Annotated in this window: 107 protein-coding genes, 3 tRNA genes and 1 pseudogene (1 of these 111 only partly in view); 50 read left to right on the forward strand and 61 right to left on the reverse strand. The window is 66.7% G+C overall.

Going from position 1 to position 112,746, the window contains the following annotated elements; translation table 11 throughout:
- The 9 genes from CFB43_RS04315 to CFB43_RS04355 form a co-directional block, all read left to right on the forward strand.
- Positions 1–639: the 3' portion of a class I SAM-dependent methyltransferase gene (locus CFB43_RS04315; RefSeq protein WP_089494221.1), read on the forward strand. The gene continues 1,416 nt to the left of window position 1, outside the view; 639 of the gene's 2,055 nt are visible here — the last part of the coding sequence; its start codon lies off the left edge, out of view; it ends in the stop codon at positions 637–639.
- 13 nt (positions 640–652) lie between these two features.
- Positions 653–2,827 (forward strand): glycosyltransferase, encoded by a 2,175-nt coding sequence (locus CFB43_RS04320; protein WP_089494222.1) that lies wholly within the window; start codon positions 653–655, stop codon positions 2,825–2,827.
- A 1,025-nt stretch (positions 2,828–3,852) separates the two neighbouring features.
- On the forward strand, positions 3,853–4,791 hold the full coding sequence (locus tag CFB43_RS04325) for an NAD-dependent epimerase/dehydratase family protein (RefSeq protein WP_089494223.1): 939 nt from the start codon (positions 3,853–3,855) through the stop codon (positions 4,789–4,791).
- Positions 4,792–4,809: 18 nt separating this feature from the next.
- Positions 4,810–7,977 carry a glycosyltransferase gene (locus tag CFB43_RS04330; protein ID WP_089494224.1) on the forward strand — a complete coding sequence of 1,056 codons (3,168 nt, stop codon included), beginning with the start codon at positions 4,810–4,812 and terminating at the stop codon, positions 7,975–7,977.
- A gap of 2 nt (positions 7,978–7,979) precedes the next feature.
- Positions 7,980–8,753: a glycosyltransferase family 2 protein gene (locus tag CFB43_RS04335; protein WP_089494225.1), complete on the forward strand. Its 774-nt coding sequence runs from the start codon at positions 7,980–7,982 to the stop codon at positions 8,751–8,753.
- A 112-nt stretch (positions 8,754–8,865) separates the two neighbouring features.
- Complete coding sequence (locus CFB43_RS04340; RefSeq protein WP_089494226.1) at positions 8,866–9,711, forward strand: glycosyltransferase; 846 nt, start codon at positions 8,866–8,868, stop codon at positions 9,709–9,711.
- A complete protein-coding gene (locus CFB43_RS04345) occupies positions 9,708–10,673 on the forward strand; it encodes a UDP-glucose 4-epimerase family protein (protein ID WP_089494227.1) in 966 nt (321 codons plus the stop codon). Before CFB43_RS04340 ends, CFB43_RS04345 begins: the two co-directional genes overlap by 4 nt.
- Positions 10,674–10,678: 5 nt before the next feature.
- Entirely contained in the window at positions 10,679–11,695 is a 1,017-nt protein-coding gene (locus tag CFB43_RS04350) for an MraY family glycosyltransferase (RefSeq protein WP_226204524.1), read from the forward strand.
- Positions 11,696–11,707: 12 nt separating this feature from the next.
- Complete coding sequence (locus tag CFB43_RS04355; protein WP_089494229.1) at positions 11,708–13,582, forward strand: polysaccharide biosynthesis protein; 1,875 nt, start codon at positions 11,708–11,710, stop codon at positions 13,580–13,582.
- A 100-nt stretch (positions 13,583–13,682) separates the two neighbouring features.
- On the opposite strand, the gene CFB43_RS04360 is transcribed toward CFB43_RS04355, so the two are convergent.
- Genes CFB43_RS04360 through CFB43_RS04380 form a run of 5 tightly spaced genes read right to left on the reverse strand, consistent with a single transcriptional unit; the run spans position 13,683 to position 19,120 of the window.
- On the reverse strand, positions 13,683–14,789 hold the full coding sequence (locus tag CFB43_RS04360; RefSeq protein WP_089494230.1) for an MraY family glycosyltransferase: 1,107 nt from the start codon (positions 14,787–14,789) through the stop codon (positions 13,683–13,685).
- A gap of 27 nt (positions 14,790–14,816) precedes the next feature.
- The gene (gene galE / locus CFB43_RS04365; protein ID WP_089494231.1) at positions 14,817–15,839 is read right to left on the reverse strand and encodes a UDP-glucose 4-epimerase GalE; all 1,023 of its coding nucleotides are present in this window, start codon (positions 15,837–15,839) and stop codon (positions 14,817–14,819) included.
- 15 nt (positions 15,840–15,854) lie between these two features.
- The gene (locus CFB43_RS04370; protein ID WP_089494232.1) at positions 15,855–16,991 is read right to left on the reverse strand and encodes a glycosyltransferase family 4 protein; all 1,137 of its coding nucleotides are present in this window, start codon (positions 16,989–16,991) and stop codon (positions 15,855–15,857) included.
- A 51-nt stretch (positions 16,992–17,042) separates the two neighbouring features.
- Entirely contained in the window at positions 17,043–17,867 is an 825-nt protein-coding gene (locus CFB43_RS04375; protein WP_089494233.1) for a glycosyltransferase, read from the reverse strand.
- Positions 17,864–19,120 (reverse strand): lipopolysaccharide biosynthesis protein, encoded by a 1,257-nt coding sequence (locus CFB43_RS04380; RefSeq protein ID WP_089494234.1) that lies wholly within the window; start codon positions 19,118–19,120, stop codon positions 17,864–17,866. The genes CFB43_RS04375 and CFB43_RS04380 overlap by 4 nt, the downstream gene beginning before the upstream one ends.
- Positions 19,121–19,383: 263 nt before the next feature.
- On the opposite strand from CFB43_RS04380, the gene CFB43_RS04390 reads away from it, so the two are divergent.
- The 4 genes from CFB43_RS04390 to waaA all read left to right on the forward strand — a co-directional run bounded on the left by CFB43_RS04390 (position 19,384) and on the right by waaA (position 24,261).
- Positions 19,384–20,778 (forward strand): phosphomannomutase/phosphoglucomutase, encoded by a 1,395-nt coding sequence (locus CFB43_RS04390; RefSeq protein ID WP_089445078.1) that lies wholly within the window; start codon positions 19,384–19,386, stop codon positions 20,776–20,778.
- Between the two features lie 175 nt (positions 20,779–20,953).
- Positions 20,954–21,949: a lipopolysaccharide heptosyltransferase I gene (gene waaC / locus CFB43_RS04395; protein WP_089494236.1), complete on the forward strand. Its 996-nt coding sequence runs from the start codon at positions 20,954–20,956 to the stop codon at positions 21,947–21,949.
- 34 nt (positions 21,950–21,983) lie between these two features.
- Positions 21,984–22,868: a Kdo hydroxylase family protein gene (locus CFB43_RS04400; protein WP_089494237.1), complete on the forward strand. Its 885-nt coding sequence runs from the start codon at positions 21,984–21,986 to the stop codon at positions 22,866–22,868.
- Positions 22,869–22,905: 37 nt separating this feature from the next.
- Positions 22,906–24,261, forward strand: a complete 1,356-nt coding sequence (gene waaA / locus CFB43_RS04405) for a lipid IV(A) 3-deoxy-D-manno-octulosonic acid transferase (RefSeq protein ID WP_089494238.1) — start codon at positions 22,906–22,908, stop codon at positions 24,259–24,261.
- 63 nt (positions 24,262–24,324) lie between these two features.
- Here the strand turns inward: waaA and ureG are convergent, their stop codons facing one another.
- The 16 genes from ureG to hemN form a co-directional block, all read right to left on the reverse strand.
- Positions 24,325–24,972 carry an urease accessory protein UreG gene (gene ureG / locus CFB43_RS04410; RefSeq protein WP_089455729.1) on the reverse strand — a complete coding sequence of 216 codons (648 nt, stop codon included), beginning with the start codon at positions 24,970–24,972 and terminating at the stop codon, positions 24,325–24,327.
- A gap of 17 nt (positions 24,973–24,989) precedes the next feature.
- Positions 24,990–25,670 (reverse strand): urease accessory protein UreF, encoded by a 681-nt coding sequence (locus CFB43_RS04415; RefSeq protein WP_089495247.1) that lies wholly within the window; start codon positions 25,668–25,670, stop codon positions 24,990–24,992.
- A complete protein-coding gene (gene ureE / locus CFB43_RS04420) occupies positions 25,657–26,256 on the reverse strand; it encodes an urease accessory protein UreE (protein ID WP_089494239.1) in 600 nt (199 codons plus the stop codon). The genes CFB43_RS04415 and ureE overlap by 14 nt, the downstream gene beginning before the upstream one ends.
- Before the next feature lie 22 nt (positions 26,257–26,278).
- A complete protein-coding gene (gene ureC / locus CFB43_RS04425) occupies positions 26,279–27,985 on the reverse strand; it encodes an urease subunit alpha (RefSeq protein ID WP_089494240.1) in 1,707 nt (568 codons plus the stop codon).
- Positions 27,986–28,013: 28 nt separating this feature from the next.
- The gene (locus CFB43_RS04430) at positions 28,014–28,319 is read right to left on the reverse strand and encodes an urease subunit beta (RefSeq protein WP_046545089.1); all 306 of its coding nucleotides are present in this window, start codon (positions 28,317–28,319) and stop codon (positions 28,014–28,016) included.
- Between the two features lie 8 nt (positions 28,320–28,327).
- Positions 28,328–28,630: an urease subunit gamma gene (gene ureA / locus CFB43_RS04435; RefSeq protein ID WP_006406310.1), complete on the reverse strand. Its 303-nt coding sequence runs from the start codon at positions 28,628–28,630 to the stop codon at positions 28,328–28,330.
- Between the two features lie 236 nt (positions 28,631–28,866).
- Entirely contained in the window at positions 28,867–29,742 is an 876-nt protein-coding gene (locus CFB43_RS04440; protein WP_089494241.1) for an urease accessory protein UreD, read from the reverse strand.
- Positions 29,743–30,054: 312 nt separating this feature from the next.
- Positions 30,055–30,747, reverse strand: a complete 693-nt coding sequence (gene urtE, locus CFB43_RS04445) for an urea ABC transporter ATP-binding subunit UrtE (RefSeq protein ID WP_089495248.1) — start codon at positions 30,745–30,747, stop codon at positions 30,055–30,057.
- A 4-nt stretch (positions 30,748–30,751) separates the two neighbouring features.
- Positions 30,752–31,609 carry an urea ABC transporter ATP-binding protein UrtD gene (gene urtD, locus CFB43_RS04450; protein WP_089494242.1) on the reverse strand — a complete coding sequence of 286 codons (858 nt, stop codon included), beginning with the start codon at positions 31,607–31,609 and terminating at the stop codon, positions 30,752–30,754.
- Positions 31,606–32,793 (reverse strand): urea ABC transporter permease subunit UrtC, encoded by a 1,188-nt coding sequence (urtC, locus tag CFB43_RS04455; protein WP_089494243.1) that lies wholly within the window; start codon positions 32,791–32,793, stop codon positions 31,606–31,608. The genes urtD and urtC overlap by 4 nt, the downstream gene beginning before the upstream one ends.
- Position 32,794: 1 nt before the next feature.
- Positions 32,795–34,414, reverse strand: coding sequence for an urea ABC transporter permease subunit UrtB (gene urtB, locus CFB43_RS04460; RefSeq protein ID WP_089494244.1), 1,620 nt, complete (start codon positions 34,412–34,414; stop codon positions 32,795–32,797).
- Between the two features lie 149 nt (positions 34,415–34,563).
- Complete coding sequence (gene urtA, locus CFB43_RS04465; RefSeq protein ID WP_089439406.1) at positions 34,564–35,871, reverse strand: urea ABC transporter substrate-binding protein; 1,308 nt, start codon at positions 35,869–35,871, stop codon at positions 34,564–34,566.
- A gap of 423 nt (positions 35,872–36,294) precedes the next feature.
- Positions 36,295–36,618, reverse strand: a complete 324-nt coding sequence (locus CFB43_RS04470; RefSeq protein ID WP_089424695.1) for a rhodanese-like domain-containing protein — start codon at positions 36,616–36,618, stop codon at positions 36,295–36,297.
- Positions 36,619–36,632: 14 nt separating this feature from the next.
- Positions 36,633–37,286 carry a protein-L-isoaspartate O-methyltransferase family protein gene (locus CFB43_RS04475; RefSeq protein ID WP_089494245.1) on the reverse strand — a complete coding sequence of 218 codons (654 nt, stop codon included), beginning with the start codon at positions 37,284–37,286 and terminating at the stop codon, positions 36,633–36,635.
- Positions 37,287–37,390: 104 nt separating this feature from the next.
- On the reverse strand, positions 37,391–37,648 hold the full coding sequence (locus CFB43_RS04480) for a hypothetical protein (RefSeq protein WP_006488573.1): 258 nt from the start codon (positions 37,646–37,648) through the stop codon (positions 37,391–37,393).
- Positions 37,649–37,728: 80 nt separating this feature from the next.
- Positions 37,729–39,120 (reverse strand): oxygen-independent coproporphyrinogen III oxidase, encoded by a 1,392-nt coding sequence (gene hemN, locus CFB43_RS04485; RefSeq protein ID WP_089494246.1) that lies wholly within the window; start codon positions 39,118–39,120, stop codon positions 37,729–37,731.
- Between the two features lie 160 nt (positions 39,121–39,280).
- Here hemN and CFB43_RS04490 point away from each other — a divergent pair, with 160 nt between their 5' ends.
- The 3 genes from CFB43_RS04490 (at position 39,281) to CFB43_RS04500 (ending at position 41,097) form a co-directional block, all read left to right on the forward strand.
- Entirely contained in the window at positions 39,281–39,607 is a 327-nt protein-coding gene (locus CFB43_RS04490) for a YkgJ family cysteine cluster protein (protein WP_226204536.1), read from the forward strand.
- Positions 39,604–40,185, forward strand: a complete 582-nt coding sequence (locus CFB43_RS04495; protein WP_089494247.1) for a DUF1439 domain-containing protein — start codon at positions 39,604–39,606, stop codon at positions 40,183–40,185. The genes CFB43_RS04490 and CFB43_RS04495 overlap by 4 nt, the downstream gene beginning before the upstream one ends.
- Positions 40,186–40,266: 81 nt before the next feature.
- Positions 40,267–41,097, forward strand: a complete 831-nt coding sequence (locus CFB43_RS04500) for an undecaprenyl-diphosphate phosphatase (protein WP_046545097.1) — start codon at positions 40,267–40,269, stop codon at positions 41,095–41,097.
- 117 nt (positions 41,098–41,214) lie between these two features.
- Here CFB43_RS04500 and trmB read toward each other — a convergent pair whose 3' ends face one another.
- Both trmB and CFB43_RS04510 read right to left on the reverse strand, forming a co-directional pair.
- A complete protein-coding gene (trmB, locus tag CFB43_RS04505; protein ID WP_089439409.1) occupies positions 41,215–41,982 on the reverse strand; it encodes a tRNA (guanosine(46)-N7)-methyltransferase TrmB in 768 nt (255 codons plus the stop codon).
- Positions 41,983–42,116: 134 nt separating this feature from the next.
- Positions 42,117–42,191 (reverse strand) — tRNA-Gly (locus CFB43_RS04510).
- A gap of 293 nt (positions 42,192–42,484) precedes the next feature.
- Here CFB43_RS04510 and CFB43_RS04515 point away from each other — a divergent pair.
- From CFB43_RS04515 to CFB43_RS04525, 3 genes are all read left to right on the forward strand, one after another.
- Positions 42,485–42,829 (forward strand): cupin domain-containing protein, encoded by a 345-nt coding sequence (locus tag CFB43_RS04515; protein WP_006752094.1) that lies wholly within the window; start codon positions 42,485–42,487, stop codon positions 42,827–42,829.
- Positions 42,830–43,172: 343 nt separating this feature from the next.
- Positions 43,173–43,637: an ion channel gene (locus tag CFB43_RS04520; RefSeq protein ID WP_089494248.1), complete on the forward strand. Its 465-nt coding sequence runs from the start codon at positions 43,173–43,175 to the stop codon at positions 43,635–43,637.
- 116 nt (positions 43,638–43,753) lie between these two features.
- A complete protein-coding gene (locus CFB43_RS04525) occupies positions 43,754–44,914 on the forward strand; it encodes a mandelate racemase/muconate lactonizing enzyme family protein (RefSeq protein WP_089494249.1) in 1,161 nt (386 codons plus the stop codon).
- Here the strand turns inward: CFB43_RS04525 and CFB43_RS04530 are convergent.
- Positions 44,900–45,544 carry a LysE/ArgO family amino acid transporter gene (locus CFB43_RS04530; RefSeq protein ID WP_089494250.1) on the reverse strand — a complete coding sequence of 215 codons (645 nt, stop codon included), beginning with the start codon at positions 45,542–45,544 and terminating at the stop codon, positions 44,900–44,902. The two genes, CFB43_RS04525 and CFB43_RS04530, sit on opposite strands and share 15 nt — an antisense overlap.
- Before the next feature lie 55 nt (positions 45,545–45,599).
- The gene (locus CFB43_RS04535) at positions 45,600–46,532 is read right to left on the reverse strand and encodes a LysR substrate-binding domain-containing protein (RefSeq protein WP_089494251.1); all 933 of its coding nucleotides are present in this window, start codon (positions 46,530–46,532) and stop codon (positions 45,600–45,602) included.
- A gap of 167 nt (positions 46,533–46,699) precedes the next feature.
- Between CFB43_RS04535 and CFB43_RS04540 the strand changes: the two genes are divergently transcribed.
- The 3 genes from CFB43_RS04540 to scpB all read left to right on the forward strand — a co-directional run bounded on the left by CFB43_RS04540 (position 46,700) and on the right by scpB (position 50,113).
- A complete protein-coding gene (locus CFB43_RS04540; protein ID WP_089455749.1) occupies positions 46,700–48,022 on the forward strand; it encodes an MFS transporter in 1,323 nt (440 codons plus the stop codon).
- Positions 48,023–48,083: 61 nt separating this feature from the next.
- Complete coding sequence (locus CFB43_RS04545) at positions 48,084–49,307, forward strand: CaiB/BaiF CoA transferase family protein (protein ID WP_089494252.1); 1,224 nt, start codon at positions 48,084–48,086, stop codon at positions 49,305–49,307.
- Positions 49,304–50,113 carry a methylmalonyl-CoA decarboxylase gene (scpB, locus tag CFB43_RS04550; protein ID WP_089494253.1) on the forward strand — a complete coding sequence of 270 codons (810 nt, stop codon included), beginning with the start codon at positions 49,304–49,306 and terminating at the stop codon, positions 50,111–50,113. The genes CFB43_RS04545 and scpB overlap by 4 nt, the downstream gene beginning before the upstream one ends.
- A 118-nt stretch (positions 50,114–50,231) precedes the next feature.
- Here scpB and CFB43_RS04555 read toward each other — a convergent pair whose 3' ends face one another.
- From CFB43_RS04555 to CFB43_RS04565, 3 genes are all read right to left on the reverse strand, one after another.
- Positions 50,232–50,771, reverse strand: a complete 540-nt coding sequence (locus tag CFB43_RS04555; RefSeq protein ID WP_089494254.1) for a chromate transporter — start codon at positions 50,769–50,771, stop codon at positions 50,232–50,234.
- A complete protein-coding gene (locus CFB43_RS04560; protein WP_089494255.1) occupies positions 50,768–51,379 on the reverse strand; it encodes a chromate transporter in 612 nt (203 codons plus the stop codon). Before CFB43_RS04560 ends, CFB43_RS04555 begins: the two co-directional genes overlap by 4 nt.
- Before the next feature lie 402 nt (positions 51,380–51,781).
- A complete protein-coding gene (locus CFB43_RS04565; protein WP_089494256.1) occupies positions 51,782–52,537 on the reverse strand; it encodes a DeoR/GlpR family DNA-binding transcription regulator in 756 nt (251 codons plus the stop codon).
- 81 nt (positions 52,538–52,618) lie between these two features.
- On the opposite strand from CFB43_RS04565, the gene CFB43_RS04570 reads away from it, so the two are divergent.
- The 5 genes from CFB43_RS04570 to CFB43_RS04590 all read left to right on the forward strand — a co-directional run bounded on the left by CFB43_RS04570 (position 52,619) and on the right by CFB43_RS04590 (position 55,614).
- Positions 52,619–53,218 (forward strand): NUDIX domain-containing protein, encoded by a 600-nt coding sequence (locus CFB43_RS04570; protein WP_089439421.1) that lies wholly within the window; start codon positions 52,619–52,621, stop codon positions 53,216–53,218.
- Positions 53,215–53,595 carry a DUF4406 domain-containing protein gene (locus CFB43_RS04575; protein ID WP_089494257.1) on the forward strand — a complete coding sequence of 127 codons (381 nt, stop codon included), beginning with the start codon at positions 53,215–53,217 and terminating at the stop codon, positions 53,593–53,595. The genes CFB43_RS04570 and CFB43_RS04575 overlap by 4 nt, the downstream gene beginning before the upstream one ends.
- Positions 53,596–53,779: 184 nt before the next feature.
- Positions 53,780–54,652 (forward strand): SIR2 family NAD-dependent protein deacylase, encoded by an 873-nt coding sequence (locus CFB43_RS04580; RefSeq protein WP_089494258.1) that lies wholly within the window; start codon positions 53,780–53,782, stop codon positions 54,650–54,652.
- 201 nt (positions 54,653–54,853) lie between these two features.
- Entirely contained in the window at positions 54,854–55,240 is a 387-nt protein-coding gene (gene crcB, locus CFB43_RS04585) for a fluoride efflux transporter CrcB (protein WP_011351225.1), read from the forward strand.
- 23 nt (positions 55,241–55,263) lie between these two features.
- On the forward strand, positions 55,264–55,614 hold the full coding sequence (locus CFB43_RS04590; protein WP_089495250.1) for a DUF190 domain-containing protein: 351 nt from the start codon (positions 55,264–55,266) through the stop codon (positions 55,612–55,614).
- 21 nt (positions 55,615–55,635) lie between these two features.
- Here the strand turns inward: CFB43_RS04590 and CFB43_RS04595 are convergent, their stop codons facing one another.
- Both CFB43_RS04595 and CFB43_RS04600 read right to left on the reverse strand, forming a co-directional pair.
- Positions 55,636–56,199, reverse strand: a complete 564-nt coding sequence (locus CFB43_RS04595; protein ID WP_006488584.1) for a YggT family protein — start codon at positions 56,197–56,199, stop codon at positions 55,636–55,638.
- A gap of 71 nt (positions 56,200–56,270) precedes the next feature.
- Positions 56,271–57,200, reverse strand: a complete 930-nt coding sequence (locus CFB43_RS04600; protein WP_089494259.1) for a Rossmann-like and DUF2520 domain-containing protein — start codon at positions 57,198–57,200, stop codon at positions 56,271–56,273.
- A 515-nt stretch (positions 57,201–57,715) separates the two neighbouring features.
- On the opposite strand from CFB43_RS04600, the gene CFB43_RS04610 reads away from it, so the two are divergent.
- The gene (locus CFB43_RS04610) at positions 57,716–58,015 is read left to right on the forward strand and encodes a hypothetical protein (protein WP_089494261.1); all 300 of its coding nucleotides are present in this window, start codon (positions 57,716–57,718) and stop codon (positions 58,013–58,015) included.
- Positions 58,016–58,139: 124 nt separating this feature from the next.
- Here CFB43_RS04610 and CFB43_RS04615 read toward each other — a convergent pair whose 3' ends face one another.
- Both CFB43_RS04615 and CFB43_RS04620 read right to left on the reverse strand, forming a co-directional pair.
- Complete coding sequence (locus CFB43_RS04615; protein ID WP_089494262.1) at positions 58,140–58,808, reverse strand: LysE family translocator; 669 nt, start codon at positions 58,806–58,808, stop codon at positions 58,140–58,142.
- A gap of 58 nt (positions 58,809–58,866) precedes the next feature.
- Positions 58,867–60,423 carry a UbiD family decarboxylase gene (locus tag CFB43_RS04620; RefSeq protein ID WP_089494263.1) on the reverse strand — a complete coding sequence of 519 codons (1,557 nt, stop codon included), beginning with the start codon at positions 60,421–60,423 and terminating at the stop codon, positions 58,867–58,869.
- 596 nt (positions 60,424–61,019) lie between these two features.
- On the opposite strand from CFB43_RS04620, the gene CFB43_RS04625 reads away from it, so the two are divergent.
- Positions 61,020–62,132 (forward strand): transglycosylase SLT domain-containing protein, encoded by a 1,113-nt coding sequence (locus CFB43_RS04625; RefSeq protein WP_089494264.1) that lies wholly within the window; start codon positions 61,020–61,022, stop codon positions 62,130–62,132.
- Positions 62,133–62,232: 100 nt separating this feature from the next.
- Here the strand turns inward: CFB43_RS04625 and CFB43_RS04630 are convergent, their stop codons facing one another.
- The 9 genes and pseudogenes from CFB43_RS04630 to CFB43_RS04665 all read right to left on the reverse strand — a co-directional run bounded on the left by CFB43_RS04630 (position 62,233) and on the right by CFB43_RS04665 (position 69,717).
- Positions 62,233–63,429 (reverse strand): pyridoxal phosphate-dependent aminotransferase, encoded by a 1,197-nt coding sequence (locus tag CFB43_RS04630; protein ID WP_089494265.1) that lies wholly within the window; start codon positions 63,427–63,429, stop codon positions 62,233–62,235.
- A 73-nt stretch (positions 63,430–63,502) separates the two neighbouring features.
- Complete coding sequence (gene nusB / locus CFB43_RS04635) at positions 63,503–63,940, reverse strand: transcription antitermination factor NusB (RefSeq protein ID WP_021157083.1); 438 nt, start codon at positions 63,938–63,940, stop codon at positions 63,503–63,505.
- The gene (gene ribH, locus CFB43_RS04640; protein ID WP_039371042.1) at positions 63,937–64,452 is read right to left on the reverse strand and encodes a 6,7-dimethyl-8-ribityllumazine synthase; all 516 of its coding nucleotides are present in this window, start codon (positions 64,450–64,452) and stop codon (positions 63,937–63,939) included. Before ribH ends, nusB begins: the two co-directional genes overlap by 4 nt.
- A gap of 53 nt (positions 64,453–64,505) precedes the next feature.
- Entirely contained in the window at positions 64,506–65,648 is a 1,143-nt protein-coding gene (gene ribBA, locus CFB43_RS04645; protein WP_089439431.1) for a bifunctional 3,4-dihydroxy-2-butanone-4-phosphate synthase/GTP cyclohydrolase II, read from the reverse strand.
- 195 nt (positions 65,649–65,843) lie between these two features.
- The gene (locus CFB43_RS04650; RefSeq protein ID WP_069247362.1) at positions 65,844–66,362 is read right to left on the reverse strand and encodes a DUF1993 domain-containing protein; all 519 of its coding nucleotides are present in this window, start codon (positions 66,360–66,362) and stop codon (positions 65,844–65,846) included.
- 193 nt (positions 66,363–66,555) lie between these two features.
- Positions 66,556–66,654, reverse strand: a pseudogene (locus CFB43_RS37545) (riboflavin synthase); the annotation flags it as partial.
- Between the two features lie 3 nt (positions 66,655–66,657).
- Positions 66,658–67,779: a bifunctional diaminohydroxyphosphoribosylaminopyrimidine deaminase/5-amino-6-(5-phosphoribosylamino)uracil reductase RibD gene (gene ribD, locus CFB43_RS04655; RefSeq protein ID WP_089494266.1), complete on the reverse strand. Its 1,122-nt coding sequence runs from the start codon at positions 67,777–67,779 to the stop codon at positions 66,658–66,660.
- A gap of 15 nt (positions 67,780–67,794) precedes the next feature.
- Positions 67,795–69,078: a glutamate-1-semialdehyde 2,1-aminomutase gene (hemL, locus tag CFB43_RS04660; protein WP_014897811.1), complete on the reverse strand. Its 1,284-nt coding sequence runs from the start codon at positions 69,076–69,078 to the stop codon at positions 67,795–67,797.
- 174 nt (positions 69,079–69,252) lie between these two features.
- Positions 69,253–69,717 (reverse strand): hypothetical protein, encoded by a 465-nt coding sequence (locus CFB43_RS04665; RefSeq protein WP_089494267.1) that lies wholly within the window; start codon positions 69,715–69,717, stop codon positions 69,253–69,255.
- 247 nt (positions 69,718–69,964) lie between these two features.
- Between CFB43_RS04665 and CFB43_RS04670 the strand changes: the two genes are divergently transcribed.
- Entirely contained in the window at positions 69,965–71,182 is a 1,218-nt protein-coding gene (locus tag CFB43_RS04670; protein WP_089494268.1) for a Bcr/CflA family multidrug efflux MFS transporter, read from the forward strand.
- Positions 71,183–71,278: 96 nt separating this feature from the next.
- Here the strand turns inward: CFB43_RS04670 and CFB43_RS04675 are convergent, their stop codons facing one another.
- The 3 genes from CFB43_RS04675 to zwf all read right to left on the reverse strand — a co-directional run bounded on the left by CFB43_RS04675 (position 71,279) and on the right by zwf (position 75,423).
- Entirely contained in the window at positions 71,279–73,207 is a 1,929-nt protein-coding gene (locus CFB43_RS04675; RefSeq protein WP_089439434.1) for a bifunctional transcriptional regulator/glucokinase, read from the reverse strand.
- Positions 73,185–73,865: a 6-phosphogluconolactonase gene (gene pgl, locus CFB43_RS04680; protein ID WP_089494269.1), complete on the reverse strand. Its 681-nt coding sequence runs from the start codon at positions 73,863–73,865 to the stop codon at positions 73,185–73,187. Before pgl ends, CFB43_RS04675 begins: the two co-directional genes overlap by 23 nt.
- 88 nt (positions 73,866–73,953) lie before the next feature.
- A complete protein-coding gene (gene zwf / locus CFB43_RS04685; RefSeq protein ID WP_089439436.1) occupies positions 73,954–75,423 on the reverse strand; it encodes a glucose-6-phosphate dehydrogenase in 1,470 nt (489 codons plus the stop codon).
- Positions 75,424–75,854: 431 nt separating this feature from the next.
- On the opposite strand from zwf, the gene CFB43_RS04690 reads away from it, so the two are divergent.
- The 4 genes from CFB43_RS04690 to CFB43_RS04705 all read left to right on the forward strand — a co-directional run bounded on the left by CFB43_RS04690 (position 75,855) and on the right by CFB43_RS04705 (position 80,258).
- The gene (locus tag CFB43_RS04690; protein WP_089494270.1) at positions 75,855–77,102 is read left to right on the forward strand and encodes an ABC transporter substrate-binding protein; all 1,248 of its coding nucleotides are present in this window, start codon (positions 75,855–75,857) and stop codon (positions 77,100–77,102) included.
- Positions 77,103–77,241: 139 nt separating this feature from the next.
- Complete coding sequence (locus tag CFB43_RS04695; RefSeq protein WP_089439437.1) at positions 77,242–78,180, forward strand: carbohydrate ABC transporter permease; 939 nt, start codon at positions 77,242–77,244, stop codon at positions 78,178–78,180.
- Positions 78,170–79,027, forward strand: a complete 858-nt coding sequence (locus CFB43_RS04700) for a carbohydrate ABC transporter permease (protein WP_011544828.1) — start codon at positions 78,170–78,172, stop codon at positions 79,025–79,027. The genes CFB43_RS04695 and CFB43_RS04700 overlap by 11 nt, the downstream gene beginning before the upstream one ends.
- 112 nt (positions 79,028–79,139) lie before the next feature.
- On the forward strand, positions 79,140–80,258 hold the full coding sequence (locus CFB43_RS04705) for an ABC transporter ATP-binding protein (protein WP_089472317.1): 1,119 nt from the start codon (positions 79,140–79,142) through the stop codon (positions 80,256–80,258).
- 359 nt (positions 80,259–80,617) lie between these two features.
- Here the strand turns inward: CFB43_RS04705 and CFB43_RS37555 are convergent, their stop codons facing one another.
- The 5 genes from CFB43_RS37555 to trxB form a co-directional block, all read right to left on the reverse strand.
- Positions 80,618–81,442 carry a hypothetical protein gene (locus CFB43_RS37555; protein WP_144023038.1) on the reverse strand — a complete coding sequence of 275 codons (825 nt, stop codon included), beginning with the start codon at positions 81,440–81,442 and terminating at the stop codon, positions 80,618–80,620.
- Between the two features lie 2 nt (positions 81,443–81,444).
- Positions 81,445–82,014 carry a PAAR domain-containing protein gene (locus CFB43_RS38755; protein WP_256989915.1) on the reverse strand — a complete coding sequence of 190 codons (570 nt, stop codon included), beginning with the start codon at positions 82,012–82,014 and terminating at the stop codon, positions 81,445–81,447.
- 177 nt (positions 82,015–82,191) lie between these two features.
- Positions 82,192–82,815: a trimeric intracellular cation channel family protein gene (locus CFB43_RS04725; RefSeq protein WP_039343458.1), complete on the reverse strand. Its 624-nt coding sequence runs from the start codon at positions 82,813–82,815 to the stop codon at positions 82,192–82,194.
- A complete protein-coding gene (locus CFB43_RS04730; RefSeq protein WP_089494274.1) occupies positions 82,802–83,575 on the reverse strand; it encodes a Smr/MutS family protein in 774 nt (257 codons plus the stop codon). Before CFB43_RS04730 ends, CFB43_RS04725 begins: the two co-directional genes overlap by 14 nt.
- Positions 83,576–83,712: 137 nt before the next feature.
- Complete coding sequence (gene trxB, locus CFB43_RS04735) at positions 83,713–84,675, reverse strand: thioredoxin-disulfide reductase (protein WP_089494275.1); 963 nt, start codon at positions 84,673–84,675, stop codon at positions 83,713–83,715.
- 440 nt (positions 84,676–85,115) lie between these two features.
- Between trxB and CFB43_RS04740 the strand changes: the two genes are divergently transcribed.
- The 3 genes from CFB43_RS04740 to CFB43_RS04750 all read left to right on the forward strand — a co-directional run bounded on the left by CFB43_RS04740 (position 85,116) and on the right by CFB43_RS04750 (position 89,651).
- Positions 85,116–87,425, forward strand: coding sequence for a DNA translocase FtsK (locus CFB43_RS04740; RefSeq protein WP_089494276.1), 2,310 nt, complete (start codon positions 85,116–85,118; stop codon positions 87,423–87,425).
- Between the two features lie 46 nt (positions 87,426–87,471).
- Positions 87,472–88,161, forward strand: coding sequence for an outer membrane lipoprotein chaperone LolA (lolA, locus tag CFB43_RS04745; protein ID WP_089494277.1), 690 nt, complete (start codon positions 87,472–87,474; stop codon positions 88,159–88,161).
- A 179-nt stretch (positions 88,162–88,340) separates the two neighbouring features.
- Positions 88,341–89,651, forward strand: coding sequence for a replication-associated recombination protein A (locus CFB43_RS04750; RefSeq protein ID WP_046545133.1), 1,311 nt, complete (start codon positions 88,341–88,343; stop codon positions 89,649–89,651).
- Positions 89,652–89,694: 43 nt separating this feature from the next.
- Here the strand turns inward: CFB43_RS04750 and CFB43_RS04755 are convergent, their stop codons facing one another.
- Entirely contained in the window at positions 89,695–89,961 is a 267-nt protein-coding gene (locus CFB43_RS04755; protein WP_047850576.1) for a DUF2164 domain-containing protein, read from the reverse strand.
- A gap of 263 nt (positions 89,962–90,224) precedes the next feature.
- Between CFB43_RS04755 and serS the strand changes: the two genes are divergently transcribed.
- The 3 genes from serS to CFB43_RS04770 all read left to right on the forward strand — a co-directional run bounded on the left by serS (position 90,225) and on the right by CFB43_RS04770 (position 93,782).
- Positions 90,225–91,526: a serine--tRNA ligase gene (serS, locus tag CFB43_RS04760; protein WP_089424732.1), complete on the forward strand. Its 1,302-nt coding sequence runs from the start codon at positions 90,225–90,227 to the stop codon at positions 91,524–91,526.
- 115 nt (positions 91,527–91,641) lie between these two features.
- Positions 91,642–91,732 (forward strand) — tRNA-Ser (locus CFB43_RS04765).
- A 514-nt stretch (positions 91,733–92,246) separates the two neighbouring features.
- On the forward strand, positions 92,247–93,782 hold the full coding sequence (locus tag CFB43_RS04770) for a methyl-accepting chemotaxis protein (RefSeq protein ID WP_089494278.1): 1,536 nt from the start codon (positions 92,247–92,249) through the stop codon (positions 93,780–93,782).
- Positions 93,783–93,884: 102 nt separating this feature from the next.
- On the opposite strand, the gene CFB43_RS04775 is transcribed toward CFB43_RS04770, so the two are convergent.
- Positions 93,885–95,045, reverse strand: a complete 1,161-nt coding sequence (locus tag CFB43_RS04775) for an alkane 1-monooxygenase (RefSeq protein WP_089494279.1) — start codon at positions 95,043–95,045, stop codon at positions 93,885–93,887.
- 465 nt (positions 95,046–95,510) lie between these two features.
- On the opposite strand from CFB43_RS04775, the gene CFB43_RS04780 reads away from it, so the two are divergent.
- The 5 genes from CFB43_RS04780 (at position 95,511) to CFB43_RS04800 (ending at position 98,886) form a co-directional block, all read left to right on the forward strand.
- A complete protein-coding gene (locus CFB43_RS04780; protein ID WP_226273575.1) occupies positions 95,511–96,227 on the forward strand; it encodes a GNAT family N-acetyltransferase in 717 nt (238 codons plus the stop codon).
- A gap of 169 nt (positions 96,228–96,396) precedes the next feature.
- Positions 96,397–97,182, forward strand: coding sequence for a septum site-determining protein MinC (gene minC, locus CFB43_RS04785; RefSeq protein ID WP_089494280.1), 786 nt, complete (start codon positions 96,397–96,399; stop codon positions 97,180–97,182).
- Between the two features lie 59 nt (positions 97,183–97,241).
- Positions 97,242–98,057 carry a septum site-determining protein MinD gene (minD, locus tag CFB43_RS04790; protein ID WP_046545140.1) on the forward strand — a complete coding sequence of 272 codons (816 nt, stop codon included), beginning with the start codon at positions 97,242–97,244 and terminating at the stop codon, positions 98,055–98,057.
- Between the two features lie 12 nt (positions 98,058–98,069).
- Positions 98,070–98,324, forward strand: coding sequence for a cell division topological specificity factor MinE (gene minE, locus CFB43_RS04795; RefSeq protein WP_006476634.1), 255 nt, complete (start codon positions 98,070–98,072; stop codon positions 98,322–98,324).
- Positions 98,325–98,484: 160 nt separating this feature from the next.
- Positions 98,485–98,886: a YXWGXW repeat-containing protein gene (locus CFB43_RS04800; protein ID WP_089460559.1), complete on the forward strand. Its 402-nt coding sequence runs from the start codon at positions 98,485–98,487 to the stop codon at positions 98,884–98,886.
- A 116-nt stretch (positions 98,887–99,002) separates the two neighbouring features.
- Here CFB43_RS04800 and CFB43_RS04805 read toward each other — a convergent pair whose 3' ends face one another.
- Positions 99,003–100,562 (reverse strand): chloride channel protein, encoded by a 1,560-nt coding sequence (locus tag CFB43_RS04805; protein ID WP_089494281.1) that lies wholly within the window; start codon positions 100,560–100,562, stop codon positions 99,003–99,005.
- A 169-nt stretch (positions 100,563–100,731) separates the two neighbouring features.
- On the opposite strand from CFB43_RS04805, the gene waaC (CFB43_RS04810) reads away from it, so the two are divergent.
- Positions 100,732–101,730: a lipopolysaccharide heptosyltransferase I gene (gene waaC / locus CFB43_RS04810; protein WP_089494282.1), complete on the forward strand. Its 999-nt coding sequence runs from the start codon at positions 100,732–100,734 to the stop codon at positions 101,728–101,730.
- A 19-nt stretch (positions 101,731–101,749) separates the two neighbouring features.
- Here the strand turns inward: waaC (CFB43_RS04810) and CFB43_RS04815 are convergent, their stop codons facing one another.
- From CFB43_RS04815 to rph, 9 genes are all read right to left on the reverse strand, one after another.
- Positions 101,750–101,929 carry a hypothetical protein gene (locus CFB43_RS04815; RefSeq protein ID WP_089494283.1) on the reverse strand — a complete coding sequence of 60 codons (180 nt, stop codon included), beginning with the start codon at positions 101,927–101,929 and terminating at the stop codon, positions 101,750–101,752.
- 104 nt (positions 101,930–102,033) lie between these two features.
- A complete protein-coding gene (locus tag CFB43_RS04820; protein ID WP_089494284.1) occupies positions 102,034–103,344 on the reverse strand; it encodes an MFS transporter in 1,311 nt (436 codons plus the stop codon).
- A gap of 293 nt (positions 103,345–103,637) precedes the next feature.
- A complete protein-coding gene (locus tag CFB43_RS04830) occupies positions 103,638–104,129 on the reverse strand; it encodes an energy transducer TonB family protein (RefSeq protein ID WP_089494285.1) in 492 nt (163 codons plus the stop codon).
- 335 nt (positions 104,130–104,464) lie between these two features.
- On the reverse strand, positions 104,465–104,758 hold the full coding sequence (locus tag CFB43_RS04835; protein WP_089494286.1) for a hypothetical protein: 294 nt from the start codon (positions 104,756–104,758) through the stop codon (positions 104,465–104,467).
- A gap of 227 nt (positions 104,759–104,985) precedes the next feature.
- Positions 104,986–105,381: a hypothetical protein gene (locus CFB43_RS04840; RefSeq protein ID WP_089494287.1), complete on the reverse strand. Its 396-nt coding sequence runs from the start codon at positions 105,379–105,381 to the stop codon at positions 104,986–104,988.
- 142 nt (positions 105,382–105,523) lie between these two features.
- Positions 105,524–105,611, reverse strand: a tRNA-Ser gene (locus tag CFB43_RS04845).
- A 44-nt stretch (positions 105,612–105,655) separates the two neighbouring features.
- Positions 105,656–106,870: a radical SAM family heme chaperone HemW gene (hemW, locus tag CFB43_RS04850; protein WP_089455780.1), complete on the reverse strand. Its 1,215-nt coding sequence runs from the start codon at positions 106,868–106,870 to the stop codon at positions 105,656–105,658.
- A 34-nt stretch (positions 106,871–106,904) separates the two neighbouring features.
- Positions 106,905–107,531 carry an RdgB/HAM1 family non-canonical purine NTP pyrophosphatase gene (gene rdgB / locus CFB43_RS04855; RefSeq protein ID WP_089494288.1) on the reverse strand — a complete coding sequence of 209 codons (627 nt, stop codon included), beginning with the start codon at positions 107,529–107,531 and terminating at the stop codon, positions 106,905–106,907.
- 1 nt (position 107,532) lies between these two features.
- Complete coding sequence (gene rph, locus CFB43_RS04860) at positions 107,533–108,264, reverse strand: ribonuclease PH (protein WP_089472331.1); 732 nt, start codon at positions 108,262–108,264, stop codon at positions 107,533–107,535.
- Positions 108,265–108,437: 173 nt separating this feature from the next.
- Between rph and CFB43_RS04865 the strand changes: the two genes are divergently transcribed.
- From CFB43_RS04865 to CFB43_RS04880, 4 genes are all read left to right on the forward strand, one after another.
- Positions 108,438–109,361: a YicC/YloC family endoribonuclease gene (locus CFB43_RS04865; protein ID WP_011351283.1), complete on the forward strand. Its 924-nt coding sequence runs from the start codon at positions 108,438–108,440 to the stop codon at positions 109,359–109,361.
- Between the two features lie 6 nt (positions 109,362–109,367).
- The gene (gene gmk, locus CFB43_RS04870; protein WP_089494289.1) at positions 109,368–110,051 is read left to right on the forward strand and encodes a guanylate kinase; all 684 of its coding nucleotides are present in this window, start codon (positions 109,368–109,370) and stop codon (positions 110,049–110,051) included.
- Positions 110,052–110,109: 58 nt separating this feature from the next.
- On the forward strand, positions 110,110–110,313 hold the full coding sequence (gene rpoZ, locus CFB43_RS04875) for a DNA-directed RNA polymerase subunit omega (RefSeq protein WP_006025620.1): 204 nt from the start codon (positions 110,110–110,112) through the stop codon (positions 110,311–110,313).
- A 63-nt stretch (positions 110,314–110,376) separates the two neighbouring features.
- Complete coding sequence (locus CFB43_RS04880) at positions 110,377–112,743, forward strand: RelA/SpoT family protein (protein ID WP_089494290.1); 2,367 nt, start codon at positions 110,377–110,379, stop codon at positions 112,741–112,743.
- Positions 112,744–112,746: the final 3 nt, after the last annotated feature.

The raw sequence follows: 112,746 nt of genomic DNA on the forward strand, positions 1-112,746 counted from the left end.
GCGCGCGAAGGCAGGGTCAAACGCTTCAGCGCGATTCGTCGCGGCCTTGGGCCGATCGTCGGGGAGCGCAATTTCGCGCCGCAGTTGGTCAACATGCCGCCCAGGGTCAACAGCATTCAAGTGCGGCGGCGGCCGCCGCGCTCGGGGCGCTACAGTGCGCTCGCGCCGTCATGGAATGATTTGCGGAAGAACCTGGCAACGAACGTGCTCGCTGCGCAGACCGTGAATTCGGTAGATTCGATCTATGTGGTTGCGAAGGACTTCGAATTGCCGAAGTGGCTTTCCACGAAAGTGAAGAAGGTGGGATATCGCGATCACGCAAGCATGCTCGAACTGATGGCGACGATGGACATCGTATTGAACGTGACGACAATCGATTGCCATCCGATGGTGGACCTCGAAGCCATGTCGGTGGGCACGCCATGTGTACGCGGGCCGCTGTTTCTCGATGGTCTCGAAAATCATCCGTACGTCCGTCTCACTGCTGTCGACAATCCGATGAATGTCGAAGACGTCGCGCATTGTATCGGGCAGGTGCTCGCTACGAACGAAGGCGAACTCATCGGCATGATGGATGACTACAAGCGTCAGCTTCACGAACTGTCGACGCAACGCTATGCCGAATTCCTGGCAATTTGAGGACGAGGGGCCAATGAAAGTTTTTGTAACCACCGAGCTGTTTCCGTTTACGCACGGGGGGATTGGTCGCGCCATCGCCAACATGTTGTCGTCGCTCGATCCCGCGCAGGCGGCGCAAACGGCTATTGTTTGGGTCGGTGACGATCTCGATTCGAATCGATTCGCGTCGGTATATCCGCAGATCAAGCTTGTCGTTGTATCGAAGCTCGATTACGAGCTCGTCGACGAGAGCGGGGTCTGCTACCCACCGGAATGGGCATTCACGGATACGGAATGGCACTGGCGGTCGGTGCGTGCTCTCCAGGGACTTCGCAAGCTCGCAAGCGAAGTCGGCAAGCTGGACTATATTGAATTTCCCGACTGGGGTGGACTCGGTTTCGCGACGACGCAGGAAAAACTCCTGGGGCGGGAGTTCGACGACAGTGTCGTCGCGGTCCGTTTGCATACGGTGGACAGCCTGCTTGCCGACGTCGATAGCCGGCTGGTCGACAAGCAGGCACTTGCGACCTATGATCTCGAGCGCAAGGCGCTGGCCGATTCTGATTACGTCATCGCGCAGATTCCGGAAGTCGGACACGCGATCAAGGCGTTCTTCGGCTTTTCAGATGAAGAATGGCTGCCTCGAATGCATGTCCACGCGCCGCCCGTGACACTTGATTTCGGCGATGTTGTGCGAGTGCCGATCAGGGCTTGCGCAGATACGCCGATCGTTTTTCCGTCCAAAATCCAGTATCTGAAGCGGCCGGATCTCTTTCTTCGAGGTGCATGTGGATTCTTGCGTGCGCATCAGGAATATCGCGGCAACATCGTATTTGCCGCACATTCGTCGCCGGATGCCATGGCGCGGCTGCAGCGGATGGTTCCGCCTGATCTGGCGGCGCGCTTTGTCTTTCTCGACAACGCCAGCCCGATCGAGCGCGCACATCTGCTGTCCCGGTCGATCAGCGTGACCGCTTCGCAGTTCGAGTCATTCTGTTTGTCGGCATACGAGGCTTCGCTCGCCGGTGCCATTTGCGTGCTGAATGGCAACAATCCGGCATTCGGTGACAGTTCGCCATGGCGTGATGGTCTCAATTGTTGCAAGTTCGACGGTACCGCGGAAGGGCTTGCCGCCGCACTTGCCGTTGCTTATGCGCGTGGCGTACGGGAAGTCGTGAAAACGCCCGCCGATCCGTCGCCGTGGGACATGCTGCAGGCACGGCCTGCTCCGAAGTCGGTCGCGAGTCGCCCGCTCGTATCGGTAGTCGTGCCGCATTTCAATCTGGGCGAGTATCTTCCGCGCACGCTTGATTCGATCCTGGCGTCGACTTACGAGAACGTTGAAATCGTCGTCGTTGACGACTGTTCGACTGACGCGTTGAGCTGCCTCACGATCGAACGCATTCAGACGTTGGGCGGGCGCATACGTATCATTCGGAATCCCATGAATCTCGGGCTGGCGGCAACCAGAAATGTCGCGCTTCAGCACGTGCTCGGAGAGTTCATACTCACGCTTGATGCGGACGATTTGATTGGTCCCCAGTTTATCGAACTGGCGGTCAATGCATTGCAATGGAATCCTGCATTCGATTTCGTCGTGCCGCAAACCGGATTCTTCCTGGATCGGGAGGAAGGGCAGATCGGTCGACAGGCGGCATTTGCCGACTACGCGGTGTTCTATGGTGAAGCGCGGGCGCTCGGCATGTATGAAAACCGCTTTTCGACCGCAACCTGCATGGCGCGTACGGCAGTGATGCGCGAGCTGAAGTATCGCGAAGAACTCGAAGCGTATGAGGATTGGGATATCTATTCCCGCGCACTCGCCACCGGGAAGCGCTTCATTGCGACGAACGGCATACATTTCTTCTATCGGCGTCGGGCGAATTCGATGTATCACACGCCGGAGCGTGTCGCGCGCCATCGTGAGTTGTACCACGCGTTGTTGACGGGCAAGATGGTCGAGGCGGGGGAGGTGAGGCTCCCGCTGTATGTTCTTGAAGGAGGGCAGGCAGCACATGCGGCGCCCGGTGCGTTGGAGGAGGAACTCCACGCATTGCGAAGTCAGCTCGCCTTCTATCAGAACAGCAGGGCCGTTTTTGCGACGCAGAAGATCGTGGAGTACCTCAAGGCCAAGGCGCCGTGGGCGATCAAACTGGCGCGGCAAGGGTTGCAAACCCTATGGCGTGCGCGCAGACGGCTGCGCTCGTAATGGCCTTCCATTGCCCACCATCCGGGTTAGAAATTGGTCCATCGCGGAGTACGGGGAGGGCCGCACGGGGCTAGGGGAGAAGCAACCCTCGTTGCGGGACCGATGGACCCGGCTCGTGACATGTCTCTGGGTCTGGCAGCTCTATATATGACCCTATAAAAGGCAGGGCCTGGGTTGCACAGTTACCCTTATCCGATCCACCGTATCCCGGGATGAGCATGGATGTCGGCGTCCGCGGTCTCTGTCCAAGCCGCGAGGTGTTCGAACACTGTTTGTTGCACTTCCGATGCGCTCCATTCTCATCTGCGAGGCGCGTATGACCTTCCTTGAACCCTGACGCCAAACTCATCGGCTACAATGCTGTCGCGATAATTTTTCTTGCTTCACTTGTACTTGACCGTCGTGCATGAGCATCGGGATTCGGCTCACGCTCGAAAAAGACGGTGCCAACTGCCAACCTACGTGGCTGTCGATGAAGCCGGATGTCCTCCGCGGACGAGCATTGCCAAGGGACGGGTTGTCCAAAGGTCCTGCGCGTACGGATCGGTCGAGCATCTGCGCGCAAGCGCGGGGGCTGACAGATGCTACGCTTGGATGCCCTCGAGAACTCGTGCAGCTCACGCCAAGGTTGCCATCTCGCCACGTTCGAATCGAAAGGCCAGGCGTCGCCGTAGCCACGAGCTGTACCGAACTCAAAGCATCGTCGACGTTTCTTCAAACGCATCGGACATTTCGATCGCGTCTTCACTCGATACGACAAGCTCGCGGGCGACTATCCCGCCTTCGCAGCGCTTGCCCGACCTTTGGGGCGGCGGGTGAGAATGCCGACGGACCGAGGCGAGCGTGAGTAATGATCGGGTGGGTGCGATACATTCGTGTCGCTAACGAGGAGCCCGAATTTCGTGGCAGATCGGTTCGGTTTCGGCGAAGCATCGATCGATGTGGGCAGGTATGGGGCGGCGTTTGACAGCACTTGCGGGCACACCTACAGTTGCCGGCGCTTGGTAGGCGATTTCTGCGCGTAAATGGAAAAGAAAACTTATTTGGTGACCGGTGCGTCTGGATTTATCGGTCGATCGCTCGTCGAGCGGCTACGAGCGAATGGCCACGTCGTGCGATGTGCGATGAGAAGGGTTGTAGATGGCGTAAACGACGTTGAGTGCCCGCTTGGCGCGTCGGTCGATACCTGGCTCAACGCCATCGAAGGTGTCGACGGTGTTTTTCATCTTGCGTGGTCGACCGTGCCGCGAACGGCCAATAGTGCGCCGCTCGACGACGTGGCCACCAACGTCATGGGTACCGTTGCGCTGCTCGAGGCGATGCGGCAGCACCCGGGTATTCCGTTCGTCTTTGCTTCGTCGGGCGGGACCGTCTATGGGGTGCCGGAAGCCGATCGGGTCCCTGAATCGCATCCGCTGCGGCCTCTCGGTGTATATGGCGCGTCGAAAGCGGCGGTTGAAGGCTATGCGATGCTCTATCGCCGGCAGTTCAATGTGGACGCGCGCATCTTGCGTGTCAGCAATCCATTCGGCCCCGGACAGAATGTCGAGGGCCAGTTAGGAGCTGCATCGATCTTCGCCTGGCGCGCATTGGCCGGTCTCGACATTCAGATATGGGGCGATGGCTCGGTCGTCCGCGACTACCTGTATATCGACGATGCGGTGGACGCGTTCGTCGCGGCAATGGGCGCCCCGAGCGCAGCGTTCGGGCACGTGGATCCCGTCTTCAACATTGGCTCAGGAGAAGGCACGTCGCTCAAGCAGATTGTCGAGACGATCGGGGGGATTCTCGGTACGCCAATTTGCGTCAAGTACGACGCTGCGCGCTCATTTGACGTACCGGTCAGTATTCTCGATGTATCGCTTGCCAAACAGGTGCTTGGCTGGGGGCCGAAGACCTCTTTCCGGGACGGCATGAGCGAGACGATTGCTCGCTTTTCAAAGAACACGGCCCTGCAGCCGTGATCAGACTGAAGGACTTCGATGGCTACCGTTTCGGTTATTGTCCCCTTTTTTAATCAGGCGAAGTATCTCCGGCAATGCTTGGAGAGTGTACTGAAGCAGACGTTTGAGGACATCGAAGTTCTGCTCGTGAACGATGGCTCTGCGGAAGATCCAGCGGAACTCGTGCGGGCATTGGGTGACCCTCGCATCACGTTGATCGTGCAAGCGAATGCAGGGGTTGCGATCGCACGTAATAACGCGATTGCGGCCAGCAGCGGGGAGTTTCTGGTCTTCCTGGATGCCGACGACTGGCTTGCGCCCACGATGATCGAAGAGTTGTCACAGGCGCTTATCGGCGACAAGGATGCCGGTTTGGCTTACGGCGACATCGTCCGCGTCAATGAGCAGGGTGAAGTGGCAGATACGCATAAAGTTGCACATGCGCGAGCCGAACTGAATGGCAATATCTTGCCGTCGCTCATGCTCGGCGGATACTTCCCGCCGGTCTGCGTGATGGTGCGCGCGTCCGCCCTCGACACAGTGGGTGGATTTGATAAGTCGCTCGGAGGGTGCTGCGATTGGGACTTGTGGATCCGGATTGTGGCATCTGGATTCACGGCGCGATTCGTGCCGCGAGAACTCGGCTACTACCGGCTCCATGGTCAGTCGATGAGCAAGGATTCTGCGCACATGCGCTCGACGGCGGAGGCGACGCTCGCGAAGAACATGGCCGCGTTTCCCCAACAACTGGCCGGCGCAATGCAATTGCTCATACAGACGTCGGCGGAGATCTACTCGACTAATGTCGCCCTCGAGCAGGAACGGCTGCGCCTGATTGGATCGCAGCGGGAACACGAACGGGAGATCGAGCGTCTCGAAGGGATTGTGTGCCAACTCAAAGACGATATCGGATCTCTGATGCGGGGCAAGCAGTGGCTTGAAGAGCAGTGGAGCAACTATAAGGCGGCCAACATCGCCATGGAGCAGGACAAGCAACAACTGAGCGCAGCGCTTGCCGACCACCAGTCGGAGATCGAACGGCTCGAGGCAATGACGCGCGAGCTCAAGAGCGATATCAGTGAACTCACTACCGGGAAGCAATGGCTAGAGAAAAGGTTGGACGAATGTCGCAGAATCAATGCTGCCACCGAGCGGGACAATCAGAATCTGACGGTATCGCTCGCGCAACAGAAGGCAGAGATCAGGCTCATCCCTCGTCGGTCTCCACAGTCGGGGCGCGGTACATCAACTATGCTAATTGATCGATATCGGGCTGCGCGTCGGCGCGTTGGGAGGCTTGCAAGACGCTTCACTGAATCATCGGACGTATCGGTAGACGAAGGCGGATTGCTTCGCACATCGCCATTGTTCGATGGCGCATACTATCTGGCGACCTATCCTGACGTAGCGGATGCGGCCATCGATCCTGTTGTTCATTACCTGACGTTCGGGTGGAGGGAAGCGCGGCAGCCGAGCATGTCGTTCGACGGAAACCGCTATCTCGACGACTACCCTGACGTCCGGGCCGCCGGCGTCAATCCGCTCGTCCATTACTTGGCATTCGGCAAGCAAGAGGGACGCCATTTCACGCCGGTGACGGGGCGCGCGACGGGTCTGGCGAATTCCGATGTGGAGCCGCGCGATTCCGTCGCGGGCAATGGGCAATATTCCCCGCAGGAAACCCGGCAGATCATCGAGCAGTCCGGCTTGTTCGACCTCGAACTTTATTGCAGGCTCAATCCCGATCTGGCGAGTCTGCCCGACCCACTCGAGCACTACGTTAGGCACGGGGGATTCGAGGGGCGGCGTGCCCATCGTTTCTTCGACGGGCGCTGGTACACGTGGGCCTACCCGGACGTTGCGGCGAGCGGAATGCATCCGCTCGTCCATTACATGAGGATTGGCCAACCACAAGGGCGCCACGGTGGGTTGCCCGCTCACGTCCTTGGCACCATCGAGAAAATGGTCGCCGAAGCCGGTGAACTGGAGCCCACAATTCTGCTCGACTCCGTTTTTGCGGAGCCGGCATTGCTCGGAATCAGTTACGGCGGACAGTCGTGGTCCGGTATCGGTGCATGGCAAAGGCTTTTCGATTCGTTGCCCTGCGCGTTCGAGCATATCGTGTTCGTGCCATGGCTCGTGCGCGGAGGTGCCGACCTCGCTGCGACGAATGTCGTTCGTGCGAGCATCCAGGAAAACGGCATCGACTCTACACTGATCGTGTTGACCGATTACGACCGTACCGATGCAATCGAATGGCTGCCGGCCGGCACGCACGTGCGGGTGCTGTCCGAAATTGAGCCATCACTGACACGCGCGGACCGAATCCAGTTGGTGGAGTCACTGATCTTGGCGTTGCGTCCGAAGTCGGTCATGAACGTCAATAGCGGTGCTTGCTGGGACGCCATCGCGAAGAAGGGCGCCGCATTGAGCAAGTTGACCGAGCTGTATGCGTGCCTGTTCTGCCGCGACTATACGCCGGACGGCCGCGCGGCTGGCTATGCCGATACACACTTTCGGGACAGCGTACCGTATCTGACGAAGGTCTATTTCGACAACGCCGGTTTTGTGGACGAACTGGCGGCGGATTATGGTGTTCCTGAGAGCATGCGATCGAGGCTGGTCACGCTTCACCAGCCAGTCGGCAACGTGGCGGTCGGGACATACAAGGGCGGCCCGAAAGAGGGCAACCGGGTGATGTGGGCCGGTCGTTTCTGCAAGCAGAAGAATGTCGATCTCCTGATCGAGATCGCTCGTCGTGCGCCAGACTTCCACTTCGACGTTTACGGCTACGGGGATGATGCATACGCGTCGAAGCTGGCGGACGCGCAGCGTGTGCTCGACAACCTGACCGTCAAGGGACCGTTCCCATCGACGGCGAGCCTGCCGATCAACGATTACAATGCATTTCTATATACCTCGCTCTGGGATGGCTTGCCGCTGACGCTGGCCGATATCGCGTGCACGGGTATTCCCATGGTTGCATCCGCAGTGGGCGGGATTCCGGATCTCGTGACGGAACAGACAGGGTGGCTGATCCAGTCATACAAGGAGGCCGATCCGTACGTTGCAGCGTTGCAAGACATTGCCCGCCGTCCCGATGAAGCCAGGCAGCGTGCGGAGCGCATGATTGACTGGGTGCAAAGCGAGCACTCGTGGGAGCAGTTCTGCACAACCCTCCGCGTATCTCCGTCGTTTATCAACTGACCATGACGAAGTTCGATATTACTGCAGTCATCAATGGCCATGCCGAAGGGCTGCTTGCGCACGCCTCGCTCAACAGCTTGTCGCGCAGCGCGGATGCCGCGGCTGCGGCCGGACTACGTGTCGAAATGCTCGCCGTTCTCGACAAGCCGAACGCGCTGACGCTGCAGGTGTTTGAAGAATACGCGTCGCGGCGCGAGGATTTGCGAATCGTAACGGTCGAGCATGGCGACCTCGGCTATGCGCGCAATTCCGCCGCGGACGAAGCAAACGGGAAATGGATCGGGTTTCTCGATGCGGACGACATATGGTGTACCGACTGGCTCGTCGCGGCGCACAAGGCCGCCGAGGCCGATCCGCGTAACGTCGCATGGCACCCGGAAGTAAATGTGTGCTTTGGCGCTACCCCGAACATCTACCTGCACGTCGATATGGAAGATCCCAGCTTCCATGTGGCGCAGCTGGCATTTACCAATGCGTGGACGTCCCTCGTATTCACGTCCACGGATTTTTTGAGGTCGGTGCCCTATACGGGCACCGATTTCAAGAACAACATCGGATATGAAGATTGGGGATGGAACATTTCCGTCATTAATAGTGGCGGTATCCACAAGATCGTTCCGGGTACGTCGCATGCTATCCGGACTCGGCACACGTCGCTCGTGAAGCAGACGACGGCTGCGGGCTGCATCCCGAGGCCCTCTGACCTGTTTCGCAATGCGATCCGAAACCGGGCGGGCATGGAGAGTGAGCGACTGCGTTCCGAGCAAGCGGATTAATGCACGATATGAACGCGATCCGCTTGCAACAGCCTTTGTGTATCCAGATGCACAGAATGGGCTGCCCTATACAACTGGCGCTTCGTCATGCGAGCGCGATGTCGAACCACGGATGAATGTAACAAGCGTGCCGTCTCGAAATGCCGACGGCTTGTCGGTTTCCATCGTTGTATACCGTCCAGACGCTGTCCAACTCGAGCAGACGCTCGTCAGCTTGGGCGCGGCCTGCGCGCATTTGCGCGCTGCGTCTCCCGGGTGTCCGGTCGACCTGTATCTGGTCGATAACGGTGGCCTTGGCGACGTCGGCGCGGTGACGCGCGGGCTCGAAGCGCAGGGCGTCACATGCCGGGTTCTGACGGGGCACGGCAATGTCGGCTATGGACGAGGGCACAATCTCGCGATCGATCTATCGACGCGTCCGCTCCATCTGATCTTGAATCCAGATATCGATCTCGACGCACATGCCCTGGTTGCCGCGCGCAAGTTCTTCGATTCGCATTTCGATGCAGGTGCGCTCGCGCCCCGTATCGGCGACGAATCCGGCGGCCCGCAATATCTCTGCCGCCGCTATCCAACGTTCTTCGACCTGCTCGTGCGTGGCTTCCTGCCGGCGCGGTTCCGGCAGCCATTCAGGAAGCGCCTTGCCCGCTACGAAATGCGCGACGTCATCAATGATCGCGACATCGTATGGGACCCCCCGATCATCAGCGGCTGCTTCATGCTGTTCCGTACCGATGTCCTGAAAAAGCTGGGTGGATTCGATCCCCGTTACTTCCTGTACTTCGAAGATTACGATCTGAGTCTGAGAACGCGGGACGTCGCCCGTGTCGCATATGTCCCGTCGGTTCGCGTGGTTCACCACGGCGGTGGAGCGTCCCGCAAGGGCTTCGCACATATCCGGATGTTCGCGGCATCGGCTTTCAAGTTCTACAACCGCTTTGGCTGGAGGTGGTGGTGAGCCGCATCGCCGTGACCGGCGCGAATGGCTTCGTCGGCCGCGCGGTGTGCCGGCTCGCGCTCGCGGCGGGGCATGACGTCATCGGCCTAGTGCGCCGGCCCCACGGATGCATTTCAGGCGTGCGCGAATGGGTGCACGATGCGCCCGATTTTGATGGTCTGGGCGACACATGGCCTGACGACCTCGAGGTCGACTGCGTGATCCATCTCGCAGCGCGCGTGCACGTGATGCGCGATGAGTCGCCGAATCCCGACGCCGCGTTCGACGCGACCAATGTCGCTGGTACCTTGCGTCTCGCCAAAGCCGCGCGCCAGCATGGCGTGTGCCGCATCGTCTATGCAAGCAGCATCAAGGCGGTCGGCGAGAGTGACGGCGGCGTGCCGTTGTCGGAAGCGGTGAGCCCCGACCCGCAGGACGCCTACGGTCGCTCGAAACTGCGCGCGGAGCGCGAACTCGCACAATTCGGTGCGTCGAACGGGCTCGACGTCGTGGTCGTTCGCCCGCCGCTGGTCTACGGTCCGGCCGTTCGGGCCAACTTCCTGCGCATGATGGACGCGGTTGCACGCGGGATGCCGCTGCCGCTCCGCTCCATCACGGCACGCCGCAGTATCGTCTACGTCGATAACCTGGCCGACGCCCTGCTGCAATGCGCGGTCGCTCCGCGTGCGGCCGGCGAGTGTTTTCACGTTGCCGACGACGATGCGCCCTCGGTTACGGGCCTGTTACGCCTGGTAGGCGAGGCGCTCGGCAAGCCGGCCCGGCTGATTGCTGTTCCGTCCCCCGTGCTGCGCGCGCTCGGCACGCTCACCGGCCGCCGCGCGGCGATCGACCGCCTGACTGGCAGCCTCGAACTCGATACGGGCCGGATCAAGCGCGTGCTCGGCTGGCATCCGCCTTATACGACAAGGCAGGGCCTCGAAGCGACCGCCGCATGGTATCGTTCGCGCGATACACAACAATAGTCGACATGCATTACCCGATATCCACGTGGCCCCAAGCGGCTGCGGTGGCGCTCGCCGCTGCCATCGCGTCGACGACCATTCTGCGTGTACTGCTCGCGACCGGCCTTGCGTGGCGTCTCGCCACCGACATGCCGAACGACCGTTCGCTCCATACGCGGCCGACGCCGCGCGTCGGCGGCTGGGGCATCGTACCGGTCTGCGTCATCGCGCTGCTCGCGCTCGCGCCGCATTTGTGGCTGATCGTCTTCGCTGCAGCCGGGCTTGCAGCGATGTCTCAGATCGACGATCGGCGCGGGCTGCCCGCCCGTGTGCGGTTTTCTGCACACCTTGCGGCGGTCGTCGGGCTGATCGTCGCGTTTCCGGCCGACGTACCGTGGTGGCTCCTGGTCGGCGTTGGCTTCGTGATGGTCTGGCTGACGAACCTGTACAACTTCATGGACGGTGCGGACGGCCTCGCGGGCGGCATGGCGCTGTTCGGCTTCGGCGCGTATGCGATCGCCGCGCTGACCAGCCCGACGCCATCGCCGGATCTAGTTGTGGCCGGCTCGACTGTCGCAGGCGCCGCGCTCGGGTTCCTGCTACTGAATTTCCATCCGGCCAGGCTGTTTCTTGGCGATGCCGGCTCGATTCCGCTCGGATTCCTGGCGGGAGCGCTTGGCTACTGGGGCTGGAGTGCGGGCGTGTGGCCGATCTGGTTCCCGGCGCTGGTGTTCTCGCCCTTTATTGCCGACGCATCTGTAACACTTTTGAGACGTCTGTTACGAGGCGAAAAGTTCTGGCAGGCCCACCGGGAGCACTATTATCAAAGGATGGTTCGGGCGGGCGTAGGTCACCGCCGGACTGCTCTTTGTTGGTACCTCGTCATGCTCGCAGGCATAATTGTCGCCGCGTGGGCAAAGGGCCGCCCGGAACTGCAGCAATGGCTGTCGTTTTTCGCGTGGTACGGCGTCCTGGCGTGTATCGGACTGGTGATCGACATGCGTTGGCGTCGGTTTCAGTCGGCCGCCAAAAATAACTCTTGAGGTTTCCTGCCGATGTTGCGATCCAAAGCATCATGGCTTTCGCTGAGCGCTTTCCTGTTTGACCTGACGGCGGTCGCCGCCGCATGGTTGTTCGCGTATCTCGTTCGATTCAATGGCAGCGTTCCGCATGATTTCCTGAGCGGCGCACTGATGGCGCTCACGTGGGTGCTGCCCGTCTACGCGTTGATGTTTCGCGGGTTCGGCCTGTATCGCGGGCTGTGGGTATTCGCGAGCCTGCCCGATCTGATGCGTATCTCGAAAGCAGTAGTGGGCGGCGGCGTGATCGTGATGATCGGCGCCGTGATGTTCCAGCCACACCCGATCATCCCGCGCTCGGTGCTGCTCGTGTCGCCGCTGATGCTGTTCCTCGCGATGGGCGGCGCACGTGCGCTTTATCGCGCGACGAAGGAATACTACCTGTACGGCGGGCTCGTCGGGAAGGGCAAACCAGTGCTGGTGCTCGGCGCCGGCACGGCAGGCGCCAGCCTCGCACGCGAACTTTCACGCTCGGGCGAGTGGCGCCTCGTCGGCCTGCTCGACGACGACGTCACGAAGCAGGGTCGCGAAATCTACGGCTACAAGGTACTGGGCTCGTTCAACGACCTCAAGCACTGGACCGACGCAATGAAGGTCGAATACGCGATCATCGCGATTCCATCGGCGTCGGTCGAGACGCAGCGTCGCGTCGCGACGCTGTGCGTGCGGGCCGGCGTGAAGGCGATGGTGCTGCCGTCGCTGACCGCGCTGATGCCGGGGCAGGGCTTCCTGTCGCAGGTGCGGAACATCGATCTCGAGGATCTGCTCGGCCGGGATGCCGTGACGATCGACACGCCGCACGTCGAGGCGCTGCTGCGCGGCCGCGTCGTGATGGTGACCGGCGCGGGCGGCTCGATCGGCTCTGAGCTTTGCCGGCAGATCCTGCGCTTCGCGCCCGCGCAACTCGTTGCGTTCGACCTGTCCGAGTATGCGATGTACCGGCTGACCGAGGAGTTGCACGAGCGCTTCCCGGACCTACCGGTCGTGCCGATCATCGGAGATGCAAAGGATTCGCTGCTGCTCGACCAGGTGATGTCGCGTCATGCGCCGCACATCGTGTTCCATGCGGCCGCCTACAAGCACGTGCCGCTGATGGAGGAGCACAACGCGTGGCAGGCGCTGCGCAACAATGTGCTCGGCACCTATCGCGTGGCCCGCGCGGCGATTCGCCACGATGTGCGTCACTTCGTTCTGATCTCGACCGACAAGGCCGTCAATCCGACCAACGTGATGGGCGCGAGCAAGCGTCTCGCCGAAATGGCCTGTCAGGCGCTGCAGCAGACGAGCGGGCGTACGCAGTTCGAGACCGTGCGATTCGGCAACGTGCTCGGCAGCGCGGGCAGCGTGATCCCGAAGTTCCAGCAGCAGATCGCGAAGGGCGGCCCGGTCACGGTCACGCACCCCGAGATCACGCGTTTCTTCATGACGATCCCGGAAGCGTCGCAGCTGGTGCTACAGGCGTCGAGCATGGGGCATGGCGGCGAGATCTTCATTCTCGACATGGGCGAGCCGGTGAAGATCGTCGATCTGGCGTGCGACCTGATCCGTCTGTACGGTTTCTCGGAAGAGCAGATCCGGATCGAGTTCACCGGGCTGCGGCCCGGCGAGAAGCTCTACGAGGAGTTGCTGGCGGACGACGAGGCGACGACGCGCACGCCGCATCCGAAGCTGCGGATCGCGCGGGCGCGAGAAGTGCCGGACAATTTCCTCGACGAACTGCTGCCGTGGCTGATGCAGCATCGTGTCCTGCCCGACGACGAAGTGCGGCGCGACTTGCGCCGCTGGGTGCCCGAGTATCAAACGGCTGCCGTTCCGGCGCTGAAGAGCGTACGGGTCGCGTCGAACCGCTGAACGCTGAGGACCGTGTGGTTGCGCCACGCAGCGACCAGCCGGCCGGCCAAAAAGAAAAGCGCCCCGCAGGGCGCTTTTTTCATGCCGGGCCGAGAACGGCTCAGCGACTGGGCCGGTGTTTGCGCACCACCATCCACCGCGGCACGCGGAACCGCACGATGCTGAGATACAGCCACACATAAGTGAGCGCGAACAGCACGACGAACACGAACAGGTGCACCGTGTGCCGCCAGAACAGCGTCGCGGGTATCACCGCGACGAGGCACAGCAGCCACAGGTACGGCGACGTCAGCGAATTGCGGCGCGTCAGGTCGTGCGCGTGCTTCGTGCCGACGGCCCAGCGCATCAGCCGCTTGTACACGAGCATGTGCAGGTGCACGCCGTCCGGGATGCCGGGCGACATCCCGCGAATGAACTTCTTCCGGTAGATCGAGAAGCAGGTCTCGAAGATCGGGTACATGAACAGCAGCACCGGGTACCACGCGGACACCTCGCGGTTGCGCATCACGAGCATGATCGCAAGCTCCGCGAGCATGAAGCCGATGAAATACGCGCCGCCGTCGCCGAGGAAGATCAGCCCGGCCGGGAAATTCCACAGGAAGAAGCCGAGCACGGCGCCCATCATGATGATCGACGCGGACATCACGACCGGGTCGTTCACATGGAACGCGACATACGCGAGCGACGCGAACATCATGAAGCTGACCATCGACGCGAGCCCGTTGAAGCCGTCGATGATGTTGATCGCGTTCGCAAGCGCCGCGACCGCGAGCACCGTGATGAACGCCGAGATGGCCACGTAGCCGAGCAGGAAATCGAGCGGCGGCACGCTGATGCGCTTGACCGCGATGCCCAGCAGCCAGAATGCCAGTGCGGCCGCGCCCATCGTGCAGAGCAGCCGCGCGCGCGGCGACACACGTTTGGTCAGGTCCTCGACGAGGCCGGACAGGAAGGCCGGCAGCCCGCAGGCAGCGATCCCGAGAATGCTGCCGGAGATCGTCGGATAGCGCCGGGACAGCACCAGCGCGGCAACGACGACGCCCGCGAGGATCCCGATGCCCCCGACCCGCGGCACGGGCCGCACGTGGAATTTCTGCACGCCGGCCAGGTCGCTGTCGATCGAGAATTTCTCGTGAAGGTGCGCGTAGCGCACGATGAACAGCGTGACGAGCAGGGAGACGATGAAGCCGGACGCGAAGCTGAGCATGGGATCGCTCGAAAAATGGACAGCGGATTATACAAAACCGCGCGGGTTCCCCTCCTGCCATCGCCAGTGATCGGCACACATTTCTTCGATGCCGAGCGTCGCGCGCCAGCCGATGATGTCGGCCGCGGCCTGCGGGTTCGCGTAGCACTCGCCGATGTCGCCCGGGCGGCGCGCGACGAGCTCGTACGGCACCGGGCGGCCCGACGCCTTCTCGAACGCACGCACGACTTCCAGCACGCTGTAGCCCTGGCCCGTGCCGAGGTTCACGACGAAGCTCGCGTCGCGCTTCGCGAGCGCGTCGAGCGCGGCGATGTGCCCCTTCGCGAGATCGACGACGTGGATGTAGTCGCGCACGCCCGTGCCGTCCGGCGTCGGGTAGTCGGAGCCGAACACGCGCAGCTTTTCCAGCTTGCCGACCGCGACCTGCGCGACATACGGCATCAGGTTGTTCGGGATGCCGGCCGGGTCCTCGCCGATCAGCCCGCTCGAATGCGCGCCGACCGGGTTGAAGTAGCGCAGCGTGGCGATGCGCCACGACGGGTCCGAGACTTCAAGATCACGCAGGATCTGCTCGGCGATCAGCTTCGACTGGCCATACGGGTTCGTCGCGGACAGCGGGAACGATTCGTCGATCGGCGAGCGCTCTGGCACGCCGTATACGGTCGCGGACGAGCTGAACACGAACTGCCTGACGTTGCGCTCGCGCATCACCTTGAGCACGGCAAGCAGGCCGCCGATGTTGTTCTGGTAGTACTCGAGCGGCTTCTCCACCGATTCGCCGACGGCCTTGAGTGCCGCGAAATGGATCGTGCCGGTGATCGGGTGCGCGTCGAACACCTTTGCAAGCGCGGCTTCGTCGCACACGTCGACCTGATGGAACGCGGGCGTCTTGCCCGTGATCTGCGTGATGCGCCGCACGGATTCGGCGTTGCTGTTGACGAGGTTGTCGACGATCACGACGTCGTAGCCGTTGTCGAGCAACTCGACGGTCGTGTGCGAGCCGATATAGCCCGCTCCGCCCGTGACGAGGATGGTGCCTTTAGCGGTCATTGCTGATGCGCTCCTTCAGAGGGTGATACCGGTTAACGAATGGATAGTACGCCGGTAGCGTTCGACGACCTGCTGTTCGTCGAATTCCGCCGTGACCTTTTGCCGGCCGCGTGCGCCCATCGCGTCGCGTCCGGCCGTTCCGAGTTCGATCATGCGGAGCAACTGCTCCGCGAGGCTCGCGCTGTCGCGCACGCGGCACAGGAACCCCGTTTCGCCGTCGGCGACGACGTCGCGGCAGCCCGGCACGTCGGTCGCGACGATCGGGCGGCCCATCGCCGACGCTTCCATCAGCGTGCGCGGCACGCCTTCGCGGTACGACGGCAGCACGACGCAGTCGGCCGCCGCGATGTGCGGGCGCACGTCGTGCGCTTCGCCGAGATATTCGATCACGCCTTCGGCGGCCCACGCATCGACATCCGCGTGGCCGATCGCGCTTGGATTGTCGACGCCGAGCGGCCCGAGCAACTGGAAGCGCGCATTCGGGAAGCGCGCGCGCACGATGCGCGCGGCTTCCACGTATTCGCGCACGCCTTTGTCCCACAACAGCCGGCCGATCAGGATGAAGACGGGTGCGTCGCCGGCCGGTAGCGGCACCGGCGCGAACTGTTCGAGATCGACGCCTTCGCCGTGCAGCAGCCGCGCGCGATCGGGATGCGCGAGCAACTGTTCGTCGGTGAAGGTCGCGAGATCGTCGCGGTTCAGGAACCACACTTCACGCGGGAAGCGGAACGCGAACCGGTACAGGCGCTTCGCGACGCTTGCCGCGCGGCTCTTCTGGATGAAGACGTAGCCGAGCCCGGTCGTCACCGCGATCGACGGCACGCGTGCGAGCCACGCGGCGACCGAGCCGTAGATGTTCGGCTTGATCGTGTAATGGAACACGAGATCGGGCTTCAGCGCACGGTAGTGACGCACGAGTGCCGCGAGCGTGCCGAGATCCTCGCGCGGGCTCGTGCCTTTCGAGGCAACCGCGAGCGCCACGTAGCGGCAGCCCATCTGCTCGAGCAAGGGCACCGTGCGGTCGTGCGGCGCAATGACGATGACCTCGGCGCCGCGCGCGACGAGCGCACGGATCAGCCCGTGGCGATACGTGTAGATCGCCCAGGCCGTGTTGCAGACGAGCGCGATGCGCAGCGGGGAGGTGGCGGACATGAAAAAAAGAATAAATAAAGCGTCGAAATTGCCGAAAGGGCCGGATGTACGTCAGGCGGACGGCCGCCCGGCGAACAGCGTCTGCTTGATCCGCTGCAACGTTCGGTACGGCGTCACGAAATGCAGCAGGTTCTTGGCGAGGCCGGCCCAGTCGTACGGGTTCAGCGCGTTGAAGTGGCTCAACAGCAGCGTGAGCGTCGACACCAGCTGGCGCCGGCGCTTGGTCGCACTGATCCCGCCCTCGTTCAGTTCGTAATAGAGACCGAGTTCCGGCAGGTTCGCGCAATCGTAGCGTTGCATTAACCGTAAAAAAAGATCGAGATCCTCGGCCGCACGGTATTTCGCCCGATAGTTCCCCACTTCACGCACGGCGTCGATGCGCAGCATCACCGACGGATGCACGAGCGGCGAGCGCAGGAAGCGCGTGCGGCGCAGCGTGCGCGGATCGGCGGGCGGGGTCAGCATGAAGCGCGGCTCGCCGGCGCGGGACACGACTTGCGTCCACATGCCGACGCAGGCCACGCGCGGGTGGGCGCCGAGATACGCGCGCTCCTTCGCGAGGCGCTGCGGCGCGGCCAGATCGCCCGCGTCGATGCGCGCCGCATAGCGGAAGCCGCGCGCGGCGAGCGCGTCGATGCCGGCCGCGAGCGCACGCTCGATGCCGCCGTTCTGCGGCATGCGCAGCACGTCGATCGTGAGGCCGGGCAGATCGGGCGCGACGATCGGCGGCGTGCTGCCGTCATCGACGATCAGCACGTGCACGGGCGTGTCCTCGCGAAACGACGCGAGGGTCCGAACGACGTCGTCGTGCCCGTTGTAGGCCGGCATCAGCACGGCCACGTCGTCGAGCGGGGTCGGGCAATCAGGGGACGTCATGGTCGGAGCTTGAAACGGATGTAATAAAAATTGACGGCGGCGGCGGCCAGGTAGCCGGCCGCCAGCCCGACGAGCGCGCCGTACAGGCCGAGCCGCGGGATCGCGAACAGGTTGACGAGCGCCGCGATCGCGAGCGCGAGCAGCCATTTCGACAGCAACACGAATTTTGCTTGATATTTGAGAACGATAAGATTGCCTATCGCCTCGATGCCGGCGGGCACCGACAGCCAGACCGCCCAGCGGAAGATGTCGACCGAGGCCTCGTAGCCGTGGCCGAACACCTTGCCGACGATCAGCGGGGCGGCGGCGTCGAGCACGAGCGCGCCGGCCGTCATCAGGCCGGCCGTCATCGCGATCAGCCGGACGATGTTGCGGCGCAGCCGCACGACGTCCTGCACGCGGTAGACGAAGGCGGGCGCGATCGTCTGCGCGAGCATCAGCGCGAGCGTGATCCAGTTCTCGTTGAGCTGCTGCGCGGCCGAGTAGCGGCCGAGATCGGCGAACGACACGTGACGCTCGAGCATCAGGCGGTCGAGCTTCAGGAACAGGTACATGCAGATGAGGCCGAGCCAGAACACGGTGCCGGCCGTCGCAAAGTGCCTGAACAGCGGTTTGTCGAACGTCCAGCCGAGCGCGCCGCCGTTACGATGCCGGTAGTACAGCAGCAGCGCGAAGCCGATGGCGGCGGCTTCGAGCGCCCACAGCCACGCGAAGCGGGCGGGGCCCGCGGCCGCACGAACCAGCAGCCAGACGAGCAGCGCCTTCACCAGCGCGGTGACCATGCTGGTGACGAGCTGCGGCTTGCTGTAGGTCATGCTCTGCAGCCACGCGTTGATGACGCCGACGAACGGCTCGCGGAACACCATCGTGACCGCGAGGCCCGCGAGCATCGCGCCGACCAGCGGATCGAAGGCGCCCGCGGCGATCGCGATCCAGGTCGCGACGAGCGCGGCGACGGAGACGGCGATGCGCAGCGCGAATGCGCTGCCGAGCACCGCGCCGAGCTGGGCGGGCGGGCGCTGGACGATGGTCGGGACGAGGATTTCCGCGCCGCACACCCAGGTGAGCGGCGCCAGTACGAGGAGGAGCGTATTCGCATACTGCCATTTGCCGAACACATCTGGCCCGAAATAACGGGCCAGCAGGCCGCTGATCGCGATCGCGACGCCGATCTGCGTAAGCCGTTCGAGCCCCAGCCAGACGAGATTCGCGACGGCCTTCGCGACATCCGGGTTGCCGAAGCGCTTCAGCATGCGCGGCAGCGGCGCGCGCGCGAGGCGGCCGGCAGGGCGCCCGGGGGCTGCAGGTTGGCGGCGACGGGGCGGCTAGGCATTAAAATGGGCGGCATGCGCGTCATCAAAACCCGCGATTATAAGTGGGATCGCGGTCGCTCCCGCCGTTCCGCACTAGCGGTTTCACGCCGTGCCGGGCCAGCCTGTATCATGCGCGGCACCGGCGAGCGGCGGCCAGGCAAGCCAGACAATTTTCCATGCACGCAACTGAGAGAAGAGAATCGATGATCTCCCAATCCATCTTCAAGGCATATGACATTCGTGGCGTGGTCGGCAAGACGCTCGACACCGACACCGCACGCGGGATCGGCCGGGCATTCGGCAGCGAAGTGCGTGCGCAGGGCGGCGATGCTGTGGTCGTCGCGCGCGACGGCCGCCTGTCCGGGCCGGACCTCGTCGGCGCGCTGGCCGACGGCCTGCGTGCGGCGGGCGTCGACGTCGTCGACGTCGGCATGGTGCCCACGCCGGTCGGCTATTTCGCGGCGAACGTCCCGCTCGCGCTGAAGGGCGGCGAGCGCCGCGTCGATTCGTGCATCGTCGTCACGGGCAGCCACAACCCGCCCGACTACAACGGCTTCAAGATGGTGCTGCGCGGCGCCGCGATCTACGGCGAGCAGATCCAGGCGCTGTACCAGCGCATCGTCGACGAGCGTTTCGAGACGGGCAGCGGCTCGTACGAACAGTTCGACGTGGCCGATCAATACATCGCGCGCATCGTCGGCGACATCAAGCCGGCCCGCCCGATGAAGCTCGTCGTCGACGCCGGCAACGGCGTGGCCGGCCCGCTCGCGACGCGCCTGTTCAAGGCGCTCGGCTGCGAGCTCGTCGAGCGCTTCACCGACATCGACGGCACGTTCCCGAACCACCACCCCGATCCCGCCCACCCGGAAAACCTGCAGGACGTGATCCAGGCGCTGAAGGACACCGACGCCGAGATCGGCTTCGCGTTCGACGGCGACGGCGACCGCCTCGGCGTCGTCACGAAGGACGGCAAGATCATCTATCCGGACCGCCAGCTGATGCTGTTCGCGGAAGAAGTGCTGTCGCGCAACCCGGGCGCGCAGATCATCTATGACGTGAAGTGCACGCGCCACCTCGCGCAATGGGTGAAGTCGAAGGGCGGCGAGCCGCTGATGTGGAAGACGGGCCACTCGCTCGTGAAGGCGAAGCTGCGCGAGACGGGTGCGCCGCTCGCCGGTGAAATGAGCGGCCACGTGTTCTTCAAGGATCGCTGGTACGGCTTCGACGACGGTCTCTACACGGGCGCGCGCCTGCTCGAGATCCTCGCGAAGACGGCCGACCCGAGCGCGCTGCTGAACGGGCTGCCTGACGCGATGAGCACGCCCGAACTGCAGCTGTGGCTCGACGAAGGCGAGAACTTCCGCCTGATCGACAAGCTGCAGAAAGAGGCCAAGTTCGACGGCGCCGAGGAAGTCGTGACGATCGACGGCCTGCGTGTCGAGTACCCGGACGGCTTCGGCCTCGCACGCTCGTCGAACACGACGCCGGTCGTCGTGATGCGTTTCGAGTCGGAGACGCAGGAAGGGCTCAAGCGCATCCAGGAGGACTTCCGCCGCGTGCTGACGGCCGCGAAGCCGGACGTCAAGCTGCCGTTCTGAGCGTCGGCGGCCTGCCGGCCGCCCACGGCGCGACGGTGAGTCCGATCGTCGCGCCATCCCCGAAAAGCGGCGCACGCTACCGGCGTGCGGCCGCTTTTTGTCTGTCTGGCCCCCCGGGCGCGATAAAATCCCCCCTTTCTGCTTGTCGCCGGCTGCCTGCCGGCGTTTTTTCAGCGTGCAAAAGATCCTGATCGTACGCGTGTCGTCGCTGGGCGACGTCGTGCACAACATGCCGGTGATCGCCGATATCCGGCGCCGCCATCCCGATGCGCAGATCGACTGGCTCGTCGAGGAAAGCTTCGTCGACCTGGTCAAGCTCGTCGACGGCGTGCGCAACGTGCTGCCGTTCTCGCTGCGCCGCTGGCGCAAGAAGCCGTTCTCGGGCGCCACGTGGCGCGAGATCCGCGCGTTCCGCCAGCGCCTCGCGGCCGAGCAGTACGACCTCGTGATCGACTGCCAGGGCCTCATCAAGACGGCCTGGGTCGCCAGCTGGGCGCGTGGCCCGCTCGTCGGGCTCGGCAACCGCACCGACGGCGCCGGCTACGAGTGGCCCGTGCGCTTCTTCTATCGCAAGCGCGTGCCGATCGCGCCGCGCACGCACGTCGTCGAGCGCTCGCGGCAACTCGTCGCGGCCGCGCTGGGCGACCCGGTGCCGACGCCGGCCGATCCGGTCGAGTTCGGCCTCGATACGCGCGCGGCGGCGCTCGCGGTGGCCGCGCTCGGGCTGAACCTGCCGGTGCCGTACGTGGTGTTCGTCCATGCGACGTCGCGTGCCGACAAACAGTGGCCGGACGCCGCGTGGATCGAACTCGGCCAGGCGCTCGTGCGGCGCGGCGCGTCGCTCGTGCTGCCGTGGGGCAACGATGCGGAGCGCGCGACCAGCGAGCGCCTCGCGAAAGAGTTCGGCGCGGCGGCGATCGTACCGCCGCGGCTGTCGCTGCCGGCCGTGGTCGGGCTGATCGACGGCGCGGCCGCCACCGTCGGGGTTGATACAGGTCTGGTTCACATCGCGGCCGCGCTGAAGCGTCCGACGGTCGAACTGTACAATTTCGCGACGGCCTGGCGGACCGGCGGCTACTGGTCGCCGAACGTCGTCAATCTCGGCACGGCGGGGCAGCCCCCGTCGATCGCGCAGGTGAAGTCGGCGCTCGCGGGCTTCGGTCTCCTGTAACGCAGTCACACGCGCGAACCCACGCGAACCGAACATGAGCGAATCCCAGATCATCGAAGTCCCGTCCGCCGACTGGAGCGGACACAACCTGTCGGCGCCGCGCGAGCAGCTGCTGGCCGCCGTCGAGGAAGGCAAGGTGCTGTATTTTCCGCACCTGCGCTTCGCGATCGAGGGCGGCGAGGAAGCGCTGCTCGATCCGGCGCTCGCCGACCCGAAACGCAAGAACATCAGCCTCGCGCCGAACGGCGGCGCGCTCGCCGGCGTGCTCGGCGACAGCGTCACGCAGTCGGCGGTGCGCGCGCTCGTCGCGCGCTTCCAGCAGCAGGCCGGCACGCTCGTCGACGGCCTCTTTCCCGAATACCGCGGCAAGCTGCGCGTCGCACCGACGAGCCTGCGGCTGATGCAGGTCGAGACGCGCCAGACGTCGTGGCGCAAGGACGACAGCCGCCTGCACGTCGACGCGTTCCCGTCGCGGCCCAACTACGGCGAGCGCATCCTGCGCGTGTTCACGAACGTGAACCCGGCCGGTGTGCCGCGCGTGTGGCGCGTCGGCGAGCCGTTCGAGGACGTCGCGAAGCGCTTCCTGCCGCACATCAAGCCGCAGTTGCCGGGCGCCGCGTGGCTGCTGAACCTGCTGCACGTGACGAAGTCGCCGCGCAGCGCGTACGACCACCTGATGCTGAACCTGCACGACAGCATGAAGGCCGATCTCGACTACCAGAAGACGAGCCCGCAGGAGACGATGCCGTTTCCGCCGGGCTGCGTGTGGATATGTTTCTCCGATCAGACTTCGCACGCTGTGATGTCCGGCCAGTTCATGCTCGAACAGACCTTCTTCCTGCCGGTCGACGCGATGGTGCGCCGCGAATGCGCGCCGCTCGGCATTCTCGAACGCCTGACGGGCAGGGCGCTGGTTTGAGCGCGCATTTTCGTCGAAGCAAGACAAGGGACGCGGCATGCTGAGGGTGATCTATCGCGCGCTGTGGTGGCTCGTCGCCCCGATCGCCGTCATCCGGCTATACGTGCGTTCGCGCAAGGAGCGCGGCTATCGCGAACATATCGGCGAACGCTTCGGCCACGTGGCCGGCCGCTCGCGCGACGACCGTGCGCCGCTGGTCTGGGTGCATGCGGTATCGGTCGGCGAGACGCGCGCGGCGCAGCCGCTGATCGACGCGCTGATGCACGCGCGTCCCGATGCGCGCATCCTGCTCACGCACATGACGCCGAGCGGCCGCGCGACCGGCGAACAGATCTTCGGCGATCGCGTGCTGCGCTGCTACCTGCCGTACGACATGCCCGGCGCGGTGCGGCGTTTCCTGCGCGCGTGGCGGCCGACGCTCGGCCTCGTGATGGAAACCGAGGTGTGGCCGACGCTGATCGACGAGTGCCGCCGTGCGGACGTGCCGCTGGTGCTGACCAATGCGCGCATGTCCGCGCGTTCGTTCCGGCGGGCATCGAAGTTCGGCGCGGCGACCCACGACGTGTTCGGCGGCTTCTCGCGCGTGCTCGCGCAGAGCCCGGCCGATGCGGAGCGGCTGACGTCGCTCGGCGCGCGCAACGTGACCGTGCTCGGCAACCTGAAGTTCGACATGACGACGCCCCCGGAGCTCGCGGCGCGCGGCCATGCGTGGCGCGAGGCGATCGGCACGCGGCCCGTGTGGGTGGCCGCGAGCACGCGCGAGAACGAGGAGGCGCTGGTGCTCGACGCATTCGCGGCGATGCGCACGCCCGGCGCGTTGCTGGTGCTCGTGCCGCGTCATCCGCAGCGTTTCGCCGAGGTCGAGGCGCTCGTCGAGCGCAGCGGCCTCAAGTGCGTGCGACGCTCGGCGTGGGCGGCAGACAAGGCCGCGCTCGCGTCCGGCCGGCCGGCGGCCGAGCCGCTGCCGGATGACGTGACGGTGCTGCTCGGCGATTCGATGGGCGAGCTCGGCGCATATTACGCGGCGGCCGACATCGCGTTCATCGGCGGCAGCCTGCTGCCGCTCGGCGGCCAGAACCTGATCGAAGCATGCGCGGTCGGCGTGCCGGTGCTGATCGGCAAGCACGTGTTCAACTTCACGCAGGCGACCGCCGACGCGGTCGCGGCTGGTGCGGCGCTGCAGGTCGAGGATCCGCTCGATCTCGCGCACGTGCTCGACGCGCTGTTCGCCGACAAGGCGCGGCGCATCGCGATGGGCGCGGCCGGCGCGGCGTTCGCATCGCGGCACCGCGGCGCGACCGCGCGCACGGTCGACGTGCTCGCGGCACTGTTGCCGCCCGCCGAACGCGGCGTGCGCGCGCTGCAGGACGTGCAGGACCCGTCCGACGACTAGACGAGGGCGGCGCGATGCCGCCGGAAGCCCGCGTGGCGGCACCGCGAGGCGCCGCCACGTCGCTCAGACCGTCAGCAAACCCTTCTTCTCGATGAACGCGATCACGTCCGCGACGCCTTCGAGCGCCTTCAGGTTCGTCATCACGTAAGGCCGTTCGCCGCGCATCTTCTTCGTGTCGGACGCCATCACGTCGAGGTTCGCGCCGACCAGCGGCGCGAGATCCGTCTTGTTGATCACGAGCAGGTCGGACTTCGTGATGCCGGGGCCGCCCTTGCGCGGAATCTTCTCGCCGCCCGCGACGTCGATCACGTAGATCGTCAGGTCCGACAGCTCGGGGCTGAAGGTCGCCGCGAGATTGTCGCCGCCCGATTCGATGAACACGATGTCGGCGTCGGGAAAGCGCGACAGCATCCGGTCGACGGCCTCGAGGTTGATCGACGCGTCCTCGCGGATCGCCGTATGCGGGCAGCCGCCCGTCTCGACGCCCATGATGCGCTCCTCGGGCAGCGCGCCCGCGACCGTCAGCAGCCGCTGATCCTCCTTCGTATAGATGTCGTTGGTGATCGCGACGAGGTCGTATTGGTCGCGCATCGCCTTGCACAGCATTTCGAGCAGCGTGGTCTTGCCGGAGCCGACGGGGCCGCCGATGCCGACGCGCAGCGGCGGCAGTTTCTTCGTGCGGCGGGCGGAGGAGGGAGCAGGTGCGTTCATGGCGGGTAGCGTCGGGTTCAGGAGCGGAACAACCGCGAATACTGGGTTTCGTGCCGCGCGGACAGGATGCCGAGCTGCGGCGCGAACGTGTTGACGGCGTCGGGCGGCGTCGCGAGCGCGCGGCGCACGGCCGCGTCGATCGCGTCGCGCAGCGCGACGATGATGCGTTGCCCGGCGAGCTGGCCGAGCGGCACGGCCTTCAGCGCGGCGGAGGTCTGGTTCTCGACCCAGCCGAATGCATAAGCAGCGAGCACCGCATCGGCGCTCGCGTCGTGCGCGGCGGCCGCGTACGCGAATGCGGTGGGCAGCGCGATCGGCGCAATCGCCGCGAGCGTCGCGCGGCGCGCGCCATCGCCCCATTCGAGCGACGCGCAGAGCTGCGCGAGCGACCAGCCCATCTGTTCGGTTTCACGGCGCAGTTCCGCCGATTCGCGGCTCGCGATGAACCACGCATTCTCGGCGACGAGCGCCGGCGCGTCGTGCGCGTGCCAGCGCGCGAGTTGATGCGCGAGGAACGGCAGCTCGCCGTGCGCGAGCACGTCGGTCAGGCCGCTCGCGATCCAGTCGCGCGCGGTATCGGCGTCGTGGATCAGGTTCGCGTCGAGCGCCGCTTCGAGCCCCTGCGAATAGCTGAACGCGCCGATCGGCAGCGCCGGCGATGCAAGGTGCAGCAGCGCGACGAGTTCAGTGGTGGTCATGGCCGTGGCCGTGCGCGCAACCGGGACCATGCTGATGGTCGTGGTCGTGGTCGTGCGAATGCGCGTGGCCGTGATGCTCGCCGAACACCTGCTGCGCGAGCGCGTAGTCCTCGGCGAAGGTCGTGTCGTGCCCGTGCTTGTGGCCGCCGCCGTACGCACCGGCTTCCGGCTGGAACGGCGCAAGGGTCTCCTCGACCTGCGTGCCGAGCCGGCGCAGCATGTCCGCGAGCACCGGGTCGGCTTCGAGCTTCAGGTAGCCGTCGCCGATCTCGACCGGCGTGTGACGGTTGCCGAGGTGGTACGCGGCGCGCATCAGCGTGAGCGGGTCGGCGGCGCGCACGCGCAGCACGGTCTCGGGCGCCGCGGCGACGCGCACGAGCGCGCCGTCGTCGGCGACGAGCACGTCGCCGTCGCGCAGGATCGTGCCGCGCGGCAGCACGACCGCGACGTCCTCGCCGGTGTCGAGCGTCGCCACGAGGCGGCTCTTGCAGCGGGCGTCATAGGCGAGCGTGAGCGTCGGCGCGCGCGCGACGAGCGACGCGGCGAGTTTCACGTTCGGGGCAATGCGTTTGTCGAGGGTGCGCATGAATCGAAAGCCGGCAATCAGGTCAGAACAGGAAATAGCGCTGCGCCATCGGCAGCACGGTGGCCGGCTCGCAGGTGAGCAACTGGCCGTCGGCGATCACGTCGTAGGTTTCGGGGTCGACGCTGATCGACGGGCGCCACGCGTTGTGGATCATGTCGGCCTTCGTCACGTTGCGGCAGTTGCGCACCGGCACGATCTGCTTCGCGAGCCCGTAGCGCTCCGCGATGCCCGCGTCGGCGGCCATCTGCGACACGAAGGTCAGCGACGTGCGCGCGAGCGCACCGCCGCGGGTGGCGAACATCTCGCGATAGTGGACCGGCTGCGGCGTGGGAATCGACGCGTTCGGGTCGCCCATCTGCGCCATCGCGATCATCCCGCCCTTCAGGATCATCGTCGGCTTGATCCCGAAGAACGCCGGTTCCCACAGCACGAGGTCGGCCCACTTGCCCGGCTCGATCGAGCCGACTTCATGCGCGATGCCGTGCGTGAGCGCCGGGTTGATCGTGTACTTCGCGACGTAGCGCTTCGCGCGGAAATTGTCGTTGCGCGTGCTGTCTTCCGGCAGCGCGCCGCGCTGCACCTTCATCTTGTGCGCGGTCTGCCAGGTGCGGATGATCACCTCGCCGACGCGGCCCATCGCCTGCGAGTCGGACGACAGCATCGACAGTGCGCCGAGATCGTGCAGGATGTCCTCGGCCGCGATCGTCTCGCGGCGGATCCGCGATTCGGCGAACGCGAGATCCTCGGCGATCGACGGATCGAGGTGATGGCACACCATCAGCATGTCGAGATGCTCGTCGAGCGTGTTGATCGTGTACGGGCGCGTCGGGTTGGTCGACGACGGCAGCACGTTCGACTCGCCGCACACCTTCAGGATGTCGGGCGCATGGCCGCCGCCCGCGCCTTCGGTGTGGTACGTGTGGATCGTGCGGCCCTTGAACGCCGCGACCGTCGATTCGACGAAGCCGCCTTCGTTCAGCGTGTCGGTGTGGATCGCGACCTGCGTGTCGGTGTCGTCGGCGACGGACAGGCAGTTGTCGATCGCCGCGGGCGTCGTGCCCCAGTCCTCGTGCAGCTTGAGCCCGATCGCGCCGGCCGCGATCTGCTCGACGAGTGGCTGCGGCAGGCTCGCATTGCCCTTGCCGAGAAAGCCGAGGTTGATCGGCCAGCCGTCGGCGGCCTGCAGCATCCGCTCCATGTGCCACGGGCCCGGCGTGCAGGTCGTCGCGTTGGTGCCGGTGGCCGGCCCGGTGCCGCCGCCGAGCATCGTCGTGACGCCCGACGCGAGCGCCTCGTCGATCTGCTGCGGGCTGATGAAGTGGATGTGCGTGTCGATGCCGCCGGCCGTCACGATCAGCCCTTCGCCGGCAATCACTTCGGTCGCGGCGCCGATCGCGATCGTCACGCCCGGCTGGATGTCCGGGTTGCCGGCCTTGCCGATCGCGGCGATGCGGCCGTGCTTGATCGCGATGTCGGCCTTCACGATGCCCCAGTGATCGAGGATCACCGCGTTCGTGATGATCGTGTCGGGCACGTCGGCGGCCACGCGCTGCGACTGGCCCATCCCGTCGCGGATCACTTTCCCGCCGCCGAATTTCACTTCCTCGCCGTAGGTCGTGAAGTCGCGTTCGATCTCGATCAGCAGCTCGGTATCGGCGAGCCGGACGCGGTCGCCCGTCGTCGGCCCGAACATTTCCGCGTACGCGCGGCGGCTCAAGCGTAGTGTCATGTGTTGTTCCTGAAGAGCGGGGCGCGGCTTACAGCGGCCCCATCACCTTGCCTTGAAAACCGTAGACGGCGCGATCGCCCGCGAGCGCGACCAGTTCGACGGTGCGCGTCTGGCCCGGCTCGAAGCGCACCGCGGTGCCGGCCGCGATGTTCAGGCGAAAGCCGCGCGCGGCCGCGCGATCGAACGACAGTGCGTCGTTGACCTCGAAGAAGTGGTAGTGCGAACCGACCTGCACCGGGCGGTCGCCGGTGTTCGCGACGACGAGCGTCAGCGTCGCGCGGCCCGCGTTCAGTTCGTGTTCGCCGTCGTCGGTGAGGATTTCGCCGGGGATCATGCGGGGCCTCACGGAATCGGGTGATGAACGGTCACGAGCTTCGTGCCGTCGGGGAAGGTCGCCTCGACCTGGATGTCGGGAATCATCTCCGGCACGCCGTCCATCACGTCGTCGCGCGTGAGCAGCGTCGTGCCGTAATGCATCACTTCGGCGACCGTCTTGCCGTCGCGCGCGGCTTCCATCAGCGCGGCGGTGATGAAGGCGACCGCCTCCGGATAGTTGAGCTTCAGGCCGCGTGCGCGACGGCGCTCGGCCAGCAGCGCCGCCGTGAAGATCAGCAGCTTGTCCTTCTCGCGGGGAGTCAGTTTCATGAAGGCAAACGTTCAGGAAAACGTAATTGTTATCGGTGCGTGCGCAACGGGGCGAACGCGCGGTTCATCGTAGCACCGCGCTGTTTTGCGTGCGTCGTGTATCGGTTATGTAAGGAGCAAGGCGCGTGCCATGTGCATGGAACGCAGCCGGATGCGCGCTTGTGGTGCGCGATGCATGGGCAGCGTGCAGCGCCGGCCGAGACGCTGCGCCGAAACGGTGCGTGGAATGACCGCGCTCAGGTTTGCCAGAGACGCAGCGGCCGCGCGTTGACGCCGTGCACGATCGGCCGCAGGTGCAGCCAGCACTCGGTGAAGTGCCGTTGCAACGCTTCCATCGACGTCGACAGCGCGCGGATCAGCACGACGCCCGGCGTCACGCAGGTTGCGCCCGCGCGCAGCGTGCCGTCGAACGGCATCCGCGCGGCGAGCGATTCGGCGAGCGCGGCGTCGCACGCGGCGCCGGCGGCCCACAGCGTGCCGTACGCGGGAAAGCCGGCGAGACCCTGCAGCGCGCCGCGCAGCGGGTCGTGCGCATCGAGCAGCGCGCGTTCGGTCCACAGCGGCCGGCCGTCGGCATCGACGAGCGCTGAAGTCGATGCGATGCGGCCCGCCGACCAGGTTTCGCCGGCCGCCTGCCGGCCGAGCTGCGTTGCGTCCCAGCCGATCGCGCTGGCGCCCGCGCCGAGCTTGACCGTGAAAGCGAGCGACGCATGCGCCGCGTCGAAGAACAGGTTGTTCTGCGGCAGCCAGTCGAGCTTCGCGTGTTCGCCGACCGTGATGCCGATGCGCTGCGTCGCGTCCAGCCCGTTCGACTTGTACCACTTGGTCGCGCCGGGCGTCGTCAGCACCGCGTGCGTGCCGTCGCCGAGCGCGATGTCGATGTCGAGCCGGTCGCCGCCCGCGACGCCGCCCGGCGGGTGGACGATCACCGCGTGGCAGATCGCATCGCCTTCCGGGTACAGCGGCCGCTGCACGCGCAGCGGGCCGTCGTGCAGCCGGTGCGCGAGCGTCGTGCGCGCGCCGTGCCGCTCGAAGCCGAGTTCGAGGCGGCCGCGCCACGACTTGGCGACGGCGGGGCGGGACAGCGGGGCGTGGGAATCGGGGGCGGACATCGGCGGGAAGCAGGGGACGGGCGCGGGGAACGAGGATGCTACCGCAACAATAATGCAGATGCCGCGCGCCGTGAAAGCGCCAGATGCGGCAGAGCCGCGAATCCGCTCCGTGCGCGCTCGGGGAAGTGGTGTGGAAATGACGCCACGTTGCTGGCGCCGCTACACCTGGTTTGTTGGCGTGGTGTCGGTCACCGCGTCAGCCGGCGCATGTTCCTGGTCGGATACGCGTTGAGTGTTTGTGGAAAATAGCGACTTCATTTGATGTTCCGCAAATAATCAACGCAAGGATCGCGAGGTCGGAATCTCTGCACGTCACACCGCGATCAGCTCGCGCACGCCGTTCGCTTCCATCTCGTGCGCGTCGCCGCCCGCGATGATCTCGCCGCGGCTCATCACCCAGTAGCGGTCGGCGATCGATCGGGCGAAGTCGTAATACTGCTCGACGAGCAGCACGGTCATCTTCGATTCGTCGACGAGCTGGCGCAGCGTGCGGCCGATGTCCTGGATGATCGACGGCTGGATGCCTTCGGTCGGCTCGTCGAGGATCAGCAACTGCGGCTCGCTCATCAGCGCGCGGCCGATCGCGAGCTGTTGCTGCTGGCCGCCCGACAGGTCGCCGCCGCGTCGCGCGCGCATGTCCTTCAACACCGGGAACAGGTCGTAGATACGATCGGGCACCTTGGACGGCGCCTTCCGGCTCGCCGCGCCGACGAGCAGGTTTTCCTCGACGGTCAGCCGCGGAAAGATGTCGCGGCCCTGCGGCACGTAGGCGAGCCCGGCCGCGACGCGCGCATACGGCGGCATCGCGCCGAGCGCCGTGCCGCGCCACGACACGCTGCCGCTCTTCGCGGCGACGACGCCCATCAGGCAGCGCAGCAGCGTGCTCTTGCCGACGCCGTTGCGGCCGAGCAGCACGGTGAGCTTGCCGTCGTCGGCGGCAAGGCTCACGTTGCGCAGGATGTGGCTGCCGCCGTAGTACTGGTTCAGTGCATCGATCTTCAGCATCGCATCATCGTCCAAGGTAAGACTCGATCACCGCGTCGTCGCGCTTGACCTGGTCGAGCGTGCCTTGCGCGAGCACCGCGCCTTCGGCCATCACCGTCACGCGGCCCGTGTCGCCCGCGAGCGCCGCGACGAATTCCATGTCGTGCTCGACGACCATCATCGAGCAGGTGCCGCGCAGCGTGTTCAGCAGCTCGGCGAGCTCCATCGTCTCGTGGTCGGTCATCCCGGCCGCCGGCTCGTCGAGCAGCAGCAGCGCGGGGCGCTGCATCAGCAGCATGCCGATCTCGAGCCGCTGCTTCTGCCCGTGCGACAGCTCGCCGGCCGCGCGAAAGGCCTGGCTTTCGAGGCCGATCAGCGCGAGCGTCTCCTCGATCTTCGCCTGCGCGGTGCGATCGAGCTTTGCACGCAGCGACGCGAGCCAGCCTTTGTCGGTCTGCATCGCGAGCTCGAGGTTCTCCCACACCGGATGCTGTTCGAACACGGTCGGCTTCTGGAACTTGCGGCCGATGCCCGCGCGCGCGATCTCGGGCTCGTTCATCCGCGCGAGGTCGATCGTCTGGCCGAGAAACACCTTGCCCGCATCGGGGCGCGTCTTGCCGGTGATCACGTCCATCATCGTCGTCTTGCCCGCGCCGTTCGGGCCGATCACGCAGCGCAGCTCGCCCGCGTCGATCGCGAGCGACAGCTTCTTCAGCGCGCGGAAGCCGTCGAAGCTCACCTCGATATCCTCGAGGTAGAGGATCGTGCCGTGCGACGTGTCGATGCCGGCCGGCACCACGCGCCCCATCGACGCGGTGCCGCTGACGGCCCGCCCTTCGTCCTCGGGCGGCGGCGTGAATTGATAGAGGGCCGTTCCGTTCATGCGCGTTTCCCCTTCGCGAGCACGGTTTCGACGAGGCCCATGATCCCGCGCGGCAGCAGCAGCGGCACCAGCACGAAGATCAGGCCGAGGAAGAACAGCCAGTATTCGGCGAAGTAGGCGGTGAACAGGCTCTTCGCGCCGTTCACCGCGAACGCGCCGACGATCGGCCCGATCAGCGTGCCGCGTCCGCCCACCGCGACCCAGATCGCCATCTCGATCGAGTTGCCGGGCGACATCTCGCCGGGGTTGATGATGCCGACCTGCGGCACGTACAGCGCGCCCGCGATCCCGCACAGCACGGCCGACACCGTCCACACGAACAGCTTGTACGCGAGCGGGCTGTAGCCGAGGAACATCAGCCGCGTCTCGCCGTCGCGCACCGCGGTGACGACACGCCCGAGCTTGCTCGTGACGATCGCGCGCGCGGCGATGAACGCGAGCACGAGCGTCGCGAACGTCAGCAGCAACAGCACCGTGCGCGTGCCGGGCGACGTGATCGCGAAGCCCGCGATGCGCTTGAAGTCGGTGAAGCCGTTGTTGCCTCCGAAGCCGGTCTCGTTGCGATAGAACAGCAGCATCGCGGCGAACGTCATGGCCTGCGTGATGATCGACAGGTACACGCCCTTCACGCGCGAGCGGAACGTGAAGAAGCCGAACACCCACGCGAGCACGGCCGGCACGAGCACGACGAGCGCGAGCGCCCACGCGAGATGCTGTGTGCCGCTCCAGTACCACGGCAACTGGTGCCAGTCGAGGAACACCATGAAGTCGGGGAGGTCGCTGCCGTACTTGCCGTCGCGGCCGATCTCGCGCATCAGGTACATGCCGATCGCATAGCCGCCGAGCGCGAAGAACAACCCGTGGCCGAGGCTCAGGATCCCGCAGTAGCCCCACACGAGATCGAGCGCGAGCGCGGCGATCGCGTAGCACATCAGCTTGCCGGTGAGCGTCATCGCGTACGCGGACAGATGGAACGCGCTCGACTCGGGCGCGACGAGCGCGGCGAGCGGCACGCCGATGCCGATCGCGACGCATAGCGCGATCAGCGCGAGCCACGCACGCCGCGACAGCAGGGCGGGGCGGGGCGGCAGGCCGAGCGCGAAACCGTCTGCCGTGCGTGCGGCGGCAGCCGGCTGCGGCGAGTCGGCAGCCGGGTTCGACAGGGAGTGGGTGAATGAAGTCACGTCAAGCCTCCGCACTGCGGCCCTTCGGGGCGAACATGCCCTGCGGACGTTTCTGGATGAACAGCACGATCATCACGAGCACCGCGATCTTCGCGAGCACGGCGCCCCAGAACGGCTCGATCGCCTTGCTCGCGAGGCCGAGCCCGAAGCCGCCGAGCACGGTGCCGGCGATCTGCCCGACGCCGCCGAGCACGACCGCCATGAACGAATCGATGATGTAGTTCTGGCCGAGGTCGGGGCCCACGTTGCCGATCTGCGACAGCGCGCAGCCGCCGAGGCCCGCGATGCCCGCGCCGAACGCGAAGGCATACGCGTCGACGCGCGCGGTCTTCACGCCGACGCACGCGGCCATCCGGCGATTCTGCGTGACGGCGCGCACGAACAGGCCGAGCCGCGTCTTCGTCAGCACGGCCCACGCGACGAATACGACGGCGAGCGCGAACGCGAGGATCGCGAGCCGGTTGTACGGCAGGATCAGGTTCTGCATCACGGTCACGCCGCCGCTCATCCACGACGGGTTCACGACCTGCACGTTCTGCGCGCCGAACAGCATCCGCGTCGCCTGGATCAGGATCAGGCTCACGCCGAAGGTGGCAAGCAGCGTCTCGAGCGGGCGCCCGTACAGGTGTCGCAGCACGAGCCGTTCGAGCACGATGCCGACGAGCGCGGCCGTCACGAATGACACCGGCACCGCGACGAGCGGATACCAGTCGAATGCACCGGGCGCATAGCGCTGGATCAGCGTCTGCACGACATAGGTTGCGTACGCACCGATCATCAGGAATTCGCCGTGCGCCATGTTGATCACGCCGATCAATCCGTACGTGATCGCGAGGCCGAGCGCGGCGAGCAGCAGCACGCTGCCGAGCGACAGTCCGGCGAACAGCGTGCCGACGATCTCGCCGCGGCGCTGCAACGCGTGCAACGTGTCGAGACCTTGCTGCGCGGCGTCGCGCACGCGCGCGTCGGGCTCCGCGTAGCTGCCGTCGGCGTTCTTCGCGACGAGCGGGCGCAACTGCTCGATCATGTCGAGGTCCTGGCGCGCGGCCACCACCTGCGCGGCTTCGAGGCGCTTCGCCGGATCGGCGTCGTGCAGCGCGGCGATCGCCCACAACGCATCGAGGCGGCGTTTCAGTGCGGGATCGGTTTCCTTTGCACGGGCGCGGTCGATCATCGGCTTGAGCGCCGGGTCGGGCGATTTCAGCAACGCATCGATCGCGTCGCGGCGTGCGGCGACGTCGGGCGACGCGAGCGCGAGCCCCGACAGCGCGCCCGTAATCTTCGTGCGCAGCAGGTTGTTCAGCATCACGGGCTGCGCGTCGCCGGCCGGCGTCGCGGCTTGCGTGAGCGCGTCGTGTGCGGTGTCGCCGGTCTGGATCAGCAGGCGGCCGTCGCCGGTCGCGAGCGCGTCGCCGGTCGACAGCGCGTTGAGCAGTGCGACGGCGCGCGGATCGGCGTCGGCGGCGAGCCGTTCGATCGCGGCCGTCTTCGCATCGAAGTCGTCGCCGGCGAGCGCGGCGGTATCGGTGGCCGTCAGCGCGAACGCGGTGTGCGGCAACCCGCCCGCGAGGGCAGCGCACGCGACGATCGCGGCGGCGGCTCGGCGAAAGCGTGTAGGCATCGGGAAATCCTGTCGGGCGTGGGAAAGCGGATGCGTGCGGCGATGCGCGGGCGCGTGCGGTTCGTCACGGCAAGCGCGGCCCGTGCAGCGGGGTCGGCATCGGCGTGCGAGCAGTACGTCGCGCGTGACACGCGACGTACTGCGCTGCATCAGGCGAGCGCCGCGCGCTGCCGGCGCAGGAAGGCCGGGATCGACGTGACGATGTCCGGCTTGCCCTGGTTGCCCGCGATGAACGGGCTCCACGGTTGCGCGCGCACCGCGGTCTTGGTCTTCCACACCACGTTGAACTGCCCGTCGCCGCGAATTTCGCCGATCATCACCGGCTTGTGCAGGTGATGGTTGCCGTCCATCGCGAGCGTGAAGCCCGACGGCGCGGCGACGGTCTGGCCGATCATCGCGACGCGCACCTTGTCGACGTCGGTGCTCTTCGCCTTCTCGACGGCCTGCTTCCACATATGGATGCCGACGTAGGTCGCTTCCATCGGGTCGTTGGTCACGCGCTTCGCGCCGCCCGGCAGGTTGTTCGCCTTCACCCACGCGGCGAACTGGTCCTTGAACTTCGTGTTGGTCGGGTTCTTCACCGACATGAAGTAGTTCCACGCGGCGAGGTGGCCGACGAGCGGCTTCGTGTCGATCCCGCGCAGCTCTTCCTCGCCGACCGAGAAGGCGACGACCGGCACGTCGGTCGCCTTGATCCCCTGGTTGCCGAGTTCCTTGTAGAACGGCACGTTGGAGTCGCCGTTGATCGTCGAGATCACGGTCGTCTTGCCGCCTTGCGAGAAGTTCTTGATGTTCGCGACGATGGTCTGATAGTCGCTATGGCCGAACGGCGTGTAGACCTCCTGAATATCCGCGTCCTTCACGCCCTTCGATTTCAGGAACGCGCGCAGGATCTTGTTGGTCGTGCGCGGATACACGTAGTCGGTGCCGAGCAGGAAGAAGCGCTTCGCGCCGCCGCCTTCCGCGCCCATCAGGTACTCGACGGCCGGGATCGCCTGCTGGTTCGGCGCGGCGCCCGTGTAGAACACGTTGCGCGACATTTCCTCGCCTTCGTACTGCACCGGGTAGTAGAGGAGGCCGTTCAGTTCCTCGAACACCGGCAGTACCGACTTGCGCGACACCGACGTCCAGCAGCCGAACACGCACGCGACCTTGTCCTGCGTGAGCAACTGGCGCGCTTTCTCCGCGAACAGCGGCCAGTTGGACGCGGGATCGACCACCACGGGTTCGAGCTGGCGGCCCATCACGCCGCCGCTCTTGTTGATGTCGGCGATCGTCATCAACGCGGTGTCCTTCAGCGACGTCTCCGAGATCGCCATCGTGCCCGACAGCGAGTGCAGGATGCCGACCTTGATCGGGCCGGTGCCCGCGTCAGCCGCGTGAGCGAACGGGCTCTTGCCCGCGAGCGCGAGTGCGCCGGCCATCGAACCGAACTTCAACAGACTGCGACGTTTCATCGGGATCCCCTTGTCGTGTTGGATATGCGCGCCGTGAAGGCGTCGGCCAACGAGTAACGCAAGGCATGTGCCAGTCGTGCGGATGCACGTCCGGCGTGCCTGCGCGGGGCGGTGCGGGGCGTCGGGACGGTGCGCATGACGCGTCGTGCAGCATGCGCGGTCCGTCGCGGTGCAGGTTCACGGGCGCAAATGGTGCACGGTCGGGGTTCCCCGTTCCGGTGCCTGCACCTGCACGCGGTGCGGGAGCCGTCGTGCACCATGACTTCGCACCACGCAGGCAGGGCGCGGGCGCAGCGCTGTTGAGGTGGCTGACCGGAGCGGAAAAGAGCAACGGGCACGCGATGCGTGCCCGTTCGGGGGATCAGTGTGGCCGGCGGCAGGGTGCCGATCGGCGCGGCGGCGCGTGATGCGCCGCGGGCAGGATCAGTAACGCGGCACGGCCGGATCGACGTCGCGCGACCACGCGTCGATCCCGCCTTGCAGGTTGTACAGCTTCGTGAAGCCGCGCGATTCGAGGAACATCGCGACCTGCGCGCTGCGCATCCCGTGATGGCACACGCAGACGATTTCCGCTTCGTCGTCGAGCTCTTCGCTGCGCGCGGGAATCTGCTGCATCGGGATCGATACGCTGCCAGCGATGTGCGCGGTCGCGATTTCCCACGGTTCGCGCACGTCGAGCACGACCGGCGCCGGGCGCGCCTTGTCGCCGAGCCATTCCGCGAGCATCGCGGCCGTCAGGATCTGCATGGTGGCTCCGCCGCTCAGAACTTGAAGCGCGACGGCTCGATCGCGTTGACGAGGTGGTCGATGTACGTTTCGAACACGTCGGCGACGCGGTACTGCTTGTCGTCGATGCGCGTGATGATCTGCGCCTTCATCACCGGACGGCCGCCGACGAATGCCGCGAGGCGGCCGCCGACCTTCAGCTGTTCGAGCATTTCCTGCGGCACGACGGGCAGGCCGCCCGCGACGCAGATCACGTCATACGGCGCCTTGCCGGCCCAGCCGCGCGAACCGTCGCCGAGGACGACTTCCGCGTTGGTCACGCCGTCGTTGCGCAGGTTGTCTTCCGCGAACTTCGCGTTGGTCGGGTCGATTTCGACGGCCGTCACGTGCTGCGCGCGGTGCGCGAACAGCGCAGCCAGGTAGCCCGAGCCGGCGCCGATGATGAGCACGTTCTCGTGCTTCTTGACCGTCAGCTCCTGCAGCACGCGTGCCTCGACGCGCGGGAACAGCATCTTGCCGCCACCCGGCAGCGGCAGTTCGAGATCGGCGAATGCGAGATCGCGGTATTCGGCCTGAACGTAGTTTTCACGCTTGACGATCGACAGCAGGCCCAGGACGTCGAGATCCAGCACGTCCCACGGCCGGATCTGTTGTTCGATCATGTTGAAACGCGCGTTTTCGATATTCATGGTGTGGTCACGCAGCCTCGTCGGCCATCAGCGGGGATAGAGAAACTTCGTGATTGTACCAAACGGGGCGGCCGCGAAGCCTTCAGGCGGCCTGCAACAGACCTTTACCCCTTGCTCTTCTTGATCTGCGCCTCGAACGCGAGGTCGAGCTTGCTCGCCTTGCGCGGTTTTTTGGGGCCGAATTCGTCGACGAACTTGACGAACTCGTCGAGCGGCAGCGGCTCGCAGCGCTTCTCGGCGGTGCCGCCGGAGCGGTCGACGAGATAAAACAGGCCGCCCGCCATCGCGACGGCCGCGAATTGCGGGTTGCCGGAGCGGGTCTTCAGGCGTTCGACCGCGTGGGTCGCTTTGGTGGTGCGCATCGTGCGGATTCTGGCGGGGCGGTAAGCCCCACACTGTATCAAACCGGCCGCCCGCGTGCGGCCGGCCGGGCCCGTCAGGCTCAGACCGTGCGCGAGTAGCGCTGCTGCGGCATCTGGCCGAGATACGCGTCGAATGCCATCGCGATGTTGCGCACGACCATCCGGCCGGCCGGATGGATCGTTAGGCGGTCGGCCGCGACCGTCAGCAGCCCGTCGCGCTCGAACGGGAGCAGCGCGTCGAGTTCGCGCGCGAAGTGTTCGGCGAAGCGGATGCCGTGCGCGGCCTCGACGTGCGAGAACGGCAGGTCGAGGTTGCACATCAGCTGCGTGATCACGTCGCGGCGCAGCCGGTCGTCGGGCGTGAGCCGCACGCCGCGCGCGATCGGCAGCCGGCCCGCGTCGAGCGCGGCGCCGTACGCGGGCAGGTCCTTCGCGTTCTGCGCGTAGACGTCGCCGACCTTGCCGATCGACGACACGCCGAAGCCGACGAGGTCGGTATCCGCGCGCGTGCTGTAGCCCTGGAAATTGCGCTGCAGCGTGCCGTTCTTCTGCGCCCGCACGAGTTCGTCGGACGGCCGCGCGAAGTGGTCCATCCCGATGTACACGTAGCCGGCCGACGTCAGCATGTCGATCGCGAGGCCGAGCAGCGCGATGCGCGTTTCCGGCGGCGGCAGCGTCGCGTCGTCGATCTGCCGCTGCATCTTGAACAGGTGCGGCATGTGCGCGTAGCCGAACACCGACAGCCGGTCGGGTGCGAGTTCGATGATCGTTTCCAGCGTGCGCGCGAACACGGACACGGTCTGGTGCGGCAGCCCGTAGATCAGGTCGACGCTCACCGAATGAAAGCCCGTCGTGCGCGCGGCGGAGAGCAGGTCGGCCGTCATCGCCAGCGGCTGGATGCGGTTGATCGCCTGCTGCACGACCGGATCGAAATCCTGTACGCCGAGGCTCAGCCGGTTGAAGCCGATGTTGCGCAGGTGGACGAGCGTCGCGGGCGTGACCGTGCGCGGGTCGATCTCGATCGAGAATTCGGCGTCGGCATCCGGCGCGAGCCCGAAGTGCTCGCGGGTGGCCGCCATCAGCTCGGCCGTTTCGTCGTCGGACAGGAAGGTGGGCGTGCCGCCGCCCCAGTGCAGCTGCGTGACCGGGCGCGCGGGATCGAACAATGCGGCCTGCAGCGCCATCTCGCGCTTGAGCTGGTCGAGATACGGGCGCGCGCGCCGGTGGTTGTTGGTCGCGATCTTGTTGCAGCCGCAGTAGAAGCACGCGGTGTTGCAGAACGGGATGTGGAAGTACAGCGACAGCTCGCTCGACAATGCACCGGGGTCGGTTGCCGCGCGCACGTAGTCGGCCGGGTCGAAATCGTCGCGGAACTGCAGCGCGGTGGGGTACGACGTATAGCGCGGCCCGTTCGCGCCGTATTTCGCGAGCAAATCGGGACGGAACAGTGTGTCGGCAGAACCAGAATGCATGACGGTCTCGCGCTTTTTAGATGCTTTCGAGTATATAAACGCGCGATTGGGCTGCATTGTGTAATAACGTCGCAGCCGGCGATGGCACAATGCGGGGTGGGGCTGCCGGCACCGCGTCCGGTTGCCGCACCGTTTTTTGTTGTTCGTTCGAGAGAGCCGAGTGTCCGTCGAATTGCCTGTCCGCCCGGCGTCAGCCGTCCCGCCGCCGCATGCGTGCCGCGAGGGCTGCGGCGCGTGCTGCATCGCGCCGTCGATTTCCAGCCCGATTCCGGGCATGCCCGGCGGCAAGCCGGCCGGCGTGCGCTGCGTGCAGCTCGGCGACGATCTGCGCTGCCGGATCTTCGGCCGACCCGAGCGGCCCGCGTGCTGCTCCGGGCTGCAGCCGGCCGCGGACATGTGCGGCGCGTCGCGCGACGACGCGCTCGCGTGGCTCACGCGTCTCGAGGCCGCGACGCGGCCGTCGCAACCAGGAGAGTGTTCAGTATGACCGCACCTTGCGCGCCCGGCCGGCGCCGTTTTTTCGCCGCAACCGTCGGCGCCATCGGCGTGACGCTGTCGCTCGCCGCGTGCGCGTCGACGTTCCCGTTCATCCCCGATCACTACACGTTCTCGCGCGGTGACGTGCAGAAAGCCGTCGCGCGCAAGTTCCCGTACCAGAAGACGGTCGCGCAGGTCGTCGACGTGTCGCTCGCGAACCCGGCCGTCAACCTGCTGCCTGACCAGAACCGCGTGGCCGTGCAGCTCGACGCGCATTTCGTGAGCCCGTTCCTGCGTGCGCCCGTCAGCGGCAAGTTCACCGTGTCGGGCCAGCTGGCTTACGACGCGCCGAGCCGCTCGGTCGTGCTGAAGTCGCCGGCCGTCGACAGCCTCGCGCTCGACGGCGACGCGCAGATGTACGCGCAGCAGGTCGGCGCGGCCGCCGGCCTGCTCGCGACGCAGTTGCTGACCAACTACCCGATCTACACGTTCAAGCCCGAACAGCTGCAATTTGCCGGGGTGAACTACGAACCCGGTACAATTACGATTCTTACAAACGGCATACGCGTGGCGATCGTCGAAAAGTGACGACGCACCGCGCTCGGCCGGAGGGGGGCCGCGCGTGGAAGAGTGGCTCATTCATTCGACCATTTCGGAGTTGGGCCACGGATGGACTGGATCCTGATCTGCAAGGCTTTGATCCTCGGCGTCGTCGAGGGGCTGACGGAATTCCTGCCGGTGTCGAGCACCGGTCACCTGATCGTTGCGGGCAGCTTCCTGAATTTCAACGATTCACACGCGAAGACGTTCGACGTCGTGATCCAGTTCGGCGCGATCCTCGCGGTCTGCTGGGAATACCGGCAACGGATCGCGTCCATCGTGTCCGGGCTGCCGAGCCGGCCCGACGCGCGGCGCTTCACGCTGAACGTCGTGATCGCGACGATTCCCGCCATTGCGCTCGGCCTCCTGTTCGAGAAGAAGATCAAGGCCGTGCTGTTCTCGCCGGTTCCCGTTGCGTTCGCGCTCGTCGTGGGCGGCGCGATCATCCTGTGGGCCGAGGCGCGGCAGCGCGAACGCAGCGAGCCGCCGCGCGTGGTGTCGGTCGATGCGCTGACGCCGCTCGACGCGCTCAAGGTCGGCATCGCGCAGTGCTTCGCGCTGATTCCCGGCATGTCGCGCTCGGGCTCGACGATCATCGGCGGGATGTTGTTCGGCCTCGACCGGCGCGTCGCCACCGAATTCTCGTTCTTCCTCGCGATCCCGATCATCTTCGGCGCGACACTTTATGAAACCGTCAAGGACTGGCAGGCGTTCACCGTCGATTCGCTCGGCCTGTTCGCGCTTGGCCTCGTCGCGGCGTTCGTCAGCGCGTTCGTGTGCGTGCGCTGGCTGCTGCGCTACGTCGCGACGCACGATTTCACGGTGTTCGCGTGGTACCGGATCGCGTTCGGGCTGTTCGTGCTGCTGGTCGGGTACAGCGGCTGGCTGAACTGGGCGTGACGCGAACACGAAGGCGGGCGCGCCTCGCATGAAAAAGCAAAAGCCCGATCGGCGTAGGCCGGTCGGGCTTTTGCTTGTCCGGAGCAGGGCGGCGTGCGCCCGACCCAGCGGGAGGGCTCAGCCAGCGCGCTTGCGGAACACCAGATCCCACACGCCGTGGCCGAGCCGCAGCCCGCGCCGTTCGAACTTCGTCACCGGGCGGTAGTCGGGGCGCGGCGCGTAGTCGGCGGCCGTGTTTTCGAGCGTCGGCTCCGCGCCGAGCACGTCGAGCATCTGTTCTGCGTAGTTCTGCCAGTCGGTCGCACAGTGAATGTACGCGCCGGGCTTCAGGCGCGACGCGAGATGCGCGACGAGCGGCGGCTGGATCAGCCGGCGCTTGTGGTGGCGCGCCTTGTGCCACGGGTCGGGGAAGAAGATGTGCACGCCGTCGAGGCTTTCCGGCGCGAGCATGTGCTCGAGCACTTCGACCGCGTCGTGCTGGATGATGCGGATGTTCGACAGATCCTGCTCGCCGATCAGCTTCAGCAACGCGCCGACGCCCGGCTCGTGCACCTCGACGCCGAGAAAGTCGTCGCCGGGGCGGTTCGCGGCGATTTCCGCGGTCGATGCGCCCATGCCGAAGCCGATCTCGAGGATGCGCGGTGCGCTGCGGCCGAACACGGCGTTCCAGTCGGGCAGTTCCGGCGCATACGGCACCACGAAGCGCGGGCCGAGTTCGTCCATCGCGCGGCGCTGGCCGGTCGACACGCGGCCGGCGCGCGTCACGAAGCTGCGGATGCGGCGGTGGTGCAGCGGATTGACTGCGTCGGCGCCTTCGGCGGCTTCATCGGGAATGGCGTCGTCGTGCGGCGGCAGGCCGGCTTCGTTCGGATCGTCGTGCATCATCGGTGACAGAGAAAGGCTCGGTTGCGGGCGAGGGCCCGTTGCGCGCAGCAGTGCGCCGGGGGAACCGGCACATGGTACAAAAAAGCCGCCTTCGACGAGGCGGCTCATGCGCAGGCTGCGATGCAGCCGGAAAGTGGAGCGGGCGATGGGAATCGAACCCACGTCATCAGCTTGGGAAGCTGAGGTAATGGCCATTATACGACGCCCGCAGAACGCGCAATTCTACAGGGTTTGGCCGAGATGTGGCAAGTGTGCGTGTTTTGGGTGGTGGCTTCGATGCCGGTAACGCTCGACGGAGGTGCGGTGGCACCGCTGAAAATGGTCGTCAGAAAGGGATCGGCTGGAAGCGGTTCGTCGGCGCAACGCGGAACCGAACGACGGCGTGCCCGCCCGCAGGCCGGTGTCGAAAATAGACGACTCCGCGTCGGAAGCATGCAAGTCCCCACGGCGCTTTCGAACTAACGTGACAGGCCTCTTACACGATCGTTAGTCTGGAGCCGACATGTCCGATTTCATCACCGTTCTGCGCGAAACCTGCCCGACCCCCGTCCTCGATGCGACCAAGTGGAAGCGCATCGGCGGCGATCCGCACACCGTGAACCTGAACGCCTACCTCTCGAAGGACGGCAGCAAGATCATGGGCACCTGGATCTGCACGCCGGGCAAGTTCGAGGTGAACTACGAAAAATGGGAGTACTGCCACTTCCTCGACGGCTACTGCATCATCACGCCGGAAGGCGAGGAGGCGGTGCACCTGAAGGCCGGCGACGTGTTCGTGATCGAACCCGGCATGAAAGGCACGTGGGAAGTGGTGGAAACGGTGCGCAAGTACTTCGTCTTTGCCTGAGCGGGCCGGTCGATTCGAGCGACGCATCCCTGCGTCGCCGGATCCCTTCCCGGTTCCCGGAGCCGGGAGGGCAAGCGGAGGATTCCGGCTCAATAGAACGCGTCCCGGTTCGGAAACAGCTCGCCGAGTGTGGCCGCGTTTCTTTCAGCGAGGCTGAGCAGGCGCACATATCAAGCGTCGCTCCCGAAAGGGCCGGAAGTGCCGAGCGTGCCGATTGCATGGCCTGACGTCGCGCCCGGTGCGGCCGCCGGAAACCCATTGCCACCCGCCCGCGCCATTGCGCGGCGCCGGTGTTAATCTTCCGCCCATCCCCCGCTGCCGCCCCCGACCCCAAAGGCCTCCCATGGAAAGCTGGACGATCGGCATCCTGCTCGGCATGACCACGATCCTCGTGCACACCGCGGCGATGGTCGGCCTGGCGGTCGTCGCGCGCCGGCTTCGCGAAGCGCTCGACGTGCGCCGCGACGACATCCACCAACAACTGCGCCAGGTGACGGGCATCATCGCGCTAATCTGTATCGCGCTCGGGCTGCTGCATACGCTGGAGGCGATCGCGTGGGGCGCGACGTTCGTGCAGGTCGGTGCGATCGGTTCATTCAGCGATGCGCTGTTCTTCTCGATCGACACGATGTCGACGCGGGGCGCGTCAGGCATCGTGCCCGCCGCGAACTGGCGAATGCTCGGCGCGATCGAATCGTCGTGCGGCGTGCTGCTGTTCGGGATGTCCACTGCATTCATCTTTGCCGTGATCCAGGCCGACTTCTCGGCGCTCACCCAGCGGCTGCAGCGCGATCGTCCGCCACGGTAACGCTCGCCTGCAGCCTGCGGCGACAGCGCCTATGATGCAGCGGTTCGCCCATCGTTCCGGCCGCATCGCGTACGTCGTTTGCCAGCGCCTCGGCTGCCACTCTCGGAACCCCGACCATGCGCATCACCGCGATCCACGAACGAGCGATTCCCGTGTCCCGCTATGCCGATCCGGCGATCCCGTCCGGCGGCCTGACGACGAGCGTTGTCGCGGTTACCACCGACGTCGTGCGCGATGGCCGCCCGGTGACGGGCTACGGCTACGCGTCGATCGGCCGTTTTGCGCAGGGCGGCCTGATTCGCGAACGGTTTGCGCCGCGCCTGCTGACGGCCGCCGACTCACTCGCCGACGAAGCCGGCACGAACCTCGACCCGTTCCGCGCATGGCGCGCGATGATGGCCGGCGAGAAGCCCGGTGGTCACGGAGAACGATGCGTTGCAGTCGGCACGCTCGACATGGCGATCTGGGATGCCGCCGCGAAGATCGCCGACCTGCCGCTCGCTCGCTTTCTCGCCGACCGACTTGAACGCACGGCCGCCCCACGCGTGCATGTGTACGCCGGCGGCGGCTACCGCTATCCGCATGACGATCTTGCGCGTCTGTCGGACGAAATGCGCCGCATCGCCGATCTCGGCTACACGCACGCGAAGATCAAGATCGGTGGCGCGGATCTCGATCAGGACCGCAGGCGCATCGAAGCGGCCGCCACGCAACTGGCGGACAGTTCGCACCTCGCGGTCGACGCGATGAACACGTACGACGCGACGACCGTAGAAGCCGCCGCCGCGATGCTCGCGCCGTTCGATCTCTGGTGGTTCGAGGACATCTGCGATCCGCTCGACCTGCCGCTCCAGGCGGACATCGCCGCGCGCTACGCATCGCCGATCGCGGCCGGCGAGGCGCTGTTCTCGCTCGCGGAAGCGAAGCTGCTCGACCGCTACGGCGGCCTGCGCCCCGAGCGCGACGTGCTCGTATTCGATCCGGTGCATGGCTACGGGCTGCCGGGCTATCTGCAGATCGTCGACCACTTCGCATCGCGCGGCTGGCGGCGCGATGCGTTCTGGCCGCATGGCGGCCACCTGTTCTCGCTGCATGTCGTCGCGGCGCTCGGGCTCGGCGGCGCGGAAGTCAGTCCGTTCGCGTTTCATCCGTTCAGCGGACTGGCCGATGGCGCAAGCGTCGACGCCGGATACGCACGCGTGCCGCAGGCGCCGGGCATCGGCTTCGAGCTGCACGCCGGCGCGCACGATGTGTTTCGCACGTTATCGGGCTGCTGACGCCTGAAGCGCATCGATCGCGAAACGCACCGCGAAGCCCAGCATCATCACCGCGACGAAGCTATCGAGCATGCGCCATGCGAGCGTGCGGGCGAACCACGCGCGGCATGCGCGGGCGCCATACGCGAGCATCAGGAACCAGACGAGCGAAGCCGTCATCGCGCCGATCGCAAACGGCGCGCGCGCCGCGGGCGTGTGGCTCACGATCACGGTGCCGAGCAGCAGCACCGTGTCGATCCACGCATACGGATTGAGCAGCGAGACGGCGGCGGTCGCGAACACCGTGCGCGAGCGCGTGGGTTCGCTGCCCGTGCGCGAACCGTCGACGTGCTCCGGCTGTCGTCGCCGGATCGCCGAGCGCAGCGCGAGCAGGCCATAGCCGGCGAGATACGCGATGCCCGTCCACAGCGCGGCCGACACCACGCCAGGATGTCGCGACAGCAACGACGACAACCCGTGCGCGCCGAGCGCGATCAGCAGCGCGTCGCTGCCTGCACAGACGAGGGCGATGGAAAGCAGATAGGGGCTCGAGATCGAGCGCTTGATGACGAAAGCGTCCTTGGGGCCGACGGACGTGAACAGTCCGGCGCCAAGCAGCAGGCCTTCGGTGAAGGCAGAGGTGTCGAGCACGAGCGGGCCGACAACCTCTTAAGCTGAACCGGTGATGGTTACGATGAACGAAACGTTAAGGGGCGCCCGGGGGCGTTGTCAATGCCCACTCGGGCCGCTGCCCGAGCGTGTCGAACAGCCGGACGATCTCCGCTTTCACCTTCTGCACCGCGTTGCTGACGAGCGCCGTATCGTGCCAGCACAGCGACAGGTCGCGCACGAACAGCCGGTGCGCGACCGTCGACAGCTTGAGCTTGCGCTCCTCGATCTCGACGTGCGCGGCCGTCCACGGCAGGATCGTCACGCCGAGCTGCGCCATCACGGCCGCGAACAGCAGCCCGGTCGAGCTCGCCTCGAAGCTGATCGCGTACGACAGCCCGGCCTCGCGCATCGCCCAGTCGACGCGGTTGCGGATCGTGTTCGGCGCGCTCGGCAGCACGAGCGGCATCCGCGCGATCGCGTCGAGCGGCACGGGATCGTCCGGCACCGGGAACCCGGGCCACGTGATCAGGTACAGCGTTTCCGTCAGCAGCCGGTGGACCGCGATGCCGCGCGTGTCGACCGCGTCGACGACGATCGCGAGATCGAGCCGCGTGCGTTCGAGCAGCGTGTCGAGATCGGCGCTCGGCGCCTCGATCAGTTCCAGCATGATGCCGGGGTAGCGGTCGCGCACCGCGCGGGCGAGCGGGATGGCCAGCACGCGCGCGGTGCTCGACGGCATGCCGACCGTCACGCGGCCCTGCGGCGTGTCGGCATCGCGGCGCAGCAGCTCGCGCGTGCCGTCGGCCTGGCGCAGCAGCTCGAGCGCGTGCTGGTACAGCGTGCGGCCGGCGGCGGTGGGCGCAACGCCGCGCACGCTGCGTTCGAGCAGCTGCATCCCGAGATCCTGTTCGAGATTGCGCATCTGCTGGCTGACCGCCGGCTGCGCGACATGCAGCGCCTCGCTCGCATGCGTGACGTTGCCGCATTCGACGACCTTCACGAAATAGCGCAACTGCCTCAAGTCCATCGCCGTCTCCCGATTCGAGCCATAAGCCAATCCGATCGAGCAAGATGAATATCATATTTTTCCCCGATCGATGGTGTTTCTATACTCGTCTCACAAAAGAGCCAGCCTCCCGGCCATCCCGGACCGGACGCGGCAAAAGCGCCGGCCCCGCCGGCAAGGAGACGAAGATGTTCAAGGCGATCGACGCGCCGGCGGCCGGCGCGAAGCCGCGGCGCACGCCGCTCACGCGCGAGCAGGTCAAGGGCTTCTGGGCCGTGTATGCAGGCTGGGTGCTCGACGGCGTGGATTCGGTGATCTATGCACTGGTGCTGATTCCCGCGTTGACCGAGTTGCTGCCGGCGTCCGGCATCGCGGCGACGCCCGCGAATCTCGGGATGTACGGCTCGATCCTGTTCGCGCTGTTCCTGATCGGCTGGGGGCTGTCGTTCGTCTGGGGGCCGCTCGCCGACCGCTTCGGCCGTGTGCGCACGCTCGCCGCGAGCATCCTGATCTACTCGGTGTTCACCGGCGCGGCCGCGTTCGTGCACGACGTGTGGGCGCTGGCCGCGTGCCGGCTGATCGCCGGAATCGGCGTCGGCGGCGAATGGGCGCTCGCGGGCACCTACGTTGCCGAGAGCTGGCCGGAAGACCGCCGCAAGATGGGCGCAGGCTATCTGCAGACGGGCTACTACTTCGGCTTCTTCATCGCGGCGTGCCTGAACTACACGATCGGTGCGACCTACGGCTGGCGCGCGATGTTCCTGTGCGGCCTCGCGCCCGCGTTGCTCGCGGTGTTCACCGTGATGCGCGTGAAGGAGCCCGGCCAGTGGCGCCGGCATGACGCCCGCGACGGCGACGTGGCCGACGCACGGCGCGCCCATCCGCTGCGCGAGATCTTCGCGCCGGCCTTCCTGCGCCGCACGGTGACGAGCGCGAGCCTCGTCGGCGTCGCGATCGTCGGGCTGTGGGCCGGCTCCGTGTACGAGGCGAGCGCGGTCAGCACGCTGGCGGCGCGTGCGGGTATCGACCACATCGGCGCGATGCGGCTTGCATCGATCGGCGCGGCGATCCTGTCGTGCGCGACGATCGCCGGCTGCCTGGTGGCGCCGTGGCTGTCCGAGCGGCTCGGCCGGCGCACCGCGCTCGGCGTGTATTTCGCGGGCATGGCCGCATCGATCGTGTTCGCGTTCGGCTGGGCGTTCTACCAGCCGAACGGCCTCGCGGCGTTCATGGTGTCGCTGGTGTTTCTCGGTTTCTTCGGCGGTAATTTCGCGATTTTCTCGCTGTGGCTGCCCGAGCAGTACCCGACGCGCGTACGGGCCACCGCGTTCGCGTTCAACGCGTCGGTCGGCCGCTTCATCGGCGCGGGCGTGAATTTCCTGCTCGGCGCCGCGATACACGGCTACGGATCGCTCGGCGTGCCGGTCGCATGGACTGCGGCCGTGTTCGGGCTCGGCATCCTGATCCTGCCGTTCGCGGTCGAAACGCGTCACCAAACGCTGCCCGAATGAGCGGCGCGCCGCGAACGCTCGCCATCCAGCCACACCCAGTCATCAATATCAGGAGTCCGGAATGCAGGCATTACAAGGAATCAGGGTCGTCGATCTGAGCCGCGCGCTGTCGGGGCCGTTCTGCTCGATGGTGCTCGCCGATCTCGGCGCCGACGTGATCAAGGTCGAGTCGGGGCCGCACGGCGACATGAGCCGCGCATGGGGGCCGTTCGATCGCGGTGTGAGCACGTACTACCTGTCCTGCAACCGCAACAAGCGCGGCATCTGCGTGGATTTTCGGCAGCCGGCCGGCCTCGACGTCGTGCGCCGGCTGATCGCGCAGGCCGACGTCGTGATCGAGAATTTCAAGGCGGGGACGATGGACGCGATGGGGCTCGGCTATGCCGCGCTGAGTGCGCGCGATCCGCGGCTCGTGATGGGCAGCGTCACCGCGTTCGGCCCGCGCGGCCCGTTGCGCGACTGGCCGGGCTTCGACCAGATCGCGCAGGGCTATGCGGGGCTGATGAGCCTCACCGGTTTTCCCGACGGCGAGCCGACCCGCACGGGCACCGCGATCGGCGATCTCAGCTCGGGGATGTGGGTCGCGACCGGCGTGATGGCGGCGCTCTATGAGCGCGAGCGCACCGGGCGAGGGCAGCATGTCGGCACGTCGCTGCTCGAGAGCCTCGTTTCGCTGCTGAGCGTGCACGGGCAACGCTACCTGAGCCTCGGCGACGTGCCGCGCCGCACCGGCAACGCGCATGCGGTGATCGCGCCGTACGGCGTGTTCGAGACGGCCGACGGGCCGCTCAACCTCGCGCCGATCACGACCGACATGTGGCTGCGGCTGTGCCAGTTGCTGGACCTGCCCGAGCTGCCGAACGATCCGCGCTTCGCGACCAACGATGCGCGCGTCGCACACCGCGACGCACTGAAAGCGTTGCTCGAAAGCCGGCTGCGCACGCGCGGCAAGCGCGAATGGACGCAGCGTTTCGTCGACGCCGGGCTGCCGGCCGGGCCGATCAACACGCTCGACGAAGTGTTCGACGATCCGCAGCTCGCGCATTGCGGGCTGGTCGAGCCGGTCGCGCATCCGACGCTCGGCGCGCTGCGCCAGGTCGTCACGCCGCTCGGCGGGATGGGCGACGACATGCCCGCGCCGCGCACGCGTCATGCGCCGCCGCTGCTCGGCGAGCATACGGTCGACGTGCTGCGCGAAGCGGGCTACGGCGACGACGCAATCGACGCGCTGCTGGCCGAGCGCGCGATCTTCCAGGCTGAAGCGGTGGCGGAGGCCGTGCAATGAGCGACACGACGAAACACGAAGGGGCGTCGAACGTGTCGGTCGACATGATCGGCGAGCGGATCGCGCGCGTGCGGTTCGCGAATCCGGCGCGACGGCATGCGCTCGACGCACCGTTGCTCGATGCACTTGTGGCGCACCTCGATGCACTGGCCGAACACCGTCCGCCACCCGTGGTGATCCTGTCGAACGACGGCAGCGGCGATGTCTGGAGCGCGGGGCATGACCTGCGCGAGCTGGCCGACGATCGCGATCCGCTCGCCTACGGCAAGCCGCTCGAACGGGCGCTGCGGCGCGTGCGGACCTATCCGGGCGCGGTGATCGCGGCGGTGTCGGGTTCGACGTGGGGCGGGGCGGTCGATCTCGTGATGAGCTGCGACCTGGTGGTCGCGGCGCGCGACGCGCGTTTCGCGATGACGCCCGCGAACATCGGCCTGCCGTATTCGACGAGCGGCCTGCTGCGCTTCTACGACAACCTGCCGATCCACGTGCTGAAGGAGATGTTCTTCTGCGCGCAGCCGCTCGATGCGGAGCGCGCCGCGCATCACGGGCTCGTGAACCGGCTGGCCGACGCGGGCGGCGTCGACGATACGGCGCTCGACGTCGCGCGCACGATCGCCGCGAAGGCGCCGCTCGCGGTGTACGCGGTGAAGGAGCAATTGCGCGTGCTGCAGGACGCGCGGCCGTTGCCGGCCGATGCGTTCGAACGGATTGCCGAGCTTCGCCGGCGAGCGTGCGAAGGCGCGGATTTCGACGAAGGGCTGCGTGCGTTTTCGGAACGCCGCGCGCCGGTGTTCCGCGGCGTCTAGGCGATGGGGGGTGCGAGCGGGCGCGCAAGCGGTAAAAAGCGTACGGACGCGCTCGTGTCGTTGTGCAGGTAGCGGTTGCGTCATGCGCGGCCGCCGTCGCGTGCCGCGTCGCCGTGCATCACATGCCGAGTGCGTGCACGCCGACGAGCAACAGCGCGCCGATCGCGATCAGCAGCAGCGCGTGAATGCGCGTGTAAATCACGCACAGCGTCGACGCGACCGCGATCGCGCGCGCGGCCCAGCCGCCGTCGAGCGCCTGCAACAGCACCCACACCGACGCGAGGATCATGCCCGCCGCGACCGGGCGCAGGCCGGCCTCGAGCGCGATCTGCCAGCGTGCGCCCTGGTGCCGCCGCCACAGATGCGCGACGCCGTAGATCAGGAACGCGGTCGGGCCGAACAGCGCGAGCGTCGCGATCACCGCGCCCCAGAAGCCGGCCACCTGCCAGCCGATCAATGTTGCAAGCAGCGAGCCGGGGCCCGGCGCCATCCGCGCGATCGCGAAGTCGTTCAAGAATTGCGTGGCGGTCATCCAGTGATGCACGTCGACGACCTGGCGCTGGATGTCGGCGATGATCGCCTGTCCGCCGCCGATCGTCGCGATCGACAGCGGCGCGAACACGCCGAACAGCGCGGCGTAGCGTTGGGATGCGGTCATCGCGTGTCGCTCCCGGCCGGCGTCGCGGCCGCGCGGCGGTATTCGAGCGCGACGCTCAGCGTGCCGCCGACCAGCACGGTCCACACGAGCGGCCAGTGCAGCACGGCGACCGATATGAACGTGAGCGCCATCACCGCGAACGGCAGCGCGCGACGCGGCAGCCGGCGCACGGCCGTGATCGCCATCGAGATCGACAGCCCGATCGCCGCGGCTGCCGCGCCGGCGAGCGCGACATGCGTGAGCGGAAAGCGCGTGAGGGTCGAGAACGCGATGCCGAACAGCACGATCAGCACGGCCGGCGGCGCGATGATGCCGGTGAAGCCGGCCACCGCGCCGCGCCATCCGGCGAGCCGGTAGCCGATCCAGATCGCGAGGTTCTTCACGTTGACGCCCGGCAGTGCCTGCGACAGCGCGAGGCCGTTGAGGAAGGCTTCCTCGTCGAGCCAGCGCCGCTCGTAGACGAAGTCGCGCATCATTCGCCCGCTGAGCCCGCCGCCGAAGCTGGTCAGGCCGATCTGCGAGAACGCGATGAACAGCGCGAGGACGCTGGGCGGCGATGCGTCGCGTGCCGGCGGTGCAGTTGAGGTGGCGGAGGAGGGCGGGGGCATCGGGCGGGCGGCGCGTGACGGTTGGGCGGTCGCTCATGTTAGCAAGCGGCCCTTGTCAGCACGCTGACAGGGGCTCGGTGGTGACACGATCCGCGCTCGAGGCCGAGTCGACGGAGGTGTTCCGGCACGATCGATGTCCCCGCGCATCCGATGCGCTCCGGCGTTCCGGCACAGCCACATATCCACCACATTCGCGCATCCGGGACATCCGGCACATCCGATGCATTCCTTCAGCACTTCCGGCACCGCCGTACATCCGCACCCCGTCGCCGCTACGCGCGTACTATCGTCACCCCTGCCGCCTTGATCTGCTTCGTCAACGTGGCGTCGGTTTCCTTTTCGATCGCCACGATATGCGTCAGCGTGATCCGCAACTCCCCTCGCGGGTGCATCCCGTCGCCGCTACGCGCGCACGACCGTCACCCCCGCCGCCTCGATCGGCTTCGTCAGTGCGGCGTCGGTTTCCTTTTCGACCACGACGGTATGCGCCAGCGTGAGCTCGCCGATCACGAACTGCGACGCCGCGCGCAGCTTCGACTGCGACGCGAGCACGACCGTCTCGGCCGCGCGTTCGGCCAGCGCGCGCTTGATCGCCGCTTCCTCGAAATCGCCGGTGCTGAGCCCCGCGACCGGATGCACGCCCGTGACGCCCATGAAGTACAGGTCCGCATGGATGCGCGCGATGCCCTCCATCGCCGCCGCGCCGACGGCCACGATCGAATGCTTGTAGAGCCGCCCGCCAATCAGGATCACGTCGATCGACGGATGCGCGGCGAGCGCCACCGCGACACTCGGACTGTGCGTGACGATCGTCGCGCGCAGGTCGGACGGTAACTGGCTGACGAGCAGCGCCGAGGTGGTGCCGCCGTCGACGATCGCCACTTGCCCGGGCGCGATCATCTCCGCGGCCCGCCGCGCGATGCGCCGCTTCTCTGCCGTCTCGAGCGCCTCGCGTTGCGCGAACGGCGCAACGGCGGGCGATGCCGGCAGCGCACCGCCATGCACGCGCTGCAGCAGCCCCTCGGACGCGAGCTCACGCAGGTCGCGGCGGACCGTGTCTTCGGACACGCCGAATTGCGTGCTCAGTTCGACCGCCAGCACCTGGCCGTCGCGCGCGAGTGTGTCGAGGATCGCTTTCTTGCGTTGTGTCGTCAGCATCGTGTTTGCACGAATTTTCTTGAAGTTGCACGAATATGCACGTTACCATGAGCGCCGTCTTTTGTCGAATCGGAGGCTGGGATGGCTGCAACGCGGGACCGTGTCCGCATCGTCGATACGACGGTGCTGTCCGATGACTGGTATGTGCTGAAGAAGGTGACGTTCGATTTCCTGCGCCGCGACGGAACGTGGCAGCGCCTGAGCCGCGAGACCTACGATCGCGGCCATGGCGCGACGATCCTGCTGCGCAATGCCGGGACGGGCGACGTGCTGCTGACGCGGCAGTTCCGGATGCCGGCGTTCGTCAGCGGGCATGACGGCATGCTGCTCGAGGCCGCCGCCGGCCTGCTCGACGACGCGACGCCCGAAGCCCGCATCCGCGCGGAGGCCGAGGAGGAAACCGGCTACCGCGTGCGCGGCGTGCGCAAGGTGTTCGAGGCGTTCATGAGCCCCGGCTCGGTGACGGAGAAGCTGCATTTCTTCGTCGGCGAATACGATGCGTCGCTGCGCACCGGCGACGGCGGCGGCGTCGCGGAAGAGGGCGAGGATCTCGAGGTCGTCGAGATGCCGCTGCAGGCGGCGCTGGACGCGATCGAGCGCGGCGAGATCGTCGATGCGAAGACCATCATGCTGCTCCAGTACGTCGCGCTGCGGGAAACCGCCGGCGCGCGCACGGCATGACGCCGCTGCTCGTGCTGGTCGCTGGCCCCTATCGCAGCGGCACGGACGGCGACCCCGCGCGCATCGCCGCTAACCTGCACCGCCTGGAGGAAGCGGCGCTTGCCGTGTATCGCCGCGGGCACGTGCCGATGATCGGCGAATGGGTGTCGCTGCCGCTCGCCGTCGCGGCCGGGTCGCGACAGGTCGGCGACGCGATCAGCGAGACGTTCCTGTATCCGGCCGCGCACCGGCTGCTGCGCCGCTGCGATGCGGTGCTACGCATCGGCGGTGCGTCGCGCGGGGCGGACATGGACGTCGGTCTTGCACGGCAGCTCGCCAAGCCGGTCTATTTCGCGGCCGACGACATTCCGGTCGCGCAGGACGATCCGGATAGCTGAACAGGCGGGCAGGCGGCCAGCCGGAGCGCCGCCCGCCGCCCCCGGCATCGGCCGGCTGACTGCATCCGTCGCGGCGGGGCAAGCAGCAGGTCAAGCCGTTGCATTGCGCACGCCGCGCCGCACGCGAACCGGCGTATGATCGCGACGCCACCCGCGCACCGCCCGACGCTACCGCCGCCCCATCATGCCGTTCTCCGATTCCGCTGACGCCACCGCTGCGGCTGCCGCCGCGCAATTGCCCGCCGATCTCGTCGCTGCCGCCGTCGCCGCGCTCGCGCGTGCCGATGCCTTGCTCGTGACGGCCGGCGCCGGTATCGGCGTCGATTCCGGGCTGCCCGATTTTCGCGGCACGGACGGCTTCTGGCGTGCGTATCCGGCGCTGCGCCACGAGCGTTTCGAATTCCACGAGATCGCCTCGCCGCACGCATTCCGCGCACGCGCGCCGCTCGCGTGGGGCTTCTACGGGCACCGTCTCGCGCTTTACCGCGCGACGGAGCCGCATGCGGGCTTCGCGATCCTGCGCCGCTGGATCGACGCGATGCCGAACGGCGGCTTCGTGCTGACGAGCAACGTCGACGGCCAGTTCCAGAAAGCCGGCTTCGATCCGGCACGGATCGTCGAGATCCACGGTTCGATCCACGCGATGCAGTGCCTGCGCCCCTGTTCGGACGACACGTGGGAGGCGGCGCCGTTCGTGCCGGACGTCGACGAAGCCACCTGCCGCCTCGTCGGCGACATGCCGCGCTGCCCGCACTGCGGTGGCCTCGCGCGGCCGAACATCCTGATGTTCGGCGACACCGGCTGGCTCGGGGCGCGCTACGACGCGCAGGAGCGTGCGCTGGAAGATTGGCTCGCGCAGGCCGGGCGCGTCGCCGTGGTCGAGATCGGTGCGGGCACCGCGATTCCGACCGTGCGCCTGCTGAGCGAACGACTCGGCGCCGATGTGATCCGCATCAACGCACGCGAAGCGCATGCCCGCCGGGCGGACGTGATCGGCCTGAAGGGCGGCGCGCTGGCGACGCTGAGCGTGCTCGACGCAGCCTGGCAACGCGCGTGAGCCTGCGGGCGGACTCACGACCCGAACGTCCCGAACGGGCCGGCGTCCCGCAGGTGGTCGCCGTTGCAGGTGCGCGGCGAATCCGCATACAGTTCAGCGTGTGCCGCCCGCGCCCGCGCCATCGGCGTCCGGGAGCGGACCTCGCCCCGGGCAACCGGGGCCGGCGGCTGAGTCCAGCCGCATCTTCGACCCGGAGCGCCCTTGTTCTATTCGATCGTCGCGATCTTCGTCGGCGCCGGGCTCGGCGCGTTGCTGCGCTGGTTCCTGAGTCTCGCGCTCAACGAATTCTTTCCCGCCGTGCCGCTCGGCACGCTCGCCGCGAACCTGATCGGCGGCTACGTGATCGGCATCGCCGCCGTCGTGTTCACGACCCGCGTCGGGTTGCCACCCGAGTGGCGGCTGTTCGTGATCACGGGCTTTCTCGGCGGCCTCACGACGTTCTCGACCTATTCGGTCGAAGTGATGACGCATGCGGTGCAGGGCGAATTCGGATGGGCGTTTGCGGTGGCTGCCCTACACTTGACTGGATCGTTCGCGCTGACGGCGCTCGGCATGTGGACCGCGCGCGCGTGGCTCGCGGCGGCCTGAGCGCGCCGCCATCGGAGGGTGCGATGGACAAGATCTTCCTGCGCTTCTATGTGCACGAGAAGCACCGGCTGCACTGGAAGCCGCTGTGGGAATGGCTGCTGGAGGAAGCGAACCGGATGGGCGTCGCGGGCGGTTCCGCGTTTCGCGCGATGGCGGGGTTCGGCCAGCATCGCGTGCTGCACGAGGACCGCTTCTTCGAACTGCAGGGGTCGCTCGCGATCGAGATCGAATTCATCGTCACCGAGGACGAGGCGCAGCGCTTGCTCGAGCGGCTGTCGCACGAGAAGGTGCGCGTGTGCTACGCGATGATGCCGGCGCGCTTCGGCGTGATCGACACGCTCGGCGGACCGCCGGCGCAGGGGCCGGCGGCGTAGGGGGCGACGCTAGCGTTCGCGTCAGATGCCGAACATCGTCAGCGACACGGCGGCGCGCGTGACGATCATCAGCAGCACCTGCACGATCACGAACAGCAGGATCGGCGACAGGTCGATGCCGCCGAGGTTCGGAATGACGCGGCGCAGCGGGTTCAGGAACGGCGCGGTGAGCTGGTAGAGGATCGGCATCGCCGGCGAGCGCGGGTTGAGCCACGACAGCAGCGCCATCAGGATCGTCATCCAGATCACGAGGTTGAGCGCCCACTTCACGACGGTGAGCAGCGCGACCACGACGAGCGTCGCGATCACCGCCGCCGGATCGAAGCCGGCCATCACTACCATCAGCACGACGTAGACGAGCGCGGTGAGCAGTGCGGCGACGACGCTGGCCCAGTCGATGCCGCGCACGCCCGCGATGACGCGGCGCAGCGGCAGCACGAGCCAGTTGGTCGCCTGCAGCACGGCCTGCGTGACGGGGTTGTACGGTGGCACGCGGACGGCCTGCATCCAGACGCGCAGGATCAGCGCGGCGCCGAACAGCGTGAAGACGGTATTGAGCAGAAAACGGGCGATCTCGCCGAACATCGTTGGCATCCTTTTTAGTCAGTAGCGTGCGGCCGCCAACGCCGGATGGCGGCGCATCGGCCGACACATTATCACGCCTCGTCTTGCGACGGGGAGGGGGGTGCGGCGGTGCGCGCGAGCGACGTTTCGACGGCGTCGGCGAGCGCCGGCAGCGATGCCGGCGGCGTGGCGCGCTGCGCCGCGAGCGCGATCGCGCGGCGGGTCAGCAGCGCGTACAGCGTCGCGTGATCGCCGCCGCGCGTTTCAAGCAGTGCCAACTGGCGTTCGACGATGCCCGTGTCGCCGCGCGATACCGGGCCGGAGAGCGCGTTCGCGAGCCCCTTGTCGCGCGCGGTTTCGATCGTGCCGGCCAGCATCGGCAGCAGCGCGCGCAGCGCGGCGTCTTCGTCGAAACCGAGGCCGCGCCACAGCTCGACCGCTTCCGCCAGCCCGCACAGCGCGAAGCTCGCCGCGTAGTGCGCGGCTGCGTGATAGAGCATCCGGCCGCCGGCCGGAATCGACAGCGGATGGCAGCCGAGTGCGGCAGCAAGTCGCAGCAGCGTCGCGTGCAACGCGCCGTCGGCTTCGATCGTGACCGAGCAGCCGTCGATGCGGGCGAGGTCGGCGTCGGTGCCGCCGAACAGGTAGAGCGGATGGAAGCCGCCGGTGGCCGCGCCCTGTCGCTTCGCCGGGTCGAGCAGGGCGACCGCCGACGCGCCGCTGCAGTGAACGACGGCCTGCTGCGCGGCGCGCGACGCGTCGAGGCGCAGCGTCGCGGCGGCCGACGCGAGATGGTCGTCGGGCACGGTCAGGAAGATCAGGTCGGCGGCGTCGGCAACCTGCTGCGGGGTGTCGACCGCATGGCAGCCGTCGATGCGCGCGGCGAGCGCCGCGGCCGACGCGGGCGTGCGGCTCGCGATCGCGACGACCGGAAAGCCGGCCTGCGCGAAGCGCTGCGCGACGCAGCGCGCGAGACGGCCGGCGCCGATAAAGCCGAGGCGGGGTGTGTCGGGAGCGGACATGGCGGCGGGTGTAAGCGAAAACGAAGCAGCCGCCAGTATCGCAGGAATGACAGCCGGGCCGCGAAAGGGCAGTTTCTGTGCGCGCACGTGGCTGGCTTAACGGTATGCGCGCTATATCGGCAAGTGTTTCACCGCCCGGCACACCGTCGATTCAAGATCGCGGAACCTGACCCCGAAACATATCGTCCCTGTATCCGGCTTGAAATGTCGGCATCTTGTCTCAAATTTGTAATCGTTCATTACGGTTGCGTGCCCGCTGCGCGCGCCGTATCCGGTAAGACTGACCGGCGATGATGTTGCGACCCGACTCGTCGGACGGAATCGCGCGACCGGCAAGGGTCGCCGCAGGCGCCGCGAGCCATGCCGCACGGCGGCCTCGCCCGCGTGCAATTGCAATTTGCAACAAATGCACGACACGCGCGGGGCGGGTTTTCGCTACATTGCTTCCATGCGACGTGCACGCCCGCCGTTGCCGACAGGGGCGCATAAATTACCGCTCCAGCAGGAGAATCGAAGTGAAAAAGCTCATTCCGTTCATCGCCGCCGCCGCGCTGGGCCTGGGTGCCGCAAGCGTTGCGCAGGCTCACGTGTCGATCGGGGTCGGCATCGGTATCCCGGTCGCGCCCGCGTATCCCGTCTATGCACCGCCGCCGCCCGTGTACTACGCGCCGCCGCCTCCGCCCGTCTATTACGCTCCGGCGCCGGCCTACTATGCGCCGCCGCCCGCCGTGGTCGTCGGCGGCTACTATGGCCGACCGTACTGGCACCATGGCTACTATGGTGGCGGCTGGGGCCATCACGGCTGGCGTCGCTGATTCGTGCCGCGCGGCCTGGCCGCGCGTGGCAAAACGGCGCAACGTCCCGCGAGGGACGCTGCGCCGTTTTTTCTGGGGAGCCGCTGTTTGACCTCGGTGAGTGGCCCGTGCGGGCCGACTCCGATTACACCGCGTGCACGATCAGGTCGCGGTAGCCGCCGACGATCACGCTGTACGAGAAATACGCGAACAGCAGCGCCGACGCGATGTGACACGCGCGCATCAGCCCGGCGCCCGCGCGCTTGCGGCCCTGGCTTGCGAGCGTGCACATGAAGAGTGTCCACGCGAGGCCGCCGAGGAAAAAGCCCGACAGGAATACCGATGCGGTGGCCGGCGTGGTCGCGCCGGCCTTCGCGATCAGCGCGCCGCCGACCGCCGCGAACCACAGGATCGCGCTCGGCGACGACATCGCGAGCAGCATCCCGCGCAAGAAACTGCGCCGTGCGCTGGCGCGCGGCGGCGGCGTGTCCGCGGCATCGTCGCCGGCCGCCTTGGTCGGCGTGAGCGCTTCACGCGCCATCTTCCACGTGAGGAACAGCAGCACGGCGCCGCCGCCGATCCACACGATCCAGCGCACCGGCTCGAACTGCAGCAGCACGGCCATCCCCGCCAGCGCGAGCGCTGCATAGACGAGATCGCCGACGCACGAGCCGATGCCGAGCCAGAAGCCCGGCCGGAAGCCGTGCGACAGCGTCAGCGACAGCATCGCGACATTGACGAGGCCGATGTCGAGGCACAGCGACAGCGACAGAAAGAAGCCGTCGGACAGCATGGAGGCGGGCGGAAAGGTCATCTGCGTTGTTCTTGTAGCGGCGACAGTCCACGGGCCGGCAGGCGCCGGCCGCAGGGCGTCAGAGACCGATCTCCTGCCAGAGCCGGTCGACGCGCGCCTTCACGGCCGCATCCATCTCGATCGGGCGACCCCATTCGCGGCTGGTCTCGCCGGGCCACTTGTTGGTCGCGTCGAGGCCCATCTTCGACCCGAGGCCGGCCACCGGCGACGCGAAATCGAGATAGTCGATCGGCGTGCTGTCGACCATCACGGTGTCGCGCACGGGGTCGACGCGCGTCGTGATCGCCCAGATCACTTCCTTCCAGTCGCGGATGTTCACGTCCTCGTCGACCACCACGATGAACTTCGTATACATGAACTGCCGCAGGAAGCTCCACACGCCGAACATCACGCGCTTCGCGTGGCCCGCGTAGCTCTTCTTCATCTGGACGATGGCCATCCGGTAGCTGCAGCCTTCGGGCGGCAGGTAGAAGTCGGTGATCTCGGTGAACTGCTTCTGCAGCAGCGGCACGAACACCTCGTTGAGCGCGACGCCGAGCACTGCGGGCTCGTCAGGCGGCTTGCCCGTGTAGGTCGAGTGGTAGATCGCATCGCGGCGCATCGTGATGCGCTCGACGGTGAACACCGGGAACCACTCCTGCTCGTTGTAATAGCCGGTGTGGTCGCCGTACGGGCCTTCGAGCGCGTGCTCGTACTTGGCGGACGCATTGCCGGCCGGGCGCGGCGGTGCGCCGGCCGGAGCCGGGGCAGGGGTACCTTCCTGCGGATAAATGAAGCCTTCGAGCACGATCTCCGCGCGTGCGGGCACCTGCAGCGTGTCGACGCCGGGCGTCAGGCACTTCGCGAGTTCCGTGCGGCTGCCGCGCAGCAGGCCGGCGAACTGGTATTCGGACAGCGAATCGGGCACGGGCGTCACGGCGCCGAGCGTCGTGGCCGGATCGGCGCCGAGCACGACCGCGACCGGGTACGGCTTGCCGGGGTTCTGCAGCGCGAATTCGCGGAAGTCGAGCGCGCCGCCGCGATGCGCGAGCCAGCGCATGATCAGCTTGTTGCGCCCGATCAGCTGCTGACGGTAGATCCCGAGGTTCTGCCGCGACTTGTTCGGCCCGCGCGTGACCGTCAGGCCCCACGTGACGAGCGGCCCCGCGTCGCCGGGCCAGCAGGTCTGGATCGGCAGCCGGTTCAGGTCGACGTCGGCGCCTTCCCAGACGATCTCCTGGCACGGCGGCGACGACACCGATTTCGGCGCCATGTCCCACACGGCCTTCGCGAGCGACAGCAGCTTGCCGGCGTCCTTCAGGCTCTTCGGCGGATCGGGTTCCTTCAATGCGGACAGCAGGCGCCCGAGATCGCGCAGCGAATCGAGCGCGGCGTCGTCGCCCGCATCGACGCCCATCCCGAGCGCGACGCGGCGCGGCGTGCCGAACAGGTTGCCGAGCACGGGGAAGTCGTAGCCGGTCGGCGCGTTGAACAGCAGCGCAGGGCCGCCGGCGCGCAGCACGCGGTCGCACAGCTCGGTCATTTCGAGCACGGGCGACACGGGCTGCGTGACGCGCCGCAGTTCGCCGAGCGCCTCGAGGCGCTGAATGAAATCGCGTAAGTCTTTGTATTTCATGAAGAGGGTCCGGGCCACCCGCCAAGCGGGCAGCGATGGGTGGGCGCAGCGGCCGGCTGCGACCCCGATTCGACCGACGATTTTACCCGCGCGGCCGCATGCCCGCCCGGCGGAGAAAAAAGTCGATCGCGCGCAAACCCCCTACGGCACGGGGATTGCGTTCTGAAGAGTGCTGGTAAATTACTTTTTGTTATGATTTCAATGTTTTATAGTGTTGACGATCTATAAAACCCTGCTAGAATCCGCTCACATTGGCTGCAGGGTAAAAGGCTTCGAGCCGCCAATCACCGATCTTTGACGCAGCGCGTCACCGTCCGCCGAATCCTGCACGGCGTATCCGACGGCCTTAGTCGTAGTCCCGGCCAGCGCCACCAGACGCTGGTTTTTTGCGTGGGTGCCACCGCGTATGCCCGCCTCGCCCAATGTGCGAAGGTGCCGGCCCTCTTACACCGTGGCCTCGAACGGTACTTATACCGTTTCCCCGATGTCTGCACGCCCCAACCAAAGCGTGCGGCGTCGTGATTCCGCGGCGCGTTACCTGTCTCGCCATCGAGCTGAGCGAGCCGCACGAGTCATGTTCATGGGAGATGATCTGAATGAACGCTTGGTTATCGTGGCGTCCTAGTGAGCAGCATGCGCAATTCGTGCGCAGCATGCTGCGTCGCGGGACGCGTGTCAGTCACCATCTATTCAGCGTTGTCGGCTGTCTCGCCGTCGCAGTTGCGCTTGCACTGTGGCTGCTGCCAACCGTCCGCGGCACGCTCGCCGCGAAGCTGATGCCGGTCGTATCCGCCGCCGTGCAAGCCGGCCCGGCCCGTCTGCTGACCGGCCATCCGCTGCCGAACTTCGCGCCCGCCGGCGCGCAGCCGCAGCAGGAAGAGAACAGCCCCGAAACGGACGCACTTGCGGTCGGCCTCGACGTCGCACCGGAAGCCGCCGCCGCGCAGGGCGATGCGTCCGATCCGGCCCGCAACGGCCCGTCGCCCGTCGCGCTGGCGAAGCTGATCCCGACCCAGCGCGTGGCGGCCGATGCGCGTGACGACCGTGCGCTCGCATCGAATCGCGAACAGGCGCTCGTCGCGACCTACCTGTCGCGCCGTTACCGCGTCGCGCAGGAGCCGCTCGGCCAGCTCGTCAAGGCTGCGTTCCAGACCGGCCGTGACGTTGGCCTCGATCCGCTGCTGCTGCTGTCGGTGATGGCGATCGAATCGGGCTTCAATCCGTACGCCGAGAGCGGCGTCGGTGCGAAGGGCCTGATGCAGGTCATGTCGAAGGTTCATTCCGACAAGTTCGAGTATTTCGGCGGCACCGATACCGCACTGCAGCCGCTCGCGAACCTCCAGGTCGGCGCACTCGTGCTGAAGGATTGCATCGCACGCGGCGGCTCGCTCGCGAACGGCCTGCGCCTGTACAACGGCTCGACGAACCCCGACGACAACGGCTACGGTTCGAAGGTGATGGCCGAGCGCGGTCGCCTGCGTGACGTCGCGCGGGGTCGTAGCGTGCCGGTCAATGCGCCGCAGGCGCCGGCGAAGCCGATCGTCACGGCCGCCGCCGTGACGGCAGCCGCAGGCGGCGCGAAGCGTGTGCATGCGACGCTCGAAACGTCGGCGAAGTCGACGGCATCGAAGGAATCCACGTCGCAGGACGACGCGAGCGTCGATACCGCGAAGCAGCCGCACGGCGATCGTTCGGAGCTTGGCGCGTAACTCACGCACGGCTTCAGCCGGCAAGACATGAAAAAGGCACCCGAGTCGGGTGCCTTTTTGCTTTTGCGGGGTGCGGAATGGCCGCCGCGCCGGCCGCGTGTCAGCGCTGCCCGAACAGCGTCGCGAGCCGGTCGACCGCTTCCTCGAGCCGCGAGTAGGCCGTCGCATAGGACAGGCGGATATAGTCACGCGGCGCATGGACACCGAAGTCCATGCCGGGCACCAGCACGACGCCTGCGTCGTGCAGCATCGCCGTCGTGAGCGCGGCGCTGTCGCCGGCCGCCGGGTGGGCGACGCCGCCGCAGTGCGCGTACACGTAGAACGCGCCGTCCGGCATCACGGGCACCGTGAAGCCGAGCCGTTCGAGCGCCGGTGCGATGAAATCGCGGCGGCGCTTGAATTCGAGCCGGCGGGCTTCGTAGATGTCGAGCGCGGCCGGCTCGAAGCACGCGAGCGCCGCGTGCTGCGCGAGCGCGGACGGGCAGATGAACAGGTTCTGCGCCAGCTTCTCGAACGTGCCGACCAGCGCGGGCGGCACCACCAGCCAGCCGAGCCGCCAGCCCGTCATGCTGAAATACTTGGAAAAGCTGTTCACGGTGACGACGTCGTCGCCGAACGACAGCGCCGACACGGGGGCCGCGTCGTAGCTGAGCCCCTGGTAGATCTCGTCGACGATCGTGAAGCCGCCGCGTGCGCGCACGGCTTCGACGATCCGTTTCAGTTCGTCGGGTTCGAGCGACGTGCCGGTCGGGTTCGACGGCGACGCGAGCAGCACGCCGCGCGTGCGGTCGTTCCAGCGTGCGCGGACGTCGTTCTCGGTGAGCTGGAAGCGCGCATCCGGGCCGCTCGGCACGAGCACCGCGCGGCCTTCGGCCGCGGCGACGAAGTGCCGGTTGCACGGATACGACGGGTCGGGCATCAGCACCTCGTCGTCACGCCCGACGAGCGCGAGGCACGCGAGCAGCAGCGCGGCCGACGCGCCGGCCGTCACGACGATCCGTTCCGGACTGATCGTGAGGCCGTACGCGCGTGCGTAGTGCGCGGCGATCGCCTCGCGCAGCGGTGCGATGCCGAGCGCGCTCGTATATTGGGTGACGCCACGGCGCAGCGCGGCCGCGGCCGCTTCGACGACCGGCTCCGGCGCAGTGAAATCCGGCTCGCCGATGCCCATGTGGATAACGTCGCGCCCGGAGGACTCGAGACGCTGTGCCTCCTTCATCAGTTCCATCACGTAGAAGGGCTGGATCGCGTCGACGCGTGCGGCGAGTCTGACGAGCGAATCGGTGGCGGTATTCATCGGGCGGGCAGGGCGAGGGACGCGGGGCAAAAGAAAAAACGGGCGCATGCGCGCCCGTTCCGGACCAACGGGTTCAGCCGTTGCGGCGCGCCTGCGTTTCGGCGGGGCGCAGCTTCGCGGCGAGCTTGTCGAGCACGCCGTTCACGTACTTGTAGCCGTCGGAGCCGCCGAACGTCTTCGCGAGTTCGACAGCTTCGTTGATGATCACGCGGTACGGCGTTTCGACGTGGTGCGTGAGCTCGAACGTGGCGATCAGCAGCACGGCGCGTTCGACCGGCGACAACTGGTCGATCGGGCGATCGAGCGACGGCGTCAGCGCTTCGACGAGCGTGGCGTGCTCGCGGATCACGCCGTGCAAGATCGCGTCGAGCAGCTCCTTGTCGGCCTTGTCGTAACCGAGCGCGCCGCGCAGTTGCGCGTCGATCTCACCGGAGGACGCGTTCGACAGCAGCCACTGGTACAGCCCCTGCGTCGCCAGCTCGCGCGATTGTCGGCGGGCGCTCTTCTTCATGCGCGCTCCTCTTCGTCGTCTTCCTCTTCTTCGTCCTCGTCGTCATCGCCGAGCTGGTCGAGGGCCATCGTCAGGTTGGCCATCTCGACGGCGACGCGTGCGGCGTCACGACCCTTTTCGGTCATGCGCGCGACGGCCTGCTCGTCGTTTTCGGTGGTCAGGACCGCGTTCGCGATCGGCAGGTTGAAGTCGAGGCCGATGCGGGTGATGCCCGCGCCGCTCTCGTTCGACACGAGTTCGAAGTGGTAGGTCTCGCCGCGGATCACCGCGCCGAGCGCGATCAGCGCGTCGAACTGGCCGCTTTCCGCGAGCTTCTGCAGCGCGAGCGGGATTTCCAGCGCGCCGGGCACCGACACGAGCAGCACGTCTTCACCGGTGACGCCGAGGCGTTCCAGTTCCTCGACGCACGCGTCGGCGAGGCCGTTGCACACGGGCTCGTTGAAGCGCGATTGCACGATGCCGATACGCAGGCCGTCGCCTTCGAGATTCGGTTGGTATTGTCCGATTTCCATGATCTTGTCCGTGGTGTGGATGAACGGTTATAGGGCGAAAGCGCCGTGGCGGGTTACGCGTTGGACGCCGGGCAGGACTTGGCTTCGCCGCCGGGCATCGGAATGAAGCCCGTGACTTCCAGGCCGTAGCCGGACATGCTGCCCAGCTTGCGCGGATTCGACAGCACCTGCATCTTGCTGACCCCGACATCGCGCAGGATCTGCGCGCCGATGCCGAACGTCTTGAAATCAACCGGCCGGCGCTTGAGCACAGCGGCCTTTTCTTCCTCGTCGAACGCCTTGAAGACGTCGATCAGGTGTTCCTTCGTGTCGCCGCAGTTGAGCAGCACGATCACGCCGAGGTCGCGCTCCGCGATCTCGCGCATTGCGGCGTCGAGCGTCCACGAGTGCGTCGACACGCCTGTCTCGAGCAGGTCGAGCACCGACAGCGGCTCGTGCACGCGCACCGGCGTATCGACGTCCGGCGACGGCGTGCCGCGCACCAGCGCGATGTGCGGCGAGCCGCTCGGCTGGTCGCGGTACAGCACCGCGCGGAACGTGCCGTGCGCGGTCTGCATCGTGCGCTCGGCGATCCGCTCGATGATCGATTCGGTGCGGCTGCGATACTGGATCAGGTCGGCGATCGTGCCGATCTTCAGGTTGTGTTCCTGCGCGAACTCGATCAGGTCGGGCAGGCGCGCCATCGTGCCGTCGTCCTTGATGATCTCGCAGATCACCGCGGCCGGCGTGAGGCCCGCCAGCGCGGTGAAGTCGCAACCGGCCTCGGTGTGGCCCGCGCGCACGAGCACGCCGCCCGGCTGCGCCATGATCGGGAACACGTGGCCCGGCTGCACGATGTGCTCGGGGCGCACGTCATGCGCGACCGCCGTGGCGATCGTGTGCGCACGGTCGGCGGCCGAGATGCCGGTCGTCACGCCTTCGGCCGCTTCGATGCTGACCGTGAACGCGGTGCCGTACTGCGTGCCGTTGCGGTAGGTCATCAGCGGCAGGTGCAGCTGCTTGCAGCGTTCCTGCGTCAACGTCAGACAAACCAGGCCGCGGCCGTACTTGGCCATGAAGTTGATCGCTTCCGGCGTGACGAATTCGGCGGCGATCACGAGGTCGCCCTCGTTTTCGCGGTCTTCTTCGTCGACCAGGATCACCATCCGGCCGGCTTTCAGCTCGGCGATGATGTCGAGCGTGGAGGCGAGCGTCATAAGGGGGCGTGAAAGAGGAAAGTGCGTATTTTACGCCAGCCGGACGACGTTTCGGCTGGCGGGGACCGCGCGCGCCCGGCGAGCGCTCCGGAAAGCGCTGCGGCCGGCCTGCGCGTCAGGCCTGGCGGGGCCGCCGCGCATTGGCTGCATGCGCGTGCGGACGGTGGCGCGGGCAGGGCTTTGCCCGGCCGCGCGTCACGCGTGCTGGTCGCGCCCGCCCAGGTAGTCGAGCTTGCCGAGCTCGACGCCGCTGTGGCGCAGGATGTCGTATGCGGTCGTCACGTGGAAGAAGAAATTGGGCAGCACGAAGTTCAGCAGGTACGACTGGCCGGTGAACTCGATCGGGCCGACACGCATCTTCAGCACGATCTGGCGCGCCTCGCTGCCGTCGATCTGAGCGGCGTCGAAGCTTTTCAGGTAGTCGATCGTCTTCTGGATGCGGGCGTGCAGTTCGTCGAAGGTCTGCTCGACGTCCGGGTAGCTCGGGATTTCGACATCGGCGAGGCGCGCGGCGCAGCCTTTGGCCGTGTCGGTCGCGATATAGACCTGGCGGACGAGCGGCAGCATGTCCGGATACAGGCGGGCGCCGACGAACACGGACGGATCGATCTGCTTTTCGGCCGCATGCGCCTGTGCCTTGCCGAGAATGTGCTGAAGATTGGTCAGGCCACGGATCAGGACAGGCACCGAGGCCTGATACATCGAAATGGACATGGGGACGACTCCTTGAGGAAGAGGGTGACCAATAGCGGCCGCGCCGTGCGTTGCGGCGCCGGAACCGCCGTCGTCGCATCTTAGCGCGGCGGCATGGCCCGTGCGCGTCGTTGGCCATTCGGCCAGCTGTCGGGGCAGGTGGGCGCGCGACGAGCGCACGCGTCGGGGCTTCGACCGGCGACGCGCGGCGCGAAATGGGATGGGGGATCAGGTTGATCGAGAACGCGCAGCCGCCCGCGCGATCGTCGATCGTGTTGACGGTCAGGCTTACGCCGTCGACCGTGATCGATCCCGTTCAGTGCGCGGCGTCGGGCGGCGCGAAGCGCGCGAGGATCCGCAGATCGTCGCCGACCCGCTCGAACCCGTGGAACGACAGCCGCGTACGCGCGTCGAGGTTCGCCGGCGCGGCGAGGTCGAACATGCCGGCCGCATCGGCGCCCAGCAGGCTCGGCGCGAGGTAGACGAGCAATTCGTCGACGCACTGCTCGCGCAGCAGCGAGCCGTTCAGCTTGTGGCCGGCCTCGACGTGCAGCTCGTTGACGCCGCGCGCGCCGAGCGCCGCCAGCATCGCGGGCAGGTCGACCTTGCCTTGCGCATTCGCGATCGGCACGATTTCCGCGCCACGGGACTTCAGCACGTTCGCGCGCACTTCGCCGGCGGCGTCGAGCCGGCCGCAGAAGATCAGCAGCGGCGCGCCTTCGAGCAGCCGCGCGTCGAGCGGCAGGTCGAGGCGGCTGTCCACCAGGATCCGCTGCGGCTGGCGCGGCGTGTCGATGCCGCGCACGGTCAGCAGCGGGTTGTCTTCACGCACGGTGCCGATGCCGGTGAGGATCGCGCAGGCGCGCGCACGCCATGCATGCCCGTCGAGGCGAGCGGCCTCGCCGGTGATCCACTGGCTTTCGCCGGACGGCAGCGCGGTGCGGCCGTCGAGCGACGCGGCGGTCTTCATCCGCACCCACGGGCGGCCGCGCGTCATGCGCGACACGAAGCCGATGTTCAGTTCGCCCGCTTCATGCGCGAGCAGCCCGCAGCGCACGTCGATGCCCGCGTCGCGCAGCATGCCGAGGCCGCGCCCCGACACCTGCGGGTTCGGGTCTTCCATCGCGGCGACGACCTTCGCGACGCGCGCTTCAATCAGCGCGTTCGCGCACGGCGGCGTGCGGCCGAAATGGCTGCACGGCTCGAGCGTCACGTAGACGGTCGAGCCCGCGACGTCGTAGCCGCGGGCGCGTGCATCTTTCAGTGCCTGCACTTCCGCGTGATCCTGGCCGGCCGGCTGCGTGAAGCCTTCGCCGATCACGTCGCCGTCCTTGACGATCACGCAGCCGACACGCGGGTTCGGCGCCGTCGTATACATGCCGCGCGCGGCGAGCGCGAGCGCGCGCTGCATGTGGGCGAAATCGATGTCCGAGAACATGCGCGCGGCCCCGGGTCAGGCAGCGAGTGCCGCGAATGCGCGGCGCGCGGCCGCGAGCGTCGCGTCGATCACCGCGTCGTCGTGCGTGCTCGACACGAAGCCGGCTTCATACGCCGACGGCGCGAAGTACACGCCTTCGTCGAGCATCAGGTGGAAGAAGCGGTTGAATCGCTCGGTGTCGCTCTTCGTCACTTCGGCGAAACTGGTCGGCACGCGTTCGGCGAAGTAGAGGCCGAACATCGCGCCGATCGAGTCGGCCGCGAACGGCACGCCGGCCGCACGCGCTTCGGCCGCGAGGCCGTCGGCGAGACGCTTGGTCTGCGCGGTGAGCGCGTCGTAGAAGCCGGGCGCCTGGATCAGCTGCAGCGTCTTCAGGCCCGCGGCGACCGCGATCGGGTTGCCCGACAGCGTGCCGGCCTGGTAGACGCCGCCGAGCGGCGCGAGGTGAGCCATGATGTCGCGGCGGCCGCCGAACGCGGCAGCCGGCATCCCGCCGCCGATCACCTTGCCGAGGCAGGTGAGGTCGGCCGTGATCCCGTAGTACGCCTGTGCGCCGCCGAGCGCGACGCGGAACCCGCACATCACTTCGTCGAAGATCAGCACGGCGCCGTGCTTCGTGCACAGCGCACGCAGCGCGTTCAGGAATTCGGGCGTGCCGCGCACGAGGTTCATGTTGCCCGCGACCGGTTCGACGATCACGGCGGCGATCTCGTCGCCGAACGCGCCGAACGCTTCTTCGAGCGCGGCGACGTTGTTGTATTCGAGGACGGTCGTGTGCTTCGCGATGTCGGCGGGCACGCCGGCCGACGTCGGGTTGCCGAACGTCAGCAGGCCCGAGCCGGCCTTCACGAGCAGGCTGTCCGCGTGGCCGTGGTAGCAGCCCTCGAACTTGACGATGCGGCTGCGGCCCGTGAAGCCGCGCGCGAGACGCAGCGCGCTCATCGTGGCCTCGGTCCCGCTCGACACCATCCGCACCTGCTCGATCGACGGCACGAGCTTGCAGATTTCCTCGGCGATCTCGATCTCGGCTTCGGTCGGCGCGCCGAACGAGAAGCCGTCGGCGAGCACGTTCTGCACGGCCGACAGCACTTCCGGATGGACGTGACCGACGATCATCGGGCCCCACGAGCCGATGTAGTCGATGTACTGCTTGCCGTCGGCATCCCAGAAATACGGGCCTTGCGCGCGTGCGACGAAGCGCGGCGTGCCGCCGACCGAACGGAATGCGCGCACCGGCGAGTTGACGCCGCCGGGAATGGTCTTCTGGGCGCGTTCGAAGAGGATCTGATTGTTGGACATGGACGAAACCTGCGAGAGAAGGGCGCGGGGGCCTGTGCACGGGCCGCGGCGCCTGGGCGGAACGATCGTCCGATTGTACCGGAGACGCGCGCGGCGAGCCCGCGGCGCCGTCTGCGGCGTATCGGCGCGAGGGATCGCGCCGGCCGGGGAGGACGAGCGGGTGATTCGGCCCCGTTATCGATCCGGCAACGGGGGCGGTTTGCGCTTGCCGGTCAGCTCGGCCCAGCGCTTCTCGAGCGGGCCTTCGACCATCGGCTTGATCACCGTGCCGGAACTCTGCGCATCCCAGGTCTGCACCGAGTACGGATGGACGCGCAGCGCGTCGCGCGCGATCACGACGTCCTGGTGCGCGTCGACCAGCCAGTCGTACACGAAGTCGATGCACAGCCGGTAGCCGCGCTTCGTCGACGGATCGGGCACCTCGTACGGCGCGCGCGTCACGTAGCCGGAGCCGAACACGCCCTTGGGCTCCTTCGCGACGCGATGCAGGAACACGCGGTCGCCCGGCAGGATGCCGCGCGCGAAGCCGCAGCCCCACACGTCATGCACGGCCTCGCCGGCCTTCACGCGCGCGGCGACGTCGGGCAGTTCGGGCCACGGCCATTTCTTGGGGCTCCAGATCAACCGGAAAGCGGTCATCGGTTCGGTCGGGCGTCGGATTGGTCAGACAAGAAGGGGAGGCGCTGCAAGCTTAATCGAATTCCCGCGTGCGATCCCGCGTGTCGGGCGCCACGCCGGTACCTTTCGGCCCGCTGCACACTCACGCCGCCAGCACGTAAAAAAGTTGCGCGTACAATCATGGGCCTGGGCGTGCCGTTCGCGGCGCGGCCTCCCGTCTTCACCGCCACGCGCGCCCCGATGCGCGCGGGCTCCATTCCGGATACCCATGTCTCACGTCATCCGACGCCGGCCCGATGCCCGGCTGATCCTGTTGCTCGGCGCGCTCGCCGCCTGCGGGCCGATCGCTACCGACATGTACCTGCCGAGCCTGCCGTCGATCGCCGCCGGCTTCTCCGTCAGCGCCGGCGCCGCGCAGCGCACGCTGACGAGCTTCATGGCCGGCTTCTCGATCGGCATGCTGCTGTACGGCCCGCTGTCCGACACGTGGGGCCGCCGCCCCGTGCTGCTCGGTGGCATCGCGCTGTTCACGCTCGCGAGCATCGGCTGCTTCGTGTCGACATCGATCGACATGCTGATCCTCGTGCGCTTCCTGCAGGCGCTCGGCGCCGGCGCGGCGTCGGTGCTGTCGCGTGCGATCGCGCGCGACGCGCACGAGCCGACCGACGCGGCGAAGGTGCTGTCGATGGTGGCGATCGTCACCGCGGTCGGGCCGCTGCTCGCGCCGCTGATCGGCGGGCAGATCCTGCGCTTCTCCGGCTGGCGCGGCGTGTTCGTCGTGCTGGCCGTGTTCGGCGCGGTATGCGCGGCGACCGCGTACCTGCGCGTGCCCGAAACCTGGCCGAAGGAGCGACGCAAGAGCGCGGCCGTGCTCGCGTCGTTCGCGTCGTACGGGCGCATCCTGTCCGATCCCGTCGCCTGGGGGCACATGCTGTGCGGCGGGATGGCGTTCGCGTCGATGTTCTCGTACATCACCGCCACGCCGTTCGTGTACATCGAGTATTTCCACGTGTCGCCGCAGCACTACGGGCTGCTGTTCGGCCTGAACGTCGTCGGCATCATGATCGGCAACTTCGCGAACACGCGGCTCGTCGGCCGCCTCGGCTCGCTGCGCATCATCGCGGCCGCGTCGCTCGTGAGCTCCATCGCGTCGCTCGCGGTCGCGCTCGTCGCGCTGACGGGGTGGGGCGGGTTGTGGTCGATCGTCGTGTGCCTGTTCTTCGTCGTCGGCGTGGTCGGGATCCTGTCGGCGAACTGCACGACCGACCTCATGCATCGCTATCCGCACAACGCGGGCGCGTCGGCGGCCGTGTTCGGCGCGATGCAGCTGGCGCTCGGCGCGCTCGCGAGCGTCGCGATCGGCGCACTCGCGGACGGCACGCCGTTCGCGATGGGCGTGACGATCGGCGTTTCAGGCGTGCTGTGTTTCGCCGGCCGCTACCTCGTGCTGCGCTGGCACGGGCGGCCCGTCAAGGCGGGCGCCTGATCCGCGGCCTGACGGCAGCATGAAAAACGCCACCGCGCGCGCTGCGCCGGTGGCGTTTTCGTTTCGAACGCGGGAAGCGGCTGCCGCCGCACCGAGTCAATCCCGCGCGACGTCCTTCGCCGCCGGCGACGCACCGTGGCTCAGCCAGTCGAGCACGTCGGCCGTTTCGTCGTCGCTCGCGCGTGCCCTCGCCTGCGCGACGGCCTCGGGCAGTTCGCCGTTCGTCGACGCACGGCGAATCGCGACGCCGACCGCGAGGATGTCGATCATCAGCAGATGCAGGATCCGCGAGATCATCGACAGCTGCGACTCGCGCATCTCGATGTGGTCGGTTTCGAGCGCGACGGTCGCGCGCTTCGCGAGCGGCGTGTTGCTCGACGTGATCGCGATCACCTTCGCGCCGGCCTGCATCGCGACGTCGAGCACGCGCAGCAACTCGGGCGCGCGTCCCGACTTCGACACCGCGACGATCACGTCGCCCTTGCCGAGCAGCGCGGCCGATGCGGCCTGCATGTACAGGTCGCCGTACGCGATCGTCGGGATCCCGAAGCGGAAGAACTTGTAATGCGCGTCCTGCGCGACGATGTTCGAGTTGCCGAGCCCGTAGAACTCGATGCGCCGCGCGCCGTTCAGGATCTCGATCGCGTTCTCGACATGCTCGAAATTCAGGTGCTCGCGCAACTGCAGGATCGCGGAGACCGTGTTGTCGAGCACCTTCGCGCCGAAGTCGGTGGCCGTGTCGCCGAGATGTACCTGGCTGTGGCTCATCGGGATCGTGCCGGTGAGGCCGGTGGCGAGCTTCAGCTTGAAGTCGGACAGCCCCTGGCAGCCGAGCGAGCGGCAGAAGCGGATCACGGTCGGCTGGCTCACGTCGGCCTTGCGCGCGATGTCGACGATCGGATCGTTGATGATCGAACGCGGATGGTTCAGCGCGAGATCGGCCACGCGGCGCTCGGCCGGCGTCAGCGCGTCGCGCATCTGGCGGATCCGTTCGAACACGGCCGACGACGCGCCGCCCGAGCGGTTCGACAACTGCTCCGCGAGGATCGCCGATACGCCGAGGAACGCCGGGTATTCGGCGGTGATCAGGTAGGTCGGGATGTTCTCGAGGTAGTGCGTGAAGCGGCCCTTCGCCTCGAAGCGCGCGCGGAACGACGAGCGCGTGAACAGTTCGCCGAGCTTCAGCGCGACCCCGCCGCCGATGTACACGCCGCCGAGCGCGCCGAGCGTCAGCGCGACGCTGCCCGCGAACGCGCCGAGAATCCCGCAGAAGCATTCGACCGTCTCGAGCGCGAGTGCGTCGCCCGCATGGGCGCGCTCGACGATCTCGACCGTGTCGACGGTCGCGGCCACGCGCTTCTTGTCGCGCGCGGCGAGCGCGCGATAGATGATCTCCATGCCGGGGCCCGCGCACACGCGTTCGAACGACACGTGCGGAAACTTCTTGCGCGCGTACTGCAGCACCAGATCCTCGCGCTCGTCCTGCGGCGCGAACGATGCGTGGCCGCCTTCGCTGCCGAGCGCGATCCAGCGGTCGTCGGCCGGAATCAGCCCCGACACGCCGAGCCCGGTGCCGGGCCCGAGCAGCCCGATCACGCTGTTCTGGCGGCGCGCGCCGCCGCCGACCTGCACGCGCTGCGCGTCGGTCAGGCCTGGCAGCGCCATCGCGAGCGCGGTGAAATCGTTGACGACGAGCAGCGTGTCGAAGCCGAGCGCGCGGCGCGTCGCCTCGATCGAGAAGCTCCAGTCGTGGTTGGTCATCGTGACCTGATCGCCGTCGACCGGGTTCGCGATCGCGATCGCCGCGTGGTTCACGCGGCTGATCTTCACATCCTTCAGATACTTGCGGATCGCGTCGGTGATCGTCGGATAGTCGGCGCCGGGATAGACGCGAATCTGCGTGATCTCGCCCGGGCCGGTTTCCAGCGCGAAGCGCGCGTTGGTGCCGCCGACGTCCGCGAGCAGGCGCGGGCCGTCGGCATGCTGGCCCGCGACGACCGCCTTACTTTGCGCACCAGTAGACATCGAGCTGGGTCCCCTTGTCGTTGGCCAGTTGGGAAATCGCGTTCTTCTGCAGCGACGCGGCCGCGGCGTCGAGCACCGCGCGTTTGCGTTCGCCCGCGATCAGCAGGAACAGCCGGTCGACGCGCTTGAGCGCATCGAGCGAGAAGCTCACGCGCGCATGCGGCGCGGCGCCGGGATGGACGGCGACGAAACGCTCGGGCGTCGTGATCGCGTGATCCCATTCGGGCGCATCGGCGAAGATCGACGCGGTATGGCCGTCCTCGCCCATGCCGAGCACCGCGATGGTCGGCACGCGGTAGTCGGCGTTCGCGTTCAGCGCGGCGACGTGCGCGTCGAGCGCGGCGCGCGTGTCGACGAGCGGCAGGAAGCGGGCAGGGGCGGCGGCGTGCTGCAGCAGCGTGTCGCGCACGAGGTGCGCGTTGCTGGCTGCATCGTCCTCCGGCACCCAGCGGTCGTCGACCAGCGTCACGTCGACGCCGGCCCAGTCGAGCGCCGTGTGCGACAGCGTGTGCAGGAACGGGCGCGGGCTCGTGCCGCCGGACACCGCGAGCGTCGGGCGCGCGGGGCCGGCGAGCGCGGCGCGCAGCGCATCGCCGACGGCGCGCGCGAGCGCTTCGCTTTGCGCTTCCTGGGTGTCGAAAGCGTGAATCTCGATCACATCTCCTCCGGACTGCTTTGTCTGTTCAAATCGTACGAATCGTGGGGCACGTTGCCGCGTACGGTGGCGTGCGCGGCAACGGTTTGCATCAGTTCTCTTCTTCGAGCCAACAGGTGTCGTGCTGCGCGAGCATCGCGCTCGCCGCGGCCGGCCCCCACGTGCCCGCCGCATACGGCTTCGGCGGCTTCAGCGTGCGCGCCCATTCGTTCAGGATAGGCTCGACCCAGCGCCATGCGGCTTCCTGTTCGTCGCGTCGCACGAAGAGGGCGAGACGGCCGTTGATCACGTCGAGCAGCAGGCGCTGGTACGCCTCCATCTGCCCTTCCTTGAAGAACTGGTCGAACGCGAGGTCGAGGTGCACGCTCGCGAGGTTCATCCCTTCGCCGGGCTGCTTCGCGAGGCAGTACAGGCGAATCGTCTCGTTCGGCTGCAGCCGGATCACGAGGCGGTTCGAACCGGGGCGCAGCGCGGTCGGCCCGAGCGCCGAATGCGGCACCGGGCGGAAATTGACGACGATCTCCGCGACGCGATCGGCCAGCCGCTTGCCGGTGCGCAGGAAGAACGGCACGCCGGCCCAGCGCCAGTTCTCGATCTCGACCTTCAATGCGACGAAGGTTTCGGTCTGGCTGTCGGGCTTCACGCCCGGTTCGGTCGCGTAGGCCGGCACCTGCGCGCCCTTGATCACGCCCGCATGATACTGGCCGCGCACGGCCACCTTGCCGATGTCGCGCGGATCGACGGGCTTCAGCGCGCGCAGCACGCGCAGCTTCTCGTCGCGCACCGAATCCGAATCCATCGAATGCGGCGGCTCCATCGCGACGATCGACAGCAGCTGCAGCAGGTGGTTCTGCACCATGTCGCGCAGTGCGCCGGTATTGTCGTAGAAATCGCCGCGTGCCTCGACGCCGAGCTCCTCGGCGATCGTGATCTGGATGCTCTCGACCCATTCGCGGCGCCACAGCGGCTCGAACAGCGCATTGCCGAAGCGCAGCGCGAGCAGGTTCTGCACGGGTTCTTTACCGAGGTAGTGGTCGATCCGGTAGATCTGGTCTTCCGCGAAGATCTCGCCGACTGCGTCGTTGATCGCGTTCGACGACTTCAGGTCGTAGCCGAGCGGCTTCTCGAGCACGATGCGCGAGCCTTCGCTCAGGCCGACCGACGCGAGCGCCTTGCAGATCGGCACGAACAGCGACGGGCCCGTCGCGAGATAGAACACGCGGATGCCGGGCAGCGATGCCACCGCGTCGCGCAGCACGACGTAGTCTTCCGCGCGGCCGAGATCGAGATGCACGTACTCGATGCGATCGAGGAAGGACTTCCACGCAGCTTCGTCGAACGCGTTGCCGGCGGCCTTGGCCGCGTGCGGCTTCACGTGCGTGTCGACCCATTCGAGATAGGACGCCCGATCCGACTCATGACGCGCCACGGCGACGATCCGGCCGCTCTCCGCCAGCATGTTCGCACGGTGCGCTTCGAACAGCGCAGGCAGGATCTTGCGCATCGACAGATCGCCGGTGCCGCCGAAAAGTACGAAGGTAAAGCTGGAATCGGTATGCATGTGTCTCCGCCGGGTTTGGGGTGCTCGGAAGCGATCCGTAGTGCGATAAAAATATTTTTGACACTGAATTGTAGTTTAACTACAATCCGCCGCAAGGGGTAGCACCTGGGTGAAGAAAAAAAGAAGTGCGGTCGATGAACTGCGCGAGCTTCATCTTCGGGAACGCCTTGTGCCGAATGTTATCGGACATTGACGGCGCGCATCGTCAGCGCGGCGTCGGCCCCGGGCTCGCGCCGCATCATCGCGGCGGGCCAGAAACACCAAGAGGAGACACGCCGTTGAATCTCGATTCACGCTTTCTGTAAGAGCCCGGCCGGTCATCGGCCCCGTACGCTGCATGCGTCCCGCGGCTCGATTTCCCCGTCGTTATCAAGAAGCCGGTTCCCCGTCGGGGAACCTCACGAGTTGATTCAGTCTGGAGGAGATAAGTAATGAAAGTTCGCTCGATCATGGGCGCGCTCTGCGCCGCAGGTCTGATGGCCGGCGCCGTGGCGGCGCAGGCAGCCGAGAATGTGACGGTGCTGCACTGGTGGACCTCGGGTGGCGAGTCGAAGGCCGTCGGCGTGCTGAAGGACGACGTGCAGAAGCAGGGCTACGTGTGGAAGGACTTCGCGGTCGCGGGCGGCGCCGGCGCCGCGGCCATGACCGCGCTGAAGACCAAGGTGATCAGCGGCGATTCTCCGTCGGCCGCGCAGATCAAGGGCCCGCTGATCCAGGACTGGGCCGACCAGGGCGTGCTCGTCAACATCGATTCCGCTGCCGGCGACTGGAAGCAGAACCTGCCGCCGGAAATCGACAAGATCATCAAGTACAAGGGCCACACCGTCGCGGCGCCGTTCTCGGTGCACCGCGTGAACTGGCTGTACATCAACAAGGCTGCGCTCGACAAGGTCGGCGCGAAGGTGCCGACCACCTGGCCTGAATTCTTCGCGGTGGCCGACAAGCTGAAGGCCGCGGGCATCCAGCCGGTCGCGATGGGCGGCCAGCCGTGGCAGGACCTGACGCTGTGGGAAGATGTCGTGCTGTCGCAGGGCCCGGCGTTCTACAAGAAGGCGCTGGTCGACCTCGACCAGGCGACGCTGACCTCGCCGCAGATGCTGTCCGTGTTCGACACGGTGCGCAAGATCCAGGGCTACTTCGACACCGGCCGTAACGGCCGCGACTGGAACCTCGCGACCGCGATGGTCATCAACGGCAAGGCCGGCATGCAGTTCATGGGCGACTGGGCGAAGGGCGAGTTCGAGAACGCCGGCAAGAAGGCGGGCAAGGACTACATCTGCGCGGCGGTGCCGGGCACGGCCAATGCCTATACGTTCAACGTCGATTCGTTCGTGTTCTTCCAGCAGAAGGGCGAGAAGAACGCGACGCCGGGCCAGCTCGCGCTCGCGAAGACGATCATGACGCCGGACTTCCAGGAACAGTTCAGCCTGCTGAAGGGTTCGGTGCCGGTCCGCCTCGGCGTGAAGATGGACAAGTTCGACGACTGCGCGAAGAAGTCGTATGCCGACGAGCAGACCGCGATCAAGTCGGGCGGCTTCGTGCCGTCGCTCGCGCACGGGATGGCGCAGAGCGACGCGACCGCCGGCGCGATCACGGACGTCGTGACGAAGTTCATGAACTCGCAGCAGGATTCGAAGAGCGCGGTCGCCGCGCTCGCGAAGGCCGCGAAGGTCAAGTAACGCGCGACAGGCGCCCGGCCGGAAACGCTTCATCGGCCGGGCGTTTTTGCATGTGCAGCAAACGGGCTCGCCCGCGAAGCCCGTGCCGTAACCGGCGCCGGTCCGGCCTGCGCCGCCCTCGTTCCAGGAGTCGAATCAAGTGGCTGCCCCTCTTAGCGGAAACGGATCCGGCGCTGCCGCCGCACGGCGTACGTCGCCGATGTCGGCCTTCGCCGATCGCTGGATCCCGAAGCTCGTGCTTGCGCCGAGCGTCGCGATCGCCGTGGTGTTCATCTACGGCTTCATCCTGATTACCGGCTATCTGTCGCTGACCCGTTCGCGGCTGTTGCCGAACTACGAATTCGACGGCTTCGGCCGTTACTCGGACCTGTTCCAGAACGACGTGTGGTGGACCTCCGCCGCGAACCTCGGCTGGTTCGGGATTCCGTTCATCGTGATCTGCGTCGCGCTCGGGCTGTTCCTCGCGATCCTGCTCGACCAGCGGATCCGCAACGAAGGCGCGCTGCGCGCGGTCTTCCTGTACCCGATGGCGCTGTCGTTCATCGTCACCGGCACCGCGTGGCAGTGGATCCTGAACCCGGGCCTCGGCCTCGAGAAGGTGATGCACGACTGGGGCTGGACGAGCTTCTCGTTCGGCTGGCTCGACGATCCGGACAAGGCGATCTTCTGCGTGGTGATCGCGGCCGTGTGGCAGTCGACCGGCTTCGTGATGGCGCTGTTCCTCGCGGGGCTGCGCGGTGTCGACGCGGAGATCTTCAAGGCCGCGCAGGTCGATGGCGCGACGCTGCCGACCATCTACCGCAAGATCGTGATCCCGAGCATGCGCCCGGTGTTCTTCTCGGTGCTGCTGATCCTCTGCCACATCACGATCAAGACCTTCGACCTCGTCGTCGCGCTGACGGCGGGCGGCCCGGGCACGTCGTCGTCGCTGCCGGCGATGTTCATGTACACGTTTTCGTTCAACCGCGGCCAGCTCGGGCTCGGCGCGGCGTCCTCGGTGATGATGCTCGCGACCGTGGTCGCGGTGCTGGTGCCGCTGATGTATATGGAATCGAGGAGCACCCGCAATGCAGCCTAAGATGACGATCAGCCGGGCAGTGATCTATGCGGCACTGATCCTGTTCGCGCTGTATTTCCTGTTTCCGATCTACGTGATGCTGTCGACGTCGTTCAAGGATCTCGACCAGCTGCGCACCGGCAACCTGCTGACGCCGCCCACCACGTGGACCGTCGACCCGTGGGTGAAAGCCTGGAGCGGCGCATGCACCGGCGTGCGCTGCGACGGCATGAAGCCGTTCTTCCTGAACTCGCTGCAGATGGTGATCCCGGCCGTGCTGATCTCGTCGCTGATCGGCGCGTTCAACGGCTACGTGCTCACGCACTGGCGCTTTCGCGGCGCCGACGCGCTGTTCACGATGATGCTGGTCGGCTGCTTCATCCCGTTCCAGGTGATCCTGCTGCCGATGGCGCGCCTGCAGGGGATGCTCGGCCTCGCCAACACGATTCCGGGCCTCGTGTTCGTGCACGTCGTGTACGGCATCGCGTTCACGACGATGTTCTTCCGCAACTTCTACGTGAGCGTGCCGGCCGAGCTCGTGAAGGCCGCGCGCATCGACGGCGCGGGCTTCTTCACGATCTTCACGAAGATCCTGCTGCCCGTGTCGCTGCCGATCTTCATGGTGTGCCTGATCTGGCAATTCACGCAGATCTGGAACGACTTCCTGTTCGGGATCGTGTTCTCCGGCGTCGATTCGATGCCGATCACGGTTGCGCTGAACAACCTCGTCAACACGTCGACGGGCGTGAAGGAATACAACGTCGACATGGCCGGCGCGATCATCGCCGCGCTGCCGACGCTGCTCGTCTACATCGTCGCCGGCCGCTACTTCGTGCGCGGGCTGACGGCGGGCGCGGTGAAGGGGTAAGCGCGGCTTCATCCGATACGACGAACCGGCCGCGCCTCGCGCGCGGCGCATCGAAACGAACCCGACGCGGCGCCGGAGTGCGCCGCGCGAGACGAGACAGAGGATTCACAGCATGGCAAGCCTTTCCATCCGTGACGTGTACAAGACCTACCCGAACGGGGTGCCGGTCCTGAAGGGTGTCGACATCGAGATCGAGGACGGACAGTTCCTGATCCTGGTCGGCGGGTCGGGCTGCGGGAAGTCGACGCTGCTCAACATGATCGCCGGGCTCGAGACCGTGACGAGCGGCGAGATCTGCATCGACGGCAAGGTCGTCAACGACCTGTCGCCGAAGGATCGCGACATCGCGATGGTGTTCCAGTCGTACGCGCTGTATCCGTCGATGACGGTGCGCGAGAACATCTCGTTCGGCCTGAACATCCGCAAGGTGCCGAAGAGCGAACAGCAGCAGATCGTCGACCGCGTGTCGCAGATGCTGCAGATCCAGCACCTGCTCGACCGCAAGCCGGGCCAGCTGTCGGGCGGCCAGCGCCAGCGTGTCGCGATGGGCCGGGCGCTCGCGCGCGATCCGTCGCTGTTCCTGTTCGACGAGCCGCTGTCGAACCTCGACGCGAAGCTGCGCATCGAGATGCGCGCGGAAATCAAGCTGCTGCACCAGCGCCTCGGCACGACGATCGTCTACGTGACGCACGACCAGATCGAGGCGATGACGCTCGGCGACCGGATCGCGGTGATGAAGGACGGCGTGGTCCAGCAGTTCGGCGCGCCGCAGGAGATCTACGATTCGCCGTCGAACCTGTTCGTCGCGGGCTTCATCGGTGCGCCGCCGATGAACTTCATCAACGGCAAGCTGGTCGAGCAGGGCAGCGGGATCGCGCTTGAAGTCGACACGGGCGTCAAGCGCGGCGTGCTGAACCTGCCGTTCGATGCGGCGAAGCTGAAGTCGCACGTCGGCCGCGAGGTGATCCTCGGCCTGCGCCCGGAGCGCATCACCGACGTGCGCCACGCGCACAACGGCGACGCGTCGCACCTGCAGCCGTTCGACGTGCGCGTCGACGTGACCGAGCCGACCGGGCCGGATACGCACGTGTTCGCGCAGGTGAACGGTAAGCGCATCGTGAGCCGCGTGCATCCGGCCGCGAACCCGCAACCCGACCAGACGCTGTCGCTGCTGTTCGACGTGTCGAAGGCGGTGCTGTTCGATCCGGCGTCGGAGGAGCGGATCGCGTGATGCAAAGTCGCTTGGGGCGATCGATGAGGTGTCCGGGCCACACGTGGCTTTTGGCGGCGCGTCGATTGCTCCGGCGCAAGCGGGGTCGCTGCATTCGCTGCAGTTATCGCCTTTCCCTCGATGCCTGACGGCCGGAGGTTGCAGTCATGGACTCGGCAGTGACAAAAAATACGAGCCGATTGCATGTAGCACCGGCATGAACAGGAGACACGCGAAGACGGCCGGAAAATAATGCTTCGAGTGACGCACCCTGGGAAACAAGCCGCCCACTGCGACAAGCAAGCATACGGTCGCGAGTGCACCAAATAGATCGCTGTCCGCGATCACTGAAAAAAACGCACGCATGTCCGCTCCGCGGGTTACTGGTTGAATGCAGTGAAATTCCAGCGATACAGCTGAAACTGCTTCAGAAAGTTTTTGACCTCGGCTCCTGTCGTCTCGTTTCTGTAGTCCCACCCATCTTCGCCGGGCGTGTAATGTCCGTTTTCGACGCCCATGCCTGCATAGCTGGCGCTTTGCGGGTCCGCGCGATTGCGGCCGAATATTCGCATGATTGTTGTGAACGGACGAACGATCACGCCACTCGAATTCCCCTGCATGATCGCAATGGAAGACGGTGAGACCCTCGTGACCATTTGAACGTGGTGTCCAATACCCGCACGATCATTGGCCTGTACAAGCATGTCTCCGGGCAGGAGCGACTCCGGTGTCTGGAGTTGTGTGGTATTCGAACCTATACGCTGTACGTCTGGTGCACCGAAAGTCAGCGATACCATGTCGGCGAAACCGTACATTGTCGAATCGTATCGTCGGTGCTCGGGTTCGCCGTAGATTTCCTCATTCCGATAGCTTCGCACGCCGGTTGTCACGTTGAGCGGCAGTCCTCGCAATGCGGAAAACTGGATGAGCAACCGTAGCGCGAAGTCCTCGCACGTAAATCGATTTGCGCGCGTGCTTCCATTTCGATCCCAGTACGTTTCGGCCTGGATCTGCGCTGCGAGTTGTGGGACGGTGCGGTGATATTCAGCGATGTCGGTATCAGTCCATTCACGGATCGATTTCCAGAATGTCTTGGAGCGGACAGTGACCGGCTTAGGTGAAGCATCACTCGTTGGCGTGGTCGTGCGTGCCGCGACCAGCTTGTATCGGTTACCGTTAGGGGAGACGTGAGTATTTTCCGGCATGGCTATTCGGCGAGATAGATCGTGATATTTTCAGCATGCGGCGTAGCGGCGAGCAGGTGCGTTTGTCCGGACGCATCTGTTCTGCCGTATTCGAATGTTCCCGTGTCACGCCGCAGCGCATAACCGGTGTAGCTCAGAGGGTTGCCGTCAGCGTCCCGAAGGACGAAGCGATCGTCATAGGTGGGCAGCGCAGTTGCCGGGGTGCCGGGCATTGCAGCGGCTGCGGCCGGTATCCCGGTATCGAGCTCGGTTTCGGCTATTTTCCATTTGCGCCCGTACCGCGAGTTGATGCGTGGAGGACGTTCACAGCGGCATCGGACCCAATCACCACTGAGGGCTTGAACTCGTCCTGCAGAGGTGAAGTCGCGCAGTCGCCTTTTGTTCGGCGTACCGGGCGCTGCTTCAATCGTTCCGATGCTTTCGCAGGTACTGCACCAAGCCCGCTGTCCGACGAATGTGATTCTGCGGCGCTTGCCGTCGTCACCGACGATCGTTCCGCATTCGCCTCCGTCGAGTACGTAGCCGCCACTGTCCAGCGGATCGTCTTCGACTACCGCGTAAAAGATGACCATGCCCTTGCCGTCCGTTTGAAATCATGGTGCGGAACGTAGCATGGCTTCGCTGAGCTATGAAAGGCAATTGTAAAAAATCGTGTCCGTATGCAATAGCTCGCTTTGGTCCTGAATCACGAGCGGGCAACGGCAAAGGGCTGCTTCAGCAGTCCCTTGAGTTTCCGGGAATCGTTAGCCTCAGTGCGGCAGCCGCACGTCGAACTTGAACGTCGCGAGCCGCGCGACGAGGATGAAGCCGGTCGCGAGCAGCACGCTGTAGACGGAATCGAACTGCAGCCACACGAGCAGCAGGTAGAACCAGCAGCCGACGAACGCGCAGGTCGCGTAGGGCCGCGAATCGCGCAGGATCAGCGGGATGTCGTTGCACAGCACGTCGCGGACGATCCCGCCGACCACGCCCGTGATCACGCCCATCATCACCGCGATGAAGCGCGGCATCTCGGCATCGAGCGCGATCGCCGTGCCCGAGATGCTGAAGATCCCGAGCCCGATCGCATCGGCGACGAGCAGCAATCGCTCGGCCGACAGCCGCGACAGCATCCGCAGCACGAACGGCGCGAACAGCGCGAGCACGAAGATCGCGATCACGTAGTCGTCGTGCACGACCCAGTAGAACGGCCGGCGCTCGAGCAGGATGTCGCGCAGCGTGCCGCCGCCGAACGCGGTGGCGAGCGCGACCACGAACGTGCCAACCGAGTCGAGGCGGTTCTTGCGCGCCTCGATGAAGCCCGAGATCGCAAAGGCCAGCGTGGCGATCGCCTCCAGTACCGCGATCGCGAGCGTCAGCCTAGGATGCGGCACGCGGCCCCCGGTCCCCGGGTGCCGCGAACGGCTGCAGCAGCACCAGCACTGCGCCCGCGCCGCCGTCGTGGCCGCGCGCCTCGCAGAACGCGATCACTTCTTCCTTCTGCACGAGCCACGCGCGCACCTTGCCTTTCAGCACCGGCTCCTTGCCGATCGAGCCGAGCCCCTTGCCGTGGATCACGCGCAGGCAGCGCAGCCCCTTCTTGCCGGCTTCGCGGATGAACTCGGCGAGCGCGTCGCGCGCCTCGTCGCGCCGCATCCCGTGCAGGTCGATCTGCGCCTGCACGATCCACGCGCCGCTGCGCAGCTTGCGCACGACGTCGCGGCTGATGCCGGGGCGGTGGTAGTACAGCGAGTCGTCGCTGTCGAGCAGCGTCTCGGGGTCGAATTCGTCGGACAACGTCGCGTTCAGCACGGCTTCCTCGTCGCGCTGCGTCTGCTTCGGCACCGGGTCGGGCGGCGTGCGACCGGCCGCCGCGCGCGGCGGCGCGTTCAGCGGCCGGATCGCGCCGATCTCGTTGCGGAACAGGTTCGCGTCGGCTTCCGCCTTGCGTTCGGCCTTGGCCGTTTCGATGCGCTCGCGGTCGCGGCGATCGGCTTCGCCTTGCAGCGACTTGCGCAGCGCGCCGAGGCCCGCGAGCCCCTGGCCGCGCAACGCGGCGGGATCGGGCGCCGGCGCGACGGGCGCGGGGTTCGCGGGACGGGCGGCGATCTGCCGCTTCGCGGGATCGCTCGGATGGGGCTGGTTCTTCGCCATGATTCGGTACGCAGGGCAGGCGCGTTCGGGCGCGCGGGCAAAAAAAAGCCGCTGCACGGCGGCAGCGGCTTGTCCGGCCAGACCCGCTTCGCGGCAGCGGACGCCATTGTAGCGCCCGGCGCGACAGGTCTCGCGGCTTACTTCTTGTCGTGCAGGCTTTCGAGGTAGCGCTGCGCGTCGAGCGCGGCCATGCAGCCCGTGCCGGCGCTGGTGATCGCCTGGCGGTACACGTTGTCCTGCACGTCGCCCGCGGCGAACACGCCCGGCACGCTCGTCGACGTCGCGTTGCCGTGCAGGCCGCTCTTCGTCAGGATGTAGCCGTCCTTCATCTCGAGCTGGCCCTGGAACAGGTCGGTGTTCGGCTTGTGGCCGATCGCGACGAACACGCCCTGCACGTTGAGGTCTTCGGTCGAGCCGGTCTTCACGTTCTTGATGCGCAGGCCGGTGACGCCCGAATCCTCGCCGGTCACTTCGTCGAGCACGTGATCCCACTTGATCACGACCGCGCCTTCCTTTTCCTTCTCCAGCAGGCGGTCGATCAGGATCGGCTCCGCGCGGAACTTGTCGCGACGGTGGATCACCGTGACCTTCTTCGCGATGCCCGTCAGGTAGAGCGCTTCCTCGACGGCCGTGTTGCCGCCGCCGATCACCGCGACTTCCTGGCCGCGATAGAAGAAGCCGTCGCAGGTCGCGCAGGCCGACACGCCCTTGCCCATGAACGCTTCTTCGGACGGCAGGCCGAGATACTGCGCGGACGCGCCAGTCGCGATGATCAGCGAGTCGCACGTGTATTCGCCCGAGTCGCCGATCAGGCGGATCGGCTGCTCGTGCAGCTTCGCGGTGTGGATGTGGTCGAACACGATTTCGGTGTTGAAGCGCTCGGCGTGCTCGAGGAAGCGCGCCATCAGCTCCGGACCCTGCACGCCTTTCGCGTCTGCCGGCCAGTTTTCGACGTCGGTCGTGGTCATCAGCTGGCCGCCCTGCGCGATGCCGGTGATCAGCACCGGGGACAGGTTGGCGCGTGCCGCGTAGACGGCAGCCGTGTAGCCGGCGGGGCCGGAACCGAGAATCAGGACTTTGGCGTGTTTGGGCGTGGACATGTGCGAATCCGTAAAAGGCGGCCGCGGCGGGCGGGGTAGGGCTCGCCGTACGATCCGGGTTGACCGGGATGCCGTCATAGATGGGTATCAGACGCGCATTATAAAGGCCCCGTTGCTGCGTTGCCGAACGAGAGTTTCAATCGTCGCGATAGTGTCGGGCAGTGCAACGGCCGCGCACGCGGGGTGGGCAGGGCGCCCGGCGGCGCGTTGCCGCACGTGTGCAGCGGGGCCCGGCGCCGGCTCGAGGGGCGTCGCGGCGGTGCCCGACGGGGGCGGCCGTACCACGGCGAAAGGGCTGCCGGGAAATGCACCCGCGGGGTCGTCGGCGCCCCGGCCCTGTTATGTAACCGTCATTTACACTTGGCGGCCCGGTGCAGCGTTTACAATAAGCGGGATCGAACGACAGGCGGGCGCACGGCCCGTCCTCTTTATACGGATTCATGGCAAAAGCTCCTTATTCCGCCCAGGCACAGGCGTTGCCGCACCGGATGTCGAAGCTCCTCACGGAGATCCGCTGGATTCTCCAGGTCGCGCTCTGCGCATTTCTGGTGATGGCCCTGCTGAGCTACAGCCGGCGCGATCCGAGTTGGACGCACGCCGCCCAGGTGGATCACATCACGAACTGGGCCGGCCGCGTCGGCGCGTGGACGGCCGACATCATCCTGCTGCTGTTCGGCCTGTCGGCCTACTGGTTGATCGTGCCGCTCGCGCGGCGCATCGCCGTCAACTATCGCCGCATCACGCGCCACGAGGCGGTCTCGGACGAACCCGAGCGGCCGATCGGCTGGCTCACCGAAATCCTCGCGTTCGTGCTCGTCGTGCTGGCGTGCGACGGCATCGAGGCGCTGCGCATGTGGTCGCTGAAGGTGCAGTTGCCGCGCGCGCCGGGCGGCGTCGTCGGCGAGGCCGTCGCGGGTGCGATGTCGCACGCGTTCGGCTTCACGGGCGGCACGCTGCTGCTGCTGATCGCGCTCGCGATCGGCCTGTCGCTGTATTTCCGTTTCTCGTGGCTGTCGGTCGCCGAGCGCGTCGGCGGCGCGATCCTGTCCGCCGTCAACGTCGCGAAGCTGCGCCGCGAGGCCGAGCGCGACCGCAAGCTCGGCGAGGCCGCGGCCGTGCGCCGCGAAGGCAAGGTCGAAGAGGAGCGCGTGCGCATCGAGGATCACGAGCCGGTGACGATCGTGCCGCCGGTCGTCACGCCGGCGAAATCCGAGCGCGTCGAGCGTGAGCGCCAGGTGCCGCTCTTCACCGACCTGCCGGGCGATTCGACGTTGCCCGCGGTATCGCTGCTCGATCCCGCGCCAAAGGCGCAGGAGGCGATTTCGGCCGACACGCTCGAATTCACGTCGCGCCTGATCGAGAAGAAGCTGAAGGATTTCGGCGTCGAGGCGAGCGTCGTCGCCGCCTATCCGGGGCCGGTCGTCACACGCTACGAGATCGAACCGGCCACCGGCGTGAAGGGCAGCCAGATCGTCAACCTCGCGAAGGATCTCGCACGCTCGCTGTCGCTCGTGTCGATCCGCGTCGTCGAGACGATTCCCGGCAAGAACTACATGGCGCTCGAGCTGCCGAACCAGCGCCGCCAGACGGTGCACCTGTCCGAGATCATCGGTTCCGAGGTGTACGCGGCCGCGTCGTCGGCGCTCACGCTGAGCCTCGGCAAGGACATCGGCGGCAAGCCGGTGTGCGCGGATCTCGCGAAGATGCCTCACCTGCTGGTGGCCGGCACGACCGGTTCGGGCAAGTCGGTCGGGATCAACGCGATGATCCTGTCGCTGCTGTACAAGGCGACGGCTGACCAGGTGCGCCTGATCCTGATCGATCCGAAGATGCTCGAAATGAGCGTCTACGAGGGTATTCCGCACCTGCTGTGCCCGGTCGTCACCGACATGCGCCAGGCCGGCCACGCGCTGAACTGGACGGTCGCCGAGATGGAGCGCCGCTACAAGCTGATGAGCAAGCTCGGCGTGCGCAACCTGGCAGGCTACAACAACAAGATCGACGAGGCCGCGAAGCGCGAGGAGAAGCTGCCGAATCCGTTCAGCCTGACGCCGGAAGATCCGGAGCCGCTCGGTCGCCTGCCGAACATCGTCGTGGTGATCGACGAGCTGGCCGACCTGATGATGGTCGTCGGCAAGAAGGTCGAGGAACTGATTGCACGGATCGCGCAGAAGGCGCGCGCGGCCGGCATCCACCTGATCCTCGCGACGCAGCGTCCGTCGGTCGACGTGATCACGGGCCTGATCAAGGCGAACGTGCCGACGCGGATCGCGTTCCAGGTGTCGTCGAAGATCGACTCGCGCACGATTCTCGACCAGATGGGCGCCGAATCGCTGCTCGGGATGGGCGACATGCTGTATCTGGCGCCGGGCACCGGGCTGCCGGTGCGCGTGCATGGCGCGTTCGTCGCGGATGACGAAGTGCACCGCGTCGTCGAGAAGCTCAAGGAGCAGGGCGAGCCGAACTATGTCGAGGGCCTGCTCGAAGGCGGCACCGCCGACGGCGACGAGGGCTCGGCCGGCACGGGAACCGGCGAAGGCGGCGAGGAGTCTGATCCGCTGTACGACCAGGCGGTCGAGATCGTCATCAAGAACCGCCGCGCATCGATCTCGCTCGTGCAGCGCCACCTGCGGATCGGCTACAACCGCGCGGCGCGGCTGCTCGAGCAGATGGAGCAGTCGGGGCTCGTGTCGGCGATGTCGTCGAGCGGCAACCGCGAAATTCTTGTGCCGGCGCGCGACGCGGAATGAGTCCGCGGCGTTCGCAGCGCCGGCCACCCAGGGAGAAAACCGCAATATGCAGCAACATTCGTTCGCAATGTCCCTTCGTTCGACGCGGCGCTGGCTCGGCGCGGCGCTCGCCGGCGCGTCGCTGATGCTCGCGGCGACGCACGCGTTCGCGGGCGGCACCGAGCAACTGAAGGCGTTCGTGTCGCAGGTGCGTTCGGCGAAGGGCGACTTCACGCAGCAGTTCGTCAAGGCTCCGGCGAAGGGCGCGAGCGCTGCGCAGGCCGTGCCGAAGCCCACCGACAATTCGAGCGGCACGTTCGTGTTCGCGCGTCCGGGCAAGTTCATCTGGACGTACCAGAAGCCGTACCAGCAGGTGCTGCAGGCCGACGGCGACAAGCTCTACGTGTACGACCGCGACCTGAACCAGGTCACCGAGCGCAAGCTGAACGGCGCGCTGGGCGCGAGCCCTGCCGCGATCCTGTTCGGCAGCAACGATCTGGAGAAGAACTACACGCTGCGCGATGCCGGTGAAAAGGGCGGCATCGAGTGGCTCGAAATGCTGCCGAAGGCGCAGGACACGCAGTTCCAGCGGATCGGCATCGGCTTCAAGAACGGCACGCTCGCCGCGATGGAACTGCACGACGTGTTCGGCAACGTCACGCTGCTGACGTTCACGAACATCCAGACCAATCCGCCGCTGAAGGGCGATACGTTCAAGTTCGTCGTGCCGAAGGGCGCCGACGTGATTACCGGCTGACCGGCGCCCGCGCGCCGCTGTTTCACCGAAGGGCCTGCCGGAGACGGCAGGCCCTTGTTGTTTCTGGGTGCCGGGCGCGGGCACCCGGCACCGGGCGCGGCGGTGCTTTCGCGCGGCTGTCATAATGTCGGGTCCGGCGGCCGGTTCGGCCGCCATTGTTTGATGTGGAGCGAGGGTTCATGTCCGACCTGTTTCAAGTCGAGCCGCGCCGCCCGCTCGCCGAGGCGCTGCGGCCGAAGACGCTCGCCGAGGTGATCGGCCAGACGCATTTGCTGGGCGAAGGCAAGCCGCTGCGGCTCGCGTTCGAATCGGGCAAGCCGCATTCGATGATCCTGTGGGGGCCGCCCGGCGTCGGCAAGACGACGCTCGCACGGCTCACCGCGCTCGCGTTCGACTGCGAGTTCATCGCGCTGTCCGCGGTGCTCGGCGGCGTGAAGGACATCCGCGAGTCGATGGAGCAGGCGAAGGACACGCTGAACCGCACCGGCCGCCACACGATCCTGTTCGTCGACGAGATCCACCGCTTCAACAAGGGGCAGCAGGACGCGTTGCTGCCGTTCGTCGAGTCGGGGCTCGTGACCTTCATCGGCGCGACGACCGAGAATCCGAGCTTCGAGGTCAACTCGGCGTTGCTGTCGCGTGCGCAGGTGTACGTGCTGAAGTCGCTGGACGACGACGAGATGCGCCAATTGCTGAAGCGCGCACAGGAAATCGCACTCGACGGCCTGTCGTTCGACGACAAGGCGGTCGATACGCTGGTCGGCTATGCGGACGGCGACGCGCGGCGCTTCCTGAACCTGCTCGAGCAGGCGCAGACGGCGGCCACGTCGGCCGGCACCGCGACGATCGATGCCGAATTCGTCAGCAGCGCGATGACGCTGAACGCACGGCGCTTCGACAAGGGCGGCGACAACTTCTACGACCAGATCTCGGCGCTGCACAAGTCGGTGCGTGGTTCGAGCCCGGACGGCGCACTGTACTGGTTCTGCCGGATGATCGACGGCGGCGCGGATCCGAAGTATCTCGCGCGGCGGATCGTGCGGATGGCGTGGGAAGACATCGGCCTCGCCGATCCGCGCGCGCTGCAGATGGCGAACGACGCGGCCGAAACCTACGAGCGCCTCGGCTCGCCGGAAGGCGAGCTCGCGCTCGGGCAGGCGGTGATCTATCTCGCGTGCGCGGCGAAGAGCAACGCGGGCTACAACGCGTTCAACCAGGCGATGGCGTTCGTGAAACAGGACAAATCGCGCGAGGTGCCCGTGCATCTGCGCAACGCGCCGACCAAGCTGATGAAGGAGCTCGGCTACGGTCACGCCTACCGTTACGCGCACGACGAGCCGAATGCGTATGCGGCCGGCGAGACGTACCTGCCGGACGGGATGCGCGAGCCGCGCTGGTACAAGCCGGTGCCGCGCGGGCTCGAATCGAAGATCGCCGACAAGCTCGCGTGGCTGCGCGAACTCGACCGCGAGGCCGGCAAGAAGGACTGAGCGGGCAACGTCCGGCGCGGCCTGCGCCGGTGCCGCGAACGCGTCAGCGCTTGCGGGCCGGCTGCTTCTTCCAGTAGCCGAACGGCTCCTGATGGCACTCGATGTCGAGTTCGGTGACACGGGCGTGCAGGCTCTGCTGCGCATCCGCGATCGCGAGGTTGTAGATCGCGGGCGCGATTTCCTCGACGAAGAAGTGCAGCAGGGCACCCGCCTGGATATTGCCGATCGGCTCATCCATGTTTTCCGTGAAATAGCGTTGCAGCGACGCGATCGCGCGGTCGCGTACGTCCTTCTCCAGTTCGATGGCCATCGGGGTCCTTGAGTCGTTGTGACGGGTGGCGCGTGCCGCGTTCGATGCGTTGCGGCGGGCACGCCCGGGTGTTTCGCGATCCGCGGCGCGTCGATGCCGCGCGATTTCGCGGGCGCCGACGGGCGGACCGGCAATGCGATACTGCCATGGCCGTCGCGCCACGGTCATCGCCCGTTTGCAGCATTGTCCGTCCGGCCAGTGCCGTGGCGGCCTCGCGGTGCGTTAGAATTCCCGTCTTACACAACGATTCTCCAAGTCCTCCCATGCTCGACATCCAGTTGCTGCGCAAAGACCTCGACGGCGTCGCCCAGCGCCTCGCCGATCGCGGCTACACCCTCGACATCGCCGCCTTCTCCGCGCTCGAAGCGGAACGCCGCGCGATCCAGACCCGCACCGAAGAGCTCCAGGCGCGCCGCAACAGCCTGTCGAAGCAGATCGGCGCGATGAAGGGGAAGGGCGAGGACACGTCGGCCGTGATGGCCGAGGTCGGCGGGATCGGTGATGAAATGAAGGCGGGAGAAGCCAAGCTCGGCGAGATCCAGGCGCGCCTGTCCGACCTGATGCTGGGCATGCCGAACGTCGCGCATGAAAGCGTGCCGGTCGGCAAGGACGAAGCCGACAACGTCGAGGTGCGCCGCTGGGGCACGCCGCGCCAGTTCGATTTCGAGGTGAAGGATCACGTCGACGTCGGCACGCCGCTCGGCCTCGATTTCGAGACCGGCGCGAAGCTCGCCGGCGCGCGCTTCACGATGCTGCGCGGCTCGATCGCACGCCTGCACCGCGCGCTCGCGCAGTTCATGATCGACACGCACACGCAGCAGCACGGCTATACCGAGACGTATACGCCGTACATCGTGAACCCCGAGATCCTGTATGGCACGGGCCAGCTGCCGAAGTTCGCGGACGACATGTTCCGCGTCGAGAAGGGCGGCGAGGACAACAAGGTCACGCAATACCTGATCTCCACGTCGGAAATCTCGCTGACGAACACCGTGCGCGAGTCGATCGTCGACGCGTCCGCACTGCCGATCAAGCTGACCGCGCATTCCCCGTGCTTCCGCTCGGAAGCCGGTTCGTACGGACGCGACACGCGCGGCATGATCCGTCAGCACCAGTTCGACAAGGTCGAGATGGTGCAGGTCGTCGCGCCGGAAACGTCGTACGCCGCGCTCGACGAGATGGTCGGCCACGCGGAAGCGATCCTGCAGAAGCTCGGCCTGCCGTACCGCGTGATCACGCTGTGCACGGGCGACATGGGTTTCTCGGCCGCGAAGACGTTCGACCTCGAAGTGTGGCTGCCTGCGCAGAACACCTATCGCGAGATCTCGAGCTGCTCGAATACCGAAGCGTTCCAGGCGCGCCGGATGCAGGCGCGTTTCCGCAACGCGCAGGGCAAGCCGGAACTCGTGCATACGCTGAACGGTTCGGGTCTCGCCGTCGGCCGTACGCTCGTCGCGGTGCTGGAGAACTACCAGAACGCGGACGGCTCGGTCACGGTGCCGGAAGCGCTGCGTCCGTACATGGGCGGCATCGAGCGTATCGACGCGCCGGCACAGGCGTCGTAACGCGGCCTTCAAAGCCCTCGCAAAAAAAATTGCAGAAAGGGCTTGTCAGCTGCGAAGCGATCGTCTTATAATCTTTTTCTCGCGGAAACGACCAGCCGCGAGGTGCAGCAAGGAAGGAGAGGTGGCAGAGTGGTCGAATGTACCTGACTCGAAATCAGGCGTACGGTTTCCCCGTACCGTGGGTTCGAATCCCACCCTCTCCGCCAAAATACGAAGCCCCTTGATCCGGAAGGATCAAGGGGTTTTTCGTTTTGGGTTCGCGGTGCGTGCGTCGAGTCGCAAGCCGTTGTCGTGGCAACAGCTCGACCTTCGGCAACTCGGATCGTGCAGATGCGGGGGCGCCCACCGCATGCATGATCGTGCCACGTCCTCGATACAGCCGCGCTGAATGGCAAACGCAGCATCGATCGTGCTGAATGCCGCGATGATCGTGCCGACGCCGACCCGAGGTGGCCGCTCCGCTACCTGTCCCACGTGATCGCGAGGATCGTACTCGGCGTGCCGTCGATCGTCGTCGTGCGCCGCTGGATGGCGGGCCCGCGCAGGGGCGCGACAATCGGGCCGCGCGCCACGCATCTCAGCGCACTGGCTGGCCACGATACGTGCGTCCGGCCTTTGCCGCTTTCCTCTGCTTTAAGCCCGCGCTTGCCGCGCCGTTAACACGGGGCGGCGGCCGGCGCTCGTGCCGGATCGCATCGTTCCCCGTCGATTCAAGGTTCCATGAAGCTGAGCTACAAGATTCCCCTCGCATTCGCCGTCGCGCTGCTGCTGATGTTCTGTGGCGCGCTGTACGGTATCCACATTCTCAATCGATCGATCGATACGTTCGCCGAAGACGTGCAGACGAACGTCGGCGACGAACGGCTCGTGTCGGCCACGCTCGTGCAGTTCAAGCTGCAGGTTCAGGAATGGAAGGACACGCTGTTGCGCGGCAAGCAGCCCGACAAGCTCGACAAGTATTGGCAGGCTTTCCAGACGCGCGAGCGGACGGTCGATACGCTCGCCGCGCAGCTCGTTCACCAGTTGCCGCCTGGCGAGAGCCGCTCGCTCGTCGAGCAGTTCATGCGCGCGCACACGGCGATGGGCGACGGCTACCGGCGCGGGTTCGACGCGTTCAAGGCGGCCGGCTTCGAGCCGTCGGCGGGCGATGCCGCGGTGGCGGGCGTGGACCGCGAGCCGGCGGCGCTGCTGGAGCGGGCCGCGAAGTCGATCGCCGACGAGAGTGCCGCGGTGTCGGCGCAGGCAAGCCGCGATGCGCAGCACGCCACGACCGCGAGCCTCGTGCTGATGCTGGTCGTGCTCGGCGTCGCGATGGTCGGCGCATTCCTGTTCAGCCGCGCGATCCTGCGTCCGCTCGACCGTGCGGTGGCGTGTGCGCAGGCCGTCGCCGAAGGCGACCTGACGCGCGACGTCGACGCGGCCGGCCGCGACGAGATCGCCGATCTGCTGCGCGCGTTGCAGACGATGCAGACGAGCCTGTCGGGCGTCGTGCTCGAAGTGCGTACGCATGCCGAAGCCGTCGCGACGGCGAGCGCCCAGATCGCGTCGGGCAATCACGACCTGTCGGCGCGGACCGAGGCGCAGGCCGCGTCGCTCGAGGAGACGGCCGCCAGCATGACCGAACTCACCGGCATCGTCCGCCAGTCGGCCGAGCACGCGCAGCACGCGGCGCAACTGGCGCACGATGCGTCGAACATCGCGGCGGCGGGCGGCGGCGTGATGACGGATGCCGTCGGCACGATGAACGGCATCGCCGACAGCTCCGCCAAGGTCGGCGAGATCATCGCGGTGATCGACGGCATCGCGTTCCAGACCAACATCCTTGCGCTGAACGCAGCGGTCGAGGCGGCTCGCGCGGGCGAACAGGGGCGCGGCTTCGCGGTCGTCGCGGCGGAGGTGCGCACGCTCGCGCAGCGCAGCGCCGCCGCGGCGAAGGAGATCAAGGGGCTCATCGAGCAGTCGACGAGGCGGGTCGACGAGGGCGCCGTGCTGATCGGCCGGGCGGGCGAATCGATTCACGAGATCGTCGGCGCGGTGCAGCGCGTCACGACGATCGTCGGCGAGATCTCGTCCGCGTCGCAGGAGCAGAGCGGCGGCATCCAGCAGGTGAACATCGCGGTGACGCAGATGGACGAAGCGACGCAGCGCAACGCGGCGCTCGTCGAGCAGGCCTCGGCCGCGACGCAGGCGCTGGCCGAGCAGGCGAGCGCGCTGCGGCATGCGGTGGCCGTGTTCAGGCTGCCGGAAATGGCGTGACGGCGGCCGCCGTCGCGCCGGTCTTCGATGGAACCGGGGCCGCCGCAGCGCCGGCTTTCAGCGGCGCACCTGCGCCGATCGACCGCGGCCCGTCCCCCGCGGTCACGCCGCGGCCGGATATTGCGCGAGCACGCGGGCGCGGATCGACGGCTTGATGTTCGATTGCGCCATGTTGCCACCATAGTGCGCGACGACGCGCGGATTCATCACGCGATACCAGAGCGGCGGCACGTACGCGAACAGGATCATCGTCGCGTAGCCTGCCGGCAGTTGCGGCGCATCGTCGAAGTGGCGCAGCGCCTGGTACGAGCGCGTCGGATTCGCGTGATGGTCGGCGTGCCGCTGCAACTGGTACAGGAACAGGTTGGTGACGACGTGATTGCTGTTCCACGAATGCTGCGGCGTGCAGCGTTCGTAGCGGCCGTTCGGCAGCTTGCGGCGGCCGAGCCCGTAATGCTCGACGTAGTTCACGACTTCGAGCAGCGACGCGCCGTAGACGGCCTGGATCACGAGAAACGGAATCACGACCTTGCCGGCCATCGCGATCGCGATGCCCCACACGACGACGGTCATCGCCCACGCGTGCAGCACCTCGTTGCGCCACGTCCACGGCGAATGCCCGAGCCGTTCGAGGCGGGCCTTCTCGAGCCGCCACGCCGAGCGGATACTGCCGGTCACGGTGCGCGGCAGGAAGGCCCAGAACGATTCGCCGTAGCGCGCGCTCGCCGGGTCCTCCGCCGTCGCGACGCGGACGTGGTGCCCGCGGTTGTGCTCGACATAGAAGTGGCCGTATGCGACCGGCGCGAGCGTGATCTTCGCGAGCCAGCGCTCGAAGCGGTTGGTCTTGTGCCCGAGTTCGTGCGCGGTATTGATCGAGATGCCCGTCGCGGCGCCGAGCGACAGCGCGAAGCCGACGTAGTCGTACCAGGCGAGCGCATGCGTGCCGACGATCCAGACGCACGCGAAGAACGCGACGTATTCGACGAGCGTCGCGAGATAGACGATCAACCGGTAGTAGCGCTCCCGTTCGAGGTGCGGCACGACGTCCTCGGGCGGGTTGTCGCGATCGTCGCCGATCAGCGTGTCGAGGATCGGGATCACGCCGAACGCGAACAGCGGGCCGAACCACCAGAACACGTGCAGGCCCGTCGACAGCGCGAGCTGGGCGGCGAGGATCGGCAGCGTGATCGTCAGCGCGCCGAGCAGCCACAGGTAACGCTTGCCATCCGACCAGCCCGAAGCCGATCCGTGGGTCATTGCCATTGTCTCCCTCCTGCCGGCCCGCCCGAGGGCGGCCGCCGGTACGGTTGTTCGAATTCTCGTGGGCCCGCGAAGCACGCGCGGTCGAGCCGGATCGTCACCCGGTTCTGCCTGTTATACGACCCATGCGCACGCTTGCCAAACTCCGGCACTAGGCGCGCGGCTCCAAACGGACGGGCGTGTGCGGCGCAGGCAGGGAAGGGCCCGCGCACGCTGATTGAAACATGCGGCGAACGCCGGATCGACCCGTACGGCCGAGCGGTTTGTCAGACGGATGGCGTGTCGTGACGCGTGCGGATGTCGGCGCCACGGGTCCGCAACAAATGTTGCAATGCAATATTGAGAGGACGGCAGGTGCTCGTGATATCTATTTCCGGGGTCGCCAATCTTACGGATCATTACGGCTTTCGCGTTGAAATCCACGGGGTCTGACGGGCAACTGCCGCATGTCGCAAGGCGAGTGCCGGCATGCGTCGAACGAGGCTGCCGCAACCGTCTTTCGGCGGCACGCATCGGCATGGCGATGCTGCACCTGCACACGAACGGGCCGACTGGCCGCCGGCGGTGCGTGCTGCCTTTCGATTCGCGCTGTCATTTGAAAATTACGATTTGACTCATGCCCCGCTTTCGGTTGAAGCTAGTAGCTTGCTGTCCGAAGGGGGCTGTGCCTGCATGAGTTCGACCTTGACCGTTCGTCGTATCGTTGCCGACCAGGGCGGCGTGTATCGCGAACTCCGCGCCGCATCGCTGCGCGAGCCCTACGCGCCCGGCGAAGCGCCGGAGGCCGAATTGCTGAACGTCGAAACGGACGCGGCGTCGGCGATTGCCGCGCAGCGCGCCGTGTCCGACGAGTCGACGACTTTCCTGCTGTATACCGAAGGCCATCCGGCCGGCATGATCGGCGCGTATTTCGACAATACGCCCGATCGGCGCGCGTTCGTCAGCGAGCTGTGGGTGGCGCACGCGGTGCGTCATCTGCGCGGCGGCGTGCTGCTGCTGGAGACGGCCACCGCCTGGCTCGCCGAGCGCGGCGCCCAGGACGTCTACGCGTGGATTGCCGATGCGAACCGCAACGCGATCCGCTTCTACGAGCGGGCGGGGTTCGGCAATACCGGCGAACACGCGCCGATCGCACGGATGCCCGGCGCGATGAAATCGCTGTACGTATCGCAGATGAAGCACTGACGTGACGTCAGAACGCGGGCCGCACGGCGCGATGAGGATCGGGTCGCCCGCTTGCCTGCCCGCCTGCCGGTTGCGCGCCCGCCCGGGCCGCCGCCACCCGGTTCCCCAAAAATAATGGCCGCGCGCGTGGACGCCTGTAAAATACGCAAAAAATTTTTGCAGAGTGTCCATGTCGCTTAAAAAATCGCCATTCTTCGAGCTGCGCAGCGGATCGGTCGATACGTTGCTGTTCACCGTGAAGACGACCGATCTCGATGCGTTGCGTACCGAACTGGTCAAGCGCTTCGAAGCGACTCCCGAGTTTTTCGCCGACGATGTCGTCGCGATCGACGTCCGCCGCCTGGCTGACGGCGAACGCGTCGCGCTCGCGGACATCCGCCAGATGCTGAACGACGTGCGGATGCGTCCGGTGGGCGTCGTCGCACTGGCAACGCAGGGCTGGGCGGGGGAAGCCGGCCTGCCGTTGCTGGAGGCGCGCGATCGCCGCGCGCCGGCCGCGAAACCTGCCGACGAAGCGGAACCGGTGGCAGTGCCAGCCGTCGAGCCCGCCACCGCTGCGGCAGCCGCAGCGGCGCCCGAACAGCCGTCGGAGCCCGCGCCGACGCCCGTGCAGGCCGGCGGCCAGACGCTCGTGATCGACCGGCCGTTGCGTTCGGGGCAGCAGATTTACGCGAAAGGAGACCTCGTGGTGCTCGCGCCGGTCAGTCACGGCGCGGAGATCATCGCGGAAGGCAATATCCACATCTACGCGCCGTTGCGCGGCCGCGCACTCGCGGGCGTGCACGGCAATCACGACGCGCGCATTTTCTGCACGTGTCTCGAGCCGGAACTGATTTCGATCGCGGGTATCTATCGAACAACCGAGAACCCGTTGCCCGCCGAAGTACTGGGCAAATCGGTGCAGATCCGGCTCGAAGAGGAAAAACTGATGATCGAACCGCTGCGCCTGACGTAAAACACGCGGAGCGCTCCGGATCGATCGGCTCTCATTGACGAACACAGGGTATTGGGTAAATGGCAAAAATCATCGTGGTGACCTCGGGCAAGGGCGGCGTGGGCAAGACGACGACGAGCGCGAGCTTTGCGTCCGGTCTCGCGCTGCGCGGCCACAAGACGGCCGTGATCGACTTCGACGTCGGCCTGCGCAACCTCGATCTCATCATGGGCTGCGAGCGCCGCGTGGTGTACGACCTCGTGAACGTGATCCAGGGCGAAGCGAACCTGAACCAGGCGCTGATCAAGGACAAGAAGTGCGAGAACCTGTTCATCCTGCCCGCGTCGCAGACGCGCGACAAGGATGCGCTCACGCGTGACGGCGTCGAGAAGGTGCTGAACGATCTGGTCGCGATGGACTTCGAATACATCGTCTGCGATTCGCCGGCCGGTATCGAGGCGGGCGCACTGCACGCGATGTACTTCGCGGACGAAGCGCTGATCGTCACGAACCCGGAAGTGTCGTCGGTGCGTGACTCGGATCGCATTCTCGGCATCCTGTCGTCGAAGACGAAGCGCGCGACCGAAGGCAAGGATCCGATCAAGGAACACCTGCTGATCACGCGCTACAGCCCGAAGCGCGTCAGCGAAGGCGAGATGCTGTCGCTCGAGGACATCAGCGAGATCCTGCGCATCAAGCTGATCGGCGTGGTGCCCGAGTCGGAAGCCGTGCTGCATGCATCGAACCAGGGTCTGCCGGCCGTCCATATCGACGGTACCGATGTCGCGGAAGCGTACAAGGACGTCGTCGCGCGTTTCCTCGGCGAAGACAAGCCGCTGCGCTTCACTGATTACCAGAAGCCGGGCCTGCTGCAGCGCCTCTTCGGCAGCAAGTAACGGAGGCCGCCCATGTCCATCCTTTCGTTTCTCCTCGGCGAGAAGAAAAAGTCCGCATCGGTCGCGAAGGAGCGCCTGCAGCTCATCATCGCGCACGAGCGCGTCGGCGGCCGGCCGCCGGCCGATTATCTGCCGGCGCTGCAGAAGGAGCTGGTCGCGGTCATCTCGAAGTACGTCCATATTTCGGACGATGACATCCGCGTGAGCCTCGAGCGCCAGGACGATCTCGAAGTCCTCGAAGTGAAGATCGAGATTCCGCAAGCCTGACCGTTGCGGGTATCCCTCCGCACGGCGGCACTCGCCGCCGTGCGCGTCTTACGCCCTGTTGCACTTTCGGGCATGCCGTAACACGGCGTCTGTCGGCCGTTACCGCGCCTCCCGCATTGAACGAATACGCTCGCGTAACTTGTTCAACCAGGAGGTTGTGATGGCTGTCTCTACCGTTCAACGTCGTATCGTTTCGCTCGCATTGCTTGCCGCGAGCCTGTCAGCCGTCGTCGCGCCGCTTGCCGCACACGCGGACGAGATTCTCGTCGGCACCCCCGTGATCGTGCCGCAGGGCCGCATGGTCGTCGCCGAGCCGGTCGCCGTGCGCACCGAGGAAGTCGTGATCGTCGCGCCGAACGCACCGCCGCCGGTGCGCTACGAGGTCGTGCCGGCCTCGCGCGTGGGCTACGTGTGGGATCGCGGGCACTGGCACTGGGAGCATGGCCGCTACGTGTGGATCGGCGGCCACTGGGAAGCCGAGCGCGTCGGCATGCAATGGGTGCCGGGCCACTGGGACCAGCGCGGTCCGAACTGGTTCTGGACCCGTGGCCACTGGGCGTGACGGAGGCGGACGATGAAAAGAACCGCAATCGCCATCGCGCTCGTCGCGATCACGCTGGCCGGATGCATCGTCGTGCCGGCGCGGCCCGTGTACTACCGGCCGGCGCCCGTCGTGATCTATTGAGCGTCGCGCGGGCCGGGCTGTGCCGGGGCGTGCGTCCCGGCTGCGGCCGGCTCGTCGTCGTGCAGCGCCGGTGCATGGGCTGCGTCCTCGGCCGGCGCGGTGGCGGGGGGCGCTTCGTCGCCCTTGCCGCCTTCGTCGCGCAGCGTGTCGAGCGGATCGGCGGGCGCCGCGGCCGCATCCTGCGGCTCGGTGATGCCGGTTGCCGCCGTCGCGCTCGCCGCGGTTGCCACAGCCGGTTCGGCGGCTGTGACGGGCGGCGCGAGATAGCGCAGCGCGAGCGTCTCGTAGAGCGGCGGCGCGAAGACGCGCGACACGCGGCTCGACACCAGCGCGGTGGCCATCAGCGAAATCACGAGCGCGTGACCGTTGATCATCTCCATCACGATCACGAACGACGTGATCGGCGACTGCGTGACGGCCGCCATGTAGCCGACCATCGCGAGCGCGATCAGCATCGGCAGGCTCATGTTGCTGAACACGATATGCAACAGGTTGCCGAACCCGGCGCCGATCGACAGCGACGGCGCGAAGATCCCGCCCGGGATGCCCGGCAGGTACGACGCCACCATCGAAATCATCTTCAGGAACGGATAGAAAACCGACAGGTGCTGGCTGCCGTCGAGCAGGCCGCGCGCCTCGGCATAGCCGCTGCCGAAGGTCGTGCCGCCCGATACGAGGCCGACGACGGCGATTGCGAAGCCGCACAGTGCGGCGAACGTTATCGGCCGCTCGCGATACAGGCCCAGCAACTGCGCGGGCAGCCAGCGTCCCGTGTTGAGCAGCAGCCAGCAGAACACGCCGCCTGCGATCCCCGTGACGATCGCGGTGACCAGCACGGCGAGCGCGAGCAGTTTCGGGAAATGGGGGCCGGCATCGATCGTGCCGAAGTACGTGTAGTTGCCGTTCAGGCCGAGCGCGACGACGCCGGCGAGGATGATCGCGGTGATCAGCACGCCGCTGGCGCGCGCGGAGAAGCTGCGCGTCAGCTCCTCGATCGCGAACACGATCCCGGCGAGCGGCGTATTGAACGCGGCCGACAGCCCGGCCGCCGCGCCGGCGAGCACCAGTTGGCGTTCGATCTGCGCGTTCGAGCGCGGGTAGAAGCGTCGCAGGTTGAACATCAGCGCCGCGCCGACTTGTACGGTCGGCCCTTCGCGGCCGATCGTGAAGCCGCCCAGAATGCCGAGGAACGACACCAGCACCTTGCCGAACAGGATGCGCAGCGTCAGCAGCCGGGAGCCGAACGCGCTCGGGCGCGCATGCAGCGTCGCGATCACCTGCGGGATGCCGCTGCCCTCGGCGCCGCGGAAGAAGCGCCGCGTGATCCATACCGACAGCGCGGCGATGGCCGGCGTCAGCAGCAGCGGCAGCCACGCGGCGTGATCGCGCATCGTGCGGAAGGTTTCGTAACCCCAGTCGATCAGACGCGCGTAAAGTACGGCCGCGAGGCCGACGACGATCGCACCGAGCCAGAAAACGCCATACTGGCGCCAGATCCTCAGCGAACGACGGGTGAGGGCGGGAAACAGGGCGGGAAGAGCGGGGCGTGGCATCGGCGCGGGCCGGCAGGCAAAGATCGAATTATAAAAAGAACCGGATGCGGGCGGGGAGCGAGAATGTTCCTGAAAGGAGATGCATTTTGTTGCAAAAGTAATTTCACGTAATGTCTGCGCATGTAACCATCGTGAGCATGCCAAATTGACTGGCTTATCTCCACACATCGTGAAACGTATTCTCATCGTGAAAGTGACGTCGCTCGGCGACGTTGTCCAGACGCTACCCGTCGTCGCGGATCTGCATCGCGCCTTTCCCGGCGTAACGGTCGACTGGGCCGTGGATGAATCGTGCGCGGAGGTCGTGCGCTGGCATCCGGGCGTCAGCCGTGTGCTGTGCGCGCCGCTGCGCCGTTTCAAGAAGATGCGCAATCGTGGCGACCTGAAGGCGATCACGGCGTCGATCGGCGCGCTGCGGGCGCATCGCTACGATGCGGTGATCGATCTGCACGGCGTCTACAAGAGCGCGATCATTTCGGCGCTCGCGCGCGCCGCGCGCCGCGTCGGCTACCAGACGCAGGATCTCGGCGAAACGGGCGCACGCTTCGCGTATTCGCATCGTTTCGGCCCGCGGCCGGACTGCGACGCGTGGCACGGGATGCGCGTGAGCGCCGGCGAGGCGCTCGGCTATGTGCCTGAAGGTATCGCCACGTACGGCATCGTTCCGCCCCGGGACGTGAACCTGCCGGCTGCCGTGACCGATGGCGCCCCATTCATGCTGCTGTTCCATGCGACGTCCAACCCCGACAAGAAATGGCCGGCCGACCACTGGGCCGCGCTCGCCACGCAGATGATGGCGCGTGGCGTACGCGTGCTGTTGCCGTGGGGATCGGCTGCCGAGCATGACGATGCGCAGGACATCGCCGCAGGCGCGCCGGGTGCGGTCGTGCTGCCCGCGATGACGGTGCGCGAGCTCGGCGCGGCGCTCGGCCGGGCTGCGCTCGTGGTGGGGGTCGATACGGGGTTCGTACATATGGCGCACGCGCTGCAGCGGCCGACCGTGATGATTTTCGTCGCGACGTCGCGCCATCATTGCGGCATCGGCGGCGCGCCGAATGCGCTGTCGATCGGCGAGCCGGGCACGATGCCGTCGGTCGACGAGGCGCTGGACGCGATCGATACGGTCAGCCCGGCCTATGGCGCGCTGCGCGCGCGGCTGACCGCCTGACGAGGTGGGGCGCGGTGGTTCAGGCGAGCAGCGCCTCGACCGTGAGGACGGCGGCGACGGCCGCCAGATTCGCCAGCAGCGCCTCGAACACGAGGCCGCGCCAGGTCTGCGGCCGGAAGCGCATCGCGAGCAGGATCGCGCCACCCAGCGCGAGTGCGAGGATCAGGACGAGATCGGCATTGCCGAGGCGGATGTGCATGGCGGCGGCTCCTTCGGGGCGGGATCCCGGGGGCGCGCAGCGGCGCACCCAGGATCGAGTATAGGCAGCGCCGGCCTGCGCACAACCCGGGTCGCCCCGGAGTCTCAGACGAGCGATGCGTCGCGCGTCTCGCGCATCAGCAGCACGCCGATCAGGCTGATTGCCGCCGCAACCGATACATAACCGCCGACCCACGACAGCCCGCCGCGCGCCGCCAGCAGTTGCGCGATATACGGCGCGATCGACGCGCCGAGGATCCCGCCGAGGTTGTACGCGACGCCCGCGCCCGTGTAGCGGACGTTGGTCGGGAACAGCTCCGGCAGCAGCGCGCCCATCGGCGCGAACGTCACGCCCATCAGGAACAGCTCGATCGTCAGGAACAACGCGACGAGCGGCATGGAGCCGCTGCCGAGCAGCGGCTCCATCGCAAAACCCGACAGCAGTGCGGCGATCGCGCCCACGACGAGCACCGGCTTGCGGCCGAAGCGGTCCGATGCCCACGCGGACAGCGGCGTCGCGAGTCCCATGAACACGACCGCGAAACACAGCAGGCCGAGGAAACTCTGGCGCGGAATATGCAGCGCCGACACGCCGTAGGACAGCGAGAACACCGTCGAGATGTAGAACAGCGTGTAGCAGACGACCATGGCGAGCGCACCGAGCAGCGTTGGCCGCCAGTGTTGCGTGAGCAGCGTCGCGACCGGCACGCGCACGCGCTCGTTGCGATCGAGCGCGGCCTGGAATGCGGGTGTTTCGGTGATCTTGAGCCGCACGTACAGGCCGAGCGCGACGAGCACCGCACTGACCAGGAACGGGATGCGCCAGCCCCAGCTGCGGAACTGCTCGTCCGACAGCGACAGCGCAAGCGCGAAGAACAGTCCGTTCGACATCAGGAAGCCAACCGATGGCCCGAGCTGCGGGAACATCCCGAACCAGCCGCGCTTGCCCTGCGGCGCGTGCTCGGTCGCGAGCAGCGCGGCGCCGCCCCATTCGCCGCCAAGGCCGATCCCCTGGCCGAAGCGCAGCACGCACAGCAGCACCGGCGCGAGCGCGCCGATCGCGTCGTAGCCGGGCACGAAGCCGATGGCGGTGGTGGATACGCCCATCACGAGCAGCGATGCGACGAGCGTCGACTTGCGGCCGATGCGGTCGCCGAAGTGCCCGAACAGGAACGAGCCGATCGGGCGAGCGATGAACGCGATGCCGAACGTGACGAAGGCGGACAGCGCCTGGGCGGTCGCGGACCCGTGCGGGAAGAACACGGGGCCGATGACGAGCGCGGCGGCCGTTGCGTATACGTAGAAATCGTAGAACTCGATCGCGGTGCCGATGAAGCTGGCGAACACGATGCGCCGGTGGCTGACGGCGCCGGCCGAACCGGTTGCGTGTGCAACGGTCGGGGGGGATGCGGACATGGATGTCTCCGTTTTGTCGTTGGGGCGGTCGGCTGAGCGTGCGGTCGGGCAGGCGGATGCCTGCCGGGGGCAGCCGAGCGGATGATGCGGTGGCGGCGTGGACGCGCGCCGTGGCGCGGACGTCACCCGCCGGTCGACGATGGAGACGGGTACGTCGCCGCCGCCCGGTGCCGGCGTGGTCGGCTCGCATGCCGGGTGCGGCGCGCGAACGCGCGCGCGGCGTGATGGCCGCGCGATTGCGGAAAATTATAGCCAGCGCCGCCGCGCACCGGCAATCGCGGGGCGGCGACCGGTCAGTCGATCGATTGCGCCTGCGCCGACGCGGTGCTTTGCAACTGGAAGTGGCCGTCGTCGTTGAAGAGCCAGCCTTCCATCAATTCGAGCCGGCCGTTGCCGTCGAGCAGTCGCGACGGTGGCGGTGGCAGCGGCGCCGAGCGGCGCAGCGACGCGAGCGCGAGTGCTTCCGCTTCGCTGTCGCCGTTGCTGCGATAGACGGACGCGTTGACGAGCCGGCCGCTGCCATCGACGGTGAAGGCCACGACGACGAGCGAGCGGAGCATGGCCTGTGGTATGCCGTGCAGCATGCCGGACGGATTGCGTTCGGCGACACGCTGCGCGACTTCGACGCGGTACTGGTCGAGGCTGCCGCTGCGGGTGATCGACGGAACCGTCAGGATCGAGTGCAGCGACGGAGGCGGCGTGATCGTGCACGCCGCGAGCATGGCGACGACGGCCAGCGCAACTGCACGCAGCCGGTCGACATGCAAACGGGGAAGAGGGCGCATGGGAGGCTAGCCGGAAGTGACTATAAAAAAATGATAGGCGCACGGACGCGGGCCGATATCGGGAGAAACGCATAAGGGGCGATGCCGGATGTTGCGATCGTTGATGACGAGACGGCGTGCGCTCGCGCAGCGCGGTGTGACGTGACATATGACAGCACGCTCGCGTGGCTGCCGCACGTGTGCATCCCGGCGTGCGTGTTGCAAGGTTGAAAGAAACGCGAGGAACGCGAGTGGCACGCAGGCGCGTGGCGAGGAGCCGGCGCGTGTGCAGCGGATCGCGGCAGGCAGCACCACGAGTGCGCCCGCGCCATCTTCGGCGATGCGTGCGGCCCGGTTCAGAAGCCGTGCGTGACGAGTGACAGGATCGACAGGTCGGGGTGCGTGCCGTCGATGATGCTCTTGCCGATGTGCACGGCTTCGTGGACGGCTTCATCGAGGCTCGCGAAGCTTTCCTCGCCGTCCGCATGGAAGGGCACCGCGTGGCCGGGCAATGCGGGATTCGCGCCCGGATGGCACACGTAACCGGTATAGGTGTAGCGCGTGTCGCTGCCGGGCACGACGGCCGGCACGACATGGATCTCGAAGCCTTCGTAATCGACGTGTTCCGCCGGTGTCGACAGTTCGGTCATGGCGATCTCCGTGTACCGCCCGCAGGGGTGGCGCGCGCGGCATCGAGTACGCGGCGGCGGTCGTGTCGCCGTGTTGATCGAATTCTAGGTGATCGAGCGGCCGGCCGGGAGGGTGGCTTACGGTGCGTTGCGATGCGATGCGATGGCGGGCGCAGCTCAAGGGCCGCGCGAGGGCCGGCGCGAACGCCCGTGCCGTTTCGGCGGACGGGCTCGCGCGCGGCGCTGCATCATTGCTTGCAGCGCGCGTCCTTGCGCTGCACGACGATGATCACCGGGTATTTCTGGCCGTGATCGAGCTCCACGCGCGCCACGACGGTCAGCGTCGCCGGATCGGAATCGTCGTACACGCTGACCTGTTCGTTCCTGAGGTAGGTCACGCCGGTGCAGTTCGACGTGCGTCCATCGTCGCCCACCTTGCACTGGAGGTCGTTGTCCTTCACGTAGTTGTAGGGCGACGGGCTCGCGAGGTATTCGCTCAGGCCGCGCGGCGAACCGCCGACGCCCGTCACGTAGGCGATCGCGCACGACGCTTGCGCGTCGCTGCCGGCGGCGGTGTCGGCCGTCGCCGGCGTGCTGACGGCAACCAGCAGTGCGGCGAGCGACGGGGCGATGAAGGGCTTCATGACGTGGGTTTCCCGTTTCGCGAATCGGAGCGCCGGATTGTAACGGCATCCGGCGTGACGCGTCGGAACGTGGGGGAAGGGCGTGCGCGGACCAACAAAAAACCCCGTCATTCGGTGAATGGACGGGGTTTGGCGAACTTCCTGGCGGAAGCGGTGAGATTCGAACTCACGGACAGTTTCCCGTCGCCGGTTTTCAAGACCGGTGCCTTAAACCGCTCGGCCACGCTTCCACACGAGGCGGCATTGTAACCGAAATGCCGCGTGGTTCATCCCTTCAATCGTCGCGTAGGAACAATTCCTGCAGGTCGTTGAGGAAACGCTGGCCCAGCGGCGTCGGCGCGATCTGCGCGAAATCGCGCGCGATCAGCCCGCGCCGTTCCGCTTCCTGCAGCGCCGGCTCGATCGTGCTCATCGGCAGGCCCGTGCGTTCGGCGAAGCTGTGCACGGGGAAGCCCTCGACGAGCCGCAGCGTGTTCAGCATGAACTCGAACGGCAGGTCGCGCGCGCCGACTTCACGCTCTTCCTGCACGGCCGTGCCCGCCATCGCCTGCTCGATGAAGGTCGCCGGATGCTTGTAGCGTGCCTGCCGCAGGATCCGGTTCGGGAACGACAGCTTCGTGTGTGCGCCCGCACCGATCCCGAGATAGTCGCCGAAGCGCCAGTAGTTCAGGTTGTGCTTGCACTGATGATTCGGCTTCGCATACGCGGACACTTCGTAGCGCCCGTAACCGGCCTCGGCCGTGCGCGCGTGAATCCATTCCTGCATGTCCGCCGACGCGTCGTCGTCGGGCACGACCGGCGGGAACTTCGCGAACAGCGTATTCGGCTCGAGCGTCAGGTGATACAGCGACAGATGCGGCGGCGCGTACGACAGCGCGGTCTCGATGTCGGTGCGGCATTCGTCGAGCGTCTGGTTCGGCAGCGCGAACATCAGGTCGAGGTTGAAGTTGTCGAAGTTCTTCGCGGCGATCTCGACCGCGGCGCGTGCCTGCGTCGTGTCGTGAATCCGGCCGAGCGCCTTCAGGTGCGTTTCGTTGAAGCTCTGGATGCCGACCGACAGGCGATTCACGCCACTCGCGCGGAACTGCGCGAACTTCGCGGCCTCGAACGTGCCCGGATTTGCCTCGAGCGTGATCTCGGCATCGGCGTCGAGCGGCAGCAGCGCACGCACGTCGGACAGCATCCGGTCGAGGCCGGCCGCCGACAGCAGGCTCGGCGTGCCGCCGCCGATGAATACCGTATGCACCTGGCGGCCCCATACGAGCGGCAGCGCCTGCTCGAGATCGGCGCGCAGCGCGTCGAGATACTCGGTTTCCGGAAACCGTTCGCCCTTCCACTCGTGCGAATTGAAATCGCAGTACGGGCACTTGCGCACGCACCACGGGAAATGCACGTACAGCGCGAGCGGCGGCAGCGACGTGAGCCGCACCTGGCCGGGCGACGTGAAGGTCGCGACGACGCGCGCGCCGGTTTGCGCGGCCTGGCTCATGCGACCTCCGCTGGCGAACGGGTATCGGGCGTGCTCATGCTTCCTCCGCGAGCCGCGCCAGCAGCGCCTTCAGCGCCAGCGCGCGATGGCTGTGCGTGTTCTTCACGGCCGGCTCGAGTTCGGCGGCCGTCGCGCCGAGCGACGGCAGGTAGAAATACGGGTCGTAGCCGAATCCGTGCTCGCCGCGCGGCGTGTCGACGATCTCGCCCGCCCAGCGTCCTTCGGCGAACAGCGGCTCGGGGTCGTCCGCATGGCGCACGAGCGCGAGCACGCAGCAGTAGTATGCGCGCCGGTCGTCGACGCCGCGCAGCCGCTCGACGAGATACGCGTTGTTCGCCGCGTCGCCCTTGTCACGGCCCGCGCGCTGCGCGTAGCGTGCCGAATAGACGCCCGGCGCGCCGCGCAGCACGCGCACGCACAGGCCCGAATCGTCAGCGATCGCCGGCAGCCCGGTGAGCCGCGACGCGTGGCGTGCCTTCGTCAGCGCATTCTCGATGAAGGTGCCGAACGGTTCCTCCGCTTCCGGCACGGCAAGGTCGCCCTGCGGGACGATCTCGATGCCGACCGTCGAGAACAGCGCGGTGAATTCGCGCAGCTTGCCCGCGTTGTTCGACGCGAGAACGATGCGCGACAGCGGCGCGGTGGTGTGGTCGTCCGGCATGTCAGGCGCCCAGCACGTCTTTCTGAAGCTGCACGAGTTCGGCGATCCCGCCTTGCGCGAGGTCGAGCAGCGCGTTCATCTCGGCGCGCGAGAACGGCACGCCTTCGGCCGTGCCCTGGACTTCGACGAAACCGCCGGCGCCCGTCATCACGACGTTCATGTCGGTGTCGCACTGCGAATCTTCCGCGTAATCGAGGTCGAGCACGGGCGCGCCCTGGTACACGCCGACCGAGATCGCGGCGACGTGGTCGGTGATCGGCGAGCGGGTGAGCTTGCCGGCCGCGATCAGCTTCGACACGGCGTCGTGCGCGGCGACGAACGCGCCGGTGATGCTCGCCGTGCGCGTGCCGCCGTCGGCCTGGATCACGTCGCAGTCGATGTGGATCGTGCGCGGGCCGAGCGCTTCGAGGTCGAACACCGCGCGCAGTGCGCGGCCGATCAGGCGCTGAATTTCCTGCGTGCGGCCGGTCTGCTTGCCGCGGGCGGCTTCGCGGTCGCTGCGCGTATGCGTCGCGCGCGGCAGCATCCCGTATTCGGCGGTCAGCCAGCCTTGCCCGCGGTCGCGCAGGAAGTCGGGCACGCGCTCGGACACGCTCGCGGTGCAGAGCACCTTGGTGTCGCCGAACTCGACCAGCACCGAGCCTTCGGCATGTTTCGTGTAGTGGCGGGTCAGGGCGACCTTGCGCAGTTCGTCGGCGCGGCGGCCGCTCGGGCGGGAAACGGAGGACGTCATGTGGGAATCGCGGAACGAGAGGAAACCCCGATTTTAGCGCCGAACGGCGGGCGTGCCCGGCGGGGTGGTCCGCAAAAATGGGATAATGCGCGCTTCCCGCCCCGCGCTTTCCGATGCGCCGGGCGCCTCGACATATCCCCGCCCGCGAGGGCACCCAGACGGCGAGACGAACCATGATCTACAGCATGACGGGCTACGCGAGCGCGACGCGCGAACTCGCGACGGCCACCGGTAACGGCGGCACCAGCGTGTCGGTCGAACTGCGCACCGTGAACTCGCGCTTTCTCGACCTGAATTTCCGGATGCCGGACGACGTGCGCGCGTGCGAACCCGCGCTGCGCGAAATGCTGATGAACAAGCTGTCGCGCGGCAAGGTCGACATCCGCATCAACCTGCAGCGCGGCGAGCAGAGTATCGGCGCGGGCGCGCTGAACCAGTCCGCGCTCGGCCAGCTTGCCGAGCTCGAGCGCTCGGTGCTCGACTCGTTCCCGGGCGTTGGCCGCCTGCGCGCGGGCGAGATCCTGCGCTGGCCCGGCGTGATCGCCGAGAGCGGCGTGTCGGCTGACGCGATCCGCGAGGCGGTGCTCGCGTGCGGCAAGGAAGCGATCGGCGAGCTCGTCGTCGTGCGTTCGCGCGAAGGCGCGCAACTGGCGACGATGCTGCTGTCGAACGTCACCGAGATGGAAGCGATCGTCGCGCGCATCACGCCGCTCGTGCCGGAGCTGATCGCGAAGCATCAGCAGAAGATCGTCGAACGGCTGCAGGAGGCGCTCGGCATCGCGGCGCCCGAAGGCAGCTCGACGATCGTCACGCGCGAGGAAGCCGCGGAGCGCATTCGTCAGGAAGTGACGATGTACGGGATCCGGATCGACATCGCGGAAGAGCTGTCGCGGCTCACCGCGCACCTGAACGAAACGCGCCATGTGATCGAGAAGGGCGGCCGCGTCGGCAAGCGTCTCGACTTCATGATGCAGGAACTGAATCGCGAAGCGAACACGCTCGGCTCGAAGGCGGCGGCGAAGGAACTCGCCGACGCGTCGATGGCGCTCAAGCTGTTGATCGAGCAGATGCGCGAGCAAGTGCAAAACCTGGAGTAAAGCAACATGACGGAATCTACCCGCGACGCGCACGCGTCGCATTCGCTGCACGGCGGCGTCTATCCCGGCAACCTGTTCATGGTCGTCGCGCCGTCGGGCGCCGGCAAGTCGACGCTCGTGAATGCGCTGCTGTCGAAGGACAGCGACATCTGCCTGTCGATCTCGTACACGACACGCAAGCCGCGCCCGGGCGAGCAGGACGGCCAGCACTATCACTTCACGACGGTCGAGGATTTCCGCGCGCGTCACGCGGCGCACGAATTCCTCGAGAGCGCGGAAGTGCACGGCAACTACTACGGCACGTCGCGCGTCTGGATCGAAGAGCAGATGAGGAACGGCCACGACGTGCTGCTCGAGATCGACTGGCAAGGCGCGCTGCAGGTGAAGAAGCAGTTCCGCAACGCGGTCGGCATCTTCATCCTGCCGCCGTCGCTCGACGCGCTCGAGGAGCGCCTGAAGAAGCGCGGCCAGGACGAGCCGAACGTGATCACGCGCCGCCTGCTGGCCGCCGGCAGCGAGATCGCGCACGCGTCCGAAGCGGAATACGTGGTGATCAACGAGAACTTCGAGCGTGCGCTCGCGGAGCTCGAATGCATCGTCGCGGCCACGCGCCTGCGCTTTGCTTCGCAGTACGCGCGACACACGGAGCTGTTCATCGAGCTCGGCATCCATCTGCCCCACGCGGAATGACGCGGGGGACGAGGGACATAAGGTAGAATAAGGACTATATTCAGAAGGAATTACCAACATGGCTCGCATTACCGTCGAAGACTGCCTGAAGCAAATCCCGAACCGCTTCGAACTGGCGCTCGCCGCCACCTATCGCGCGCGGCAGCTCGCGCAAGGCCATACGCCGAAGATCGAAAGCCGCGACAAGCCGACCGTCGTCGCGCTGCGCGAAATCGCTGCCGGCCAGGTCGGCGTCGAGATGCTGAAGAAGGTGCCGGTGTAACGCGCATCCGGCCCGTTCCAGCCATGTAATCCACGCGCGCAACGACTCGACCTGGAGGCGAATATGAGCACCACCCCATCGTCCGCCTCCGCGGATTCGACCACCGAAGCCACGGCCCAGTCGCCTGCGCGCCAGTACATCGACGCGGTCCTCGAACAGTCCTTCCGGCATCTGTTCGGGCCGACCGCCACACCGGAGCAGCCCCGCAAGCACGGCGTCGTTTCGATCGCGAAACTGACGGCCGTGCTTGCCGAGTATCTTCCTCCGGAAGAAATCAAAGAGGTCAAGGCGGCGTTCCACTTCAGTGACGAAGCCCACCTCGGTCAATATCGCCAGAGCGGCGAACCCTACATCACCCATCCCGTCGCCGTCGCGGAAATCTGCGCCGGCTGGAAGCTCGACGCGCAGGCTGTCATGGCCGCGCTGCTGCATGACGTGATGGAAGACCAGGGCGTGACCAAGAGCGAGCTGGCCGAACGGTTCGGCCCGAAGGTCGCCGAACTGGTCGATGGGCTGTCGAAGCTCGACAAGATGGAATTCCGCAGCCGCGAGGAAGCGCAGGCGGAAAACTTCCGCAAGATGCTGCTCGCGATGGCACGCGACGTGCGCGTCATTCTCGTCAAGCTCGCCGACCGCCTGCACAACATGCGCACGCTCGGCGCGGTGCCGATGGAAAAGCGCCGCCGCGTCGCGCGGGAAACGCTCGACATCTACGCGCCGATCGCGCACCGCCTCGGGTTGAACAACACGTATCGCGAGCTGCAGGACATGAGCTTCGCGAACTTCAACCCGCATCGCTACGCGACGCTCGAGAAGGCCGTGAAGGCCGCGCGCGGCAACCGCCGCGAAGTGATCAGCAAGATCCTCGAAGCCGCGCAGCGCGCGATGGCCGATGCGAAGATCGACGCCGAGATCACCGGCCGCGAAAAGACCATCTACAGCGTGTACCGCAAGATGCGCGACAAGCAGCTGTCGTTCTCGCAGGTGCTCGACGTGTACGGCTTTCGCGTCGTCGTCGACAGCCCGCTCGACTGCTACACGTGCATCGGCGCGCTGCACGCGCTGTACAAGCCCGTACCCGGCAAGTTCAAGGACTACATCGCGATCCCGAAGATCAACGGCTATCAGTCGCTGCACACCACGCTGGTCGGCCCGTTCGGCGCGCCGATCGAGTTCCAGGTGCGCACGCGCAAGATGCACGAGATCGCCGAGGCGGGGGTCGCCGCGCACTGGCTGTACAAGAACGGCAGCGCGGATCTCAGCGACGTGCAGAAGCGCGCGCACCAGTGGCTGAAGTCGCTGCTCGACATCCAGAGCGAAGCCGGCGATTCGAGCGAATTCCTCGAGCACGTGAAGATCGACCTGTTCCCGGATGCGGTCTACGTGTTCACGCCGAAGTCGAAGATCATGGCGCTGCCGCGCGGCGCGACGGCACTCGATTTCGCGTATTCGATCCACAGCGATCTCGGCAACCAGTGCGTGGCCGTGAAGATCAACAACGAGTTGCTGCCGCTGCGCACCGAGCTGAAGAGCGGCGACATCGTCGAGGTGATCACGGCGCCGTATTCGAAGCCGAACCCTGCGTGGCTCGGCTTCGTGCGTACCGGCAAGGCGCGCTCGGCGATCCGGCACTACCTGAAGACGATGCGCCTGAACGAATCGGTGCAGCTGGGCGAGCGACTGGTCGACCAGAGCCTGAAGGGCTACGGTCTCGCGCTGGCCGATGTCGAGCCGGAAGTGTGGGAGAAGCTCGTGCAGTGGACGGGCAACAAGAGCCGTCAGGAAATCTTCGCGGACATCGGCCTTGGCCGCCGCGTGGCCGCGGTGATGGCCAAGCGCATCGAGGTGCTGATGAGCGGCCGCGATGCGGACGACGATCTGCCGAAGTCCGAGCGGCATTCCGCGCACCACGCGCCGCCGGTCGTGATCACCGGCACCGAAGGGATGTCCGTGCAGTTGTCCGCATGCTGCCGGCCGATTCCGGGCGACGCGATCATGGGTTACATCGGCATCGGCCTGGGGATGGCGATTCATACGACCGATTGCCGCGTGGCGCAGCGTATCCATCGCCGCGATCCGGGCCGCTGGATCGACGTCGAATGGGCGCCGCAGCCGGGCCGCCTGTTCGATGTCGCGGTGAAGGCGCTCGTGAAGAACACGAAGGGCATCTTTGCGCGCGTGGCGGCGGACATCACGTCAGCCGACGCGAACATCGTGCATATCGCGATGGACGAGGATCTGACGCACGAGTCGACGGTGCTGCGCTTCGTGATCCAGGTCAGCGACCGCGTGCATCTCGCGAACGTGATGCGACGCGTGCGAACCAATCCGGACGTGATGCGAATCATGCGCGAGCGTTCGACCGACGACGGTGCGCATGCGCGCCACGACGGCGGCATGCGCATCGAACGCGAGCGTCAGGATTACTGACGC

The sequence above is a fragment of the Burkholderia sp. AU15512 genome, assembly GCF_002223325.1.
Lineage (GTDB): Bacteria > Pseudomonadota > Gammaproteobacteria > Burkholderiales > Burkholderiaceae > Burkholderia.

Coding starts and splice junctions, on each gene's coding strand:
- CFB43_RS04320 (WP_089494222.1), top strand. CDS start 653: ATGAAAGTTTTTGTAACCACCGAGCTGTTTCCGTTTACGCACGGGGGG.
- CFB43_RS04325 (WP_089494223.1), top strand. CDS start 3,853: ATGGAAAAGAAAACTTATTTGGTGACCGGTGCGTCTGGATTTATCGGT.
- CFB43_RS04330 (WP_089494224.1), top strand. CDS start 4,810: ATGGCTACCGTTTCGGTTATTGTCCCCTTTTTTAATCAGGCGAAGTAT.
- CFB43_RS04335 (WP_089494225.1), top strand. CDS start 7,980: ATGACGAAGTTCGATATTACTGCAGTCATCAATGGCCATGCCGAAGGG.
- CFB43_RS04340 (WP_089494226.1), top strand. CDS start 8,866: ATGAATGTAACAAGCGTGCCGTCTCGAAATGCCGACGGCTTGTCGGTT.
- CFB43_RS04350 (WP_226204524.1), top strand. CDS start 10,679: ATGCATTACCCGATATCCACGTGGCCCCAAGCGGCTGCGGTGGCGCTC.
- CFB43_RS04355 (WP_089494229.1), top strand. CDS start 11,708: ATGTTGCGATCCAAAGCATCATGGCTTTCGCTGAGCGCTTTCCTGTTT.
- CFB43_RS04360 (WP_089494230.1), bottom strand. CDS start 14,789: ATGCTCAGCTTCGCGTCCGGCTTCATCGTCTCCCTGCTCGTCACGCTG.
- galE (WP_089494231.1), bottom strand. CDS start 15,839: ATGACCGCTAAAGGCACCATCCTCGTCACGGGCGGAGCGGGCTATATC.
- CFB43_RS04370 (WP_089494232.1), bottom strand. CDS start 16,991: ATGTCCGCCACCTCCCCGCTGCGCATCGCGCTCGTCTGCAACACGGCC.
- CFB43_RS04375 (WP_089494233.1), bottom strand. CDS start 17,867: ATGACGTCCCCTGATTGCCCGACCCCGCTCGACGACGTGGCCGTGCTG.
- CFB43_RS04380 (WP_089494234.1), bottom strand. CDS start 19,120: ATGCTGAAGCGCTTCGGCAACCCGGATGTCGCGAAGGCCGTCGCGAAT.
- CFB43_RS04390 (WP_089445078.1), top strand. CDS start 19,384: ATGATCTCCCAATCCATCTTCAAGGCATATGACATTCGTGGCGTGGTC.
- CFB43_RS04400 (WP_089494237.1), top strand. CDS start 21,984: ATGAGCGAATCCCAGATCATCGAAGTCCCGTCCGCCGACTGGAGCGGA.
- waaA (WP_089494238.1), top strand. CDS start 22,906: ATGCTGAGGGTGATCTATCGCGCGCTGTGGTGGCTCGTCGCCCCGATC.
- ureG (WP_089455729.1), bottom strand. CDS start 24,972: ATGAACGCACCTGCTCCCTCCTCCGCCCGCCGCACGAAGAAACTGCCG.
- CFB43_RS04415 (WP_089495247.1), bottom strand. CDS start 25,670: ATGACCACCACTGAACTCGTCGCGCTGCTGCACCTTGCATCGCCGGCG.
- ureE (WP_089494239.1), bottom strand. CDS start 26,256: ATGCGCACCCTCGACAAACGCATTGCCCCGAACGTGAAACTCGCCGCG.
- ureC (WP_089494240.1), bottom strand. CDS start 27,985: ATGACACTACGCTTGAGCCGCCGCGCGTACGCGGAAATGTTCGGGCCG.
- CFB43_RS04430 (WP_046545089.1), bottom strand. CDS start 28,319: ATGATCCCCGGCGAAATCCTCACCGACGACGGCGAACACGAACTGAAC.
- ureA (WP_006406310.1), bottom strand. CDS start 28,630: ATGAAACTGACTCCCCGCGAGAAGGACAAGCTGCTGATCTTCACGGCG.
- CFB43_RS04440 (WP_089494241.1), bottom strand. CDS start 29,742: ATGTCCGCCCCCGATTCCCACGCCCCGCTGTCCCGCCCCGCCGTCGCC.
- urtE (WP_089495248.1), bottom strand. CDS start 30,747: ATGCTGAAGATCGATGCACTGAACCAGTACTACGGCGGCAGCCACATC.
- urtD (WP_089494242.1), bottom strand. CDS start 31,609: ATGAACGGAACGGCCCTCTATCAATTCACGCCGCCGCCCGAGGACGAA.
- urtB (WP_089494244.1), bottom strand. CDS start 34,414: ATGCCTACACGCTTTCGCCGAGCCGCCGCCGCGATCGTCGCGTGCGCT.
- urtA (WP_089439406.1), bottom strand. CDS start 35,871: ATGAAACGTCGCAGTCTGTTGAAGTTCGGTTCGATGGCCGGCGCACTC.
- CFB43_RS04470 (WP_089424695.1), bottom strand. CDS start 36,618: ATGCAGATCCTGACGGCCGCGATGCTCGCGGAATGGCTCGGCGACAAG.
- CFB43_RS04475 (WP_089494245.1), bottom strand. CDS start 37,286: ATGAATATCGAAAACGCGCGTTTCAACATGATCGAACAACAGATCCGG.
- CFB43_RS04480 (WP_006488573.1), bottom strand. CDS start 37,648: ATGCGCACCACCAAAGCGACCCACGCGGTCGAACGCCTGAAGACCCGC.
- hemN (WP_089494246.1), bottom strand. CDS start 39,120: ATGCATTCTGGTTCTGCCGACACACTGTTCCGTCCCGATTTGCTCGCG.
- CFB43_RS04495 (WP_089494247.1), top strand. CDS start 39,604: ATGACCGCACCTTGCGCGCCCGGCCGGCGCCGTTTTTTCGCCGCAACC.
- CFB43_RS04500 (WP_046545097.1), top strand. CDS start 40,267: ATGGACTGGATCCTGATCTGCAAGGCTTTGATCCTCGGCGTCGTCGAG.
- trmB (WP_089439409.1), bottom strand. CDS start 41,982: ATGATGCACGACGATCCGAACGAAGCCGGCCTGCCGCCGCACGACGAC.
- CFB43_RS04515 (WP_006752094.1), top strand. CDS start 42,485: ATGTCCGATTTCATCACCGTTCTGCGCGAAACCTGCCCGACCCCCGTC.
- CFB43_RS04520 (WP_089494248.1), top strand. CDS start 43,173: ATGGAAAGCTGGACGATCGGCATCCTGCTCGGCATGACCACGATCCTC.
- CFB43_RS04525 (WP_089494249.1), top strand. CDS start 43,754: ATGCGCATCACCGCGATCCACGAACGAGCGATTCCCGTGTCCCGCTAT.
- CFB43_RS04535 (WP_089494251.1), bottom strand. CDS start 46,532: ATGGACTTGAGGCAGTTGCGCTATTTCGTGAAGGTCGTCGAATGCGGC.
- CFB43_RS04540 (WP_089455749.1), top strand. CDS start 46,700: ATGTTCAAGGCGATCGACGCGCCGGCGGCCGGCGCGAAGCCGCGGCGC.
- CFB43_RS04545 (WP_089494252.1), top strand. CDS start 48,084: ATGCAGGCATTACAAGGAATCAGGGTCGTCGATCTGAGCCGCGCGCTG.
- scpB (WP_089494253.1), top strand. CDS start 49,304: ATGAGCGACACGACGAAACACGAAGGGGCGTCGAACGTGTCGGTCGAC.
- CFB43_RS04555 (WP_089494254.1), bottom strand. CDS start 50,771: ATGACCGCATCCCAACGCTACGCCGCGCTGTTCGGCGTGTTCGCGCCG.
- CFB43_RS04560 (WP_089494255.1), bottom strand. CDS start 51,379: ATGCCCCCGCCCTCCTCCGCCACCTCAACTGCACCGCCGGCACGCGAC.
- CFB43_RS04565 (WP_089494256.1), bottom strand. CDS start 52,537: ATGCTGACGACACAACGCAAGAAAGCGATCCTCGACACACTCGCGCGC.
- CFB43_RS04570 (WP_089439421.1), top strand. CDS start 52,619: ATGGCTGCAACGCGGGACCGTGTCCGCATCGTCGATACGACGGTGCTG.
- CFB43_RS04575 (WP_089494257.1), top strand. CDS start 53,215: ATGACGCCGCTGCTCGTGCTGGTCGCTGGCCCCTATCGCAGCGGCACG.
- CFB43_RS04580 (WP_089494258.1), top strand. CDS start 53,780: ATGCCGTTCTCCGATTCCGCTGACGCCACCGCTGCGGCTGCCGCCGCG.
- CFB43_RS04590 (WP_089495250.1), top strand. CDS start 55,264: ATGGACAAGATCTTCCTGCGCTTCTATGTGCACGAGAAGCACCGGCTG.
- CFB43_RS04595 (WP_006488584.1), bottom strand. CDS start 56,199: ATGTTCGGCGAGATCGCCCGTTTTCTGCTCAATACCGTCTTCACGCTG.
- CFB43_RS04600 (WP_089494259.1), bottom strand. CDS start 57,200: ATGTCCGCTCCCGACACACCCCGCCTCGGCTTTATCGGCGCCGGCCGT.
- CFB43_RS04615 (WP_089494262.1), bottom strand. CDS start 58,808: ATGACCTTTCCGCCCGCCTCCATGCTGTCCGACGGCTTCTTTCTGTCG.
- CFB43_RS04620 (WP_089494263.1), bottom strand. CDS start 60,423: ATGAAATACAAAGACTTACGCGATTTCATTCAGCGCCTCGAGGCGCTC.
- CFB43_RS04625 (WP_089494264.1), top strand. CDS start 61,020: ATGAACGCTTGGTTATCGTGGCGTCCTAGTGAGCAGCATGCGCAATTC.
- CFB43_RS04630 (WP_089494265.1), bottom strand. CDS start 63,429: ATGAATACCGCCACCGATTCGCTCGTCAGACTCGCCGCACGCGTCGAC.
- nusB (WP_021157083.1), bottom strand. CDS start 63,940: ATGAAGAAGAGCGCCCGCCGACAATCGCGCGAGCTGGCGACGCAGGGG.
- ribH (WP_039371042.1), bottom strand. CDS start 64,452: ATGGAAATCGGACAATACCAACCGAATCTCGAAGGCGACGGCCTGCGT.
- ribBA (WP_089439431.1), bottom strand. CDS start 65,648: ATGACGCTCGCCTCCACGCTCGACATCATCGCCGAGCTGAAAGCCGGC.
- CFB43_RS04650 (WP_069247362.1), bottom strand. CDS start 66,362: ATGTCCATTTCGATGTATCAGGCCTCGGTGCCTGTCCTGATCCGTGGC.
- ribD (WP_089494266.1), bottom strand. CDS start 67,779: ATGTTCTCGGACATCGATTTCGCCCACATGCAGCGCGCGCTCGCGCTC.
- hemL (WP_014897811.1), bottom strand. CDS start 69,078: ATGTCCAACAATCAGATCCTCTTCGAACGCGCCCAGAAGACCATTCCC.
- CFB43_RS04665 (WP_089494267.1), bottom strand. CDS start 69,717: ATGACCGCTTTCCGGTTGATCTGGAGCCCCAAGAAATGGCCGTGGCCC.
- CFB43_RS04670 (WP_089494268.1), top strand. CDS start 69,965: ATGTCTCACGTCATCCGACGCCGGCCCGATGCCCGGCTGATCCTGTTG.
- CFB43_RS04675 (WP_089439434.1), bottom strand. CDS start 73,207: ATGTCTACTGGTGCGCAAAGTAAGGCGGTCGTCGCGGGCCAGCATGCC.
- zwf (WP_089439436.1), bottom strand. CDS start 75,423: ATGCATACCGATTCCAGCTTTACCTTCGTACTTTTCGGCGGCACCGGC.
- CFB43_RS04690 (WP_089494270.1), top strand. CDS start 75,855: ATGAAAGTTCGCTCGATCATGGGCGCGCTCTGCGCCGCAGGTCTGATG.
- CFB43_RS04700 (WP_011544828.1), top strand. CDS start 78,170: ATGCAGCCTAAGATGACGATCAGCCGGGCAGTGATCTATGCGGCACTG.
- CFB43_RS04705 (WP_089472317.1), top strand. CDS start 79,140: ATGGCAAGCCTTTCCATCCGTGACGTGTACAAGACCTACCCGAACGGG.
- CFB43_RS37555 (WP_144023038.1), bottom strand. CDS start 81,442: ATGCCGGAAAATACTCACGTCTCCCCTAACGGTAACCGATACAAGCTG.
- CFB43_RS38755 (WP_256989915.1), bottom strand. CDS start 82,014: ATGGTCATCTTTTACGCGGTAGTCGAAGACGATCCGCTGGACAGTGGC.
- CFB43_RS04730 (WP_089494274.1), bottom strand. CDS start 83,575: ATGGCGAAGAACCAGCCCCATCCGAGCGATCCCGCGAAGCGGCAGATC.
- trxB (WP_089494275.1), bottom strand. CDS start 84,675: ATGTCCACGCCCAAACACGCCAAAGTCCTGATTCTCGGTTCCGGCCCC.
- CFB43_RS04740 (WP_089494276.1), top strand. CDS start 85,116: ATGGCAAAAGCTCCTTATTCCGCCCAGGCACAGGCGTTGCCGCACCGG.
- lolA (WP_089494277.1), top strand. CDS start 87,472: ATGCAGCAACATTCGTTCGCAATGTCCCTTCGTTCGACGCGGCGCTGG.
- CFB43_RS04750 (WP_046545133.1), top strand. CDS start 88,341: ATGTCCGACCTGTTTCAAGTCGAGCCGCGCCGCCCGCTCGCCGAGGCG.
- CFB43_RS04755 (WP_047850576.1), bottom strand. CDS start 89,961: ATGGCCATCGAACTGGAGAAGGACGTACGCGACCGCGCGATCGCGTCG.
- serS (WP_089424732.1), top strand. CDS start 90,225: ATGCTCGACATCCAGTTGCTGCGCAAAGACCTCGACGGCGTCGCCCAG.
- CFB43_RS04770 (WP_089494278.1), top strand. CDS start 92,247: ATGAAGCTGAGCTACAAGATTCCCCTCGCATTCGCCGTCGCGCTGCTG.
- CFB43_RS04775 (WP_089494279.1), bottom strand. CDS start 95,045: ATGGCAATGACCCACGGATCGGCTTCGGGCTGGTCGGATGGCAAGCGT.
- CFB43_RS04780 (WP_226273575.1), top strand. CDS start 95,511: ATGCGTCGAACGAGGCTGCCGCAACCGTCTTTCGGCGGCACGCATCGG.
- minC (WP_089494280.1), top strand. CDS start 96,397: ATGTCGCTTAAAAAATCGCCATTCTTCGAGCTGCGCAGCGGATCGGTC.
- minD (WP_046545140.1), top strand. CDS start 97,242: ATGGCAAAAATCATCGTGGTGACCTCGGGCAAGGGCGGCGTGGGCAAG.
- minE (WP_006476634.1), top strand. CDS start 98,070: ATGTCCATCCTTTCGTTTCTCCTCGGCGAGAAGAAAAAGTCCGCATCG.
- CFB43_RS04800 (WP_089460559.1), top strand. CDS start 98,485: ATGGCTGTCTCTACCGTTCAACGTCGTATCGTTTCGCTCGCATTGCTT.
- CFB43_RS04805 (WP_089494281.1), bottom strand. CDS start 100,562: ATGCCACGCCCCGCTCTTCCCGCCCTGTTTCCCGCCCTCACCCGTCGT.
- CFB43_RS04815 (WP_089494283.1), bottom strand. CDS start 101,929: ATGCACATCCGCCTCGGCAATGCCGATCTCGTCCTGATCCTCGCACTC.
- CFB43_RS04820 (WP_089494284.1), bottom strand. CDS start 103,344: ATGTCCGCATCCCCCCCGACCGTTGCACACGCAACCGGTTCGGCCGGC.
- CFB43_RS04830 (WP_089494285.1), bottom strand. CDS start 104,129: ATGCGCCCTCTTCCCCGTTTGCATGTCGACCGGCTGCGTGCAGTTGCG.
- CFB43_RS04835 (WP_089494286.1), bottom strand. CDS start 104,758: ATGACCGAACTGTCGACACCGGCGGAACACGTCGATTACGAAGGCTTC.
- CFB43_RS04840 (WP_089494287.1), bottom strand. CDS start 105,381: ATGAAGCCCTTCATCGCCCCGTCGCTCGCCGCACTGCTGGTTGCCGTC.
- hemW (WP_089455780.1), bottom strand. CDS start 106,870: ATGAGCCAGGCCGCGCAAACCGGCGCGCGCGTCGTCGCGACCTTCACG.
- rdgB (WP_089494288.1), bottom strand. CDS start 107,531: ATGCCGGACGACCACACCACCGCGCCGCTGTCGCGCATCGTTCTCGCG.
- rph (WP_089472331.1), bottom strand. CDS start 108,264: ATGACGTCCTCCGTTTCCCGCCCGAGCGGCCGCCGCGCCGACGAACTG.
- CFB43_RS04865 (WP_011351283.1), top strand. CDS start 108,438: ATGATCTACAGCATGACGGGCTACGCGAGCGCGACGCGCGAACTCGCG.
- gmk (WP_089494289.1), top strand. CDS start 109,368: ATGACGGAATCTACCCGCGACGCGCACGCGTCGCATTCGCTGCACGGC.
- rpoZ (WP_006025620.1), top strand. CDS start 110,110: ATGGCTCGCATTACCGTCGAAGACTGCCTGAAGCAAATCCCGAACCGC.
- CFB43_RS04880 (WP_089494290.1), top strand. CDS start 110,377: ATGAGCACCACCCCATCGTCCGCCTCCGCGGATTCGACCACCGAAGCC.